Origin of the sequence: Pelosinus sp. sgz500959, assembly GCF_042610375.1 — a bacterium.
GTDB lineage: Bacteria > Bacillota > Negativicutes > DSM-13327 > DSM-13327 > CTSoil-075.
Window position 1 is genome coordinate 173,015 of sequence record NZ_JBGJZL010000007.1, and the last position, 83,314, is coordinate 256,328.

At 38.4% G+C, this 83,314-nt stretch carries 72 protein-coding genes (1 of these 72 only partly in view); 66 read left to right on the forward strand and 6 right to left on the reverse strand.

The genetic code is table 11. The annotated features are described in order from the left end of the window. Together ACAN52_RS12865 and ACAN52_RS12870 are read right to left on the reverse strand one after the other, a co-directional pair. Positions 1-440: the 5' portion of a YitT family protein gene (locus tag ACAN52_RS12865; RefSeq protein ID WP_378955280.1), read on the reverse strand. The gene continues 415 nt to the left of window position 1, outside the view; the window shows 440 of its 855 coding nt (coding positions 1-440); it begins with the start codon at positions 438-440; its stop codon lies off the left edge, out of view. 93 nt (positions 441-533) lie between these two features. Next, positions 534-884: a DUF4870 domain-containing protein gene (locus tag ACAN52_RS12870; protein ID WP_378955281.1), complete on the reverse strand. Its 351-nt coding sequence runs from the start codon at positions 882-884 to the stop codon at positions 534-536. A 358-nt stretch (positions 885-1,242) separates the two neighbouring features. Between ACAN52_RS12870 and ACAN52_RS12875 the strand changes: the two genes are divergently transcribed. From ACAN52_RS12875 to speD, 4 genes are all read left to right on the forward strand, one after another. Further along, entirely contained in the window at positions 1,243-2,124 is an 882-nt protein-coding gene (locus ACAN52_RS12875) for a Rossmann-like and DUF2520 domain-containing protein (RefSeq protein ID WP_378955282.1), read from the forward strand. Beyond that, positions 2,121-2,969 (forward strand): pantoate--beta-alanine ligase, encoded by an 849-nt coding sequence (panC, locus tag ACAN52_RS12880; protein WP_378955283.1) that lies wholly within the window; start codon positions 2,121-2,123, stop codon positions 2,967-2,969. Before ACAN52_RS12875 ends, panC begins: the two co-directional genes overlap by 4 nt. A gap of 1 nt (position 2,970) precedes the next feature. Next, positions 2,971-3,357, forward strand: coding sequence for an aspartate 1-decarboxylase (gene panD, locus ACAN52_RS12885; protein WP_378955284.1), 387 nt, complete (start codon positions 2,971-2,973; stop codon positions 3,355-3,357). Positions 3,358-3,633: 276 nt separating this feature from the next. Beyond that, entirely contained in the window at positions 3,634-4,461 is an 828-nt protein-coding gene (gene speD / locus ACAN52_RS12890; protein WP_378955285.1) for an adenosylmethionine decarboxylase, read from the forward strand. 6 nt (positions 4,462-4,467) lie between these two features. Here the strand turns inward: speD and ACAN52_RS12895 are convergent, their stop codons facing one another. Beyond that, positions 4,468-5,349 carry a LysR family transcriptional regulator gene (locus tag ACAN52_RS12895; RefSeq protein ID WP_378955286.1) on the reverse strand — a complete coding sequence of 294 codons (882 nt, stop codon included), beginning with the start codon at positions 5,347-5,349 and terminating at the stop codon, positions 4,468-4,470. A gap of 99 nt (positions 5,350-5,448) precedes the next feature. On the opposite strand from ACAN52_RS12895, the gene ACAN52_RS12900 reads away from it, so the two are divergent. The 4 genes from ACAN52_RS12900 (at position 5,449) to ACAN52_RS12915 (ending at position 14,186) form a co-directional block, all read left to right on the forward strand. After that, the gene (locus ACAN52_RS12900) at positions 5,449-9,216 is read left to right on the forward strand and encodes a phosphoribosylformylglycinamidine synthase (RefSeq protein WP_378955288.1); all 3,768 of its coding nucleotides are present in this window, start codon (positions 5,449-5,451) and stop codon (positions 9,214-9,216) included. 178 nt (positions 9,217-9,394) lie between these two features. Continuing rightward, positions 9,395-10,765 (forward strand): sodium-dependent transporter, encoded by a 1,371-nt coding sequence (locus ACAN52_RS12905; RefSeq protein ID WP_378955289.1) that lies wholly within the window; start codon positions 9,395-9,397, stop codon positions 10,763-10,765. A gap of 183 nt (positions 10,766-10,948) precedes the next feature. Beyond that, on the forward strand, positions 10,949-12,163 hold the full coding sequence (locus ACAN52_RS12910) for an EAL and HDOD domain-containing protein (protein ID WP_378955290.1): 1,215 nt from the start codon (positions 10,949-10,951) through the stop codon (positions 12,161-12,163). A 118-nt stretch (positions 12,164-12,281) separates the two neighbouring features. Then, entirely contained in the window at positions 12,282-14,186 is a 1,905-nt protein-coding gene (locus ACAN52_RS12915) for an ABC-F family ATP-binding cassette domain-containing protein (protein ID WP_378955291.1), read from the forward strand. Between the two features lie 62 nt (positions 14,187-14,248). On the opposite strand, the gene recQ is transcribed toward ACAN52_RS12915, so the two are convergent. Beyond that, entirely contained in the window at positions 14,249-16,378 is a 2,130-nt protein-coding gene (gene recQ / locus ACAN52_RS12920; RefSeq protein WP_378955292.1) for a DNA helicase RecQ, read from the reverse strand. Positions 16,379-16,558: 180 nt separating this feature from the next. On the opposite strand from recQ, the gene ACAN52_RS12925 reads away from it, so the two are divergent. The 37 genes from ACAN52_RS12925 to ACAN52_RS13105 all read left to right on the forward strand — a co-directional run bounded on the left by ACAN52_RS12925 (position 16,559) and on the right by ACAN52_RS13105 (position 59,457). Continuing rightward, positions 16,559-17,449, forward strand: a complete 891-nt coding sequence (locus tag ACAN52_RS12925; protein ID WP_378955366.1) for a DUF2156 domain-containing protein — start codon at positions 16,559-16,561, stop codon at positions 17,447-17,449. Positions 17,450-17,685: 236 nt separating this feature from the next. Next, positions 17,686-18,951: a nickel-dependent lactate racemase gene (gene larA / locus ACAN52_RS12930; protein ID WP_378955293.1), complete on the forward strand. Its 1,266-nt coding sequence runs from the start codon at positions 17,686-17,688 to the stop codon at positions 18,949-18,951. Positions 18,952-19,176: 225 nt separating this feature from the next. Beyond that, positions 19,177-20,208 (forward strand): SpoIID/LytB domain-containing protein, encoded by a 1,032-nt coding sequence (locus ACAN52_RS12935; protein ID WP_378955294.1) that lies wholly within the window; start codon positions 19,177-19,179, stop codon positions 20,206-20,208. Between the two features lie 256 nt (positions 20,209-20,464). Continuing rightward, positions 20,465-21,334: a methyl-accepting chemotaxis protein gene (locus ACAN52_RS12940; RefSeq protein WP_378955295.1), complete on the forward strand. Its 870-nt coding sequence runs from the start codon at positions 20,465-20,467 to the stop codon at positions 21,332-21,334. A gap of 181 nt (positions 21,335-21,515) precedes the next feature. After that, positions 21,516-21,950 (forward strand): DUF1934 domain-containing protein, encoded by a 435-nt coding sequence (locus ACAN52_RS12945; protein WP_378955296.1) that lies wholly within the window; start codon positions 21,516-21,518, stop codon positions 21,948-21,950. After that, positions 21,940-23,604, forward strand: coding sequence for an arginine--tRNA ligase (argS, locus tag ACAN52_RS12950; protein WP_378955297.1), 1,665 nt, complete (start codon positions 21,940-21,942; stop codon positions 23,602-23,604). Before ACAN52_RS12945 ends, argS begins: the two co-directional genes overlap by 11 nt. A gap of 111 nt (positions 23,605-23,715) precedes the next feature. Further along, positions 23,716-24,084: a DNA-directed RNA polymerase subunit delta gene (gene rpoE / locus ACAN52_RS12955; protein ID WP_378955298.1), complete on the forward strand. Its 369-nt coding sequence runs from the start codon at positions 23,716-23,718 to the stop codon at positions 24,082-24,084. 177 nt (positions 24,085-24,261) lie between these two features. After that, on the forward strand, positions 24,262-25,869 hold the full coding sequence (locus tag ACAN52_RS12960) for a CTP synthase (protein WP_378955300.1): 1,608 nt from the start codon (positions 24,262-24,264) through the stop codon (positions 25,867-25,869). 61 nt (positions 25,870-25,930) lie between these two features. Further along, positions 25,931-26,869, forward strand: a complete 939-nt coding sequence (gene sppA, locus ACAN52_RS12965) for a signal peptide peptidase SppA (RefSeq protein ID WP_378955301.1) — start codon at positions 25,931-25,933, stop codon at positions 26,867-26,869. Next, positions 26,870-27,445, forward strand: coding sequence for a Yip1 family protein (locus tag ACAN52_RS12970; protein ID WP_378955303.1), 576 nt, complete (start codon positions 26,870-26,872; stop codon positions 27,443-27,445). Positions 27,446-27,572: 127 nt separating this feature from the next. Then, positions 27,573-29,927 (forward strand): hypothetical protein, encoded by a 2,355-nt coding sequence (locus ACAN52_RS12975; protein WP_378955304.1) that lies wholly within the window; start codon positions 27,573-27,575, stop codon positions 29,925-29,927. Positions 29,928-30,021: 94 nt separating this feature from the next. Beyond that, positions 30,022-30,408 (forward strand): response regulator, encoded by a 387-nt coding sequence (locus ACAN52_RS12980; protein ID WP_378955305.1) that lies wholly within the window; start codon positions 30,022-30,024, stop codon positions 30,406-30,408. 215 nt (positions 30,409-30,623) lie between these two features. Next, complete coding sequence (locus ACAN52_RS12985; protein ID WP_378955306.1) at positions 30,624-31,265, forward strand: hypothetical protein; 642 nt, start codon at positions 30,624-30,626, stop codon at positions 31,263-31,265. Between the two features lie 167 nt (positions 31,266-31,432). Further along, positions 31,433-32,077: a fructose-6-phosphate aldolase gene (fsa, locus tag ACAN52_RS12990; RefSeq protein ID WP_378955307.1), complete on the forward strand. Its 645-nt coding sequence runs from the start codon at positions 31,433-31,435 to the stop codon at positions 32,075-32,077. 123 nt (positions 32,078-32,200) lie between these two features. Continuing rightward, on the forward strand, positions 32,201-33,103 hold the full coding sequence (locus tag ACAN52_RS12995) for a peptidoglycan DD-metalloendopeptidase family protein (protein WP_378955308.1): 903 nt from the start codon (positions 32,201-32,203) through the stop codon (positions 33,101-33,103). A gap of 133 nt (positions 33,104-33,236) precedes the next feature. Then, positions 33,237-33,623, forward strand: a complete 387-nt coding sequence (locus ACAN52_RS13000; protein ID WP_378955309.1) for a hypothetical protein — start codon at positions 33,237-33,239, stop codon at positions 33,621-33,623. A 74-nt stretch (positions 33,624-33,697) separates the two neighbouring features. Beyond that, complete coding sequence (locus ACAN52_RS13005) at positions 33,698-33,937, forward strand: anti-sigma-F factor Fin (protein ID WP_378955310.1); 240 nt, start codon at positions 33,698-33,700, stop codon at positions 33,935-33,937. Positions 33,938-34,153: 216 nt separating this feature from the next. Next, positions 34,154-37,435: a transcription-repair coupling factor gene (gene mfd / locus ACAN52_RS13010; protein WP_378955311.1), complete on the forward strand. Its 3,282-nt coding sequence runs from the start codon at positions 34,154-34,156 to the stop codon at positions 37,433-37,435. 109 nt (positions 37,436-37,544) lie between these two features. Continuing rightward, complete coding sequence (gene spoVT / locus ACAN52_RS13015) at positions 37,545-38,114, forward strand: stage V sporulation protein T (protein ID WP_378955312.1); 570 nt, start codon at positions 37,545-37,547, stop codon at positions 38,112-38,114. Positions 38,115-38,267: 153 nt separating this feature from the next. After that, positions 38,268-39,869, forward strand: a complete 1,602-nt coding sequence (locus ACAN52_RS13020; protein WP_378955314.1) for a polysaccharide biosynthesis C-terminal domain-containing protein — start codon at positions 38,268-38,270, stop codon at positions 39,867-39,869. Between the two features lie 41 nt (positions 39,870-39,910). Continuing rightward, positions 39,911-41,374, forward strand: coding sequence for a nucleoside triphosphate pyrophosphohydrolase (gene mazG, locus ACAN52_RS13025; protein ID WP_378955315.1), 1,464 nt, complete (start codon positions 39,911-39,913; stop codon positions 41,372-41,374). A gap of 94 nt (positions 41,375-41,468) precedes the next feature. Further along, a complete protein-coding gene (locus tag ACAN52_RS13030) occupies positions 41,469-41,744 on the forward strand; it encodes an HU family DNA-binding protein (RefSeq protein ID WP_378955316.1) in 276 nt (91 codons plus the stop codon). 205 nt (positions 41,745-41,949) lie between these two features. Further along, complete coding sequence (locus ACAN52_RS13035) at positions 41,950-42,642, forward strand: response regulator (protein ID WP_378955317.1); 693 nt, start codon at positions 41,950-41,952, stop codon at positions 42,640-42,642. A 103-nt stretch (positions 42,643-42,745) separates the two neighbouring features. Next, positions 42,746-43,501, forward strand: a complete 756-nt coding sequence (gene pstB, locus ACAN52_RS13040) for a phosphate ABC transporter ATP-binding protein PstB (RefSeq protein WP_378955318.1) — start codon at positions 42,746-42,748, stop codon at positions 43,499-43,501. 12 nt (positions 43,502-43,513) lie between these two features. Further along, on the forward strand, positions 43,514-44,173 hold the full coding sequence (phoU, locus tag ACAN52_RS13045; RefSeq protein WP_378955320.1) for a phosphate signaling complex protein PhoU: 660 nt from the start codon (positions 43,514-43,516) through the stop codon (positions 44,171-44,173). Positions 44,174-44,393: 220 nt separating this feature from the next. Next, positions 44,394-45,281 carry a phosphate ABC transporter permease subunit PstC gene (gene pstC, locus ACAN52_RS13050; RefSeq protein WP_378955321.1) on the forward strand — a complete coding sequence of 296 codons (888 nt, stop codon included), beginning with the start codon at positions 44,394-44,396 and terminating at the stop codon, positions 45,279-45,281. Continuing rightward, positions 45,282-46,142, forward strand: coding sequence for a phosphate ABC transporter permease PstA (gene pstA / locus ACAN52_RS13055; RefSeq protein WP_378955322.1), 861 nt, complete (start codon positions 45,282-45,284; stop codon positions 46,140-46,142). 167 nt (positions 46,143-46,309) lie between these two features. Further along, a complete protein-coding gene (gene cooS, locus ACAN52_RS13060; RefSeq protein WP_378955323.1) occupies positions 46,310-48,436 on the forward strand; it encodes an anaerobic carbon-monoxide dehydrogenase catalytic subunit in 2,127 nt (708 codons plus the stop codon). Between the two features lie 163 nt (positions 48,437-48,599). Continuing rightward, the gene (locus ACAN52_RS13065; RefSeq protein WP_378955324.1) at positions 48,600-50,477 is read left to right on the forward strand and encodes a spore germination protein; all 1,878 of its coding nucleotides are present in this window, start codon (positions 48,600-48,602) and stop codon (positions 50,475-50,477) included. After that, positions 50,474-51,574 (forward strand): GerAB/ArcD/ProY family transporter, encoded by a 1,101-nt coding sequence (locus ACAN52_RS13070; protein ID WP_378955325.1) that lies wholly within the window; start codon positions 50,474-50,476, stop codon positions 51,572-51,574. Before ACAN52_RS13065 ends, ACAN52_RS13070 begins: the two co-directional genes overlap by 4 nt. Next, positions 51,559-52,791 carry a Ger(x)C family spore germination protein gene (locus ACAN52_RS13075; protein WP_378955327.1) on the forward strand — a complete coding sequence of 411 codons (1,233 nt, stop codon included), beginning with the start codon at positions 51,559-51,561 and terminating at the stop codon, positions 52,789-52,791. The genes ACAN52_RS13070 and ACAN52_RS13075 overlap by 16 nt, the downstream gene beginning before the upstream one ends. A gap of 30 nt (positions 52,792-52,821) precedes the next feature. Then, complete coding sequence (locus ACAN52_RS13080; RefSeq protein WP_378955328.1) at positions 52,822-52,986, forward strand: hypothetical protein; 165 nt, start codon at positions 52,822-52,824, stop codon at positions 52,984-52,986. Positions 52,987-53,056: 70 nt separating this feature from the next. Further along, on the forward strand, positions 53,057-54,040 hold the full coding sequence (locus ACAN52_RS13085) for a SpoIID/LytB domain-containing protein (RefSeq protein WP_378955329.1): 984 nt from the start codon (positions 53,057-53,059) through the stop codon (positions 54,038-54,040). 117 nt (positions 54,041-54,157) lie between these two features. Then, positions 54,158-55,828: a spore germination protein gene (locus tag ACAN52_RS13090; RefSeq protein WP_378955330.1), complete on the forward strand. Its 1,671-nt coding sequence runs from the start codon at positions 54,158-54,160 to the stop codon at positions 55,826-55,828. Then, positions 55,821-56,942, forward strand: coding sequence for an endospore germination permease (locus ACAN52_RS13095; protein ID WP_378955332.1), 1,122 nt, complete (start codon positions 55,821-55,823; stop codon positions 56,940-56,942). Before ACAN52_RS13090 ends, ACAN52_RS13095 begins: the two co-directional genes overlap by 8 nt. Next, a complete protein-coding gene (locus tag ACAN52_RS13100) occupies positions 56,935-58,137 on the forward strand; it encodes a Ger(x)C family spore germination protein (protein WP_378955333.1) in 1,203 nt (400 codons plus the stop codon). The genes ACAN52_RS13095 and ACAN52_RS13100 overlap by 8 nt, the downstream gene beginning before the upstream one ends. Positions 58,138-58,227: 90 nt before the next feature. After that, positions 58,228-59,457 (forward strand): Ger(x)C family spore germination protein, encoded by a 1,230-nt coding sequence (locus tag ACAN52_RS13105; protein WP_378955334.1) that lies wholly within the window; start codon positions 58,228-58,230, stop codon positions 59,455-59,457. 14 nt (positions 59,458-59,471) lie between these two features. On the opposite strand, the gene ACAN52_RS13110 is transcribed toward ACAN52_RS13105, so the two are convergent. Further along, complete coding sequence (locus ACAN52_RS13110) at positions 59,472-59,714, reverse strand: hypothetical protein (protein ID WP_378955335.1); 243 nt, start codon at positions 59,712-59,714, stop codon at positions 59,472-59,474. Positions 59,715-59,832: 118 nt separating this feature from the next. Here ACAN52_RS13110 and ACAN52_RS13115 point away from each other — a divergent pair, with 118 nt between their 5' ends. From ACAN52_RS13115 to ACAN52_RS13160, 10 genes are all read left to right on the forward strand, one after another. Beyond that, on the forward strand, positions 59,833-60,114 hold the full coding sequence (locus ACAN52_RS13115) for a YabP/YqfC family sporulation protein (protein WP_378955337.1): 282 nt from the start codon (positions 59,833-59,835) through the stop codon (positions 60,112-60,114). A 21-nt stretch (positions 60,115-60,135) separates the two neighbouring features. Beyond that, a complete protein-coding gene (locus tag ACAN52_RS13120; RefSeq protein WP_378955338.1) occupies positions 60,136-60,873 on the forward strand; it encodes a lytic transglycosylase domain-containing protein in 738 nt (245 codons plus the stop codon). A gap of 4 nt (positions 60,874-60,877) precedes the next feature. Next, complete coding sequence (gene yabQ / locus ACAN52_RS13125; protein ID WP_378955339.1) at positions 60,878-61,345, forward strand: spore cortex biosynthesis protein YabQ; 468 nt, start codon at positions 60,878-60,880, stop codon at positions 61,343-61,345. A gap of 143 nt (positions 61,346-61,488) precedes the next feature. After that, positions 61,489-61,776, forward strand: a complete 288-nt coding sequence (locus ACAN52_RS13130) for a septum formation initiator family protein (protein WP_378955340.1) — start codon at positions 61,489-61,491, stop codon at positions 61,774-61,776. Between the two features lie 89 nt (positions 61,777-61,865). After that, complete coding sequence (locus ACAN52_RS13135) at positions 61,866-62,300, forward strand: S1 domain-containing RNA-binding protein (RefSeq protein ID WP_378955341.1); 435 nt, start codon at positions 61,866-61,868, stop codon at positions 62,298-62,300. A 276-nt stretch (positions 62,301-62,576) separates the two neighbouring features. After that, complete coding sequence (spoIIE, locus tag ACAN52_RS13140; RefSeq protein WP_378955343.1) at positions 62,577-65,021, forward strand: stage II sporulation protein E; 2,445 nt, start codon at positions 62,577-62,579, stop codon at positions 65,019-65,021. Between the two features lie 273 nt (positions 65,022-65,294). Then, a complete protein-coding gene (gene tilS, locus ACAN52_RS13145; RefSeq protein WP_378955344.1) occupies positions 65,295-66,680 on the forward strand; it encodes a tRNA lysidine(34) synthetase TilS in 1,386 nt (461 codons plus the stop codon). Between the two features lie 70 nt (positions 66,681-66,750). Beyond that, the gene (hpt, locus tag ACAN52_RS13150; protein ID WP_378955345.1) at positions 66,751-67,290 is read left to right on the forward strand and encodes a hypoxanthine phosphoribosyltransferase; all 540 of its coding nucleotides are present in this window, start codon (positions 66,751-66,753) and stop codon (positions 67,288-67,290) included. A 152-nt stretch (positions 67,291-67,442) separates the two neighbouring features. Then, positions 67,443-69,338 carry an ATP-dependent zinc metalloprotease FtsH gene (gene ftsH / locus ACAN52_RS13155; protein ID WP_378955347.1) on the forward strand — a complete coding sequence of 632 codons (1,896 nt, stop codon included), beginning with the start codon at positions 67,443-67,445 and terminating at the stop codon, positions 69,336-69,338. Positions 69,339-69,442: 104 nt separating this feature from the next. Further along, positions 69,443-70,438, forward strand: coding sequence for an asparaginase (locus tag ACAN52_RS13160; protein WP_378955348.1), 996 nt, complete (start codon positions 69,443-69,445; stop codon positions 70,436-70,438). 131 nt (positions 70,439-70,569) lie between these two features. On the opposite strand, the gene ACAN52_RS13165 is transcribed toward ACAN52_RS13160, so the two are convergent. Further along, positions 70,570-72,093 (reverse strand): PLP-dependent aminotransferase family protein, encoded by a 1,524-nt coding sequence (locus ACAN52_RS13165; protein WP_378955350.1) that lies wholly within the window; start codon positions 72,091-72,093, stop codon positions 70,570-70,572. A 118-nt stretch (positions 72,094-72,211) separates the two neighbouring features. Here ACAN52_RS13165 and ACAN52_RS13170 point away from each other — a divergent pair, with 118 nt between their 5' ends. From ACAN52_RS13170 to lysS, 11 genes are all read left to right on the forward strand, one after another. Then, on the forward strand, positions 72,212-72,937 hold the full coding sequence (locus ACAN52_RS13170) for an AzlC family ABC transporter permease (RefSeq protein ID WP_378955351.1): 726 nt from the start codon (positions 72,212-72,214) through the stop codon (positions 72,935-72,937). Further along, a complete protein-coding gene (locus tag ACAN52_RS13175; protein ID WP_378955352.1) occupies positions 72,927-73,250 on the forward strand; it encodes an AzlD domain-containing protein in 324 nt (107 codons plus the stop codon). The genes ACAN52_RS13170 and ACAN52_RS13175 overlap by 11 nt, the downstream gene beginning before the upstream one ends. A gap of 115 nt (positions 73,251-73,365) precedes the next feature. After that, positions 73,366-74,553 carry a PLP-dependent aminotransferase family protein gene (locus ACAN52_RS13180; RefSeq protein WP_378955354.1) on the forward strand — a complete coding sequence of 396 codons (1,188 nt, stop codon included), beginning with the start codon at positions 73,366-73,368 and terminating at the stop codon, positions 74,551-74,553. Between the two features lie 110 nt (positions 74,554-74,663). Then, positions 74,664-75,641: a biotin--[acetyl-CoA-carboxylase] ligase gene (locus ACAN52_RS13185; protein ID WP_378955355.1), complete on the forward strand. Its 978-nt coding sequence runs from the start codon at positions 74,664-74,666 to the stop codon at positions 75,639-75,641. Between the two features lie 111 nt (positions 75,642-75,752). Beyond that, positions 75,753-76,517 (forward strand): type III pantothenate kinase, encoded by a 765-nt coding sequence (locus ACAN52_RS13190; RefSeq protein ID WP_378955356.1) that lies wholly within the window; start codon positions 75,753-75,755, stop codon positions 76,515-76,517. A 117-nt stretch (positions 76,518-76,634) separates the two neighbouring features. Continuing rightward, entirely contained in the window at positions 76,635-77,588 is a 954-nt protein-coding gene (dusB, locus tag ACAN52_RS13195) for a tRNA dihydrouridine synthase DusB (protein ID WP_378955357.1), read from the forward strand. Between the two features lie 329 nt (positions 77,589-77,917). Further along, a complete protein-coding gene (locus ACAN52_RS13200; protein ID WP_378955358.1) occupies positions 77,918-78,451 on the forward strand; it encodes a helix-turn-helix domain-containing protein in 534 nt (177 codons plus the stop codon). Between the two features lies 1 nt (position 78,452). After that, positions 78,453-79,355, forward strand: a complete 903-nt coding sequence (locus ACAN52_RS13205; protein WP_378955359.1) for a quinate 5-dehydrogenase — start codon at positions 78,453-78,455, stop codon at positions 79,353-79,355. Positions 79,356-79,373: 18 nt separating this feature from the next. Beyond that, on the forward strand, positions 79,374-80,468 hold the full coding sequence (locus ACAN52_RS13210; RefSeq protein WP_378955361.1) for a saccharopine dehydrogenase NADP-binding domain-containing protein: 1,095 nt from the start codon (positions 79,374-79,376) through the stop codon (positions 80,466-80,468). Positions 80,469-80,728: 260 nt separating this feature from the next. Beyond that, complete coding sequence (greA, locus tag ACAN52_RS13215; protein WP_378955362.1) at positions 80,729-81,214, forward strand: transcription elongation factor GreA; 486 nt, start codon at positions 80,729-80,731, stop codon at positions 81,212-81,214. Between the two features lie 92 nt (positions 81,215-81,306). After that, positions 81,307-82,800: a lysine--tRNA ligase gene (gene lysS / locus ACAN52_RS13220; RefSeq protein ID WP_378955363.1), complete on the forward strand. Its 1,494-nt coding sequence runs from the start codon at positions 81,307-81,309 to the stop codon at positions 82,798-82,800. Positions 82,801-83,314: the final 514 nt, after the last annotated feature.

Consider the following 83,314-nt stretch of genomic DNA (forward strand, 5'->3'; position numbering starts at 1 on the left):
AAATTGAAGGAATAATACTTACGAACGACTGCTGCAACAATATCCAATCCACCGGCACTGCCATTGAAACGGAATATGAGTCCTGACCCGACTCCTGATATAATCCCACCTGTAATGCAGGCCAGTAACGGGTCATCAAGGGGATTCATTTTTGCTAAAAATTGGGTTGCATCTACTGCGACTGAAAATAAAATCGTGCCATAAATAGTTGTAATGGCATATTCTTTACCAAGAAGCTTGTAAGCAATAGCAACAAGAGGGATGTTCATGATGATAATTTGCAGACCAATTGGGAAACCAAACAAAAAATAAAAAATAATCGCAAGCCCGCTGACGCCGCCACTTAAAAGATGATGAGGCACTAGAAAAAGATTAATTGATGTGCTGGCAATTAAACAGCCAGCTGTAATGCAAAAATATCTCCAAAGAAATTTTTTCATACGATCCTCCGATTTTAATAACTAAGTATGATCATAGTAAACTGTGTATAGAAATCAATGATTGAAGGCTTTGAATCGAACAACGAAGGAGTATTAGAGCTTGTTAACGAATCTTTGAATGAAGGGATATTGATACTCTTCACCGTTGAGAGCTTTTATGGCACCGAGTATCGAAGTGACGAACAGTATAACCCATAGAATGCCAATTAGAGGAAGCAATAATACACCGATAAGTAGCATACAAAAAGCTCCGACAATGAAAGAGACGGCGAGTAGCGATACGTGGGCAATAAGTGCCTGTTTAGCATGTTCATAGACAAAAGGATCATCTTTTTTTAATAAAAATATGACGAGTGGTGCAGTAATGAATCCTAAACCGCCAAGAAAATAAGAGATATGAGCTAAAATCCCGAGGAATTTTTGTTCCCCTGTGATCCCATTCATAGAAACACCTCCTAAATATATTTTATCCTAGGGTAGCTTTTTTGTATACGCATGATTACTCGGTGGGACGATATCTTTTTAAAAAAAACTTGTCTTTAAAATATAGCTTGTGTTATGATCAAAGTAATCTATCTAAATCATCGTTACTTAGGGTGGTATCACATGAACCATACCGTAAAAAAGTAAATGCGTAGGATAGAAGGGATTTAATGAAACAAGTTAATTTTTGAGTATCCGCTTAGATCTGTGTAATGGACTGAGACGGGAGGTAGCAAGGATAGCTATGCCTTTCGGTCAAGTACCGGAGGGCTTTTTATTTTACAATCTTTTAGTTAAATGATATACGGGAGAGATGATCATGAAAGGGACCGTCGCTATTATTGGTGCTGGGAAAGTTGGAAGTGTACTTGCTAAAGCACTTTATAAACAAGGGTACGAGCTGGCTGGGATCGCCAGTAGGACACTTGAGTCAGCAAGTAAGCTAGCGAAAGAGTTTGATGTTGTAGCAACAACAAGGGCGGCAGATATTACACTCTATGCAGATCTTATTTTAATTACGACACCAGATCGTTGTATCGGTCAAGTCATTGAGCAAATTGTGCAAGATGGAGGAATTAGAGCAGGGCAGTTTGTACTTCATACTTCTGGAGGAGTATCAGTGGACATACTGAACCCAGCAAGGGATGTGGGGGCTTTTACTGGAAGTATGCATCCATTGCAGTCCTTTGCTGATGCCCAGAGCTCCGTTGATGCTGTGCTTAATACTTATTTTGCACTGGGTGGGGATGAGAAGGTTATTGAATTGGCCCAAGCAATTGTTAGAGATTTTGGTGGGGAAAGTTTTATTATTTCAGATAAGGACAGGCCACTTTATCATGGTGCAGCCTGTATTGTATCTAATTATTTTGTGTCATTAATGCATTGGGCTACCCAAATTTATACTGGATTTGGCTTGTCACCTCAGCAAGCTGCAGCAGCGCTCATGCCCTTGGTAAAGGGAACAATCAGTAATATACAGCATCTAGGACCAACAGAAGCGTTGACGGGACCGATTAGTCGGGGGGATGTAAATACGATTGCCCTCCATTTAGCTGCGCTTGAGAATAAAGAAGAAAAGACCTTATACGCTGAACTTGGACGATATACCTTAGGTGTTGCCTTAGAAAAAGGTAGTGTAAATGAGACGCAAGCTAAAGTCGTGAAAGAACTATTAACTTGTAGAATGGAGAGAGTATCATGAAAATTATTGAAACAGTTGAAGAGATGCGTCATTTTATTAAACAAGCTAAGAAAGAAGGTAAAAGTATTGCCTTAGTACCTACGATGGGATCTTTGCATGAAGGACATCTTACTTTAATGCGTCAAGCTAAACAAGCTTGTGATATTGTGGTGGTCAGTATATTTGTGAATCCTACTCAATTTGGCCCTAATGAAGATTTCGCAAAATATCCACGAGATTTGACAGGTGATAGTCAGGCTGCAGCCAGTGCAGGCGTAGAGGTTATCTTTCATCCTCAAGCTAAGGAAATGTATCCTGCTGGTTATGCTAGTTTTATTGAAATTGAGGGTATTACAGAAAAACTCTGTGGGCTTTCTAGACCAGGACATTTTCGTGGTGTGGCGACAGTTGTCAATAAACTACTGAATATTGTTCAACCTGATAAAGCATTTTTCGGGCAAAAAGATGCACAACAAGTACTCGTATTACAACGTATGGTAGCTGATTTTAATATGAATGTAAGTTTAGAAGTCGTACCGATTGTACGAGAAGCAGATGGTTTAGCCATGAGTTCACGTAATGCTTTCTTGTCAGCCGAGGAACGGCAAGCAGGACTTATCTTGTCTCGTAGTTTGAAAGTTGCTGAAGAACTTGTTGCCCAAGGGGAGTATCATATTGAAAAAATACGATCCGAGGTCATAGCAAAAATCCAAACAGAAAAGCTCGCAGAGTGTGATTATGTGGAAATCTTTAATTACCCTGCACTCCAGGAAATCAGTGTGTTACAGGATAAGGCTTTATTAGCACTTGCTGTTCGCATTGGCAAAACTCGTTTAATTGATAATACAATTTTGGAGGTTAAATAATATGTTTATTACATGCTTAAAAGGAAAACTTCATTGTGCAACTGTAACGGAGGCTAATCTTAATTACATGGGAAGTATCACCATTGATGAAACCTTACTAAAGGCTTCAGGAATCATCCCTAATGAAAAAGTACAGATTGTGAATAATAATAATGGAAGTCGCTTTGAGACTTATGTCATAAAAGGGGAAAAGGATTCAGGGGTTATTTGCTTAAATGGTGCAGCTGCTCGTAAGGTTCAACCTGGTGATAAAGTCATTATTATTGCTTATGCGATAATGACAGAAGAAGAAGGCCGAAACTTTACTCCACGAGTAGTCATGGTCGATGGGGATAATAAAATCGCTGAAATACGTTGTAAAGAGACTCATGGTGAGATTTATAAATAAAAAAGTGGACTTGACCTTTCGCGAGGTTAAGTCCACTTTTTTTGCTTCTATGTAGATCATAATTACTAAGGCTATAAACCTTTGTTTTTTAAAGGATTGGGGCATCATAATCTTTGCAGAGTTCATATATTTACAGTAGAAAAAAAATAGGTTATCATGTACTATCAGAAGTATAGTATGAATGCTAAAGTGGAAAAGGGAAAAATCTTAATCTGTTATAATACAATACTAGTTAGGGCATATTAAAATTTGACACAACAAAGTAGGGAGAGAGCGATGGAAATAAAATCAATCAAAAAGTTAAAGTTATATGGGTTTAATAACTTGACAAAAACGCTTAGTTTTAACATGTATGATATATGCTATGCGACAAGTCCAGAACATCGTCAGGACTATATAAAGTACATTGATGAAGAATATAATGCTGAGCGACTGACGCGGATTCTGACGGAAGTCGCAAGGATGATTGGTGCTAACATTTTAAATATTGCTCAACAAGACTATGATCCCCAAGGAGCTAGCGTGACTATGCTCATTTCAGAAGGGCATGCTACTGAGGTAGTTGAAACTGAAGATGGTGCAGAGGAAAATGAACTACCGATGCCTAAATCAGATGCAGTCGTTGCCCATTTAGATAAAAGTCATATTACGGTGCATACTTATCCTGAAAGTCATCCTGACAAGGGGATTAGTACCTTTCGTGCTGATATTGATGTTTCGACTTGCGGTGAGATTTCACCACTTAAAGCTTTAAATTATTTGATCAATAGTTTTAATTCAGATATTGCAATTATCGATTATCGGGTGCGTGGTTTTACACGGGATATTAATGGAAAAAAACTATACATTGATCATAAAATAAATTCCATTCAAAACTATATTCACCATGATACCCGAGAACTCTATCAAATGATTGATGTGAATGTTTACCAAGAAAATATTTTTCATACAAAAATGATCTTAAAAGAATTTGACCTGGATACCTACTTATTTGGGACCGCAAAAAGAGAACTGTTACCTGGTGAAAAGAAAAAAATCAAGCAACGAGTCAAGAAAGAAATGTCTGAAATATTTTCTGGTCGTAATATCCCTAAAGTAAAATAAAATTGATTATAACAATTCAATAAATTTTTGTGCTGCAAGAGGAACTGGCAGGCAATCATGAGTAATAATCCCAAGTTCACGTGGCGTAATCTTTGTCGTGAGCGTAAGGGGGAATAACTGATTGTCAGCCAGTTCTTTTTGTATGTATTCACGGCTGACAAAGGCTATACCGAGTCCTATTTTAGCCAATTCGATTAATAAATCGACACTGCCGAGTTGGATTTCTGGTTGAAAAACAATATTTTGCTGAGCAAAAAGAGCATCTAAAAATCGTCGCGTGGTTGTGTTTTTTTCTAAAGTCAGTAAGGGTAAGTCTGCAATGTCTTCGAGACTTAAGACTTGACTTTGAAGATGAGCAAAAGCAGAACTGGCAATAAATACATCATGAAGAAGCTTACGTTTACTCACGGTCATATTAGGATAAGTATGATCATGGTCAAGGTTCACAACACTGATATCAACGAGACCTTTTACTAATAACTCAGCGCACACAGGGGAAGGACGATTAATAACCTTGATTTTAATTTTGGGATAAAGGTGATTGAATTGCTTAAAATAAGGAAGTAAGTAATATTTGCAGATGGTATCACTTGCGCCTATTTTTAATTCTCCTTGTTCAAGGGAATGAAGTTCATTGATATTACGTTCGCCTAATTTTAGAAAATGGAAGGCTTGTTCAACGTGGGTGAAAAGCAGTATCCCAGCTGGTGATAAGTGAACTTGTTTGGTACTTCTAACAAATAGTTTGGTATTTAATTTTTCTTCCAATAGTTTGATGGATTGACTTACGGCCGATTGGGAGATATAAAGCTCATTTGCTGCGAGTGAAAAACTTAAATATTTAGCAACATAATAAAATACTTTATATAATTCAAAATTCACATCCATATATAATCACTCCTAATAGGTAGTATTAGAATTATTAATTATTATTAACAATGTTATTATACTACAATAGTAATATGAAAACGATAAGGGGGCAGTTTGATGTCAAATACTGTTAAAAGAATTTTTGTTGAGAAACGTGCGGAATTTGCAGTGGAAGCCCAAGGTATGTATGCCGATCTCACCCATAATTTAGGTATACAAGGATTGAATGCTGTACGTATTATCAATCGTTATGATATAGGAGATATGACTGATCAAGAATATGCTGAAGCCAAGCACATTATCTTATCAGAACCGACTGTCGATGATGTATACGATGAAGTATTACCGGTGAATGGAGAAGATCGGGTATTTGCAGTCGAATATTTACCTGGCCAGTATGACCAAAGAGCAGACTGGGCAGCTCAATGTGTACAGTTATTGACACAAAAAGAACGGTTATCCATTCTGACAGCCAAAGTGATCATTTTACAAGGTTCTATTACAGATGAAGAACTTTTAAAGATAAAAGCATATACCATCAATCCTGTTGAAGCACGGGAAGCAAAACTAGACAAACCTGAGAGTCTTATCTTGAGTGTTGAAAATCCTCAGGATGTAGCTGTCATTAAAGGTTTTATTGATAAAGATTCTAAACAATTGGAAGAAATGCTCGAAGATATGGGACTGGCGATGGGGATTATGGATCTTGCTTTTTGCCAAAAATATTTTAGAGATACTGAACACCGGGACCCAACGATTACGGAAGTGCGGGTTCTGGATACTTACTGGTCTGATCATTGCCGTCATACGACATTTGCCACGATCCTTGAGGATATAGAAATTGAAGCAGGACATTTTACAAAACCCATTACTCAGGCTTATGAAAAATATGAACAGGCACGCGCCAGGGTGTATAAAGATAAGGTAAAAGATATTTGTCTGATGGATATTGCGATCATGGGCATGAAAGATTTAAGGCAGCAAGGGTTGCTCAGTGACCTTGATCAGTCTGAAGAAATTAATGCATGTAGCATTGTTGTACCTGTAGATGTGGATGGGGTTGTTGAAGAATGGTTGGTCATGTTTAAAAATGAAACCCATAATCATCCGACGGAAATTGAACCTTTTGGTGGTGCTGCGACTTGTTTAGGTGGCGCTATTCGTGATCCTTTATCAGGTCGTTCTTATGTATATCAGGCCATGCGTGTGACTGGAAGCGGAGATCCGCGAGCAAAAATTGAAGATACATTACCTGGTAAGCTGCCACAACGCAAAATAACCGTAGGAGCTGCTCATGGATATAGTTCTTATGGTAACCAAATTGGTCTTTCAACGGGACATGTAACGGAAGTCTATGATGAAGGTTTCCTTGCCAAACGGATGGAAATTGGCGCTGTCATTGCTGCAGCTCCGAAAGCAAATGTTGTGCGAGTACGTCCTGTAGCTGGCGATGTAGTGATTGTTCTTGGTGGTAAAACTGGTCGTGACGGCTGTGGGGGTGCGACAGGATCTTCGAAGGAGCATACTGAAGAATCATTGGCAACTTGCAGTGCTGAAGTACAAAAAGGGAATGCACCGACAGAACGAAAATTGCAAAGACTGTTTAGATGTCCAGAAGTCAGTGTTATGATTAAACGTTGTAATGACTTTGGTGCAGGTGGGGCGGCTGTGGCCATTGGTGAGCTGACAGACGGTTTGGTGATTAATCTTGATGCTCTGCCAAAAAAATATGAAGGTCTTGATGGTACGGAACTTGCCATTTCGGAATCCCAAGAACGTATGGCGGCTGTTGTTGCTCCTGAAAATGTACAAGACTTTATTGCTCATGCTGAAGCGGAAAATTTAGAAGCGACTGTTGTTGCTACAGTAACGGATGAAGGAAGACTCATCATGACTTGGCGAGGACAAGCCATTGTCAATCTGAGCCGTGAATTTTTGGATACAAATGGGATACAACAGACAACAAAAGTTACAGTCACAGCTCCTTGTGAAGAGAAAAACTACTTTAAAACAACAGTACCTGAAGTACTTGATCTAAAAGCAGCTTGGCTTGATAATTTACGTCAGTTAAATGTATGCAGTCAAAAAGGTTTAGTTGAAATGTTTGATAGCTCGATTGGCGCAAGTACCGTTTTAATGCCTTTTGGTGGTAAGTTTCAATCGACACCTGCAGAAGGAATGGCCGCCAAGATTCCTCTAGTGAAAGGGAACACCAACACAGCGACGCTGATGACTCATGGTTATGATTCTAAGCTATCGACATGGAGTCCTTTCCATGGTGCTGTATATGCCATTATAGAAGCTGTTGCTAAAGTTGTGGCCATGGGTGGTGATTATCATGGCATTAAGCTGACACTACAAGAGTATTTTGAAAGACTCGGTACGGATGCTGTAAAATGGGGTAAACCTTTCAGTGCCTTGCTTGGAGCCTTATATGCCCAACAACAGTTTGGTATTGCGGCCATTGGTGGTAAAGATAGTATGTCAGGGACTTTTAAAGAATTGAGCGTACCTCCGACTTTAGTGGCTTTTGCTGTTAATGTGATCAAAGCCAGAGCTGTCATCTCTCCAGAGTTTAAACAAGTAGGCAGCCAAGTTGTGCTAGTGCCTTTGATTCGGAATGAAGATGAATTACCTGATTTTGCAGTACTTGGTCAAAATTATGATAAAATTACTCAGTTAATTGCACAAGAGAAAGTCATCGCTGCTCATACTGTAAAAATAGGCGGTCTCGCAGCAGCCATTAGTAAAATGAGTTTTGGTAATGGCATAGGCATGGTTTTTGGACAGAACATTGAAGCAAAAGAATTATTTGCTCCTCATTATGGTTCCTTAGTGTTGGAAATCCCAGCTGGTGCAGAGATTAAAGAACTTGTTGGTGATATGGTATATACAGTACTTGGTCATACACAAGAAGAGGCGTCTTTAGAGGTTAATGGTTGTAAAATTGATCTTTCTCTTGCCCAGAGCGCTTGGGAGGAGCCCCTTGAGTCCGTTTTCCCAACTCAAGCAGGTGTGATTACAGAAGAGGCAAAACAAACTCCAGTCAGCCATCAGAGTTCCAAAAAAACGCATCATAGTTTTGCTAAACCTCGTGTATTTATCCCTGTATTTCCAGGGACAAACTGCGAATATGATTCAGCTCGTGCTTTTGAAATGGCAGGTGGTGCTGTGGATACCATGGTCATCCGCAACCTTACGCCAGCAGCTTTAGAACAATCCATTTCTGAAATGGTGACAAGAATCAATCAATCCCAGATTATTATGCTGCCGGGTGGCTTTAGCGCTGGAGATGAACCAGATGGTTCAGGTAAATTTATTGCGACGATTTTTAGAAATCCAAGAGTTAAAGAAGCCGTCAGTGCCTTTTTATCTCAGCAAGATGGCCTAATGCTTGGTATTTGCAATGGTTTTCAAGCATTAATTAAACTTGGATTGGTACCTTATGGTGAAATTGTAGATTTGTCGCCAGAATGTCCAACGCTGACATATAACAAAATAGGACGACATATTTCTTGTATGGTTGAAACTAAAGTGGTATCAAAACTTTCACCTTGGTTTAATAATGTACAGTTAGATGATGTATATGTCATTCCTGCTTCTCATGGCGAAGGACGTTTTGTTGCAAGTTCAGTCTTACTTGAAACCTTGCGAAAAAATGGTCAAATTGCCAGTCAATATGTTGATAAAAGTGGCTGTCCTACCTATGATATCCGCTATAATCCTAATGGCTCCATTGATGCTGTTGAAGGTATTACTAGCCCTGATGGTCGGATTTTAGGGAAAATGGGCCATTCAGAACGGATTGGGCAAGATGTCATTAAAAATGTACCTGGTCGTAAAGATCAACAATTATTTGCCGCTGGAATTGGATATTTTAAATAAAGAGAATATAAAATCAGGAAATCACTATTTATAGTATATAATAAGTGATTTCCTCTTTTTTTCTAAGTAAAACAGTATAAGTTAAAAAAAAATAAAAACAGAATGATGTACAATCCATGAATGAATAGAGTATAATGAGTCTGGAAATATGTTAGTAAAGTAAATAGGAGTGTTCTACATGGAAAAAATAAAAAATAGGGAGACATTCTCTTCGGGTTTAGCAGTATTTTTTGCAACCTTGGGATCGGCAGTTGGATTGGGGAATATTTGGAAATTTCCGTATTTGACAGGTCAAAATGGTGGCGGGGCTTTTTTATTGGTCTATTTTTTATGTATTTTATTTGTTGGTTTACCAATTATGCTGAGTGAGTTTTATATTGGTCGCAAAACGCGAAAAAATGCAGTGGGTGCATTGGAACAGTTAAAACCCAAAACGGCATGGAAGAGTATTGGTATTATGGGTGTTGCCGCCGCTTACATCATTATGTTTTTCTACAGCTGTGTTGCTGGCTGGGTATACTATTATCTCTTTAAAGCAGTAAAAGGTGATTTTGTAGGCGTGACCATGGAAGCGGCGAAAGCTCAATTTGGTGCAGTCATTATGGGACCTGTATCACCAATTATTTGGCAAGTTGTTGTACTTGTAGTTGTATCGACAATTTTGGCGATGGGTGTAAAACAAGGAATTGAAAAGATCACAAAAACATTGATGCCCTTATTATTTGTACTCATTATTATTTGTGATATTAGAGCGTTAACATTACCAGGTGCGGCAGAAGGAATGAACTTCTTGTTCCATGTTGACTTTGGTCAATTATCGGCAACGGCAGTGCTTGCTGCATTAGGATTGGCTTTCTTTAAACTTTCCCTTGGTATGGGGACGATGATGACTTATGGCAGCTACTTTACAGAAGATAATAATATGTTTAGTACAGCTGTAAAAGTGGCTTTATCGGATACTTTAGTATCGATGCTCGCGGGGATTGCGATTTTTCCAACGGTCTTTTCTTTTGGTATGGAGCCAGGTGCTGGTCCTGGACTCCTATTTATGACTATCCCCTTAGTTTTTTCTCAAATTCCTTTTGGCAGTGTCTTGTTGGTGGCTTTTTTCTTCCTGACGGCTATTGCAGCAACAACAGCGATGTTGTCCTTGGTAGAAGTACCTGTTGCTTATTTATCTGAGGAACGAGGTATATCGAGGAAAAATGCAACAGTGCTAAGTGCAGTGCTGATTGCTATTGTTGGGGTATTGGCTACGTTATCAGTTGATAAAGCGAGCTTACTCGGACATATCACTTTTTTTGGTATGGGATTTTTCGACTTATTTGATTATATTTCATCGAATATTTTATTGCCAATTGGCGGTTTATTGATTGCCTTGATGATGGGGTATTCCATTAAACATGAAGAAGTTGTTGCTGAATTATCTAATCATGGTAAATTGAAAATGGCTAAATTAGTGAATGTGTACTTTATTCTCATTCGTTATGTAACTCCCTTACTATTGATTGTGGTATTTTTAAATTCCATAGGAATACTCAAGTTTTAGATTAATATTTCGAGTAAGAGCCTCCGTTATAAATACGGAGGTTCTTATTATGTCTAAAAGTAGGATCCTTACGTATTCGTTTGACTGAATATGCAGGAAAAAAGATGTACCTGTCGAAAATGTCAAAGAACAGAAGATAAGAATGAGAACCGTAAAAAGTCAGTCGGTGATCAGGGGGAAAGTATGTCAGAATGTATCATTGCACGTCAACCTATTTTTGATATTAATTTAAAAATATATGGTTATGAACTTTTGTTTAGGAGAATTTCTATGGATAATTCTTCTGCCTTTGATCCAGATGAAGCCACATCTAGCGTATTAGTCAATGGTATGTTCTTGATCGGCTTGCAAGAATTGACAAGGGGAAAACCAGCCTTTGTCAACTTTTCACGTAAAATGTTAATTAATGATGTGATGACTTTTCTTCCCAATAAGGACATTGCCATTGAAGTATTAGAAACGGTGGAACCAGACGAAACATGTCTGCTCGCATGTAAAAGACTGAAAGAAGCTGGTTATAAAATTGTTTTAGATGATTTTGTTTATCATACTAAATTTGATCCCTTTATTGCGATAGCCGATATTATAAAAGTAGATTTTCTGTTAAGTTCGCCCACTGAGTGTCGAGCTCTACCTAAACGCTTTCAAGAGAGAAAAGATCTTATTTTTCTTGCAGAGAAAGTGGAAAGTTATGATCAATATGCTCAAGCAATGAAATGGGGATATTCTCTGTTTCAAGGCTACTTTTTCTGTAAGCCAGTGGTATTAAATACTCGAGATATTCAAGGAAATCGGTTAGTTTATTTTCAACTGCTGAAAGAACTAAATGATCCCTTGGTTGGTTTTGATCAGCTTGAACGGATTATCCAGAGAGATGTATCTCTTTCTTATAAAATTTTGAAATATGTTAATTCGGCAGCTATGGGGATTCGCACTAAAATTAATTCAGTGCGACAAGCCTTAACGATGCTTGGAAAACAGAATATGGAAAAATTTGTAACTTTGGTACTGTTAAAAGGACTCAGTGCTGATAAACCAAACGAATTACTGATTACAGCAATTATTCGTGGCCGTTTCGCAGAATTAATTGCTGCCCGGCTACGTCTTAGAGGCCAGACAAGTACTGCATTTTTAATTGGGATGCTCTCTTTGGCAGATGCCTTACTTGATCGCACAATGGAGAAGTTTTTAAGTGAACTGCCCTTGAGTGATGATATTGTAGCTGCCCTCCTCCGCAAACCTAGTGTTTTAACATCCATTCTTGAAATGGTGATTGCTTATGAACAAGGCAATTGGGAAGTGTATGAGACTTATTGCCGAAAGTTAAATATAACGAGTGGAGAAGTAAATAACATGTATATGGACGCTGTGATATGGGAATTAAATATTGAGCATTAAGGAAGTTTTTAGATAAAAGAACGATTCTAGTTAAATAGAGTCGTTCTTTCTATTTTGCATACTTGTGATCATTAGGTATAATGGTAAGAGTAAGATTTTGTTTGTGAGAGGATTAACTATGAATATATTATCAGCGGAAAACTTATCCAAGAGCTATGGAATGAAGACCCTATTCAGCCAGATTTCTTTTGGCATTGATGAAAATGATAAAATTGGTTTAATTGGTGTAAATGGTACTGGAAAATCAACTTTTCTTAAAATCATTTCTGGTATCGAGGAAGCTGATGAGGGAAAGGTGATGGTTGGAAATGCTGTCGAGGTTCAGTATTTAGCCCAAAATCCTGATTTTGATCCCCAAGATACTGTATTAGAGCAAGTGTTTAAAGGTTATTCGCCATTGATGAAGGTCTTGAGAGCCTATGAACAGGGATTGCTTGCTGCTATGCGTTGTCCTAATGATGATGGATTGCAAAAACAACTCATTGTTTTGAGTCAACAAATGGATGCGTTAAACGGATGGCAACTTGAAAGTGAAGCCAAGAGCATTTTGACGAAACTTGGAATTACGGATTTTTCAGCACAAGTGGGGCATTTATCCGGCGGTCAGCGCAAACGGATTGCTTTGGCAGGAGCCTTGATACATCCTGCTGATTTACTCATACTCGATGAGCCAACGAATCATATTGATAATGATACAGTGGCTTGGTTAGAAGGGTATCTGCACAAACGTCGAGGGGCGTTATTGCTCATTACCCATGATCGATATTTTTTAGATCGAGTGGTCAATCGGATTATAGAACTCGATAAGGGGCATTTATATAGTTATACGGGTAACTATAGTAATTTTTTGGAACTCAAAATGCAGCGTGAAGCTGATCAAGAAGCCAGTGAAAATAAACGGCAGAATCTGCTCCGAAATGAATTAGCATGGATGCGCAGAGGGGCTAAGGCTCGGACGACGAAACAAAAAGCACGAATTGATCGTTTTGAACAACTTAGTGCTGAAAAAGTTGATTTAAGTCAAGATAAAGTAGAAATTATGGCAGGAGCTAGTCGTTTGGGTCGTAAAATTGTCGAACTAGATCATGTAAGTAAGGTTTTTGGTGAACGGACTGTAATTGAAGATTTCAGCTACATTGTCCTTCGTGATGATCGTATGGGGATTGTAGGGCCAAATGGTAGTGGCAAGTCGACCCTGCTCAATCTAATCACACAGAAAATCCTACCTGATCATGGTTTTGTGGAAATTGGCCAAACTGTAAAAATAGGTTATTTCTCACAAGAAAATGGGGATATGGACGAAAAGTTACGAGTGATTGAATATATTAGAGAGGAAGCTAATTTTTTACCGACTGCCGATGGTGGTACGATTACTGCCTCCCAAATGTTGGAGCGGTTTTTATTTCCCCCAGATTTGCAATGGACACCCATTAGTAAATTATCGGGGGGAGAAAAACGACGCTTATATTTACTGAGAGTCTTGATGGCAGCACCTAATGTATTATTACTTGATGAACCGACAAATGATTTAGATATTCAAACATTGACGATTCTAGAAGATTATTTAGATGATTTTCCAGGGGCTGTTATTGTGGTCTCTCATGATCGGTATTTTTTGGATCGTGTGGTTGAGAAAGTATTTGCCTTTGAAAGTGATGGTTCGATTAAACAATACGTGGGCGGTTATTCTGACTATTCCCAGGCTGTTGCTCTACAGGCCGCCGATGATGGCGGGGCAGGAAAAATAGTCGAAAGTAAGGAATTTCCAAGTGAAAAACCAAAAGAGCGTATTCGTAAGTTTACTTTCAAAGAACAGAAAGAATATGCAGAAATTGATGCTGTGATTGCCAGTGTAGAAGATGAAATTAAGGTGCTTGGTAATCGTATGAATACATCGGGCAGTGATTTTACTTTGCTTCAGGAGCTAACGGGCATGCAACAGGAACTTGAAAAAAAATTAGAGGAACTACTCGAACGATGGACGTATTTAAATGAATTGGCTGAAGAAATCGGACAATCGTAAGGGGTAGACGACAAAAAAAGAGAGTTTTAATCTCTCTTTTTATTCTCAGCATTGTAGATTTTTTAATGACCGCAGTTATATTTGCAGAGGACGGCTTTAATGGCAGTGTATTCGATTTCTTCCGGTAAGGCATCTTTGAGTATTTTTAATTTACTAGCACCAAGTTCGTTGATTGTGCGTAGAATAAGTTGTTCATATTGGGATGGGATGAGGGCGTCCCAGTTTACAGTATGTCCTTCTGTGTTACAGCGTACTAGATGATCTTGTATAGTAAGGAGTTTTAATTTTCGTTCTTGACTAATTTGCTCTAAGGAATGACCAGCGTGATACATTTCTAAGGTAATCATATGACTGGGAGGCTCTTGTACTTTCTCAGCAAGTTGTTTTGTTTCAAGATAAGGGCTCGATGATTTAATGGCATTTTTCTGTGCATAATTTTGTAAGAGTGTCAAAAATTCCTGACCGTATTTAGTAAGTTTAACTTCGCCAACTCCTTTAATGGATAAGAGTCCGTTACGATCAGTTGGGCAATACTCGCTCATTTCTTTTAGAGTACTGTCCGCAAAGACGAGATAAGGTGGTACTTTTTCTCGATCAGCAATTTCTTTACGTAAGGCACGTAATGTTTCAAATAAAGAGTTATCAGCAGTGATTTTTTGTGGACGGCGCGGTACTTTTTGCCAGACTTTAGCTTGTCCTTTTAATACGGTAGCGGCTTTGCCTGTGAGTTTGACAACTGGATATTCGCTATCGGTTAAGGCCAGATAATCTGTAGCGATTAATCGGTTAATCGAATCGCGGATTTCTTGGAGAGTATAGGTTTTTAGTAAGGCATAGGTTGATAAACTATCAAATCCTAGTTGCAGTACTTTTTTATCTTTAGAACCTTTTAGCACGCTGGCGACGAGGGTGGTACCGTAACGTTCTTTCATACGCATAATGCAGGAGAAAATTTTCTGGGCATCAAGAGTAATATCAGTAAGCTCGTTGTCGTCATTACAATTACTGCAATTATCACATTCGGTCTCTGCTTTCTTTTCGCCAAAATAATTTAAAATAAATTTGCGTAAACATTCTGGTGTGTGGCAATAATCAACCATGGTTTGTAACTTATTGAGTTCATGAGATTTTCGTTCTAACTCAACGGTAGTTTGTTCAATCAGGTAACGTTGAAGTAAAGGGTCTTGAGCGCCAAATAATAAAATGCACTCACTTTTTTCTCCATCTCGGCCCGCCCGACCAGCTTCTTGATAATAGGCTTCCATACTTTTGGGCATGTTATAATGAATGACATAACGAACATTGGATTTATCAATCCCCATACCAAAAGCGTTGGTGGCAACCATGATGCCAATATCGTCATAGATAAAACGTTCTTGATAGTGCTGACGCTCATTGTCCGTAAGACCAGCATGATATTTTCCTACAGAGTAGCCTTTTTTTTGTAATAATAGATAAAGATTATCGACTTCTTTACGAGTCGCAGCGTAAATAATCCCGGATTGATCTTTATTCTCGTTAATATATTTAAGTGTGAAGTCTTGTTTGTTCTCACCACGGACAACTGTGAAGGATAAATTTTTACGATCAAAGCCAGTCATATAGATATCAGGTTTATCGAGTGATAAGAGGGCAATAATATCTTTTGTTACGCTTGTTGTAGCTGTTGCCGTAAATGCGCCGATAATTGGTCGGCTGGTGAGGGAGCGAATAAAGGCACCAATTCCACGATAGCTAGGCCGAAAGTCATGACCCCACTGCGAGACACAGTGGGCTTCATCAATGGCCAATAAGGATATGGTTAGAGATTTGATTGCTGATTGAAATGCTTCTGACTCTAAACGTTCTGGAGCAATATAGATAATTTTATAGTGGCCACAGCGCGCTTTATAGATGCGCTCATTGACTTGAGAGAGAGTCAATGAACTGTTGATGAATGTGGCGGGGATTCCCAGACCTCCAAGGGCATCAACTTGATCCTTCATTAAAGAAATAAGAGGTGACACAACGAGGGTGATACCAGGAAGCAGCAGGGCGGGTATTTGAAAGCATAGGGATTTACCAGCCCCAGTTGGCATAATAGCCAAAGTGTCTTTATATTGGAGCAAGCTCGTGATAATCTGGTCTTGCCCTGGTCTGAAAGTGGAATATCCATAATGTTGTTTGAGTATTTTTAAGGCAGCATTTAGCATATGTTTCTCTCCTGGAATTTATTTTTACAGTAAGGGAGTGTAGAAGTATATAGTTCTTAGTTCGTCTTGCAGTGGGGGGATTCCTGTTAATTGATTGAGAGCTTTTTGTCGATTGGCACTATATTTTTCCCTATAATCATGTATAATGGAGAATAAAGTTGTGTTTAAGGGGGTTTTACCATTAAGTTCCAATATCTTACGTTAGAAGATAAACCATTATTTGATCAGTTTTTTCGTGCACGACGGTATGAAAACGCTCATTATAATTTTACGAATTTATTTATGTGGCGCACCGTTTATCATATACAGTGGGCACTAGAAGGTGACTTTTTGTGTGTTAAAGCCTATTGGGAAGGAGAACACTTTTTTTTACCTCCCTTTGGTCCTGAACAGGGTTTAGCTGACGTCATTCAAAAAATGCTAGATCATGCTGAGGAACAAAATTTTCCTTTTATGTTACAAGGAATGGAAAAATATATGATGGAATGGCTTGAGAAAATAAAGCCAAATTATTTTGAGTACAGTGCAGAACGAGATAATTATGATTATGTATATTTATCTAAAGAACTGATTGAGCTAAAAGGACGAAAATTTCATAATAAGAAAAATCATGTCAATAGTTTTAGAAAAACGTATGAAAACTATCAATATGTACCTATGACTGTTGAAATGACTAAGCAGTGTATTGAATTTATGACAGAATGGTGTAATGAACGTGGCTGTGTGAAGGGCGATAGCATTGATTGTGAACGAAATGCAATTGTTGAAGCAATGAATAACTTTACTGTTCTAGGATTCCAGGGTGGTGCTATCTTTATTGATGGTAAGATGATCGGCTTTACCTTTGGTGAACTCAGCAATGATGATACAGCAGTCATTCATGTAGAGAAAGGCCGTTTAGAATATAAAGGTGTTTATGGAGTTATCAATCAAGAATTTTGCGCCCATAATTGGCAGCATATTGAATATATAAATCGGGAAGAGGATATGGGGATTGAGGGTTTGCGAAAAGCTAAAGAGTCATATCATCCTGTGAAAATGATAGAAAAATACAGTGCAACAATTAAATAAGAGTAAAAGAGACTTGGCCTGCGCCAAGTCTCTTTTGGCTATCATAGAGAATATAATATGTTAGCAATGAGCCGTCTAAGGGGTGCTTATATATTCCTGTATCCTAAGTAAGGTATTGCTTTTAAGAATGTCTAATGAAATTTGTATAGAAAAGAGATATTTGTAGGATATTAAAAGCAGGAATTGTAGGATTTATGGTGAAGTCATATAGTGAAATTGATAGGGGGTTATATGATATGAAACAAGTAAAGTTGGCATATGGTAAGGATCATGTAAGCATTCAGGTTCCTGATAAGGCTGTAGTGATTGAACCTAGGCATTTGCCTGGTCTGTCAGATGAAAAAAGTGCAGTGCTTGAAGCACTACGCAAACCCATTGGTACTCCTCCCTTAAAAGAAATGGTAAAAAGCACAGATACTGTTGCGATTGTAATTGCAGATATTACAAGACCAACCCCTAGCGAAAAACTGGTTCCTTGGTTGATTGAGGAATTATCACATGTTCCAAAAGAAAATTTTGTCGTCATCAATGGCTTAGGCAGTCATCGACCTAATACGAAAGAAGAGCTAATTCAAATGCTCGGTCAAGAGGTTGTTGATACGATCCGAGTGATCAATCATGAGGCTTTTGATGACAACGAACTGGTACATGTTGGTTGTAATAGCTATGGATCGAATGTTTATTTAAATAAAACGTATGTTGAAGCTGATTTTAGAATTGTGACTGGGTTTATTGAACCTCACTTTTTTGCAGGTTTTTCTGGAGGTCCTAAAGGAATTAATCCAGGTATTGTGGGTATTAAAACCATTCAGGATTTTCATAATGCAGAGATGATTGGCAATCCTCAAAGTACTTGGGGTGTGATTGATGGCAATAGTGTGCAAGATGCTGCCACTCAGAATTGTTTGATGGCTAAGCCGGAGTTTATGCTCAATGTAACATTGAATGGGGAAAAAGAAATTACAAATGTATTTGCTGGTGACGTAATTGAGGCTCATCGCGTTGGTTGTGCTTTTGTCAAAGAACATGCCATGTTTGCTGTTGAGAAACCTTTTGATATTGTAATTACTACGAATTCAGGCTATCCTTTAGATCAGAATCTTTATCAAACTGTCAAAGGCATGAGTGCTGGAGCGCAAGTTGTCAAAGAAGGCGGCAGTATTATTAGTGTCTCAGAATGTGTAGATGGGCTTCCTAGTCATGGGAATTTTGGTCCTATCTTAAAAATGCGCAGTACACCTCAAGAACTGCTTGATATGATTAATGATCCAGCCTTCTCCATGTTTGATCAATGGGAAGCTCAAAAGTTGGCCATGATTCAGTTGCAGGCAGATTGTTATTTGTACTCATTGCTTGATGAGCAGACAGTCGCAGATTGTATGATCAATCATGTGGAAAATATAGAACAAACTCTTAAACAACTAATGGATAAATATGGACCTGATGTTACTATTGGTATTTTACCCCTAGGTCCACTCGTTATTCCTTATGTTGCACAATAAAAAAGATTTGATTCAGATGAGGCTTGTACTTCATCTAAATCTGATTGATTTTCCTATCTAGGAATTAAGTCGCTCTTAACTTTCATTTTATAAGATGAAAGCTAAGAGCGACTGTTTTTGTTGAATAAAGAATGATATAAAAAATCTAGACACTCAATTTTAGTATAAGACAATCTATGTATAGAAGAATATAGATTATTACATACTAAAACTGAGGTGGAGTAAATGGGAACTAAATTTAATATTCTAATTCCTATGATTCTTGTGATACTCATTGTGGTAGGGGCCTATTCATTATTGGGACCTCCTGCTCCAAAACCCACACCCGATGTACCTATGCCAGTTCCTAATGAAGAAGTTCCAGTTCCAGTTCCAGTTCCAGAACCGATTCAGCCCATACCTGGGGTGGCGCCCTTGGATGTGAGTCAATATAAAAGTGAGCCCGTGATTAGGGTGTGGATATCAGAGAAAAGTTATATCGAAAGTATTGCATTGGAACGATATTTAGAAGGCGTGATTGCGAAAGAAATGGATCCTAAGTGGCCTGTTGAAGCTTTAGCTGCTCAGGCTATTGCTTCTAGGACGCTGACTATTCATGCCATTGAAGCTGGTACGATTCGAAATTTACATCATGCGGATGTGAGCACATCAAAAGAAGAATTACAGGCTTATGCACCTGAGCTGGTGAATGATAATGTACGAGAGGCTGTACGGCGCACAAGAGGACAGGTATTACTTTATGGTGGCGGCTTAATAAATGCCATCTATAGTTCCTGTAATGGGCAGATTGCTGCCACAAAAGAAGAAAGCTTTCCGAAAGAAATTGTTACACCAACTCCTTATTTTCAGCCCGTGGTCGATAACTGTTTTCAATATGCACCAGCCAATTTACAATCATGGACAGTTAAAATACCAGGATCAGAAGTAGCTGCTGCTGTGGGCTATACAAATAATCCTGCTGATATTACCATCTTAGAAAAAGGTCCATCGGGTCGGATTCTTTATATTGGTGCTGGCAATAAAAAAATCTATGGTGCTGATTTTAGAAAAAAAATTGGTTATGAGCGTTTGAAATCCACCTTAATTACCGAAATGAGTTATGATGGGAAAAATTTTACTTTTTCAGGACGAGGTTGGGGGAATGGGGTAGGATTATGTCAATGGGGTGCCTATACTTTTGCCCAACAGGGAATAAAAGCTGAAGAAATTCTCAAACATTATTATGTTGATGCAGAAATAAAAAAATTATGGGAATAAAAGAATCAACAATGTGCATATACTAGTAGTGGAGAGGCAGTCTTATGACACCTCATCCAAATAGGCACCCCAGTTTCTTTTTAAGAAGAAATTGGGGTGCTACGGCTTTTTAAAGACGATGATCTATTTTTTCTATGCTGTGATAGCAGGAATTTATTGAAAAAGATTGAATTACTCACAGTGCTTATTATTACATTTTGATGATTGAGACAGGTCTTAACAGGCGTAAGGTCTAAGAGTAGGGGGGAGGGCAAATATGGCTGATTGTACAATATCCCAGGATATGGCTAGTACATTAACAACATTTATTTATCAAAACACTGGTTATCATGTTATTGTCTGTAATCGTGAAGCTATGATTGTTGGAGATTCAGATGGAGGAAAACGTCTTAATACAAAACATGAAGGTTCGCAAAAAATTCTTAGCGGACATTTGAATGAATATGTTGTTACAGGAGATGATGTTGCCAAAAATAATAGTCTCAAAGAAGGACAGAATTATCCCATCGAAGTTGATGGCGAGCGGGTGGGCACCTTTGCTATCGCAGGTAAACTTGATTATGTTCGTCCGATTGCTAAAGTAGTAGTGGCTTTATTGAGTACTCGATTGAAACAGGCAAAACAAATTGAGATCGTACAAACTGTAGCCCAGGCTGTCTCTGATCAGGTTGGTCAGGCCGCAATCGCTGTTGAAGGCATCTCCGCTTCTTCTCAAGAATTGGCTGCGAATACAGAAAGTGTAGTGAATGTCTCTCATGATTCCGTGAGAAGAGTGAAAGATACTGGAAAAATTCTAGATATGAGTCGTAGTATTGCAACGCAAACCAAACTTCTGAGCCTTAATGCATCCATTGAAGCTGCTCGCGCTGGAACCTATGGACGAGGTTTTGCAGTCGTAGCTCAGGAAATGCAAAAATTGGCGCAAAATAGTGCAGATGCCACTGAAAGTATTAATGTTATCTTACAAGAGATTCAGCAATCGATTCAAAAAGTGATTGATGGTATTAATCAGTCGGCTGTCATTTCTAACAAACAAGCGAAAGCGATGCAGGATATTATTCAAGTTGTTGAAGGTGTTCAGGCTTCATCAGCGAATTTAGTTGCTGCATTTAAAAATAAAGGGTAATAAACCTTGACATACTATTTGTAATAGACCTATAATGAATTTTGTAGAAAATATCTAATCCTAAATCAATTCCCCCTCTTATGAGGGGGTGTTTTGTTTTGAATTTTCTTTATGAATTTTGCGTTACAATCGTTGCTGAATAGGCTATAATATATTTCAGGTTGGCAAGGGAGATAATCGTATGATTAATGTTGTAGTGACAATAGTCGGCACGCAACGTGATGCCCAGGGCGAAGAAAATCGCATCGAGCTTATTACTGCAGGGCACTATTATGAGAAAAACGGTGTGCAGTATATTGTGTATAAAGATACTGAAGTATCTGGGCTTGAAGGTGTGAGCACCATGCTAAAAGTGTATGAACAGCATGTCGTGTTAGTCAGGATGGGAAATGTGAAGTACCAGCAACAGTTTCGTTTGGGTGAGAAAAGCCATAGTTCCTATGTGACGCCTTATGTTACGATGGAAATGGGTATACTAACTCAAAGTATAGAGCAGGCTTTAAGTAAGTCAGTAGGGAACATACACATTCGTTATGAGCTAGAAATAAATGGACAATGGCAAAGTACCAATACCTTGTCGATCAGTGTACGGGAGGAAAGTAAAAGTGGATATTAAAGAATTGTTGCAAAAAGCCATTTATCAAGCCGCACATCAAGCAATTGCTGATGGGATATTTAGTGCTGATGAGTTGCCGAAAATTGTATTAGAAGTACCACCCAAGAAGGAGTTTGGGGATTTTGCTACTAATTTTGCTATGCAGGCCGCCAAAGCCGCTAAAACTAATCCAAGGGTCATTGCCGAGGCTATTGTTGCAAGATTAAAAGAAACATGGCTGGATAAAACGGTGATTGCAGGTCCTGGATTTATTAATTTTTATTTGAAATCAGATTGGCTCTATACAATGCTAGCTGATATTTTAGCACAAGGCAAGCACTATGGTAATAGTCTTTCAGGGGCTGGAGAACGTGTGCAGGTAGAGTTTGTGAGCGCGAATCCTACAGGACCATTACATGTAGGTCATGGTCGTGGAGCTGCTGTTGGCAGTGCTTTGGTTAATTTATTGAAGGCCGCAGGTTATGATGTAGCGAGCGAATTCTATATTAATGATGCAGGCAATCAGATTGATAATTTAGCAGCATCCGTTAATGCTCGTTATGAAGAACTCTTGGGGCAGACTGTGGAATTTCCTGAAAATGGTTACCATGGACAGGATATTGTTCAGACGGCTCAGAGTATCATTGATCAAGATGGAGATAAACATCTACATCTTTCACTAGTGGAGCGATTAGCATTTTTTAAAGCCATTGCTCTTAATGAAAAATTATTGGCATTAAAAACTGACTTAGCCGCCTTTAATGTACACTTTGATGTATGGTTTAGTGAATGTACATTGCATCAGAGTAATGCGCTCAGCGAGACTTGTAAGGTCTTACAAGATAATGGATTTATCTATGAGCAAGATGGTGCTCTATGGCTCAAATCGACAGCTTATGGTGATGACAAAGATCGTGTAGTGATTCGCGATAATGGTATTCCTACTTACTTAGCTGCAGATATTGCTTATCATCGTAATAAACTAGAGCGTGGTTTTAATAAGCTTATTAATATTTGGGGTGCTGATCATCATGGCTATATTTGCCGAGTTAGAGCAGCGATTGCTTCCCTTGGCTATCGTCCTGAGCAACTGGAAGTTCTCATTGTACAAATGGTCAGTTTATATCGAGATGGACAATTAGTTAAAATGTCTAAACGTACAGGTCAAAGTGTGACATTAAGTGAGCTAATTGAAGAAGTGGGTACAGATGCTGCTCGATTCTTCTTTATTATGCGTTCCCTTGACAGTCAATTAGATTTTGATCTTGATTTGGCTAAATCAAGATCAAATGAGAATCCCGTGTACTATATCCAATATGCTTATGCACGGATTTCAAGTATTTTCCGTCAACTTGCAGAAGCAGGTATTACTCTTAGTGATATTGACAATACTAAATTGAGTTTATTGACAAGTGAGTATGAAATCGCTTTAATTAAGAAATTAGGAGAATACCAAGAAGAGATTGCTGATGCGGCAAAAGAACGAGCACCTCATCGTATTGCCCGTTATGTACATGATTTAGCTGGTCAGTTTCATACCTTCTATAATCAATGTCGCATTAATGGTGTTGATAAAGATCTGCAAATAGGACGTATGGCTTTAGTGAAAGCTGTGCAGACAACGATTGCTCATGCTCTTGGTATTTTAGGAATTAGTGCACCAGAAAAAATGTAAGGTAAATCTTAAAAATCTCCTTAAATAAAAAAAGGAATTTTTCTGTGCATGGTGAATGTTACCAGAAAAAGTGGAGTTATTAAATTTTGAGTGTGGAAGGATTTAATGTATATGACAGAAATGATGAAGCAAGTTTCAGAAGTGGAACTAGCGTATAAAATTTTACAAAAAACGGGTAAATCCATGTATTTTAGAGATTTAATTACTGAAGTATTGGAACTTAAAGGGCGAAGAATCCACTCTTTAGCCCATGCGATATCCGAAGTTCATACGCAAATTAACATGGATAGTCGTTTTGTCCATATGGGTAAAGGAATGTGGGGGCTCGTTGAATGGTCGCCACAACAACTCAGTGGACGTTCGACTGTTGAAAAAGATGAAAGTGTAAAAACCTCTTCGACTGTTCGGCGGCAAAAACTTTTTGAAGAAATTCAACAAGAGTATGTCGCAGCAAATGCTGAACCTGGAGAAAGAGAATAATTACTTGACACTGTTCGATTGTAGAGTATAAAATAATTGGCGTACTGAAGTAGCGCACCAAACCTTTGTTAAAAGATTTGTGTAAGTCGCGACCTTAGCAGGCAATGTTAACATGATTAAATTTTTAATTTTTGTAGGGAATATACGGGTAAAGGCATTTTAGGAGGAACTAGAATTATGGCAAAATATATATTCGTTACCGGGGGAGTTGTATCTTCTCTTGGTAAAGGGATCACTGCTGCTTCATTGGGGCGTTTATTAAAAAATCGTGGACTAAAAGTGACGATTCAAAAATTTGATCCATACATAAATATTGATCCTGGTACCATGAGCCCATACCAGCATGGGGAAGTATTTGTTACTGAAGATGGTGCAGAAACTGATTTGGACTTAGGGCATTATGAACGATTTATCGATATAAATTTGAGTAAAAGTTCCAATATAACCGCAGGTAAAGTGTATCTGTCAGTGATTAATAAGGAACGTAAAGGTGATTATTTAGGTGGTACTGTTCAAGTCATTCCTCATATCACCAACGAGATCAAAGAGCGGGTTTATCGTGTAGGTAAAGAAGAAAATGCTGATGTTGTCATTACTGAAATTGGTGGCACTGTTGGTGATATTGAAAGTTTACCGTTCTTGGAAGCAATTCGCCAAGTGAAAAAAGAAGTAGGTCGGGATGGCGTACTTTATCTTCACGTAACACTTTTGCCGTATATTTCTGCAGCTGGCGAATTAAAAACCAAGCCAACTCAGCATAGCGTAAAAGAATTAAGAGGCATTGGTATTACTCCAGATATTATTGTTTGTCGTACTGAACATGACATTTCCCCTGAAATGCGTGATAAATTAGCTCTTTTCTGTGATATTGATGCAAATGCAGTCATTCAAAATAAAACAGTTGCGAGTATTTATGAAGTACCTTTACTGCTGCAGGAACAAAACCTTGACAGTATCGTTTTGAATAAACTTAACCTTACTGCCAATGAAGCGGATATGACAGAATGGAATAAAATGCTCGATAAAATTATTAATCCATCAAAAAATGTAACAATTGCTATTGTTGGTAAATATGTAGCATTACCTGATGCTTATTTGAGCGTGTCGGAAGCTCTTAAACATGCCGGCATTGCTAATGATACTGCCATTCAAATTAAATGGGTTAATGCGGAAGAGATTGAAGCCGATGATGTCGATCTCAGTAATTGTTTTGGTGATGTTGATGGTATCTTAATTCCTGGTGGTTTTGGTGATCGGGGTGTTGAAGGTAAGATTAAAGCGATTCAATATGCCCGTGAAAACAAAGTACCGTTTTTCGGTTTGTGTTTAGGTATGCAATGTGCCGTTATTGAGTTTGCACGAAACGTATGTAAACTAGCAGGGGCACATAGTACAGAGTTTAATGAGGAAACGCCTCATCCAGTGATTGATTTGATGCTAGAACAAGTAGCAGTTGAAGATAAAGGCGGTACAATGCGTCTTGGTGTGTACCCATGTAAAGTACCAGAAGGTACGTTAACTTATCAAGCTTATCAAGATGAAATCATTTATGAACGTCATCGTCATCGTTGGGAGTTTAATAACGCCTACCGTGAGCAGTTAACTGCAGCTGGTTTGGTCATTGGTGGTACTTTGCCAAAAGGTAGTCTAGTGGAAATTATTGAGATTAAAAACCATCCTTGGTATGTTGCAACTCAATTCCACCCGGAATTTAAATCCCGGCCAACAAATCCACATCCATTATTCAGAGAGTTTGTGAAAGCAGCTTTGAACAATAAAAAATAAAACAAAATTAAGCAACTGTGGACAATTGACCGCAGTTGCTTTTTGCATAAGGAGTGTAGTTATGTATAAAAAATCTGTGATTATTGTCATTGGTTTAGTGGTACTTTTTTCGTTAGTAGGGCTGGCAGTCCATAATACTAGTAAAAAAACAATTCAAGCTAATAAAATTGCTGTGATTTATGTTGAAGGTGTCATTATGGGGGGGCATGGACAGAGTACTTTATTATCTGAACAAGGTGGTACGGATCAAGTTATTAAACAATTACATGAGGCACGAGATGATGAGTCGGTTAAAGCTGTTATTCTTAGAATTAACAGTCCCGGTGGTAGTGCGGCAGCTTCTCAGGAAGTTGGATTTGAAATCAAAAAACTGCGAGCAAAAGGTAAGATTGTCGTGACTTCCATGGGTGATGTAGCGGCTTCAGGCGGTTATTGGTTAGCAGCTTGTACTGATAAAATATATGCAAATCCTACGACAATGACAGGCAGTATTGGTGTATATGTACCTTATGCGAATTGGGAAGAGTTATATAAAAAAGTAGGTATTTATCAAGAAAAAATCAAAAGTGGACCTCATAAAGACATTTTATCTCCGGAACGTATGATGACTGGTGAAGAGCGAGAAATCATTCAGGTGATGGTAGATGATATTTATAATCAATTTGTCACTGTGGTAGCTGAAGGACGTAAAATGGATATAGAACAAGTACGTAAGCTTGCTGATGGACGAATTTACACAGGGAATCAAGCCAAGCAGTTGGGGTTGGTCGATGAATTAGGCAATATGTATGATGCCATTGATGGCACAGCAGAAATGGCGGGTATTAGTGGTAAACCGGAAATCAAGGAGTATGGTAAACACTCTCCATGGAGTATGTTATTTGGTGCGAATGGGCAAGTTGGTACTTTGTTAGAGCAAGTCATCTTTAAGCAGGCCCAAAATGCATTGAATAGTGGTATGCCACAGGATTTATCGCCAGATAAATGGCAGGTGAAATAAATGGGTAGCTTATTTGACAATCTTTATGATGTATTGTTTCAGCCATGGGTAGCAATGAGGAATATGGCTGAAAGCAAAAATGTAGGGCAAGCGATCAGTGTTTTTTTCTGTAGTATACTTGTGCCAATCTGGGCATTGTATTTTGGCCTTAAAGATACTGGACTAGCAATGATGTTTCATGTCCTAGTCATGTTTAAAGTCATTGGTAGTCTCATGATATGGATTATGGGTGTTGCCATATGGCAGTTAACTGCTGAATTTTTTGGTGGTCGTGGCACAGCGGTAGGACTATTTGTAACCTTAGGATTTGCCCATATTCCTCGGATTTTTATGGTACCATTATGGGCGATGGTAACAGTCATGCCTTCAAGTACGAAGACATTTTTATTGTCAATCTCGGTACTGGTATTAGTATTTTGGTCACTTTATCTAGATGTGGTGGCAATCAGAGAAGTACATCAATTATCGACAGCTAAATCAGTACTTGTACTGATGAGCCCTATAATTGGGATTGGAGTATTATGTGCAGTAATTGCTATCTTTATTGGCAGTGGGCTGATTAATATGTCAATGTGATTTTAACTGCATATCTTAAATTCAATATTATAAAAAACAATTGCTCTGAATGAGATATCCGATATCTCATTCAGAGCAGACCAAAAAGCTAGAATCCATGTATTCTAGCTAGAAAGGGTAGGAGAATATGGCACACAAAATTGTAGTATTCATACTGTTGTTAGGCGTAATGCTGAGTGGTTGTGGAACTCGTCTACCAGTACCAATTGCTGGATTGACAGTTCTTACGGCTAATGAAGAAAAACAATGGAGTATACCTGAACATTTAATAGAACAAGGTGATGGTAATTCTTATCGGGTAGTAAAAGCAACAGATCAAAATAATTCTATGCTAGAATTGGTAGCAGGCAATCAAGGGCAACTGGAATATTTTATAGAAGAAGAAGCTGATATTGCTGCTTTTGCGGAGCTCAGATTGCAATTCTTATCAACCCAAGGCCGAGGGCGAATCAAATTGAGTGCTCTTGATCGTCAAGGAAAGATCATTGGTGAAACAGGCTTTGTTTTCACTGGTGAGTTACCAAAAAGTTCAATGCTAAATAAGTGGCAAGATACTCGATATATAACCAATTTTCAAGGAAATTGGATAGAGAAAAAACAAAATTTTTCAGAGATGCTGGCAACTTTGCCTCAAGAGCAATTACGTAGTGCTGTTAAATATCGTTTAAGCGTGGAAGTTGGTCAAGGGCAGCATGCACTTATTACTAAATTTATAATTGGTAGTGATCCCAATAAAGCAATGCGCCTGATACCGACTGCGCTTCACCAGCGTGTTGGGCAGGGGGATCGATTCGTAATTGAGGCCGATGCTCAGAATATGACGAGCAAACCTATGGATCATATTGCAGTTAAAATGATTGAACCTTACGGATATGGCTTGGTAAGTATGGATCAATCTCTTCAGACGATTGATCATCTCAATCCAGGAGAAAAGCATCATATAAGTTGGCAATTGCAGGCCAAGCGTCCTGATGCTGTTAATTTAAATAAGCCATGGACAATTAAATTCAGTGTTAACGATCAAGAGGTTCAAGAGCAGGTACAAGTCTCTGTCAGTGATCCAAACCCAGGAAAAATTTTTTATGTCATGACTGAGGATCTTGAACCCATTGATGGTGCTGGGTATCCTACAGCCTGGGGTAATCGTAATAGTTGGTTAGAACCACAAGAATTTTTAGGACAAATGGTGGGCAAATCTGAAGCTCTTAATGGTATTGCTGAGAAATATGGAGCCAAATGGACACATTATATTGCTTGGCCCGCTGTAAAAGCTGCCCAGTGGGCTGGCGGACAGTCTAAGACCGGTCAATGGCCGAAGATTGTATCAGCTATTCAAGAGTCTGTCGTGCAAGAGGCTGGTCGAGGCCATGAGTATGGTATCCATTTACATTCAGATTATGATCCTTATTTACCAGGTAATGTATTGTCTTACAATGAGGCAGTGGATGGGATATGGGCTAATCATTTGAAACATGGATGGGCGCATTCAGTGTTCACTGAGGGGGATTTCAGCGATTATACAAGTCGTACAGGTATGCTCTATGATTATCAATCAATTTTAGATCAATTGGCGAGAAATTCAGACCAAGGACAATTATTAACAGCAAGAGTTGGTTCATTTGATTTTGGCAGTGGCAAAGCTGATGAAGCCATGAGTACCAATGCGTATAAAAAGGTTGGCTTATGGGGATCAAGTGATGCAGATGGTAATAATGGAGGTGCTGTAACAACAGGTGATTACGGTCATGAAATTTATTTTACAGCACCAGATGATATCAATGGACCAGCTGAGGATCTTAGTAAAGTCGGCATTGTTGAGTTTCGTCCCACGCCACGACAATCCATTTCCTATAACGACCAGAGTGCTATGGTTATGAATCAAAAAACTGATCAAGGTATGGAGTATTTTACGGCGGGAAGTCGTGTCGTGAAACCGGGTATACATGCTGTGATCGGCTTTACCCATGCCATGTTTGTTATGGGAGATGGTGATTGGAAAAGTCTCGAGGGTGGGCAATTCCAGGCTATTGATGAGCATTTAGCTTACGTTAAACAAAAGTATGTTGATCAAGGGGTACTGAATTTTGGGACTGCAAGTGAGTTAGTTGAGGCCTATTTAGATTACTATACTCCTCAATTATTAGCCATATACGGTAAACGTCTATCCGATGAACGAGGAATTGCTGAATATGCTATACGTATAGTAGGCCGTGATATTTTAGTTGATGAACAGCACAATCATATAGTGAATATAAAATACCCTTTGTATCTACGCGAAAGTGCTTATCGTATCAGTATACTTAAAAATGGACAACCTATTTATACTACGTGGGGACTACCTACACCGTTTAATGATATTCGTTTTGTCGTTGATGATAAAGAAGCTGTCTATACTATGAAAATTTATCATAATGAATTTGCTTTTCGCATGCTGACACGTTTACATGGAATAAAAATGAGAATTTCTCAATTATTTAAATAAAATTGCTTATTTGCTGCCTAATAGGAGGATAAATCTGGTATTGTGCGAATAATTAACTAAAATAGGGCATAAAGCAAATAAGGAGCGAATATGGATGTCTAATAGTAAATCTACAATATTGGTTGTTGATGATCAACCAGGAATCAGAAGATTGCTAATGGAAGTTCTGACTGAAGAAGGCTACAATGTATGCACGGCAGCTAATGGCTATGAGGGAATGCAAAAAGCGAAAGAACTGAATCCATCTTTAATTTTAATGGATATGAAAATGCCAGGTATGGATGGAATAGAGACACTACGAGAACTTAAACATTTAAATCAGGCAGAAAAAGTCATTATGATGACAGCATACGGTGAATTGGGACTGGTTAATATTGCAAAAGATCTTGGCGCATATGCCTATGTGACGAAACCCTTTGATATTATTGAGTTATGCACGATGATTAGTCAAGTTATTTCCGCTAATGCCATCGAATATTAATGAAAGATTCAAACCATATGAATGAACTTATCCTTATAGTAGGTGGTTGTTTTAACATCAAAAAGTAAAATATTTTTGGATTTCAAGTAAAGGTGACTAAGAATTTCGCCTGTGTCTGAGGACTTGGCAGAAGCCAAGTCTTTTCTTATAAACTGCTTAGTAAGCAGGAACTTTTCTCTTGCTTGGCGAACAGAATAACGAAAGGAGGGATGTATATGTTTATTAACACTGTTTCGACACTAGCGTTATATTGTTCGCGGTGTGGCAAGATACACATGCATACTATTTCGCGATTTAATCTAAGAAATACTGGTTCCAGGAAACTTCTATGCAGCTGTGGCCAGATACAAGCTACGATTACAAGCAGTGGCGATCGTCAGTGTTTGCTTGACATCCCTTGTGTGTTATGCCAAACAAATCATGTAATTTGCCTTGATAGCAAACGCTTATGGCGTGCCGAAATGGACAAGATCTATTGTGTGCAGGAAAACTTTGAATTAGGGTTTGTAGGGGCTAGGCAAGTCATTGCAGAAACGATTAACAAATATAAAGTAGAATTCGAAAAATTAGCCTCTGATATGGAACTTGATGAATATGATGATGAAATTGAAAATCCTCAAGTGATGTTAGAGACTTTAAATAAAATACATGATATGGCAGAAAAAGGTGTATTACACTGTCGTTGTGGTAGTAGTGCGATTGGAGCTGAGGTGTTGCCAGGTGGAATTGAGCTAGAATGTGCTCAATGTGGTGGTCAATTGCTTATACCAGCGCAAACAGAAGAAGATTTAACATACGTTGAAGGGCTTGAAGATCTGGAAATCATATCCCCTCGGCGCTCACGTCACAAACATTAATTAGATTGAATTAGATCTAAGTTGTTAGTGATGTAACAATTTAGCTGTTTCAATATAAAAACGGCATGATTCAGGTGGAGTTTTGACTCCGTATGAACCATAGTTGTCCTTATCCAGGGACTTAGTCATCAGAAAAATAGATTGGGAAGATAAAAGGGGTGTCTTATATGAAATTTTTTCTTGATACAGCAAACTTCAGCGAAATAAAAGATGGTATAGCTCTAGGAGTAGTCGCTGGCGTGACAACCAATCCCTCACTCATCGCAAGGGAAAAGAGAAATATTAAAGAAGTGATTAAGGAAATTGCTGAGTTGGTAGATGGTCCTGTTAGTGCTGAGGTCGTGAGTACTGTTTTTGAAGAAATGTTGCCCGAAGCATTGGAACTAGCAGCCATTGCTGACAATATAGTGATTAAAGTCCCATGCAATGTTGAAGGTCTCAAAACAGTCAGTGCTTTGAAAAGCAGAGGCATTAAAACCAATGTTACTTTGATTTTTTCAGCAAATCAAGCCCTAATGGCAGCACGCGCTGGTGCTTCTTATGTTAGCCCTTTTGTGGGACGACTTGATGATATTAGTCAAGATGGTATTGAACTTGTGAAAACCATTGCGGATATTTTTGCAATTCATGAGATTGATACGGAAATTATTGCTGCGAGCGTTCGTCATCCAATACATGTTACTCAGTCGGCTTTAGCCGGAGCTCATATTGCGACCGTGCCTTATAAAGTCATCTTGAGTCTATTGATGCATCCTCTTACGGATTCAGGTATTAAGAGATTTTTAGAAGACTGGAAAAATGCTAACGTATAGATCCTTTCTGAAAGTGATTTTATAAATTTTTGCATAAAAAAAGAACCCAGGAGTATACTATATATTACTCCTGGGTTCTTTTTTTGTTGAATAATTCTCAGTTAATAAGGTGGAGGCGATGTAGTGAAGTTTATCACGATAGAGTGTCAACCTAAATTATTAGGGAGATTGATTCTGTCAATAGCCTTGATTTTACTAGTTATTGGTCTCTGGGCTATACCTAGAAACACGTTAGAAAAACAAAATGAGGTAGCTCAGCAGGTTGAGCCAGTTCCTTTAGAATCGATAGCTGAACCTGCTAAAATGAAGATGCATAGTGTACAAGATGGCGAGACCCTCAGTGCAATTGCTGAAAAGTATGGAATTGATGTAGATACTTTGCAGAGTGCTAATGAGAACCTCAATTCAGAAATTCATCAAGGTGATCAATTAATAATTTTGCCAAGTAAAGGTGTATTATATACTGTTGATATGGGAGATACGTTGTGGCGAATTGCCCATGTCTATGGTATTGATGTAGCTACCATCACAAAAGCGAATGCTAAAGTAAGTACGGATCTTTCGATTGGTGAAAAAATATTTATCCCAGGTGGCAAAAAAATTCAGCAAAATGATCGTCAATTAGCACGTGCTGAGCCTAGTGTATCAAGAGGGGGGAACCAACGCTTTATTTATCCGACAACAGGAGAGTTAAGTTCTGGTTTTGGCTATCGATGGGGTAGATTGCATAGCGGTATTGATCTTGCAAATGACATTGGAACGCCGATTAAAACAGCGAGATCTGGGCGTGTCATACATGCTGGTTGGTATAGTGGTTATGGATATACTGTAATCGTTGAACATGATCAGGGATACACAACGCTATATGGTCATCTTAGCGAGTATATTGTACAAAACGGACAATATGTCAAAGAAGGTCAAGTGATTGCTTATATGGGCAGCACTGGGAATTCAACAGGTCCACATCTTCATTTTGAAGTATGGAAAAATGGAACACCGATCAATCCCTACAATGTATTGCCGTAGTGAGAAAAACAGGCTTGAGGAATAATCTCAAGTCTGTTTTTGTGCATATTCAGCAATAAAGGATGATCATCGTATAACGCCGATTGATCTTGGTAATAATAAGTTTATGACCCTATGATGTAAAGGATTTATTATGGCTTATGTAATTGGTTGCCTAATGGCTAGCCTCAGTTTTTTATTAAATAAATTGTTATTACAATATATTGGAAATCGAGTGATTGTTAGTTATGGTCCCATTTTTGAAGAATTGGCAAAAACTCTTTGCTCATATTATTTAGGTGCTGATATTTTGGTTACTCATATTATATTTGGAATTTTGGAAGCTGCTTATGATTGGTTCAAAAATAGCAGCCGAGAACGAAGGGGTTTAGCCGCCTTATCCAGTATAGTTGGCCATGGATTATTTGGAGGATTAACAGTCGGTGTTTTTTACTTAAGTGGTAGTATTTTAGGGGGAATATTTATCGCAGTATGTGTACACTTAATTTGGAATGTGACCGTTATTCGCCTCTCGGCTTAATTTATAGTTATCAATAAGGTAGGCGATATTTTCGTTTGTTGAATTGAATCATGTTAAGGAGGTACGAAGTACTCATGAAAATATATTATAACTGTGAACATTGTGGTCAGGTAATTGATATGATTGAAGTGGATCAAGTCGATGAAGTGAAGTTTGGCTTTGATTGCTTGACGGCAGAAGAACGCCAAGATATAATAAAAATTGATTCAGTGGCTAATGTCATGTATGTTCATTCATTATGTGATGAGTGTATAGAGTCATTAGGATTGGTTAATGTCGATGAGAAGGAACCAGAAACAAAATTATTACATTAAAAATACTGTCTCAGATGATTTTAAAAATATATCAGGGCTTTAGCAATTGCTAAAGCCCCTTTTAGCTGTTGTTACGAGCATAGTTTATAGTCTATTAGCATAAGAAAAACTATGAGATATAAGGTTTAACTTCTTTGTGTGTCGTTACTTTTCAAGTTTGGGTTATATACGCTATGAAAAAGCGCTTTAACGTTTTTTATATGGGATGAGGTGTCTATGAACAAGGTATTTGAAGTTATGCAAACCGATCAAGGGTTTAAACGTGCCATTGCGGCCTACAGTCTTACGGGTGGGCAGAGTCAAATTTATGGAATAACAGGTATACAAAAAAGTGCATTAATTGCAACGGCATATCAATCCAATCCGAGATCAATGGTAATTATTACAGGGAATTATGAATCAGTAGAATATTTGCGCTTAGATTTGGCGACACTAATTCCTGAGGCAGTCGTACTTGAGTTGCCAGTACTCGATATGATTACGTTTACAGTTGCCGCTAAAGGGGTAGAATTAGCAGCACGGCGTATGGATATACTCGGACGTATGGCACGCGGAGAAAAAATTATTGTTTTAGCTACTGCAGAAGCCGCTATGCAACGGGTTTTATCCAAAGCAGATTTTGAAAATAGCCGAATCACGATTAGCAGTGGTGCTGAAATTATACGTGAACAATTAATTGAGTCTTTGGTTAATTTTGGTTATGAGCGTGTTGATCAGGTTGAGTCCATTGGTCAATTTAGTGCTCGGGGTGGAATTGTTGATATTTTTCCCATTAATAATAAGGTAGCAATTCGTTTGGAACTATTTGGTGATGAAGTAGATTCCCTACGCGAATTTGATACGATGACGCAACGTTCGATTAACAATGTGAATCAAGTGGATATATTGCCGTTATCTGAAGTGACATATACGGGAAAACACGCCGTATTTTTGTCTTATCTACCGGATACAGCAACGATTGTATTTGATGAAGCGACACGTATTAGAGAACAAATTGGCAAACTAGTTAAAGAAAATCCAGAAATAAAGAAAAATATATTTAACTGGCCGGATTTGGTGACAGCTGGTAAGCAATATAATGTACTCTACTTTTCCTTATTGTTGCAGAAAATTCCTCATACTGAACCTGAAGAGGTCATTAGTATTACTGCTAAAGGGGTCGCACCTTTTCATGGACAAATGGATATGGTATTTACGGAATTGAAAAATTGGCAAGAACACAATTTTACCACCATTATTTTTATGTCCAACCGGGAAAAAGCTGTATCAATGCAACAAAGTTTAGCGGAAGAAGGTATTCATTCTGTTTTTGCCCCAGAAATACATACCTTAGTTGCTGGTACGACTTTAGTGACAGTTGGTACATTGTCATCAGGTTTTGAGCTGCCTCAAGCTCATTTTGTTGTATGTACGGAAAAAGATATTCTGGGTCGTCAAAAGAAAAAACATCGTCCGCGGGTAGCTAAAGGTCAACAAATTACTTATTTTCGTGATATTAAAATAGGTGATTATGTTGTACATGTTAACCATGGTATTGGCAAATATGTAGGTGTAGAAACTCTTGTTGTTGGTCAGGTTCACAAAGATTATTTGCACATTCGTTATGCAGGGGAAGATAAATTATATGTACCAACTGATCAAGTTCAATTGTTGCAAAAATATATTGGACCAGAAGGTGATGCGCCTCGTCTTAGCAAAATGGGGGGCAGTGAATGGGTAAAAGCGAGAGGCAAAGCTGAAAAAGCAGTGGCCGATATGGCAAAAGAATTACTTGAAATTTATGCACAACGGCAAATTGCCTCAGGTTTTGCTTTTGATGCTGATTCGCCATGGCAAAAAGAATTTGAAGATGCTTTTCCTTTTGAAGAAACGGCAGATCAACTTGTTGCGATTGCAGAAATTAAAGCCGATATGGAAAAATTGCGTCCGATGGATCGTCTGCTCTGTGGCGATGTAGGGTTTGGTAAAACTGAAGTAGCGATTCGTGCTGCTTTCAAGGCTGTCATGAACGGTAAACAAGTTGCTGTATTAGTGCCTACAACAGTGTTAGCCCAGCAACATTACCAGACGTTTATCACACGATTTGCTGATTCAGGATTAGTTGTTGATGTAATGAGTCGTTTCCGAAGTGCGAAGGAACAACGGGCTACCATTGAAGCTGTAGGGAGTGGTAAAGTCGATGTGCTCATTGGCACTCATCGTATTTTACAGTCTGATGTAATATTTAAAGACATTGGACTTCTTGTCGTGGATGAAGAGCAACGTTTTGGTGTCAAACAAAAAGAAAAATTAAAACGATGGTGTGCCAACATTGATATATTGACCCTCAGTGCTACACCTATTCCACGTACACTACACATGTCTCTAGTCGGTGCTCGTGATATGAGTATTATTGAAACTCCTCCTGAAGAGCGTTTTCCTGTACAAAGTTATGTTGTTGAATATGATGAAGAAATCATTCGTGATGCTATTAAACGTGAGCTAAAACGAGGCGGGCAAGTATATTTTGTTTATAATCGGGTGCAAACGATTGATAAAATGTACTTACGCTTATCGGAAATGTTACCTGATGCAAAAATAAGGATCGCTCATGGTCAAATGGCAGAAGAACAATTAGAACGTGCCATGCTGGATTTTTATGAAGGTACTGATGATGTACTGCTATGTACGAGTATTATTGAAAATGGTCTTGATGTATCAAATGCAAACACAATTATCGTATATGATGCAGATCGCTTTGGTTTGTCTCAGCTATATCAGATGCGAGGACGGGTAGGACGTTCACATCGGATGGCCTTTGCTTATTTTACCTATCGGCAGGATAAAGTGCTGACTGAAGTAGCAGAGAAACGTTTGCAAGCCATTAAAGAGTTTGCTGAACTTGGGGCGGGTTTTAAAATTGCCATGCGTGACCTAGAAATTCGTGGTGCAGGTAATCTTTTAGGGGCACAGCAGCATGGAAATATTGTTAGTGTTGGTTTTGAAATGTATTGTAATTTGCTTGAGGAAGCGGTACAACAGTTGAAAACAGGACAAAAAGTAGAAACTGTAGTTGAACCTGTATTAGAGTTTAATATAGATGCTTACATTAGTGGCGACTATATTAGCGATGCAATGCATAAAATTGAAATATACCAACGTATTGCTGCGAGTAGAACGGAGCAGCATATTACAGAATTACTAGATGAGTTGATTGATCGATTTGGTGAACCACCTCAATGCGTTTTAAATCTACTAGAATTTATGAGAATTAAAAATCTGGCAAGGAGCGTTGGTATTCGTTCAATTATCCAACATTCTGATTATGTAGAAATCATGTTTATTGATTGTCCTCATGTGGAACCAGAGCAGATCATGTCACTTAAAGAAAAATTTCCAGCGAGAGTGACTATTTATCCAGAAGGTATTCGATTAAAGACGGTGCAAATCCAAACTCATTTATTATTGGCCTGGCTAGTTAAAGTAGTGGCTACCTTAACACCTACAAAAACAATATAATTTTTTAGATCATTCCTTGATTACAAAAGTATGTGAATAAAAATGTTCGCGCAGATATATACTATCATTGACATCCAATGTAAAAAAATGTAGAAAAGGGGGGATACTGGTGAAAGCGACTGGAATTGTAAGAAGAATTGATGATTTAGGTAGAATTGTCATACCTAAAGAAATTCGGCGGACACTCAGGATTCGCGAAGGTGATCCATTAGAAATATATGTTGACCGTGAAGGGGAGGTCATTTTAAAAAAATATTCGCCAGTAAGTGAATTAGGTGATTTTGCTAAAGAATATGCTGATTCGTTATATGAAGCTATCGGACATATTGTTTTGATCGCAGATCGAGATAATATCGTTGCTGTCGCTGGTGCATCAAAGAAAGAATTTTTGAATAAACCATTAGGGGCCATTGTAGAAAAAGTAATGGAAGATCGCAAAGCAGTTTTGCTAAACAATCTTGGTGAAGGCAAGAGTTGCAAAAATTGTATTGTTGATAATGATAATGACGATGAGCCTTGTACATTTACAGCTGAAGTGATGGCACCTATTATGGTTGAAGGAACTGCTATTGGTGCAGTTATCATTTGCTCTAGACAACCAGCATTACAAATGGGCGATATGGAAGTCAAATTAGCTGAAACTGCAGCAGGATTTCTTGCCAAACAGATGGCACCATAATTAAGTTGTTTTATGATGATTAAGTAGCGGACATAAGTTCGCTACTTTTCTGCTTATGATTTTTGTGAATTTAGAAATTTGTAATTTGAAAACTTAGTTAAAACAGACTCTCTATGATAGGTGTGTGAAATGTTGTAGAAAGGAAGGACGCAAGTGAGTAAAAATACATTTTTAGAAGGGGCTCTCATTTTAACTTTTGCTGGTGTAATTGTTAAAATCATTGGATCAGTCAATCGGATTTTATTATCACGTTTGCTTGGTGGAGAAGGCATTGGCCTTTATCAGATGGCATATCCTATTTATCTATTAGCATTAAGTATTTCGTCAGCTGGTATTCCTGTTGCTATTTCAATTATTGTTGCAGAAAAAGTAGCTTTATCTGATTTTCGCGGCGCTAACCATGTTTTTAAAATTTCATTAGCTCTGCTATCTTTCACTGGAATCATCTTCACTTTTTTGTTATATTTTGGTGCAGAGTGGCTCATTGGGCAACACTTTCTTCGTGATGCACGAGCCTATTATGCTATTGTTGCTTTAGCTCCAGCAATATTATTTGTTACAATATTATCAAGCTACCGTGGATATTTTCAGGGGCTGCAAATGATGAGCCCAACGGCCATATCCCAGATCTTTGAGCAATTCGTTAGAGTTGTGACAATGATTTTTTTAGCTTATTACTTATTACCATTTGGCCTTGAATATGCAGCGGCAGGTGCTAGTTTTGGTGCTGTTCCAGGTGCTTTGATTGGATTACTGGTATTAATTTATTTTTATTGGATAAAATGTGTTGATTTAAAAATGAAAATCATGAATCAAGCTCCAATGAAGCAAGAAACAAGTTTTAAAATTATGTCTCGTATTATAAAATTGGCATTGCCAGTATCATTGGCAAATATTATGTTGCCTGTGGTCGCTAGTATTGATTTATTCATTGTGCCGACCCGTCTAGAAGCGGCTGGTTATAGTGTGGCACAAGCAACGGAACTTTTTGGATATCTGACAGGTATGGCAGTTGCTTTGGTTAACCTACCGACCATTCTGACGTCTTCCTTGGCAGCGAGTCTAGTGCCTGCTGTTTCGGAAGCTTTTACTTTAAAGAATGATCAACGGATTTATCGACGTGTAGCTATGGCCATGCGAATCGCCAACTTGATTACAATACCAAGCTTTCTTGGTATGTATCTATTGGCGACACCTATCTCGCAAATGCTCTATGGAACGCCTAATGCTGGTATACCCATTGGAATTTTATCTGTAGGAATCGTATTTTTAGGCATTCATCAAGTGAGTACAGGGGTATTACAAGGATTGGGTCATACAGCAACTCCTCTCATCAATATGATGATTGCTGCGATCATAAAGATAATGATGAGCTGGACGTTAACTGCCGTACCAAGTCTTGGAATTCAAGGTGCTGCTTGGGCAACAAATGTCGACTTCGCTATGGCTGCTCTCTTAAATATGTATTTTGTCTATCGTTATGTAGGGTTTAGCATTGATTTAAAAGCCTTAGCAAAGACGGTCATTGCCACTGTTGTGATGGGGGGGATTGTCTTACTCACATATGACTATATTATGTTGATGATTTTTAATAATACAGTTTCTACCTTGGTATCTATTACTATTGGTGGTATAGTATATAGTGTTGTTCTTTTACTACTCGGTGGTGTACGACAATATGATATTGAGAAAATACCTAAAATCGGTTATCAATTGTCTAGTGTACTTAAAAAAGTGGGTTTGTTACGCAACTAGTAGGACGTAAATAATATGTTAGAAGAATATGAGGCGATGATATGGGCAAAATTACAATTGTAGGCTTAGGGCCTGGTGCTTTCGGACTTATTACTGTGGAAACCTTAGAGATGTTAAAATCAGCAAAACCGCTCATTTTGCGCACTGCCAAACATCCTACTGTATCTGAGATAAGAGCGCGTGGTATTGAGTTTGTTAGTTATGACTATGTTTATGAAGAACAAGATTCTTTCGAGAAAGTTTATCAAACCATTGCGAGTGATTGCCTGGCACAAGCAGCAGTAGGGGAAAACCTTGTGTATGCTGTTCCAGGCAGTCCGTTAGTCGCTGAAAAGACGGTAACCTTAATTCGTGATCTTGCAGAGAAAGAAGGAATTTCCCTTACTATTTTGCCAGGCATGAGCTTTTTAGAAGTGTTATATACACGTTTAGGGATTGATCCTATCGAGGGGCTGACCGTTCTTGATGCAGCTGATGTATCGTCATTACCTTCAGAGCTAAGAACAGGGTTAGTAATTACCCAAGTTTATAATGACTACGTAGCTTCAGAAGTCAAATTGGCATTAATGGAGTATTATCCTGATGATTTTGAAGTCGTGTTGGTAAAAGATTTAGGGTTGCCTGAAGAAAAAATTCTAAGAGTGCCACTTTTTGAATTAGATAGGATATCGGGAATTGATCATCTTACTAGTTTATATGTTCCATGTAAGCCACCAATCGAGAAGTTTACCTTAGATCCAATTGTGGATATTATGGCGCAGCTTCGTTCACCGGAAGGTTGTATGTGGGATGTTGAACAGACTCATAGCAGTTTGCGACGTTATCTAGTTGAAGAAGTGTATGAGGTGCTTGAGGCGATTGATTTACAGCAGGGGGACAAGTTGTGTGAAGAACTTGGCGATCTATTGTTACAGATCGTTTTTCATGCGCGTATTGCTGAAGAGTCGAGAGAATTTACGATGCAACAGGTTGTTGATGTCATTACTGAAAAAATGGTGCGTCGTCATCCCCATGTATTTGGTGATGTGACTCTTCGGGATGCTGGGGAGGTGGTTCTAAATTGGGATGCTCTGAAACAGCTAGAATACGGCAGTGAGCGCTTGTCAGTCCTTGATGGTATACCTAAGGGTCTGCCTAGCTTGATGCGCGCTTACAAGCTTCAAGGCAAAGCGGCTAAAGTAGGTTTTGATTGGGATAATATTCAGTCTGTGTGGGATAAAATAGAAGAAGAACTTATTGAACTTAAAACTGCTTGTTTACACTCGCAAGTTGCCGATATAGAAGGTGAACTTGGAGATGTATTATTTTCTGTAGTCAATCTAGCGCGGTTCTTAAAAATTGATGCCGAAGTGGCTCTTAATGTTACAAATAACAAGTTTATGCGGCGATTTTCCTATATTGAAAAAACAATAAACAATAATAAACTTAAATGGGAGAATATGGACATAAAACAGCTTGATATTTTGTGGGAACAAGCTAAAATGCAAGAAAAAGCAGGAATTTAAAGGTTTTTTAGTATTTTTTTTGAATACAGACAGGAATAAAAAAAATGATAGCGAATAAACTATTCGTAATGATTTTCATAAGGAGGCTATTTTTGTGAATAAAACTGAGTTAATTGCAAGTGTTGCAGAAAAGGCAGGTTTGACTAAGAAGGATGCTGAGAAAGCTATCAATGCGTTATTTGTTAGCGTTGAGGAAGCTTTGGCACTGGAAGATAAGGTCCAAATCATTGGCTTTGGTACTTTTGAAGTGAAGGCTCGTGAGGAAAGAAAAGGTCGTAACCCTCAAACCGGTGCTGAAATCACTATTCCAGCATCAAAAAATCCAGTATTCAAAGCTGGCAAAGGCTTGAAAGACGCCGTTAATAAATAAACTTATCATGAGTAAAAACCAGGTTATTTTAACCTGGTTTTTCTTACGGAATCAGAAAGTATAACACTTTCTTGATTCCAAGTAAGAACGACTAAGGCTTCTGCCTGCGTCTGAGGACTTGGCACAAGCCAAGTCTTTTCTTATATAGAGTATTTTACAAAAAATGAATTTTATTTATAACAGATTAATATAGGAAGTGATAAAATTGGCAGGTAACATACTGATTGTTGATGATGAACCATCGATTTGTGCATTGCTTACGTTTAATTTAGAAAAAGCCGGTTATCATACCGTAGAGGCTGATAATGGACATACAGCATTGGAAATGACTAGGAATGGAAAACTTGATTTGATTATTCTTGATGTTATGCTACCTGGTATTGATGGCATGGAAGTATGTCGTATTTTAAAAGGGCAACAACAGACAGCTGGTATTCCAATTATCATGCTGACTGCAAAAAGTGATGAAATTGATAAGATTATTGGTCTAGAACTTGGTGCTGATGATTATATGACTAAACCTTTTAGTCCGCGAGAACTGATCGCAAGGGTAAAGGCAGTTCTGCGACGCAGTCATAAAGAAAGCAGGCAGGATGGGCAGCTCGTTGTTGGCAAGTTAAAAATGAATTTTACCAGTTATGAAGTGCATCTAGAAAATGAAAAAATGGAATTGACTCCCAAAGAATATGAGCTTCTAAAAATGTTTATAACCAATATTGGTAGAGCATATACGCGAGAACAATTACTCGAAAAAGTATGGGGTTATGAATATTTTGGTGACACGCGTACTGTCGATGTCCACGTCCGTCACTTGCGAGCTAAATTAGCAAAGTATCCTGAAGTTGCAGAGGCAATTGAGACTGTGCGGGGAGTTGGCTATCGCTTTAGTGAAATTTAACAAAAGGATAATAAAAACTTAATAATATAGTCCTGTCTTTTGTGGTATATTTCCTATATAAACAGTTTCAATAGTATAAGTAGGAATCTACAGGAGGAAGTATATGGATTATAAAATTCATGTTAATAAATTAAAACTATATTATGGGGATGCATTGGCATTAAAAAAGATATCCCTTGGTGTGGATGAAAATAGTGTGCTCGCCTTAATTGGTCCTTCTGGTTGTGGTAAATCCACTTTCATAAAAACGCTCAATCGAATGAATGATCTCATTCCAAGTGTAAGAATCGAAGGGGAAATTTTATTAGATGGAGTTAGTATTTATCATCCCGATACAGATGTCGTGTCTCTTCGTAAACGTGTAGGCATGGTTTTTCAGCGTCCGAATCCTTTCCCTATGTCTATTTATGATAATATCGCTTATGGTCCACGGATTCATGGGATAAAAAATAAAGCAATATTGGATGAATTAGTAGAAAAAAGCTTGCGAGGAGCTGCTTTGTGGGATGAAGTGAAAGATCGTCTGACGAGTTCGGCTATGGGAATGTCAGGCGGACAGCAGCAACGCTTATGTATTGCTCGATTGCTCGCTATTGAACCTGAAGTATTGCTCATGGATGAGCCATGCTCCGCTCTTGATCCGATATCAACTATGAAAATTGAAGAATTAGTTGCCGAATTAAAAGCGAAGTATACTATTGTGATGGTCACTCATAATATGCAGCAGGCTGCTCGCGTATCAGATTGTACAGCCTTCTTTTTAAATGGCGAAGTGATCGAATATGATAAAACAGACATCATTTTCACAAGACCGCAAGATAAACGTACAGAAGATTATATTACTGGACGATTTGGTTAAAGGAGGGCAAATATGACAAGTACAAGACAAAGTTATAACCATGAACTGGAAAGCTTACGCCAAGAAATTTTAAAAATGGGTACACAAGTTGAAGAGGCGATTGGTCAGGCTGTCATGTCATTAACTAAACAAGATTTGGAGATGGCCAAAGTCGTTATGGCGGGCGATGACGATATTGATCATATGGAAAGTGACATTGAAGATAAATGTATGTTGCTTATTGCCAGACAACAACCTTTAGCCCGGGATCTTAGGATTATTGGTACTGGTTTAAAAATTACTACTGATTTAGAGCGTGTAGGTGATCATGCTTTCGATATTGCAAAAATTACCTTAAGTATTGCTAAGCAACCTTTGATTAAACCTTTAGTTGATATTCCACGTATGTCGGAGATGGCTCAAAAAATGTTGAAAGACTCACTTCTTGCCTACATTAATTTGGATATTACATTGGCTGAACAGGTATGTGTAGATGATGATGCAGTGGATGACCTTTACCATCAAACTGTTCGTGAGCTATTAACATATATGATGGAGGACCCTACGACCATAAAGCAAGCAACTCAGCTGCTATTTGTAGCACGTTATTTAGAAAGAGTTGCTGATCATGCAACGAATATCGGTGAATGGGTTATTTACCTAGTAACAGGACAACGCATGCGGAAAAAGTAAACTGCCAAAATTGGCAGTTTTTTTTTGCAAAATTAATGTCCATGCTCTTGCATGCAAGACGTGTGAGCATTTTTTATTGAGGGAATATCCTTAGGAAATTTAACAAATTCTTAACATGAACATAACATAGGCTATTTATGAATAGGGTACACTCTAGGTAGATAATACAGTGAATTAAGACTTGGCGTATGCCAAGTCTTTCCTTAGAGGAGGAACTTTTATGCAATTAGTAGATAGAGAACATCAGTTTAAATTACGGTCTGATCGTTATATGCGATATGTGTTTATTGCCAGCGCTAGTTTTATGGCACTCATTATTTCATCCATTATTGTGTTTGTCGGTTGGCAAGGATTAATGACATTTAGTGATGTAAGTCCCCTTGAGTTTTTTTTATCAACGAAATGGGATCCTACAGAGGGACATTATGGTGCATTCAGTTTTATTTCTGGTTCTCTTATTGTGACTGTATTGGCCATTTTATTAGGGGCACCTCTTGGATTAGCAGGCGCTATCTTTATGGCTAAAATTTCCCCTCCTTGGCTTAGCGAAATCATGCGCCCAGCAACTAACTTATATGTGGCGATTCCTTCTGTTGTCTATGGATTTATTGGACTCACCATTATCGTTCCTTTTATTCGGACCTACTTTCATGTAAGTGTAGGTTTTGGTTTATTGGCGGCAGCCATTATTTTGGCAGTTATGATTTTGCCAACGATTATCAGCATCTCCGAAGATGCTATACGTTCTGTACCTGCGAATTTAGAAGAAGCTTCTTTAGCCTTAGGTGCAACAAGATGGCAGACCATATGGCATGTGATTTTGCCAGCGGCACTGCCAGGGATATTAACCGCTATTATTCTAGCCATGGCTCGTGCTGTGGGGGAAACGATGGCAGTGCAGATGGTGATTGGTAATACTCCTCAATTTACAATGTCTTTGTTTACGCCAACGTCCACATTACCGAGTGAAATTGTTGTGGAGATGGGAAATACACCTTTTGGTTCAGCTTGGGGAAATTCCTTATTTTTGATGGCTTTGGTGTTATTACTCATATCATTACTGATGATTGTCATTATGCGCTATGTTGCGAAAAGGAAGGTGGCATAAATGTCAGCACGACTGATCAATAAACTAGCCACAGTAGTTATGTGGCTAGCAGCCATTGTTATTCTGGGAATACTGATCGCTTTTTTGTTTTTTATATTATATAAAGGTGTTCCTGTCTTGTCGCTGGATTTTATTTTTGGTAAGCCAAGCGAAATTCAAGCAGGGGGCGGTGTAGGACCACAATTTTTTAATTCATTTTATATATTATTTTTATCCTTGCTTTTCTCAATACCTGTTGCAGTTGGTGCTGGTGTTTATCTAGCAGAATATGCAGGTAATAATTCCTTGACTTCGATTATTCGTTTGAGTACGGAAAGTTTGGCAACTGTTCCTTCTATCGTATTAGGGTTATTTGGTATGATTATCTTTGTAAATATGTTAGGAATGGGATTTAGTATTATTGGTGGTTCCCTAACCTTGATGTTGCTTAATTTGCCTGTGCTAGTTCGGGTGACAGAGGATTCGGTACGCACAGTGCCTGTCCAATATCGGGAAGCTAGTCTAGCACTTGGTGCAACCAAGTGGCAAACCATTTGGCGAGTTGTTCTGCCCAATGCCTTACCAGGTATTGTTACGGGTATCACATTGACAGCCGGTAGAGCGTTGGGAGAATCTGCAATTTTAATTTTTACTGCTGGTACGACAGTATCAAGGCAAATGGCAGATTTTGATGTAACAGCTGCAGGTGAAACTTTAGCAGTCCATCTTTGGTATGTGATGGGCGTAGGGCTTGTACCTGATCGAGTTGATATTGCCAATGGCATCGGCGCCCTATTAGTGATTACGATTTTGATTTTAAATCTCATGGTGACTATCCCAAGTAAAATTTTACAGCGTAAACTAGGCGCAGGTGGTCATTGATTGATAGATTCAAAATAGAGATGGAAACGTGAAAAGAGATTGCTTCCTTTGATGGAGCAATCTCTTTCTTTGTTTATATCAATATAATTTATTTAGCACATGATATATAAATGAATAAGTCACTAGAAAATTGTCGAAAATATAATATACAAGGAGGGATAACGCTAGTGGCAAATGAGAAAGAAACATTAATAAAAAGTACTGACCAAACTAGCCGTGGTGACGTAGAGTCAATTGCTGGAAGTGGTGATGCCAGTGGTACGAATGATCCTAGTCAACATGCAGATGTTCATCAAAACGCTAAAAAATACTATGATATTGAAAAATCACCTAGTTCTATGGAGGAAGTACATAAATGGCAACGACAGCATATTAAAACTCATGACCAAAGTAAAGACGGCTTTCCTCTTAATGTCATTGTAGATCCTGCTATGCGTGAAATGTACCAACATGTTCATGCACAAGGACTTACTAATGTTTTTGACCGATTTGAGCAGCAGGAAAAGATTCGTTGTACATTCTGTACGTCAGGTTTATCTTGCCAATTATGTGCCAACGGTCCTTGCCGTATCAATGCGAAAACACCTCGAGGTAACTGCGGTGTTGATGCAGATGTTATGGTAGCGAGAAACTTTGTTTACCGTCATGTAACGATTGGAACTTCGGCTAATATCTTTCATGCACAACAAGCAGCTCGTACCTTAAAAGCTGCTGCAGAAAATCCAGCGAGTGGCTTAAAAATACGTGATAAAGAAAAGTTGCTCAAATATGCTGAAATGGCTGGCTTAAATAGTCATGAAGATGTCAATAAAGTGGCGATTCATTTTGCCAATTGGGTACTTGAAGATATGGGGCGGCCTTATTGGGAAGAATCATCAATGACCAAGGCTTTTGCCCCTCCTAAACGTCAAGAATTATGGCGCAAATTAAAAATATTCCCAGGTGGTGGATTTAGTGAAATTGCATTAGCCCAGACCAAATGTATGACAAATCTTAATGCCGATGCAGTTGATTTTTTATTGACGTCAGTACGTCTAGGGGTTGCTAATGAATATCAAGGTTTATTTGCACTTGATATTCTCCAAGAAATCTTGATGGGTACACAAAAAATCAGAACGGCAAAACAGAATATGGGACTACTCAATAAAGAAAAGGTAAATATTATAACGAATGGCCATATGCCCTTAACAGCTCATATTGTGATTGAATTGGCTTCCACCGCCGAGTGGCAGGAAAAAGCACGCAAAGCTGGTGCAACGGGCCTTCAAATACTAGGACATGTTTGTGAAGGACAACAACTCCTAAACTATGAAGATACTGGAAAAATGAATGCATATGCTGGACAAGAAGGAGAATGGCTGTCAGAAGAATACTTGCTCGCAACTGGAGCAGTTGATTTATTCATGTTTGACTATAACTGTACCATTCCGACCCTCCCCCTTTATGCTAAACGTTTTGGTACCAAGATGGTGAGTACTCATGAAGTCATTCGTATGCCAGGTACAGAGGTTGTAGAATTTAAGCCAGAAGAGATGCGTACCCAGGCGGAGAAGATTCTGGATATGGCAATTGAAGCCTATTCTAAACGCAAGGCTGAAAATAGAGAAGTATACATTCCTCCACATGTCTCAGATTGTATGATTGGCTTTAGTACAGAATCAGTAAAAGCTGCTTTAGGCGGTTCGTGGAAACCTTTGATTGATGCGATTGTTGCGGGAAAAATCCGTGGTATTGCAACTATCGTAGGCTGTACGACTGCGCGCTACGGACAAGGTGGCAGTAATATATTCCGAATTACCAAAGGTCTGATTGAAAAAGATATCTTAGTATTATCAGGAGGCTGTACGTCGTCTGTCATGCAATATACTGGACTCGCTGATCCAAAGGCAGCAGATGAAGCTGGATCTGGTCTGAAGGAAGTTTGTAAGTCATTAGGGATTCCACCGGTACTCTCTTATGGCGCATGTGTAGATATAGGAAAAATGACCCAGACAGCAAAAGAAATCGCTGATACCTTAGATGTAGATACGAACATGCTTCCTATTGTCATTGGTGCCCCCGAATACTTGGAGCAAAAAGCGGTAGCCGATGCGTGCACTGCCATTGCTCTTGGATGGTTAGTACATGTTGCTCCTGTTCCATCGGTAACAGGTAGTGATTTAGTAGTTAAAACCTTGACAGAAACAACTGAAACCTTGGGATTGGGGAAATTGACAGTCGAAACCAGTGCTGATAAAACGATTCAAATTTATGTAGATCATATTGAGAAGAAACGCAAAGAACTTGGAATATAGGTACTGTACTCGTGGCAGATGGCACACTTGATCTTCAAGTGTGCCATTTAAATAGATTGCCCTTTCAAGCTTATAAAAAGATGATGATAGAAAATCGTACTTATTAGTAAAAAAAACTATTTTGGTAAAAGCTATAATAATACATTAACTAGGGGGTGGCAGTATGGGGAAAAATGCAATGCAAAAAATATATACCAATATAAAAAATATATTGGTATATCAACCAACTCGCCAGCCAGATCCATTCGTTCTGGATGAAACCCAGCAAGATGGCAAGAAGACAACGTGTGATCTGCCGCAACTAGGTTTGTTAGAAAATTTTCAGCAGTTTGAAGCAAATGTACGTTATGCTAGACGTTTGTCAACCTTCTTGGAAAAGTTAATTGAAGTTTTTAATAATGGACAATGGTTTGATAAAGCAGAGGAATTAAAAAAAGAATATACCATGCTAGAAAAACAGCAGACTGAAATAAGTGTCATACTAGTGAAAGAGAATAGCAATCTTAATAAAAGTGAGCTTGCTATTAGTACTAGTTTGGAAGAAAATCAAAAAATGATTGAAACAATATATCAATTACCTCTCAATAAGGATGTTGTGATTCGTAAACTTATGATTCTAGATAAGCATGAAGTTAAAGCTATGCTGGTATTTATGGATGGTCTCGCTGATAAAAAGATAGTGAACATGACAGTCTTACAACCATTGATGCTGATGAGATATGATCAAGAAAAACCAAATAGTGATGATCTTGTTAATACCATTATCGAACAGTGTTTGCCTAGCGGACAAGCTTCCCGCGTCAGTAGCTTTAAGGAAGTAGAGCAGGGAATCAATACAGGTGATGCTGTACTGTTTTTTGAAGGTATTAAGGAAGCTGTGACTGTAGAAACTAAAGGATTTGAGCATCGCGGAGTCGATCGCCCAGCTACTGAGCAGTCGGTGCGAGGTTCGCAGAATGCTTTCACTGAAGTGTTGAGGGTAAATACGGCACTAATCAGGTCCATGCTACATTCCAGTGATCTGATCACTGAAATGATACCTGTAGGTAAACGAGGGCATTCAAATTGCGCCATCATGTATTTAAAATCAGTGGCTAACCAAGAATTGGTTGCTGAAGTGAGGCGGCGTATCAAAGGAATTGATACGGACCTTATTATTGACGCAGGTGTACTGGAGAGTATGATTATAGATTTTCCCCAGAATCCATTTCCACAAACCTTGTCCACAGAACGCCCGGACCGAGTTGTTGTACATCTGGCTGAAGGGAGAGTGGCCTTCTTGTTAGATGGTAGCCCTTTTGGGCATGTCGTACCTGTTTCTATATTTACACTGATGCATTCTGCCGATGATTTTGCTATGCATTTTTATTATTCAAATTTTTTACGTATGATTAGGTGGATGGGTGGATTTATTTCTATGTTATTGCCAGGTATCTATTTGGCAATTAGTACCTTTCATCAGGAAACGATACCGACTGAGTTGTTGTTATCGATCACGGCGGCTAGAGCACAAGTTCCTTTTCCTGCTTTTGTTGAAATTATATTAATGGAATTTTCTTTTGAACTCATTCGTGAAGGTGGGCTGCGTATTCCTGGTATACTTGGCTCTACTCTAGGCATCGTAGGCGCTATTATTTTGGGGCAAGCGGCAGTCTCTGCTAAAATCGTCAGTCCTATCATGGTCATTGTGATTGCAGTGACAGGCCTCGCGTCATATAGTATCCCAGAATACCGTTTAGCTTCTACTTTTCGCTTATTACGCCTTATTTATATCATACTAGCTGTGTCCATGGGGCTTGTAGGTATGGCTTGTGGTTTTTTAGTTTTTACAGCCGTGTTATGTTCGTTGAAATCGTTTGGCATGCCCTATTTGGCACCTGTAGCACCCAAAACCATTCCAGGGGGGGATATAATTTTACGAAAACCTGTACATCTGCAGCAAAAACGAGCTGATGAATTAAATCCCCAAGATGTGATTCGTCAAGGTACGGTCAGCAGACCATGGACTGAAGAAACACCGATTGGGGGAGATGAGTCGTGAATGCATATCATACAGGGAAGATGGGGATGGCTGAAGGAATAGCTCTGGTATTTGGTCTTATTGTACCCCGTCTATTTCTGTCACAATTAGCAGATGCTCTGCAAATAAATGGACAACTTCTGTGGTTATCGATGCTTATTTATACCATGATTCCTTTGGTGATGTTCTTTATGATGGTATATGCAAACAATAGTGTATCTGGAGATATTGTTAAGGTATGTCAACAGCTAGTAGGGAAAATTGGGGCATGGATCATTGTAGTAACATACATTGGTATGTTTTTGTGCAATGGTGCAATACTTTTGCGACAATATGCAGAGTATACATTGATTACTGCTTTGCATCGGGTAGACTTTCAAATAGTGATTATCTGGTATGCAATCACTATTGGTATCGTATGTTACCTTGGCATTGAAGCTCTTTGTCGTACGGGTTATATTATGTTACCTCTTCTATTGGGGGGACTTATTGTGGTATTTGTAGCGGTTAGTCCTTTTTATGTTATATACAATCTTACTCCATGGCAAGGGAATGGCATTATGACAGTGATCAATTCAGGCATACATAGTGGGGGATTGAATTTTGGCGTATTATCATTAATATTTCTGTCATCAGCTTTCCAAAATTCTAAAACGATCAAAAGGATTGCTATTTATTCCTTAGGTGGCACAGCTATTTTGAGAATCATATTTGCTTTGGTATACACCATGGTTTTCGGTGTATCTGTTGGTGCGGAGAAGGTCATGCCTTATTTTGAAATGGCACGCTTAGTGTATATTAATCAATATATTCAACGCATTGAATCTCTGTTTATTTTGGTATGGGTTATTTTGGGTTTGTTATCGATTGCTGGAAGTTTATATATTGCCTTATATCTTATCGTTATTTTATTAAAATTGCCGACAATGAGACCGCTTGTACCTCTAGGGGTAATCTTTATCGCTCATGTAGCTATGCTGCCCCCTGATATTGGCTATACCATTTATCTTGATCAATTATTGATGCAGGTAGCGCAAATTGGTATTTATCTTTTTCCTGGCATATTGTTTGTCATGGCTCTTGTAAAGAGGAGGAAAAAACCATGTGCCGACAGCTGAGTTTGTTGATTGCTTTGGTGAGTATATCGATCGTGCTTCTCGGATGTAGCGGAGCAAAAGAACTTGATGAAAGGGCCAATGTGATAGCTGTAGGTTTAGATACAGGAGAACAGGAGGATATGGTTCGTGTAAGTTATCAATTCGCTGTTCCCCAGACAGAAAGCGGCAAAGAGGCTGCCGAAAAATCTTCTTTTGTCATAACGAATAGTGCCTCATCAATTGCAGAAGCCCTTAATCTGATAAGTTCTGAGATTGCTCTGCAACCATCCGTAGCTCATGTTAAAGTGATCGTAATAGGGGAAGAACAGGCTCGCAAGGGATTGGGGAATATATTATCGCCATTTATGCGCTACTATGAATATCGCGGTTCAATCTTTGTTTTAGTCGCACGAGGAACAGCCAAGGATTTTTTAGAGAAAAATAAGCCTATATTAGTTAATTCATTATCGAAGTACTATGAGTTGATGCTTGCAGGAGGAGAGAATTCGGGTTATTTCTTAGGTACTTCATTGCATCAGTTCTATATGCGGCTTAAAAGTCATAGTGCTCAGCCTTATATGGCCTTAGTTGGCATTAACCCTAAGTCAGGTGAAGGAGAAAAGAGTATTAGCAAAGTTCCAGGGGGGAAAATCGATGGATATAAAGCTGGTGATATCCCACGCCATGGAGGTAATCCTGCGGAATTCGCCGGTACGGCACTATTTTTCGGTGATAAGATGGTTGGCACTCTAAGTACGACTGAAACTCGTATGCTAGCGATGCTAATTGGAAAATATTCTCATGGGTTTCTCTCAGTGGAAGATCCTCTTGATCCGAAAAGTTTTATCAATATTTCTCTTCAATTAGGCTCTAAGCCTAAGATAAAGACCGCTATTGTTGAAGGGCATCCAGTCATTCATGTCAGTATATTGCTAGAGGGGAATATTTCTAGCATTGGATCTGGTATTAATTATGAACAGGAAAATTATTTAAAATTATTGGAAGGGCAAATCAATAAAGTTTATCAGCAAGAAATGATTAATTTAATCAGGCGGACCCAAGAACTTGATGCTGATGTAGCAGGTTTTGGTGATTATCTGCGTCCAGTTTTTCAAACTAATAAGGAATTAGAAGACTATCAATGGAATCAAAAATACCGACAGGCTGAAGTTTTTGTGGACATTAATACTAAGGTACGCCGCAACGGGTTAATGTTACGGACACTTCCTGTAGAGTAAGTATAAAAGTGAAGGGAGGTAAGATTGCTTATGAACTATTTTTTTTTGATAGCTGCAGTGTTAGCAAGTATTCATGGGTATACATTTGCTCGCTGGCTATGGCAGAAAGATAATACTATAGGCGCAGTCGGTGTATCTTTATTAATTGCCGCTAGTTTGGCACTGCCAATTTATCGGATGATAAATGCAGGTTAGCAAGGTAATGAATTGATTTAGATGTTTTTTGTCATACTAAATGTAAAGTTTCGAAGGAGGTAAAATAGGAATGAAGTATAAAAGATGGACTTTGTTGATGGCGTTGGTTTTAACGGTAATCTTTGTTATGAGTGGTTGCTCGATGCTTGATCAAGCACAAAAAAAACCTGAGCCTGCACCAAATGTCCAGCCGCCAGCGACACAAAAACAGGTCGTTCAAGGCAATGAACCTGATATTATGGTGTTTATGCATGAAACGGGTGAAAAGAAAAGCATGAAAATGGAAGACTATATTGCTGGTGTTGTCGCTGGTGAAATGAAAGCTGATTGGCCTATCGAGGCATTAGCAGCCCAGGCCATATTAGCCCGAACCTTTACAATTCAGGCAATCGAAGAAAAAGGTGGTGTGCCAGAACGGGGGACTCAAGCTTCTACTGATATTAAAGAGTTCCAAGCGTATGATGCAAAAGCCGTCAATGATAATGTAAAGAAGGCCATTGATATGACTCGTGGTATGGTTGTTACTTATCAAGGAAAACCGATTCATGCTTGGTTTCATGCTTCCGCTGGCGGCATTACAGCTACTGCTAAAGAAGGCCTTGCATTTAAAGATGATGAACCACCTTACATCCAGTCGGTGCAATCTCCTGATGACCTAGCACCTGCTGATGTGCAAAATTGGACAGCTTCTTTTACTAAAAAAGAAGTAATGGATGCGTTGACGAAGATAGGGAAAACTGTTCCTAGTATTGAAAGTGTAGAAATTGGTAAAAAAGGGCCATCAGGTCGGGCGACTACAATGATCATCAATAAAAATATTGAAATATCAGCTCCAGAGCTTAGGGTAGGTCTTGGTAGTACAAAATTAAAGTCTATGCTTCTTGATAAGGTAGAAACGAGTGGTGATGGGATAACTTTTATGGGTAAGGGTTATGGGCATGGTGTTGGTATGTCTCAGTGGGGAGCTAATAAAATGGCCACGATGGGCAAGAAACCTGAAGATATTATTGGGCACTATTTTAAAAATGTGACAATCGAAAAACGTTGGAACTAGCGAGAACAGCCGGAATTTATTTCGGCTGTTCTTTTCATATTTGCCAATCCTATTTTTCTTAGTATAAAGGTGTGACTAAATGTGGAAAATAATAGTTACCGGAGAGGGGGAATGAGAATGGAGAAAATAAAATGTCATAGAATCATGAAATTGTCTGCTGACAGACCTGAGGCTTCTTTGGAGCAGGCTAAGGAACAATTGAAGATTTTAAGACGGATGACGATCCAAAGCACTGAAATAAGCGAAGAAATTGGAGAGATCATTGCTCAGCTCTGTCAAGTTGCAGCCCCTCCTAATGAACCTTTTATTTTTACTTCAGTGCTAGATGAAAATGAAAAATTATTGCGAGTGGTATTTCGTGATTGTGGTGATATTGAATTTCGCATATTCTATACCGACAAACGTAGAGCTCTGCTGATTTATCTTGAAGGCATGACTGATACCACCAGTTTAGAAAAGAATATCATTGAAAGACTAATGATGCCGACCGATGTAGCCAATGCAAGTGGCCCTACAAATCTTCCAACTGATATGAAGAGTATTTCAGAGCGAATTCTAAATGCTGCGGCCGTCACTGTATTAAGTAAAGCGAGCGTTGCGATTGAGGCAATCATGACCGGTAATTCCTTGCTTTTAATCGATGGTATAGCTGAGGGTCTGAGTATTGGCACTGTTCAGTATGTTAAACGTAACATCGGTGGGGCAGATAATGAGCATGTTTTACGGGGACCCAATGAAGCCTTCAATGAAACGCTAAGTGATAATATTGTGCTCATTAGGCGCCGTGCCAGGGATGAGAATGTAAAGGTACGCATTTTGAAAGTCGGTACGCGTACCAATACATCAATCGCTGTTCTATATGTAGCTGATTTAGTAAAGAGTGGATTAGTAAAGGAGGTCGAGCAGCGCTTGTCCATGATTAAGATCGATAAGATCGTGACATCATCTTCAATTGAAGAATTTTTGGTTGATCATCCTTGGACGCCTTTTCCCCAGGCGCAGACGACTGAACGGCCTGATAAAATGTTGGCCGCACTCTATGAGGGGCGGGTCGGTATCCTTGTAGATGGTACGCCAGCTAGTATGATTGTACCCTGTACCTATAATGTTTTAATGCAAACTACGGATGATTATACAATACAGCCAATCATTTCAAGTTCTATTCGTATGATGAGAGGGATAGCGGCTTTTATTGCAATTTATTTGCCAGCGATCTATGTGGCTGTTGTGTCATATCATCCTGGTATGCTACCTACATCCATGGCTATTACAGTGGCTGAACTTAGGGCACGTAGCCCTTTTCCATCGTTCATGGAAGCTGTGATGATGGAAGTTATACTTGAGGTGTTTCAAGAGGCTGTCGTGCGGTTACCAAAAAAGATTTCTGGGGCTGCCAGCATGATTGGTGCTCTCGTTATTGGTACGACCATCGTGCAGGCTGGAATTATAAATCCCTTATTGGTGGTAGTTATAGCCACTACAGCCCTTGCTTCTTACTCTATGCCTGCCTATAATTTCAGCATGGCCCTACGTTGGCTCAGGATACCTATATTGATATTGGCTTCTATATTAGGACTCTATGGTGTTATCTTGGGGATTTTAATCGTCACAATACATCTTTGCTCCCTACGCAGTTTTGGTGAATCTTATATTGGTGGTATGTGTAATGTGGAGCTATTTTCAGATTGGAAGGATTATTTAGTAAGATTTCCTGCGAAGTTATTAAAAGAGAGACCTAAAGAATTTGGTGCTCAGGATCAGACAAGGATAGGTGGTCGTGATGGCTAATTTGGAAGTTAAAACATATATGTCAACTTTGCAACTTGCTATTATTGTGATTACAACCTGTATCGGTGCACAAATTATGCTCGCTCCTCGTGCTTTGATTGATCAAGTTGGGCAAGGGTCATGGATTAGTATCATCATGGGGGGAGGTATATTTTACATAGCTGTTTGTTTAATGCTCAAGCTAGGCAAAGGATATCCAGATGAGACATTAGTGGAGTATACACCCCGGCTTTTAGGACGAATGGGTGGTAGTATTGTTATTCTTTGGTTTAATTTATTATTTTTTTTGCAAATTATTGAAATTTTTAGTGGCGTGGGTAAAATCATTACTTTTCATATGTTCGATCGTACTCCCCCAGAAGTGGTCATACTGGCTTTACTGATGGTCTGTACTTATTGCGCTTTACAGGATTGGGGAACTATCTTACGGGTGCAACAAATTATGTTTTTTCTTGCATATAGTATGTTGACAATTGTTTGGATGACCAGTGTATTGAATTTTCAACCGGAAAATCTTTTGCCCTTGTGGCCAGTTGATATGAAAAAGATAATAAACGGGGCTTTCTCGATTTGGCCCGTGTATAGCGGTTATGAATGTGTACTGCTTCTTTTGCCACTGGTATATAGACAGGCTAGTTTCGCTCAATTGGCTAAAACGATAGGGGGAGCTTTTGGCTGTTTGACCCTATTTTTTTTAGTTATTATTATTATTATTATCGGGGTGCTAAGTGTAGACAATGCCAAAAGTGTTCCTTATCCTGCTTTGATTGTTATTCGCAGTGTGGAACTGCCTGGTACTTTTATTGAACGTTTGGAAAATTACCTGCTATTGGCTTGGATACCTATTGTATTTGATACTTTGGCGGTCATGATGTTTTTTATGGGGCAGGTGTGTATGCGTCATTATCATTATGTTGACCATCGACCTTGGCTATTAATGCTAGTACCAATGATATACGTGGGTAGTATACTGTTACTTGATAATCAACAAATTTATGATCTGGTCAGTAAGCTGACTTTATGGGCAGGTTTAGGTTTTTCCTTCGCAGTCGTTCCTTTGTTATTGATATGTTCTTGGTGGCAAAAGGGGAAGGGTGTGACAAGTAGTGGATAAAAGAAAAGTGATTGGCTGTACGATTCTCATGTGTTTATCCATTTTTACCTCCGGATGCTGGGATCGGCGAGAACTGCAAGAAAGAAATTTTGTGCTCGCTGTGGCAATTGATACAGCTGATGCTGGATTTAAACCAGAGCAAGGAGCCGAGGTGAAACGCATAGAAACTTTTTTGCAACCTCACGGTACTAAACGTTACCGTTTAAGTTTGCAATTATTAAAACCCAGTTCAAGCGGAGATGAAAAAGATAAAGCGAGGACGTATGTCATTTCTAATACGGGTGAGTCTATGTTTGAAATGGTGCGAGATATGCTAGGACAAAGCAGTAAGTCCTTATGGTTTGAGCATGTACAAGCCATTATTATCAGCGAAAGTGTATTGAAACAAGCTGGGCTAGGAGAAGTCTTGGATTTTTTCAAAAGGGACTCTGAAATGCGTTCTCGGATTAAAATATATGTTACGTCAGGAGAAGCCAGAAGATTTCTGGAATATAACCCGCCCTCAAAAGAAGCCGGTGGCCTATATTTAGCTGAAATTATTGGACTGCATGTCCGTAATGTTCATGTGGTGGGGGCACGTACTGATTTGGGGTTTGTAATTCAGTATTTAGATAATAATGCTGATCTCCTTTTACCACGGATTGAAATGGCTGGTAAGGTGGTAAAGATGGGGGGAGCAGCACTGTTTAGGAAGGATAAACTGATTGGATATGCTGACGAGTATGCTGTGGCGGGTAGAAAATTTGCGGCCGCTACTGAGAAGTCAGCGATTGTAACAATTCCGTGTCCAGATCATCCAGATCATCAAGTGATATTTGAGTTGTTTCGTCATGATACAAGACTGCGACCTCATGTTGATGGCGATAATCTTTACTTTACTTTGGATATTAACATGTATGGAAACATCGGGGAGATACAGGGTGATATTGGGCAAGATAATATCATGGATACCCTATATATTCATAAACTGGAAACGGCATTTGCGGAAGAGATTAAACGTAATGTACTATATGCAGAGAATGTTTTTAAAAAACAAATGAGGGTTGATCCTATTAGTTTATTCGGCGGTAAATTGCGGGCCTATGAGCCTGAAACTTGGGCAAAGGTAAAAGACCAATGGAATGAAATCTATCCAGATGTTCCCTTGGTTATTTCAGTTAATGTATCGATACTGAATATTGGTTCCCATAAGTAGCAGAGCAAGGAGATTATAGAATCTGACATGGACGGTTTACTCACTCACAATACTCAATGTAGCAATGTGGTATAGAGAGGTGGTGCTAGCATGAGGATTTTCACACTGAGTATATGGTATAAACCGTTATTAGGATGTATTCTTATTGTCACCATTAGTCTATTTAGTAGTGGTTGTTGGGATCAGCGTGACTTGGAAGATCGTCGTTTAATTTTGGCTATTGCTGTTGATCGAGCTGATGAACAGCTAAGACCTGCTCAAGGCAATGAAGTAGCCCGGGTTGAAACCTTCGTACAGCCTCATGGTCGTAGACTTTATCGGCTTAGTTTGCAAATTTTAGATATAGTGCCATCGAAAGGGACTATTGCTGGACCACAGGGACAAATAGGAAGCTATGTTATTTCTAATACTGGTGAAAGCATCTTTGAAATGACGCGAGATATGCTAGGCCAAGTTGATCAGAGTTTATGGTTTGAGTATGTTCAGACAATCATTATCAGCGAAGATGTTGCCCGACAAGGCGATTTGCGATCTCTTATTGATTTTTTTCGTAGAGATAGGGAAATGCGTCAGCTGACGAAAATTTTAATTACTTCTGGCGAGGCTCGCTCCTTATTAGAATATCAGTCACCAGGAGGTGAACCAAGCGGTATATTTATTGCGAACAGTCTGCGTTTGTATAGAAAAAACGTCCATGTACCAGGTTGGGGCAGTAATATGAGGGATCTTTCCCAATCAATTGATAATAAACGCCGAGTGCTGATGACTCGGATTGAATTAGTAGATAATGTAGTAAAGCTAGGTGGTATGGCACTTTTTAAAGAAGGTAAGTTTATTGGATATGTCGATGAATATGCAACGAAAGGGGGACAATTTCTTAGCGGTCTAGAAAAATCAGCAATTATCACTGCTGAGTGTCCAGAACATCCTGGCAAAATACTGGCGTTTGAACTTTTTCATCATGATACAAAACTAACCCCTCATTTAGATGGAGAAAATATTTATTACACTCTGGACATTGCAATGAGTGGTAATCTTGGTGAAACACAGTGCGGCAGGGAGCATCATATGATCGATAATGAGGAAGTTCATAAAATTGAAGAGTTAGTAGCAGAGGAAGTAAAACGTAATGTATTATATACCTTCCATACGTATCAAAGTTTAAAAGTAGATGGGAGTAATTTTAACGAAAAATTAAAGGCTCATGAACCCTTAATGTGGGAAAAGGTAAAAGATCGTTGGGATGATGAAATTTTTCCTCATATCTCTTTACTCGTGTCAGTCAATGTAGTGATTGACAATATTGGGGAACATAAGTAGGAGATCTGGATTTGTTAAGACATAATAAAACTGAACAACCACAATATTACAAAGACTATCGTATAGCCTAAGGCGGTTTTCCGAGCCATATTGGCCTCGCGTTCACGGGCATTGTGTTTATCTAAGATAGCCGCTAACTTCCAGGTTGCTCCCGCTGTGATTAAAAACACCAATAAAACCCATATTGTGGTTTTATGCACAATCTGAAAAGAAATTTTTTGCCAAAGAGAGTACAGAAAAATTTGATCAATGATCATGAAATACTCCTTTATAATAGGTCTTTCTTTTGAGTATACCCACATTATTGCAATTGTACTATTTTCCTACCACGAGACATATACATACATTGAATAGTAAATATGAGGAGGAATGGTTATGGCAATTGATGATAAAACACCAGCATGGCGGCATCAAGTAACTTTATTTGATCGTGAGGAAATGACGATTGATGGTGTACTGAGTCTAGGAAGTTATGATGAAAAAGAAATAGTAATGGAAACTGAGCAAGGGATGTTAATTGTCAAAGGTGAAGGACTTAATATTAAACAATTAAATTTAGATAAAAGTAATGTCATTGTTGACGGTTTGGTCAAAAGTATTAGTTATGATGATGTTGTTCATGCTAAAAAAGGTTTGTTAGAGAGATTCTTAAAATAACCACCTGAAAGGGGTGCTGTTTTGGGAAAACGGTTGCTGATAGTTTGGTATGCTATACTGATTTTGTCAGTAGTCGAATTAGTTGCCTATGGAGTCACTGGATATGTACCTCATGGCTATCGCACCGTACTATGGGATCGATTTAATGAAAATAGTCATATTCACCATGACGTTGATAAAAAAGTCCCCTATGCCGAGAGTATCAATCGTTATGCTCATCAGGCGGGTATAAATCCCCAGGTCATTGTGAGTGTCATTCAAGCGGAAAGTTCTTTTCAGCCCCGCGCACTATCAGCGGCCGGGGCTTATGGATTGATGCAGATTATGCCTGATACTTGGCGGCAGGTGAATAAGGACATCAAAGTTTGTATTTCGAGACATCAGGGTGAATGTAGTCATGAATGTTATTATAATGCAGATCTTAATATTCAAATTGGGACGCATTATCTTGCTGGGCTGCTAGAGAAATACCAAGGGAATATGATTTTTGCCTTAGCTGCCTATAATGCTGGTCCAGGGGCTGTAGACTATTATGGCGGTGTACCACCCTATGCCGAAACCATCAAATATACAGAAACGGTAGCTCAAAATTATTATGAAATCAGAAATGAAAAAACACCTTATTCAAGCTTTTTAATCATAAAAACCTGGGAAATGGCACATCGATGGATTGGTTGGTGTTTCGTCATTACAGTGTTAGTCATGGTATGGGTAGTATGGCGATTGGTAAAACTTCGATCGTCATGGTACTGGAGGTGAGGCAATGGAAATTAACAGTCAAGTACTAACTTTTGTAATGACAATACTGACGGGTATACTGCTGGGAGGATTATTTGATTGTTATCGAGTGTTACGCCGTACGTTTGAGCCAAGAGTATTTATGACTTGGTTTACGGATTTATTGTATTGGCTAGTCGCCACTGCTGTTATGTTTATTTCTTTAGTACTTAGTAATTGGGGTGAACTTAGATTTTATGTATTTATGGGTGTACTGAGTGGTTTAGGACTATATTATCATTGGCTCAGTTTATATGTTATCCGCTTGCTTCTATGGGGAATTGAGTTTCTTATAAAAATACTGCAGTTAATGAAAAAAATTGTTATTGGTGTTTTGATAAGGCCAGGTCTGTATTTTATAAGAATAGCAGTTTGGCCTTTTATATTTACTTACAAAAAAATTGAACATTGGTGTCATGCGCACTGGTTTAAACCTCCTGATGAAAAAATATAACCTTATTATTGATATAAGGGTATTTTAGAGAATAAACGCTCAAGTATTTTTTTCTAAAAAGAGGAATTGGTGTATGATTGGCGAATAAAAATTTAAATAGAGAAATCTTTTATATTTAATATAGAGTTATGGTGGTGGGGTTAATGCAAATTCTTCGGAAGTATCGAGTAAAGTGGTTTCGAATCATCACATTTATTTTAAGTGCTTATTTTATTTATGTATGTATTGGCCAACAGACTCAGCTGAATGCAATTAGTAATGAAGCTGACTCCGTTCATGCGCAACTTACTCAAATTCAGCAACTTAATGTTGCATTGAAGGAAGAACGCAATGCCTTAAATGATCGCCGGTATGTAGAAAAAATAGCTCGTGAAGAATTAGGTTTGGTAAAACCTGGTGAAATTCCTTATATTATGGCCGATAAAAAATAATTTGTGGCGTCTTTCCTTGACACCTTTTCAGTGTCAAGGGTATAATATGGTTGAAAAACGTAGTTTTTTAAGGGGGAAGTTTGATTAGTATGTCCATTGAAGTTGGCAGTGTGGTTGAGGGCGTTGTGACAGGGATCACAAATTTCGGAGCATTTGTAGAACTGCCTGGAGGCAAGGTAGGTCTAATTCATATCTCGGAAGTTGCTGATGTGTATGTTCGAGATGTGAAGGATTTTCTTAAAGAGCAAGATAATGTAAAAGTCAAAGTTTTATCAATTGATGAGCGCGGGAAAATCGGGTTGTCGATAAAACAACTTCAGCCGCCTAGTCCAAGTCCTGTTCCTAGTCCGATTCCTAGGAGAGCACCGATCAACGATAATCGACGTTATGGCAAAGTCAACGCACCGTCCTTTGAAGATAAGTTGACTAAGTTTTTAAAAGACAGTGATGAACGTCTTGGTGATTTAAAACGTAATACTGAATCAAAACGTGGTGGTCGTGGTGCTGCTCGTTCACCAGGTTAATAGTGGATTTTTAATGACTTGGCTTATGCCAAGTCATTATTATTTGTAGCTTCAAAATTATATAATTTATTATGATCGATCTTTTGAGCATTCCGTTAAGGAATGCTTTTTTTGTTGGTTAATTTTATAAAATGTCATAATTTTATTTTTCAAAATGATCTTAGTTAGACAAAAAGATATTGCTAATATATGTAAAATGATAACGTTACCTTTTGCAAATATTCCATAGAGTGTATTGATCATGGTCCGGTATTATATGAATAGAGGTGAATCATTATGCCTAAAGTGAGCGTTATTACATTACCTGCGAAGATGTTAGAAGTTCAGCAAGAGATCGTTCGAAAACAAAAAAATAATAGGTTATCAATTAAAATAATTTTTTACAAAGTGACTAGTATGTTGAGGCAGTTGATGAGTAGGGATGATATCCTTATGAGTATCCTTGCCTTTTTATTAGGACGAGTCTTGATTATGGGGGAATGTGCACCTGGAGGACTGGCTTTTTTTACTGCTGTGGTACAAATTAATGAGAGACGAGCTTATTGGGTAGGAGTATGGGCTATAGTTGGGGTGATATCAAGTGGATCTTATTCGGAAATTGGTATTTATATCATCGCTATTGGTTTATATTTTTTATATGCAGACAAGCTCCTACGTATGAAGAAGAGAAACGTGATGATACCTTTGTTTATGTTTTTTGCAATTTTATGTGCTGGTCTCGTAATGAGTGTTATTAATGAATTCACATTATATGGTACCTTGTTGATGCTGTTTGAGGCAGCTACATGTGTGGTGCTATCGTATATTTTTATGTATGGCATACCCGTGGTGGAAAATCGTCGGAAACAGCTTTCTAGTCACACTCTACTGAATGAGCGTTTAAGTTGTATAATCATACTACTTGCTGCAGGAGTAGCCGGCTTGGGTAATGTTTCTATTTTGGAGTATAGTATACGTAATATAACAGGCAGTTTACTTGTTATGGCAGTTGCTTTCGTTGGTGGATCAGGGTTTAGTGCAATGGTTGGTGTTATTGTTGGATTGGTTGTGGGACTCAGTGATGGTAATACGACTTTTGCCATATCTTTGTATGGGTTAGCTGGAGTTTTGTCTGGTGTATTCCGTGGTTTAGGTAAGTTAGTTGTGATTGTAGGTTTTATTTTAGGTAGTGCAATTGCGACATTATATTTTGGACAAGGGTCTGATCTTGTAAGGATTTTTAGTGAGTGTATGATCGCAGGAGGTTTGTTTTTCCTAATACCTAATTGCTGGTTAGTAAACTGGCGGTATCGTGCTCAACAAACTGAAGAAATTGTAAGCTATAGTACTCAAGTGAATGAAATTATAATCAAAATGAATCATATTGGAGAAATTTTCAATGATCTTGCCAGTGAATTTGGCACTAGGGTCACTGATGAAAAGATGGAAATCCATGATGACCAGTTAGCTAAAACTTTATCAGCCATTGGTGAACAAATTTGCGTGGATTGTGTAAAACGCTCCCAGTGTTGGGAGAAAGATTTTTATAGAACATATAATGGAATACTTGAGATAGTAGGTCAAATTGAGGTACATAATTTTGAAAATGGGAATCTGCCTAAGGTATTTCAAGAAAATTGTATTAAACATAAAGAATTATTAGAGACTGCTAAACTTGTATCAGAGCGTAATCGGATGCTAACTTTTTGGCACAAGAAAATAATCGATAATAAGCAAATGGTTGCTGAGCAAATGAAGGCTGCAAGTGAGATTGTAAAAAATTTATCCTATGAACTTGAAAAAGTAGAAGACTCAGATCAAAAACTATCGGTGGCTTTCCAAGAAAAGGCGAATATTCTTGGTTGTCAGCTTACGGCAGTCAGAGTGAGAGATATACAAAAGCGAGGTCTAATTGAAGCGTGCAAGAAACCCTGTACTGGGAATCGTGAATGTATGAATACCATTTTGCCTTTAGCAGCTGGTTTGATGAAAGAAAAGATGACATTACATACAGAGTGTGGTAATGAATATAATAAACAAAAATGCAAATTGACGATGCAGGTAGCTAGACGCTTTCATGTAAGCACTGGTATAGCTACTGTTGCAAAAGATGGACAGGAGATTTGTGGTGATAACTATGCTGTGATTGAGCTCAATAGAGGGAAAATGGCATTTATACTAAGTGATGGCATGGGAAGTGGTCATCAGGCTGCAACTCAGAGTACGATGGCAATTGGCTTTCTGCGAAAATTATTGGTTGCTGGTTTTGATACTGATGTGGCTGTTAAAACTGTCAATGCAATGCTATTGCTTCATTCACCAGAGGAATCATTTGCGACAATTGATATTACCGTTATCGATACCTATTCAGGTAATGCTGAGTTTTTAAAGATTGGCTCAGCGCCTAGCTTTATAAAACGTGTTAGAGAAGTATCAACAATTAGGTCATCATCTTTGCCTGTTGGCATTTTAGAACAGATTGAAATTCAGCCAACACAATCGATTGTCGTTGGTGGCGATTTTATTGTCATGGTTAGTGATGGGATTGTTGATGTTCCGCAAAGTCAACTGGATAAGGGGAATTGGTTAGCTAATTTTTTGCGACAATCAGTTCAAAGTAATCCTCAAATCATGGCAAATCAAATCTTAGCGCGCGCAAAAATGATGTCAGGTAATCGAGTTTGCGATGATATGACAGTACTAGTTGTAAAAATAAGTGAGCAATCTCATGAGAAAAATTAAAAGGTGATAGAGTTTGTTTACAGGCAGACTCTATTACTTTTTATCTTTTAAACAATTGATTGCAGGGAATTTGTTGGTTTCAGGAGAATAAAAACGAAAAGAGTATTAAAAAAACTATCGTTAATGGCTGGATATCCTTTTCTAAGAGTAGCGATCTGGTTGATTATGTATTATACTAGGATCATTGGATTAATTATTTCAAACAATAAAGAATGTTTGTGACTCTATCGTCATTTTTCTGATGAACAATTATAAGAGAGAGTAGTTGGCAAAATGTTAACAAAAGTGAGAGCATGGATTACTAAGTATAAGATGCTTAGCGAAGGTGATAAGATCGTAGTTGCTTGTTCTGGTGGCCCAGATTCCTTAGCTTTGCTACATATATTTAATGAATTTCGTTTAGAATATAATATTGATATATTTGCTGCTCATGTGGATCATATGTTTCGTGGTCTTGAATCAGCTAAGGAGGCAATCTTTGTTGTTGATTTTTGTAAGGCTCATCAGATTCCATGTTATCATACGGCGATTGATGTACCAAAGGTCATAAAAGAAACAGGGTTATCTGGATCAGATGCTGCGAGGGTTGTCCGCTATCAATATTTGCGTCAAATTGCGAAGAAGGTAGGAGGAGCTAAAATTGCTACTGGACATCATCGTGATGATCAGGCTGAGACAGTGCTCATCAATATTCTAAGAGGTGCAGGAAGTACAGGAATTCGAGGGATACAACCTATAAATGGTGATCTCATCCGGCCTTTACTCTCTGTTAGCCGCGCCGATATTTCTGACTATTGTCAGCAAGAAAAGTTAGAACCACGATTTGATAGTTCCAATCTTAAAATGAATTATTTACGTAATCGTATTCGGATTAATCTTTTACCAGAATTAGAAAAACAGTATAATATTGCTATTAAAGATGCATTATGCCGTACGGCAACTCTTGTTGGAGATGAACATGATTTTATCCAAATGACAGCGCGTAACATATGGGATCAAATCGTAACAAATCAGGAAGAAAACCTATTTATTGATGGCAAAAAAATGAAAAATATACATATTGCTGTTAGGCGAGAAATTTTTCGCATGGCAATTGAAAAAAAACGTGGAAATTTAACAGGAATAAGTTTTCATCATGTGGAAACTTTATTACAGATGCTTTCGGCCGGGCGAGTGGGCAGTACTGTCCAACTGCCAGGAGAATTGGTGGCATGTAAAAGTTATGAAGGATTATATCTAGGGGTGAATGGTTTCACCCAGACCGATAAAGCTGATTATCAAGGGCAAACATTGCCAGTACCTGGGGTGACTTTTATTCAAGAATTAGGAATTGAAATTCGAACTGAAGTGACAGAGAAAGAAGATAGCATCTCAAAACCTAATGTGGCAGTGTTTGATTGGGACAAATTATCACCGACCTTGTTTGTACGTCGACGTCGAGCTGGTGATCAATTTCAACCTTTTGGCTTTCATGGCAGCAAGAAACTAAAAGAATTTTTTATTGATGAAAAAATACCACGACAGCTTCGAGATAACGTTCCAATTATCTGCGATGGTCATGGTATTATCTGGGTAGGTGGATATCGTCAAGCTGAAGTTGGTAGAGTGAGTGCTGAGACGAAAAAATTCTTGATTATAAAAATGATAGAAATGCAATAAAAAATCATTAAAATATAGAAATTTGAATTTTTTTATTGCGTAATATATATAATAAAACAGGGGGAACGACATGCTTAATGATGTAGAAAGTGTTTTACTAAGTGCCGAAGAGTTGGCGAAACGTATTGAAGAAATTGGGGCTGAGATTACCGAGGATTATGCTGGGAAAGAAATTTTAATGATTGGGGTTTTACGCGGAGCTGTTTTATTTATGGCTGATTTAGCTAGAGCCATTAAAGTGCCAGTAGCAATTGATTTTATGGCGGTTTCCAGTTATGGTTCAGGTACGAGTTCTAGTGGAGTGGTACGTATCTTAAAAGATCTTGACGAAGATGTCGCAGGTAAGCATGTTTTAGTTGTTGAAGATATTATTGATTCTGGTTTGACTCTTAATTACTTACTTGATAATCTGAAGTCTCGCAAACCTGCGAGCATTAAATTATGTACATTACTCAATAAGCCTGAACGCCGTAAAGTCCAGGTGAATATTGATTATAATGGTTTTGATGTTCCTGATTATTTTGTAGTTGGTTATGGTCTTGATTATGCTGAAAAATATCGTAATTTACCGTTCATTGGTATTTTGAAACCGCAGGTTTATCAAGGGTGATTTTCGTGGTTAAGTTTTATTGTTAATTTATAGGTTTGATGATATAATATTTTTCTATGGAGACTAATGGTTATTATTCTGCCCATATTAGAAAATTAACTTTTTTTGATGGGAATTATAGCTGTTTGATCTTCAGTGAGAGGAGGGTTACTTTGAATAAATTTTTTCGAAATGTAAGTTTTTATTTGTTGATTATCATTATTGCGATATCAATAATTGACTATTATTCCTCGCGCACGACGAATAAGCAAGAAATAAGCTATACTCAGTTTTTACATCAAATTGAGGAGCAAAAAGTTCAAGGAGTAACTGTAGTCGATAATAGTATTCGTGGTAAGTTGATCGATGGTACAGAGTTTACTACAATTACACCCAATGATCCTACGCTTATTAATACGCTCAGGGAAAAAAATGTAGATATCAAGGCTGAGCAACCACCGCAACCACCATGGTGGACAACGATTTTCTCTTCGATTTTACCTATGTTACTCTTAATCGGAGTATGGTTTTTTATTATGCAACAGACTCAAGGCGGCGGTAATAAAGTGATGTCTTTTGGTAAAAGCCGTGCCAAATTACATACTGATGATAAAATTAAAGTCACCTTTGCCGATATGGCAGGGGCTGAAGAGTCCAAACAGGAATTAGAAGAAGTTGTAGAATTTCTTAAAAGTCCTAAGAAATTTAATGATGTGGGAGCGCGTATTCCCAAAGGCGTTTTATTGTTTGGCCCTCCGGGCACAGGTAAAACTCTTTTGGCTCGAGCTGTAGCTGGTGAATCGGGAGTACCGTTTTTTAGTATCAGTGGTTCTGATTTTGTAGAAATGTTTGTCGGTGTTGGAGCTTCAAGAGTGCGAGACTTATTTGAACAAGCCAAAAAAAGTGCTCCTTGTATTGTGTTTATTGATGAAATTGATGCGGTAGGACGTCAGCGGGGGGCAGGTCTCGGTGGTGGTCATGATGAACGTGAGCAAACATTAAATCAATTGCTTGTAGAAATGGATGGTTTTGGCGTTAATGAAGGGATTATTATTATTGCCGCGACAAATCGTCCTGATATTCTTGATCCAGCATTGCTCCGTCCAGGTCGTTTCGATCGGCAGATTGTTGTTGACAAACCTGATGTTAAAGGACGTTTGGAAATTCTAAAAGTTCATACAAAAGGTAAACCTGTTGCCAAAGATGTTAGTCTTGAGGTGTTAGCACGTCGTACACCGGGATTCACAGGAGCTGATTTGAGTAATTTAGTCAATGAAGCGGCACTGCTCACAGCAAGAAGGAATAAAAAACGTATCGATATGCCAGAAATGGAAGAATCGGTTGAACGTGTTGTTGCAGGGCCAGAACGCAAAAGTAAGGTTATTAGTGATAATGAGAAAAAACTCACTGCTTATCATGAAGCTGGTCATGCTTTGGTTGGAATGCTTCTTGATAACACTGATCCAGTTCATAAAGTGTCCATTATTCCTCGAGGACGCGCTGGTGGTTATACCTTAATGCTGCCGAAAGAGGATCGTTATTATGCGACACGCACAGAATTACTGGAACAATTAAGGGTGCTTCTCGGCGGTCGTGTGGCTGAAGCTGTAGTTCTGAAAGAAATCAGTACAGGTGCTCAGAATGATTTGGAGCGTGTGACTGGGCTTGCGCGCAAGATGATTACTGAATATGGTATGAGTGAGAATTTAGGACCAGTTACTTTTGGTCATCGTCAAGAACAACAAGTGTTTTTAGGTAGAGATATTTCTCGTGATCGCAATTACGGTGAAGAAGTAGCATCGGCCATCGATAAAGAGGTACGTCGATTAGTTGATGGTGCTTATGTAAAAACCGAAGAGATGCTTGTTGAAAATATTGATAAGCTTCATTTGATTGCTGCAGCTTTGATTGAACGAGAGACTCTCGAAGGTGGAGAACTCGAAGAATTATTGGCTCATGGTAAAATTTTAGATAAAACCAAGGATGGAGATATTATTTTGACTAAAAGTGAGGCTCCTAGTGAAGGAGATCAATCTGGACCCAAAATAGTATACAGTTCACATTCTTAATATTGAAAGGGCAGGTATAACCTGCTCTTTTATATTTTTTACAAGTCTTGGTTGAATTTAGCTTATCATATATAATATAGATATAAATTGGAGGTGCACGTTGGATGAGTGAAGTATTATTACACTATACTAGAGGTGGCAAGGTGGAAAGCCAGCATCGTGCTGATATTGCAGTAGTTGATGCAAAAGGGAAAAATATTTGGGAGTTTGGCGATGGGAGCCGATCGATGTTTTGGCGATCAGCGGCTAAACCATTTCAAGTACTACCACTTATTGAACGAGGTGGTATCGAACTTTTTGGTTTATCAAATGAAGAAGTTGCCTTTATGGTATCTTCCCATAGTGGTGAAGCGCAACATGTTGAATTGGCACATCGTATTTTAGGAAAAGTGGACTTAACAATTGATGCTTTAGCATGTGGTGCTGCGAAGCCAATGAACAGCAAAGTCGCTAAAGAGCTAACGATACAAAAACAACCATATCAAGTAGTGCACAATGCTTGTTCAGGTAAGCATAGTGGTATGTTGGCATTGGCTCAAATGCTGAAAGTTGCCATTGAGGGATATACGGAACTTGAACATCCTGTCCAACAACTGATGTATCAAGCTGTTGCTGACAGTGCTAATTTACCGAAAAATGACATTGATACAGGGATCGATGGTTGTGGTGTACCGGTGTTTTACTTGCCTATCTACAATATGGCTTGGGCTTATGCTCGCTTAGTCAAACCCGAGGAAGGGAATTGGGGTGCGCGAGAGAATTATGTTCGTGTGATCCGCGACTCTATGCTTGCCTATCCTCAGGTTGTTGCAGGCAGTAAACGATTTGATACTGTGCTTATGGAGATCACTAAAGGACGTATTTTAGCTAAAATCGGAACAGAAGCAATTTATTGTTTAGGTTCTGTGCCAGATGGTATTGGTATAACTTTCAAAATAGATGATGGTAGTTATCGAGCTGTTGCTCCTGCTGGTATTGCCATATTAAAAAAACTTGACTTAATATCTACAAGTGAACATCAAGCCCTCCTAGAACAATTCTCACATACCTTAAAAAATCATCGTGGTGATGTGATTGGCACTGTAGAATCGACGATATGACAAAGAAAAGACTTGGCAATAGCCAAGTCTTTTCTTGCGGAATCAGCAAGTATAACACTTTCTTGATTCCAAGTAAGAACGACTAAGGCTTCTGCCTGCGTCTGCGGACTTGGCACAAACCAAGTCTTTTCTTATATCATTGGTCGTGTAGCGAAATTACTTTTGATTGGGCCAGGATGTTGTTGATCAAAAGAAGAGAGTGTCTTAGCAAGACGTTTAATGCCTTCTTCAAGTTTATCCTCTGAGTGGGTTGCAAAACACAGCCGTAGCTCTTTTAAATTTGATTGATCTGTGTAAAATGCTTCTCCTGGGACAAAAGAGACTCCGTTTTTTGTTGCCTCATGAAGTAGGACAGGAGATGTGACTTCTGTTTGGAGTTTGCACCACAAATAAAATCCTCCACTTGGTAAAGAGAAATCCAGGTTTGCTCCACAATGACGCCTGATGCTATTTGCCATAGCATCGCGGCGTTTTTTGTATTCTTTGCGCACATTGACAAGATGAGTTTGTAGAGCTTCTTCTTGCAAGAATAAGTGTAAGAGCCATTGGGATAGATTACTGGAATGTAAGTCTACATATTGTTTTTCGAGAGCGATTCGATTGATGACTGGGGTTGCTGCTACCATCCAACCAATACGCAGTCCTGGGAAGAGCGTTTTAGAGAAAGTTCCTAGATAAATTACGCCATCGTGGTTATCAAGTGCTTTGAGGGAGGGGGGAGGAGGTTCGTTATAATAGAGCTCACTATAGGGATCGTCCTCTACAATGATTAATTGATGGCGAGCGGCGAGGCGAAGTAATTCTTGACGTTCGCTAAGGGGGAGAACTCGTCCGTTAGGGTTTTGAAAAGTGGGAACGATGTAAAATAATTTTGGACGGTAGCGGATGAGGTAATCTTCTAAAAGGGAGAAAGGGAAAGATGAATTAGCAGGTAGGGTAAGGATGCGTACTCCAGCATTGTGAAAGACTTGGACGGCGCCGATGTAAGTAGGAGATTGCACTACGACGCAGTCACCTGGTTGTAGAAATATTTTGCTGAGGAGATAAAGTCCCTGTTGTGATCCTGAAAGGATTGATACGTTGTCAGGCGTTGTTGGCATAGTCGTTTTATTACAATGCAAGGCTGCTATTGTTTGTCGTAGTGGAGCGTAACCTTCAGTGGAGATATGCCCTAAATCATTAAGATCAATGCTACTACTATTTTTCTGAAACAGATTGGAAAAAACATCAAAAGGGTAAAACTTTGGATCGGGCATACCGGCGGCTAGTGAGATATTGTATTCAGAAGTAGGAGTAGATACCAATTCTCGTAAGATTGACGATACAGGACTTTGGGGATAAGGAGAGAATAGTTGGTGCCATGGCATGGGTAATGATGTGTTTAGCGCATTAGGGGAGTGATCAGCTACATAGGTGCCGCTACCAACTTTAGTTTGGATTAGTCCTTGCTGTTCTAATTGGCGATAGGTATTAATCGCTGTTGTACGACTGACAGAAAACAGGGATGCTAATTCTCTTTCTGGAGGTAGTTTAGTACCGGGAGGTAAACTATGATTCATGATTTTCGCCGTAATCAATTCTTGTATTTGTAGATAAAGTGATTTGGATGATTTATGATCCAATTGGCTTTGTAAAAAATGTTTGGATATATCCATTTTTAATAAAATCTCCTTAATATCCAATTTTGATATATAAATAAGTAATTGGATATTTACAATGTTTTTCCTGCTTGATAAAATAATAAAAATATCAAAGAAGGGAGAGGCGTGAAAAATGGAAGAAATACAAAAGGATTTTTATTGTAACCCTGGGAAGTCGGAATTTTGGATAGGGGTACGTGATAGTCTCCCTCTTATAATTGGAGTGATACCATTTGGTATTACTTGTGGAATCATGGCCCTTGCCGCTGGACTTACGAGTGGAGAAACTCTTCTTATGTCGATGTTCGTATTTGCCGGAGCAGCTCAGTTTATTGCCATTACGATGCTAGGTGCTGGAGTGAGTGGGTGGGGACTTATTGTATTTACAACTTTGTTAATCAATTTGAGGCATCTTTTAATGGGGGCTTCTTTGGCGCCATATATGATTCGGTTGCCAATTTTTCTGCAAGCCTTGTTAAGTTTTGGGCTAGTTGATGAAACATATGCAATTGTAATTGATCGAATTCAAAAAAAAGGTTATAACGTGAATTATCAGATGGGTGCTAATGTAGCATTTTATAGTTTTTGGATAGTATCAACGGCAATGGGGGTAGTGCTAAGTGATTATATTTCTGATCCTTTAGCTTGGGGATTGGATTTTGCCATGCCTGCTATTTTTTTAGCTATGTTAATACCTCGTCTGGTTAACTCTACTGCTTTAGTCGTATGTGGGGTAGCGGCTGTAGTCTCTGTTATCTGTGCTCTATATTTACCAGGTAAATGGTATATTATTGTTACTTGTCTAGCAGCGATTCTTGTAGGCGGTATAATGGAAGAGAGGTCAACCTATGCGCAGTGAAATATTTTTTATTATTATAGGTATGGCAGTTGTTACTTTTTTTACTCGGTTTGCTTCAGCAATTTTGTTTAGGCAAACAGGAGTACCAGTTTGGTTTGAACGCTGGATGAAACATGTTCCGACAGGAATTTTGACAGCATTGATTATTCCAACATTACTCTTGCCCAAGGGTTATCTAGATGTGTCTACACAAAATCATTATTTGTTGGCGGGCGTGGTAGCGATTTTGGTTGCTTATCGATATAGAAGTGTTTTAGTGACCATGGGGGTTGGTTTAATGGTCATGTTGTCTATGCGGTGGTTTGGAGTATAGGAAAAAGACGAAAAGAAATAATAGGAATGGCAGGAATTTTTTTCATAATCAGCAAATTTAGTATTTACTATCTATTTTATTTCGAAGAAATCAAATCATGAGGGGGAATTTTATTATGTTTGCCAAACGGATGGAATCTCTTAAAGTATCTGCAATACGTGAAATATTAAAAATAACAGTGAATCCAGAAATTATTTCCTTTGCTGGAGGATTGCCAGCTCCTGAATTATTTCCTATTGAAGAAATGAAACGTGTCGCTATGGCGGTGCTGAATGACTCAGGATCTGAGGCGTTGCAGTATTCCATGACGGAAGGTTTTTTGCCTCTTAGAAAACAAATTGCTGATCGAATGAAAGATAAACTTAATATCGATCTTACGTATGAAAATATACAAATCATCAGCGGCTCCCAACAAGGGCTTGATTTATCTGGGAAGTTGTTTATTGATGAAGGTGATGTCATTCTATGCGAAAGTCCAACTTATCTAGCAGCGATCAGTGCTTTTAAAGCATATGGGCCAAAATTTATCGAAGTACCTACTGATGATGATGGTATGATTATCTCAGAATTGGAAAAAATCATAACGAAGACATCGAAAGTAAAGCTTATCTATGTCATTCCTGATTTTCAAAACCCCACAGGTCGAACCTGGTCTCTAAAGCGACGACAACAGTTTATGGAATTGATAAATCGCTATGAAATACCAGTAATTGAAGATAATCCTTATGGTGAATTGAGATTTGAAGGAGAACGGTTGCCAGCATTAAAGAGTCTTGACTCGAAAGGGTTGGTTATCTTTTTTAGCACTTTTTCCAAGATTTTTTGTCCTGGCTTGAGAGTAGGGTGGATTGCGGCCGATAAAAAGTTTTTAGAAAAGTACACGTTAATTAAGCAAGGTACTGATCTGCATACTTCCTCTATCAGTCAGCAAGAGATTTCTAAGTTTATTGAGCTATATGATTTGGATGCGAATATCGAAAAAATAAAAAGTGTATATAAGCAGCGAAGAGATATTATGATTGAGACCATGAAAAAGGAATTTCCCCCGGAAGTTAACTATACGTATCCTCAAGGCGGTTTATTTCTATGGGTGGAACTACCTTCTCATATTAAAGCTGAGGCCTTGTTGTTGACTTGTTTAGAACATAAGGTTGCTTTTGTACCAGGAGATTCATTTTTTCCTAACGGCGGTGTGGAAAATACACTGCGATTAAATTATTCTAATATGCCAGAAGAAAGAATTGTTGAAGGGATCAAACGCTTAGCAAAAGTTATTAAAGAATATAATAGAATTAAAGCATAAAATTTTTCAATAGAGACTTAGCGAAAGCTAGGTCTTTTCTTAAGCTAGGTTGACAACAAGTCAACTGTACTATTATTATGGAGTTAACAATGATCCTAGGGGGAATACTGATGCGGACAAAAATTTTAGAAATATTACGAAAGTGTCCTGATGAATATTTATCTGGTGAGGAGATCAGTCGACAATTAGAAGTTTCACGGACTGCGATTTGGAAACATATGCAAACTCTTAAACAAGCAGGCTATGAGATTGAAGCTCACCCACGTCGAGGTTATCGATTACAGAATCGGCCGGATCTTTTGTTGCCTTATGAAATTCGAGAAACTTTAAGTTCTAATATATTGGGTCAAAAAGAAATATTTTATTTTTCTGATGTCGAATCTACAAATACGGAAGCCAAGAAGCAAGCAAACCTAGGTTGTGCTGAAGGAACGATTGTGCTGTCTGAAGCTCAGAATAAGGGGCGAGGACGACTATCGCGGGGATGGTTTTCTCCTTCAAGTAAAGGTATTTGGCTATCGATTGTATTGCGACCACCTTTTAATCCTTATGATGCTCCTAAATGTACTCTGCTCGCTGCAGTTGCAGTAACAAAGGCAATTCGGAAAGTGACTCAAGTAGAATGCGGCATAAAGTGGCCTAATGATATTTTATATCAAGGGAAAAAACTGGTGGGTATTTTGACTGAAATGAGCGCAGAGATCGATGCTATTAATCACATCGTCATTGGTATGGGGATTAATGTGAACATTGAGGAAGAAGAATTCCCGGAAGAATTGAAGGAGATTGCTACTTCTTTAGCTATGATAACTGGACGAGAAATTTCTAGACTATCCTTATTAGACGCAGTACTTGTTGAATTAGAAGAAGCATACCACAAAGTAATTCAGCAAGGATTTACAGAAATGTTAGATGAATGGCGTCAACTCAGTGTTACTTTGGGCAAAAATGTAAATGTAATAGGTAGTGGCAGGGATTTTGGTGGATTAGCCGTTGATATTGATCAAGATGGTGCATTGTTGGTGCAAACTACTGAATGTTTAGAACGAGTTTTGGCGGGGGATGTATCAATCCGACCACAAATATGATTGAATATATCTTTTTCCTATGTTGACAGGAAGGCTAACAATTTATATACTGTGAGGTATGGGTTTTTAAGGACTATTTTTACATAATAATGTAACTGGAGGCTAAATTTTATGCTGTTAGTGTTTGATATAGGAAATACCAATATGGTACTAGGGGCTTATGAAGGCAAGGAATTGTTACAACATTGGCGAATATCAACAGATAGGCAAAAAACAGGCGATGAGTATGGAATGCTCATTAACAATCTTTTTACTTATGGTGGGCTTAGTATTAAAGATATTGAGGCGGTTATTATTTCTTCAGTAGTACCACCTCTTGTTGTACCTTTGGTTAAAATGTGCCAACGGTATTTTAGTGTAGAACCTTTGGTAGTGGGGCCTGGTATCAAGACTGGGATTTTTATAAAATATGAAAATCCGCGAGAAGTAGGAGCTGACCGTATTGTTAATGCAGTTGCTGCACATAATAAGTATAGTGGGCCACTTATTATTGTAGATTTTGGTACAGCTACAACTTTTTGTGCGATTGCTGAAAATGGTGATTACTTAGGTGGAGCCATTGCGCCTGGTATTGGCATTTCCACTGAGGCTTTGTTTCAACGTGCTGCTAAGTTACCGCGAATTGAACTGGTAAAACCTAAAAATGTCATATGCCGTAATACTGTTACAAGTATGCAATCTGGTATTATTTATGGATTTGTTGGACAAGTTGATGGAATTGTAAGCCGTATGAAAGAAGAATTAGGACAGGATGCTTTTGTTGTAGCGACAGGTGGATTAGCGAATCTGATTGCTATGGAGTCAAGTACGATTAATGCAGTAGAGCACTTTTTGACATTAGAAGGATTACAACTGATTTACCAACTTAATGTATAATTGTATTTATTGAGATTGGTACTTAGTGTTTGATTGATGCTTGGTTTACGACCGAGTGGCAAGCGCTAAGTACCAATTTCTAATTGAAAATAAGATTTTTAGTGAGGAAGATCATGTATGCAGATTGGTCATATAAATTTAGTAAACCCGGTTATTCTAGCACCAATGGCTGGTGTAACTGATCTGCCTTTTCGGTTACTGGCTAAAGAAATGGGCTGCGGCCTAGTATATTCGGAAATGGTTAGTGATAAAGGCTTACTATATAAAAATAATCATACGATGGATATGCTGGCGATTGATGAACGAGAGCGACCAGTATCTATGCAGATTTTTGGCTCAGACCCTGCAAGTATGGCTAAGGCCGCTCAATTTGTTGAGGCTGCAGGCACTAATATTATTGATATCAACATGGGGTGTCCAACTCCTAAAATTATAAAAAATGGTAGTGGCGCAGCCTTGATGTGCCAGCCTGAACTAGCCTATCGTATTATGGTGAGTGTCGTTGAAGCAGTGAAGGTTCCAGTGACTGTGAAAATTCGCAAGGGTTGGAATCTGACATCTATTAATGCTGTAGAAATGGCGAAACTTGCAGAAAAAGCTGGTATTTCTGCCATCGCTGTACATGGTCGTACGCGGGAACAATTTTATTCTGGAGATGCAGATTGGACTATTATACGTCAAGTCAAGGAAAGTGTGGGCATACCTGTTATTGGTAATGGGGATATTCGCACTCCTTATGATGCTGAGAAAATGTTAGTTGAAACAGGGTGCGATGGTCTGATGATTGGACGAGGGGCTCAGGGGAATCCTTGGATTTTTCGTCAAGTGACTCATTATCTAGAAACTGGTGAAATGATAGAACCACCAACGGCTTCGGAACGATTGGCAGTCATGCTTAGACATTTAGATATGCTAGTCGAATACAAGGGAGAACATTTAGGGATTAGGGAAATGCGTCGTCATGGCGCCTGGTATACCAAAGGACTACATCATTCTTCAGAGTTGCGTCTGAAATTTAACCAGGCTGTCTGTAAAGAGGATTTCATTGCTGCATTAGATGAATTTAGATAAAGAAGATTTGATTCAGTTGGTGTTTTAATACCAACTGAATCTTGGTGTGCCTTATCTAAAGGTTTACTGTTTTTTGGTCAATCGTATAAGATGGAGATCTTAAAATGATTTGGTCATGAGATCATTAGACAACTTGAAAATCGAGTAGTGAATCATTGTGATCATGAAATTTGTAAAAATGAAAAAAAAGTGCTAAAATATGTATGTGCACAGGAATGTGCACATATACTATGTTAGATTAAATGTATTTTTTTTGTGTGATATATGTTTATGACGAATCCTAGGAATGGTAAGTCTTTATAGGTATTAGGTGTGGGAGAGGATGACTCATGTTATTACGGATTGGTGAAAAAATCATCAACCGACAAAAGATTCATCAAATTATCGATGAAATGTTGGATATGCGTAGCCAAGGATTATCGCAACAAGAAGTCGCGAATCGAGTTGGTATTGATCGGACAGTAATTTCTAAACTTGAAACCGTGGGAGAGGTTCGTAAAGGTGGACGCGTGGCTTTGGTCGGCTTTCCAATTAAAAATTGTGAAGAACTAAGAATCATGGCAAAACAGGAAGGCGTTGATTATTCCCTGCTTATGTCAGAACAAGAACGTTGGGATTTTGTACAGAAAAAAACTGGCGTTGATTTTTTTAATGCTATTATGGAAATTATTTCTACATTACGTAATTATGATATTGTCATCCTACTGGGGTCAAATATGCGGATAAAATTGATTGAAACACTTTTAGATAAGGATGTTATTGGCATACAAATTGGTGCATCACCGATTGCTGAGGATAAATATGTTGACCCAGCAATCATAAGAGACATTGTACGACAATTGTATGGATCGCAGGGGGCATAATATGAAACGTGTTGTTAGTGTGAGTTTAGGATCATCAAGGCGTGACCATCAAGCAGTTGCTAATTTTGGTGGTCAGGATTTTTTAATTGAACGGATTGGTACTGATGGTGATAAAAAAAAAGCGATACAATTAATTAAGCAACTTGATGGTACAGTTGATGCTTTTGGTATGGGCGGGACTGATTTATATGTATATGCGGGCAATAAACGCTATACCTTTTCAGAATCAGCAGAAATTGCCGCTGCTGCTCAAAAAACACCGATTGTTGATGGCAGTGGTATTAAAAATACCTTAGAACGACGCGTTGTTCAGTACTTAGCCCGAGAAGGTGGAATAACCTTTAAAAATAAACCTGTGTTGGTCGTTTGTGCAGTTGATCGATTTGGTTTGGCAGAAGAGTTGGTAGCAGCAGGTAGTAAAACTGTATTTGGTGATTTGTTATTTGGTTTGGGTTTGCCAATTCCTATTTCGAGTCTGAATTATTTAGCAATGCTCGCTCGGGTGATTGCACCTATTATCACCAAGTTACCTGTTAGTTTATTTTATCCGACAGGTGATAATCAAGTGAAAACGACGCCACGTTTCAGTCAATATTTTAAAGAAGCAGAGATTATTGCTGGTGATTTCCATTTTATTCGCAGATATATGCCAGAACGATTGGATGGAAAATTAATTATAACGAATACTGTGACGCAAAAAGATGAAAAGCTACTACAAGACCGAGGTGTGGCTACATTGATTACGACTACACCAGAAATTGGTGGACGTTCCTTTGGTACTAACGTCTTAGAGGGTGTACTCGTAGCTTTATCAGGTAAGAGGCCAGAAGAACTAACCGTGGTTGATTATGGACATATTTTAGATCAAATAAATATTATGCCGCGTATTAAGCGGCTGTCTTAGTGAAAGGGGAGCATTTGTGTGGAAAAATTTGCCTTCGTTTTACATCCGCTCATTGCTAGAGATGTTAGCCGGAAGTTTCCATTTACTAAAAATTGGCCTGATGGCTTGGTTGAAGGGGTTCTCAAATATATTCCCCCATTTAAGACTTCGCATATCACAGGAATACAGTCAAGTCTAGCAGAGGGAGAAGGATGGTTTGTTACCTGCCCTCTAACATCGCGGCAAATGATTGAGATGCCTGAACAATATGTAGTACAAAAAATTATCAAAGCAGGTAAAGTTGCAGAAAAATTGGGTGCAAAAATTCTAGGACTCGGTGCATTTACTTCAATTGTAGGAGATGCTGGTATTACCATTGCCAAAAATTTGAATATTGCAGTAACCACAGGGAACAGTTATACTGTTGCTACAGCTCTTGAAGGTACAAGACAAGCAGCAAAAATAATGGGTATTGATTTACAACGTGCTAATGTGTTAGTGTTAGGTGCAACAGGTTCTATTGGCGCAGCCTGTGCACAAATTTTAGCAAGAGAAGTTCGGTACTTAACGCTGGCAGCACGTAATGAAGAAAAAATGGAAAAACTTGCTGAGCAAATTTTGCGAAAAACTGGGTTAGCTGTGAAAATAACTGCTAATACTAAATCTGCATTGAAATCTGCTGATATTGTTATTGCTGTGACCAGCGCAGTCGATAGCATTATTGAACCTGAAGATTTAAAATCAGGAGCGATTGTATGTGATGTGGCAAGACCTCGCAATGTTTCTCGGCGTGTGGCTGAAATGCGTAATGATATATTAGTGATTGAAGGTGGCGTGGTTGAAGTACCAGGTCATGTTAATTTCGGTCTTAATTTCGGTTTTCCTGATGGAACAGCCTATGCTTGTATGGCTGAAACCATGATCTTATCTTTAGAACAAAGATATGAAAACTTTACACTAGGCCGTGACTTAACTGTCAAACAGGTGGAGACCATTGAAAAATTGGCAGTAAAACATGGTTTTAAGTTAGCTGGGTTTCGTAGTTTTGAGAGGGCCATTACCGCAGAGGAAATTGCCATTATTAAAGCGAATGTTACTACAAAGCATGAAGAACAAAGGAGGGGAATAAGTTAGAAAATATTGACAAAGTGTACTTTTGTACCTATAATTAATTGCATAATAAGTGGGCTTTTAACCTGCTGATGAAAGTGTCAAGTTTTTCACTTGACACTATTTATATTCCCTTATAGGCATATATTGAGTATATTTATTATAGCGTGATTATTTTATAACCAGACATTTTGAAGTGATGGTATCATTGTGTCAAAGAAGATTACTGCAGAATACAATAGTGTAAAAAATTAAGAATGAAAATTAAAGGAGATTGGAAACGAATGGCTGAAAAACAATTTATCCTCACTGCTGAGGGATTGAAAAAGATAGAGCAGAAATTTGATCATCTAAAATCAGTACGTCGTCGGGAAGTCGCTGAAAGAATTAAACAAGCAATTGAATTTGGTGATATTAGCGAAAACTCTGAGTACGAAGATGCGAAAAATGAACAAGCCTTTATTGAGGGAGAAATTATAACCTTAGAAAAAATGCTAAGAAACAGTAAATTGATTGACGAAGATGAAGTTGGAACTGATGTTGTATCAATTGGCGCTATTGTCGTTTTGAAAGATCTAGAATTTGGAGATGAGTTGGAGTATGCGATCGTTGGTTCGGCAGAAGCTGATCCGGCTGAACTTAAAATTTCCAATGAATCACCTGTTGGTCAAGCAATTTTAGGTCAAAAAGTAGGCAGTGTTGTTGAAGTGAACGTCCCAGCTGGTATTCTGAAATATGAAGTATTAGAAATACGTAGAGTAAAAAATTAATTGCAATTATTGTTTTTATAAAAAACGAAAGTATATACATGGAGTTTTAAATTACATTCCAAAAAAAGGGAGAAGTTAGGAGAGAAATAGATATGACAGAAGTGAATACGCAAGAGAATCAAAAAAATGAAGATTTAAATGAACTTATGCGTGTGCGGCGTGAAAAAATGGTAGCAATGGAGACTAAAGGAATTGAGCCATTTGCTCGTAAATATAATGTAACTCATCATGCTAGTGATATCATTTCCGATTTTGAAAAACTCGAAGGTCAGTCTGTGCAGTTAGCCGGAAGAATCATGGCAATACGTGGTCATGGTAAAACGAGTTTTGTTAATTTGATGGATATGTCTGGTCGTGTGCAAGTTTATTTTCGTCAAGATGCTGTTGGAGAAAGTGAATATGAGAACTTTAAACTACTTGATATTGGTGATATGATCGGTATTGAGGGAACTGTTTTTAGAACTCAACGTGGTGAAATTAGTGTGAAAATAAGCACTTTTGAAATTTTAGCAAAATCTCTTAGACCTCTGCCAGAAAAATGGCATGGATTAAAAGATGTAGAAACTCGCTATCGCCAACGTTATCTTGATTTAATTGTAAACCCTGAAGTTAAGAATACTTTTGTAACACGTAGTAAAATTATTAAATCATTACGACGTATTTTAGATGAGCGTGATTATTTGGAAGTAGAGACGCCAATGATGCATCCAATTGCAGGTGGTGCAGCTGCTCGTCCTTTTACAACCCATCATAATGCATTAGATATGAATTTATATATGAGAATTGCTCCCGAACTTTATCTTAAAAGATTGATTGTTGGTGGCTTTGAACGTGTATATGAAGTTGGACGTGTATTCAGAAATGAAGGAATCTCTATTCGTCATAATCCTGAATTTACTATCGTGGAATTATACCAGGCCTATGCAGATTATCAGGATCTTATGCGCTTAACTGAAGATGTAGTATCAGGTATAGCCTTAGAGGTTCTTGGTACAACTCAAGTTGTTTATCAAGGGCAAGAAATCAACTTTGCACCACCTTGGAATCGGATCACTATGCCAGAAGCTGTTAAAAAATATACAGATGTTGATTTTGATAAAGTTAAAACCGTTGAAGAGGCGCGTGAAATTGCGGATCGTTTAGGGGTTAAGTATGAAAGTAAACATGGTATTGGTGGAATTCTCAATAATATATTTGAAGATAAAGTTGAAGAGCATTTGATTCAACCAACTTTTATTATTGGTCATCCTACAGAAATTTCTCCTTTGGCAAAACGTAATAAGGAAAATCCAGAAATAACGGATCGTTTTGAAGTTTTCGTTTTTGGACGAGAACTTGCGAATGGATTTTCTGAATTAAATGACCCTATTGATCAAGAAGGGCGTTTTAATTCTCAAGTTGAACAGAGAGAATCTGGTGATATAGAAGCTCATATGATGGATCATGATTATATTAATGCTTTAGAATATGGTTTGCCACCAACAGGTGGACTTGGAATAGGTATTGATCGTTTAGTCATGTTCCTCACAGATAGCTATTCGATCAGAGATGTTCTTCTTTTCCCTCATATGAGACATAAAGAATAATACTATGTAGCTAAAGAAGGCAGGCGAGCTGAGAACTCGCTTGTCTTTTTTTTGAGCAATGAAACAATATAAGGTTCTTGTATAGAAAGGAATCGTCTGCTTTTTACGAGTATTGTTGCTCCGCGTCGTTAGTGTATTCATGCCATAGTATTTTATTTGATAGACTCTTTTAAGAGTATGCACATAGAGATAATAGTCTTATTTAAAAAAGTGGTTTAGGATTTTTGGGAAAATAAGAAGTTTTATTGTTGACAAGAAGATTTTGTTATGGTATCATAATATTCGCACTAGAGAAGTGCTTGAGCAAGAAAAATTCTTAAAAAATAAAACATTGACATGTACGATCAACTATGATAGTATATATAAATGTTGGTGGTCGAAAGCGACCAGGTGTTCTTTGAAAACTAAACAATGTAAGTAAAGTTAAAATAAGCCAGATGTGCCGTACTCGTTTTGAGTACACACATGTCGGGTCACGCAAGTGATACTGACACAAGTAAGTTTTTTAAAGAGC

Bases quoted from the DNA above. Each gene is read 5' to 3' on its own strand.
- ACAN52_RS12870 (WP_378955281.1), bottom strand. From the start codon at position 884: ATGAATGGGATCACAGGGGAACAAAAATTCCTCGGGATTTTAGCTCAT.
- ACAN52_RS12875 (WP_378955282.1), top strand. From the start codon at position 1,243: ATGAAAGGGACCGTCGCTATTATTGGTGCTGGGAAAGTTGGAAGTGTA.
- panC (WP_378955283.1), top strand. From the start codon at position 2,121: ATGAAAATTATTGAAACAGTTGAAGAGATGCGTCATTTTATTAAACAA.
- panD (WP_378955284.1), top strand. From the start codon at position 2,971: ATGTTTATTACATGCTTAAAAGGAAAACTTCATTGTGCAACTGTAACG.
- speD (WP_378955285.1), top strand. From the start codon at position 3,634: ATGGAAATAAAATCAATCAAAAAGTTAAAGTTATATGGGTTTAATAAC.
- ACAN52_RS12895 (WP_378955286.1), bottom strand. From the start codon at position 5,349: ATGGATGTGAATTTTGAATTATATAAAGTATTTTATTATGTTGCTAAA.
- ACAN52_RS12900 (WP_378955288.1), top strand. From the start codon at position 5,449: ATGTCAAATACTGTTAAAAGAATTTTTGTTGAGAAACGTGCGGAATTT.
- ACAN52_RS12905 (WP_378955289.1), top strand. From the start codon at position 9,395: ATGGAAAAAATAAAAAATAGGGAGACATTCTCTTCGGGTTTAGCAGTA.
- ACAN52_RS12910 (WP_378955290.1), top strand. From the start codon at position 10,949: ATGTCAGAATGTATCATTGCACGTCAACCTATTTTTGATATTAATTTA.
- ACAN52_RS12915 (WP_378955291.1), top strand. From the start codon at position 12,282: ATGAATATATTATCAGCGGAAAACTTATCCAAGAGCTATGGAATGAAG.
- recQ (WP_378955292.1), bottom strand. From the start codon at position 16,378: ATGCTAAATGCTGCCTTAAAAATACTCAAACAACATTATGGATATTCC.
- larA (WP_378955293.1), top strand. From the start codon at position 17,686: ATGAAACAAGTAAAGTTGGCATATGGTAAGGATCATGTAAGCATTCAG.
- ACAN52_RS12935 (WP_378955294.1), top strand. From the start codon at position 19,177: ATGGGAACTAAATTTAATATTCTAATTCCTATGATTCTTGTGATACTC.
- ACAN52_RS12940 (WP_378955295.1), top strand. From the start codon at position 20,465: ATGGCTGATTGTACAATATCCCAGGATATGGCTAGTACATTAACAACA.
- ACAN52_RS12945 (WP_378955296.1), top strand. From the start codon at position 21,516: ATGATTAATGTTGTAGTGACAATAGTCGGCACGCAACGTGATGCCCAG.
- rpoE (WP_378955298.1), top strand. From the start codon at position 23,716: ATGACAGAAATGATGAAGCAAGTTTCAGAAGTGGAACTAGCGTATAAA.
- ACAN52_RS12960 (WP_378955300.1), top strand. From the start codon at position 24,262: ATGGCAAAATATATATTCGTTACCGGGGGAGTTGTATCTTCTCTTGGT.
- sppA (WP_378955301.1), top strand. From the start codon at position 25,931: ATGTATAAAAAATCTGTGATTATTGTCATTGGTTTAGTGGTACTTTTT.
- ACAN52_RS12970 (WP_378955303.1), top strand. From the start codon at position 26,870: ATGGGTAGCTTATTTGACAATCTTTATGATGTATTGTTTCAGCCATGG.
- ACAN52_RS12975 (WP_378955304.1), top strand. From the start codon at position 27,573: ATGGCACACAAAATTGTAGTATTCATACTGTTGTTAGGCGTAATGCTG.
- ACAN52_RS12980 (WP_378955305.1), top strand. From the start codon at position 30,022: ATGTCTAATAGTAAATCTACAATATTGGTTGTTGATGATCAACCAGGA.
- ACAN52_RS12985 (WP_378955306.1), top strand. From the start codon at position 30,624: ATGTTTATTAACACTGTTTCGACACTAGCGTTATATTGTTCGCGGTGT.
- fsa (WP_378955307.1), top strand. From the start codon at position 31,433: ATGAAATTTTTTCTTGATACAGCAAACTTCAGCGAAATAAAAGATGGT.
- ACAN52_RS13000 (WP_378955309.1), top strand. From the start codon at position 33,237: ATGGCTTATGTAATTGGTTGCCTAATGGCTAGCCTCAGTTTTTTATTA.
- ACAN52_RS13005 (WP_378955310.1), top strand. From the start codon at position 33,698: ATGAAAATATATTATAACTGTGAACATTGTGGTCAGGTAATTGATATG.
- mfd (WP_378955311.1), top strand. From the start codon at position 34,154: ATGAACAAGGTATTTGAAGTTATGCAAACCGATCAAGGGTTTAAACGT.
- mazG (WP_378955315.1), top strand. From the start codon at position 39,911: ATGGGCAAAATTACAATTGTAGGCTTAGGGCCTGGTGCTTTCGGACTT.
- pstB (WP_378955318.1), top strand. From the start codon at position 42,746: ATGGATTATAAAATTCATGTTAATAAATTAAAACTATATTATGGGGAT.
- phoU (WP_378955320.1), top strand. From the start codon at position 43,514: ATGACAAGTACAAGACAAAGTTATAACCATGAACTGGAAAGCTTACGC.
- pstC (WP_378955321.1), top strand. From the start codon at position 44,394: ATGCAATTAGTAGATAGAGAACATCAGTTTAAATTACGGTCTGATCGT.
- pstA (WP_378955322.1), top strand. From the start codon at position 45,282: ATGTCAGCACGACTGATCAATAAACTAGCCACAGTAGTTATGTGGCTA.
- ACAN52_RS13065 (WP_378955324.1), top strand. From the start codon at position 48,600: ATGGGGAAAAATGCAATGCAAAAAATATATACCAATATAAAAAATATA.
- ACAN52_RS13075 (WP_378955327.1), top strand. From the start codon at position 51,559: ATGTGCCGACAGCTGAGTTTGTTGATTGCTTTGGTGAGTATATCGATC.
- ACAN52_RS13080 (WP_378955328.1), top strand. From the start codon at position 52,822: ATGAACTATTTTTTTTTGATAGCTGCAGTGTTAGCAAGTATTCATGGG.
- ACAN52_RS13085 (WP_378955329.1), top strand. From the start codon at position 53,057: ATGAAGTATAAAAGATGGACTTTGTTGATGGCGTTGGTTTTAACGGTA.
- ACAN52_RS13090 (WP_378955330.1), top strand. From the start codon at position 54,158: ATGGAGAAAATAAAATGTCATAGAATCATGAAATTGTCTGCTGACAGA.
- ACAN52_RS13095 (WP_378955332.1), top strand. From the start codon at position 55,821: ATGGCTAATTTGGAAGTTAAAACATATATGTCAACTTTGCAACTTGCT.
- ACAN52_RS13105 (WP_378955334.1), top strand. From the start codon at position 58,228: ATGAGGATTTTCACACTGAGTATATGGTATAAACCGTTATTAGGATGT.
- ACAN52_RS13110 (WP_378955335.1), bottom strand. From the start codon at position 59,714: ATGATCATTGATCAAATTTTTCTGTACTCTCTTTGGCAAAAAATTTCT.
- ACAN52_RS13115 (WP_378955337.1), top strand. From the start codon at position 59,833: ATGGCAATTGATGATAAAACACCAGCATGGCGGCATCAAGTAACTTTA.
- yabQ (WP_378955339.1), top strand. From the start codon at position 60,878: ATGGAAATTAACAGTCAAGTACTAACTTTTGTAATGACAATACTGACG.
- ACAN52_RS13130 (WP_378955340.1), top strand. From the start codon at position 61,489: ATGCAAATTCTTCGGAAGTATCGAGTAAAGTGGTTTCGAATCATCACA.
- ACAN52_RS13135 (WP_378955341.1), top strand. From the start codon at position 61,866: ATGTCCATTGAAGTTGGCAGTGTGGTTGAGGGCGTTGTGACAGGGATC.
- spoIIE (WP_378955343.1), top strand. From the start codon at position 62,577: ATGCCTAAAGTGAGCGTTATTACATTACCTGCGAAGATGTTAGAAGTT.
- tilS (WP_378955344.1), top strand. From the start codon at position 65,295: ATGTTAACAAAAGTGAGAGCATGGATTACTAAGTATAAGATGCTTAGC.
- hpt (WP_378955345.1), top strand. From the start codon at position 66,751: ATGCTTAATGATGTAGAAAGTGTTTTACTAAGTGCCGAAGAGTTGGCG.
- ACAN52_RS13160 (WP_378955348.1), top strand. From the start codon at position 69,443: ATGAGTGAAGTATTATTACACTATACTAGAGGTGGCAAGGTGGAAAGC.
- ACAN52_RS13165 (WP_378955350.1), bottom strand. From the start codon at position 72,093: ATGGATATATCCAAACATTTTTTACAAAGCCAATTGGATCATAAATCA.
- ACAN52_RS13170 (WP_378955351.1), top strand. From the start codon at position 72,212: ATGGAAGAAATACAAAAGGATTTTTATTGTAACCCTGGGAAGTCGGAA.
- ACAN52_RS13175 (WP_378955352.1), top strand. From the start codon at position 72,927: ATGCGCAGTGAAATATTTTTTATTATTATAGGTATGGCAGTTGTTACT.
- ACAN52_RS13180 (WP_378955354.1), top strand. From the start codon at position 73,366: ATGTTTGCCAAACGGATGGAATCTCTTAAAGTATCTGCAATACGTGAA.
- ACAN52_RS13185 (WP_378955355.1), top strand. From the start codon at position 74,664: ATGCGGACAAAAATTTTAGAAATATTACGAAAGTGTCCTGATGAATAT.
- ACAN52_RS13190 (WP_378955356.1), top strand. From the start codon at position 75,753: ATGCTGTTAGTGTTTGATATAGGAAATACCAATATGGTACTAGGGGCT.
- dusB (WP_378955357.1), top strand. From the start codon at position 76,635: ATGCAGATTGGTCATATAAATTTAGTAAACCCGGTTATTCTAGCACCA.
- ACAN52_RS13200 (WP_378955358.1), top strand. From the start codon at position 77,918: ATGTTATTACGGATTGGTGAAAAAATCATCAACCGACAAAAGATTCAT.
- ACAN52_RS13205 (WP_378955359.1), top strand. From the start codon at position 78,453: ATGAAACGTGTTGTTAGTGTGAGTTTAGGATCATCAAGGCGTGACCAT.
- greA (WP_378955362.1), top strand. From the start codon at position 80,729: ATGGCTGAAAAACAATTTATCCTCACTGCTGAGGGATTGAAAAAGATA.
- lysS (WP_378955363.1), top strand. From the start codon at position 81,307: ATGACAGAAGTGAATACGCAAGAGAATCAAAAAAATGAAGATTTAAAT.